Below are 115,343 nucleotides of genomic sequence, written 5' to 3'. Positions count from 1 at the left end.
GTTTAACTTTTACTGATTCTGATTTGATATGTGAATTATATCTTAAAACATTGAAACCATAGCACAAAACGACCTCAAATAAATATTAAATGATTAATATTGCAATATTAATTCAATCTAAATAAACTTGAAAAATTCTATCCACTCCCTTAAAAAAGGCGAAAAAGCCACTATCAAAGAATTTGATATTGATCTCGTTCCGTTGAAATTATTAGAAATGGGTTGCTTACCAGGTAACATGGTCGAATTGCTTCAAATTGCTCCGTTTGGAGGTCCTTTATATTTGAATATTAATGGTTCACATGTAGCTATTCGAATAGAAACAGCACGTGTAATTGAAGTAGAAATAATCAAATAGAATTTGCAATGAGTATTCAAAATATAAATGTAGCCTTAATAGGTAATCCAAATACAGGAAAAACTTCAGTTTTTAATCAATTAACGGGTCTTAATCAACAAGTAGGAAACTATCCTGGAATTACTGTTGAGAAAAAAATGGGCTTTTGTAAATTGCCAAATAACATCAAAGCCAATATTCTCGATTTACCGGGAACTTACAGTTTAAATGCCAGCTCTATCGATGAGAATATGGTGATTGAACTTTTGTTGAACAAGAATGACAAATTATATCCAGATGTAGCATTGGTTGTTACTGATGTTGAGAATCTAAAACGAAATTTACTACTTTATACTCAAATAAAAGATCTTGAAATTCCAACAATATTAGTTATTAATATGGCTGATAGAATGGAATCTAAAGGTATTTCTTTAGATATCCCATATCTCGAAGAACACTTAAAGACAAAAATTGCTTTAATAAGTTCACGTAAAGGTCATGGAATCGAAGAGCTTAAAAATTTGATTGTTGACTACAAAAACATTCCAAATGAACCGTGCTTAAACGCATCGATTATTGATCCAGAATATTTTAAAAGTTTACAACATGCTTTTCCTAACCAACTATTGTACAAATTATGGTTAGTAATTACTCAGGATGTCAACTTTTTAAATTTAGATAGAAATGAAGTCAGAAGTACCTTTACCAAATCGCACTCTGAATTAAAACGTTTACAACAAAAAGAAACGATTAAGAGATATCAATTTATAAATGATGTTTTAAAAGAAGGTTTAAAAGTAGATCATACAGTAGCTACAGACTTCCGTGCCAAACTAGACCGCATATTAACACATAAGGTTTGGGGTTATGTTGTGTTTTTTGCCATTTTATTTATAATTTTTCAAGCTATATTCCAGTGGGCAACCATACCAATGGATTTTATAGACAGTACATTTGCATCATTAAGTGCGTTAGCTGCTGAAAGATTACCAAGCGGCATCCTAACCGACCTGATTTCTCAAGGAATCATCCCAGGAATTGGCGGAATCTTGATATTTATTCCACAAATTGCCTTCTTATTCCTCTTCATTTCTATTCTTGAAGAAAGTGGTTATATGAGCCGTGTAGTTTTCCTTATGGATAAAATCATGCGTAAATTTGGTTTATCAGGAAAGAGTGTCGTTCCTTTAATTTCAGGGACTGCCTGTGCAATTCCAGCAATTATGGCAACTCGTAATATCGAAAACTGGAAAGAGAGATTAATCACTATTTTGGTAACTCCATTTACAACCTGTTCGGCTAGATTACCTGTTTACGCAATTATCATTTCATTGGTAATTCCAGATGAACGTCTTTTTGGGTTCCTTAACATGCAAGGATTAACTTTAATGTTATTGTATCTTCTAGGTTTTGGAACAGCAATTCTATCTGCTTATATTTTAAATAAGATTCTAAAAATAAAAAACAAAACATATTTTGTAGTTGAAATGCCAAGCTACAAAACACCATTATTTAAAAACGTTGCAATAAACGTAGTTGAGAAAACAAAAGCTTTCGTTTTTGGCGCAGGAAAGATAATCTTGGCAATATCTGTTGTTTTATGGTTTTTAGCCTCATACGGCCCTGGAAAAAACTTTAATGAAGCAGAAGCCATCGTAATCGAAAGACACAAAGACAAGCCTTTGGATGATTTTGAGTTTGAAGAAGCTGTTGCATCACAAAAAATAGAAAACTCGTATATCGGATTGATGGGTAAAACTATCGAACCTATAATCTCTCCTTTAGGATACGATTGGAAAATTGGTATTGCAATTATTAGCTCATTTGCAGCCAGAGAAGTATTTGTAGGTACACTAGCAACTATCTACAGTGTAGGTGGTACAGATAATGAGGCTACAATAAAAAGCAAAATGCAAGAAGAAATCAATCCTCAAACAGGTGAAAAAATCTTTAATTTTGCTTCAGGAATCTCGTTATTACTCTTTTATGCTTTTGCTTTACAGTGCGCAAGTACTCTTGCTATTACCAAAAAGGAAACAAACTCTTGGAAATGGCCAATGATTCAGCTTGTATTAATGAGTGGCTTCGCATATATTACAGCTTTATTAGCTTATCAATTATTAAAATAATGTATCATGGTACAAGAAATAATAGCTTTTATAATTCTATTAGTAGCGGTTGCCTTCTTAATTCGTAAGTATTTCTGGAAATCTAAAAAGAAAGGGAATTGTGGAGAAAATGACTGTGGATGTCACTAGGACTCTAAGGTTCTGAGGTACTAAGAAACAAAGGTTCAAAGGTTGCTCGGTTTATATATAAACTCGACAATCTTTGAACCTTTTACTTTATACAATATTATTATTATCACCCTGAGCGGAGTCGAAGGGACTCAGCCAGACATATAATCACATTATGGAAAACCTATATTGCGTAGACGCACTGCGGTGCGTCTCTACGGGAAACCTTTGCGTCTTTGTCCCTCTGCTTCTTTGAACCTTCTTCAAAAACCTTTGACCTTTTTCTTTACACAATTTTGTCACCCTGAGTGGAGTCGAAGGGCGTACGGGGCTTCGACAGAGTTTATCCTGAGCGAACCCGAATGGACTCAGCAGACATGAATGCGCAAACCAAACCTTTGCTTCTTGGTACCTCAGAACCTTAGAGCATTTGTTTCTTTGAACCTTAGAATCTTAGCGCCTTAGTACCTTTTTTCAAATTAGCTTCACAAATAGATTCGATGCTATTTTGCTAGAAATTGTCAATTCTCTTTCGTTTACTTTAATTTTTAAAGACAAATCGAAACTTTCTTTCGACAAACATTCAATTTTAGATCCCAAAGCAATTCCTTGTTTGTCGAGGTATTGCAAGAACTCTGATGAGGTATCTTTAACACCTACACAAATACCAACTTGCTTTTCGTTAAGTTCCGAAAGCAGTTGTTTTTCGACTTTAATAATTCGCCCTTGTGCATCAGGAATTGGGTCACCGTGTGGATCCTCGGTTGGATTACCCAAAAAGTCATCCAATTTATTTATTAATTGTTCTGATTTAATATGTTCTAATTGTTCTGCAATATCATGAACTTCATCCCAAGAAAAATCAAGCTTATCTACTAGAAATACTTCCCATAAACGGTGTTTACGGACAATCATTTTAGCCGCCAGTTTTCCATTTTCAGTAAGCGATACCCCTTGATATTTTTTATAGTTTATCAAATCCTTTTCGGATAATTTCTTAAGCATATCTGTTACCGATGAGGCTTTAGTTTCCATCATTTCAGCAATCGCGTTAGTACTAACCTCTGCTTCAGAAGAAGTCGTTAGATGATAAATGGCTTTAAGGTAGTTTTCTTCTGAGAAGGTCATTTTTTTTTTTTAAGATTCTAAGACGCAAAGGCACAAAGGTTCTAAGGTTTACTTTAGATTATAAAAATCTTAGCCCCTTAGAATCTCAGCAACTCAGCAACTTTATTTAACAATAAACAAAGGTATCGAAATTTTATGACGCAGTTTATCGACAGTCGTGCCAAAAATTAAATCTTTGAAGCCCGTATGTCCATGCGTTCCCATCACCAAAATATCAAAACTTCCTTTATTTACAATGATCGGAATAATATTGTTTGGCTTACCAAAACCGAGTTCTGTCTCGATTTTAAATCCTTTTGCAGTAAGCATTTCTTTATATTCTAACAGTAGTCTTTCATCGATTGTTGTTTCATGATCGTCAACATTTTGACCATACATAAGAGCACCAACCGTTTCTACCACATGAATTAAAGTATAATTAGCATCTATCCCTCCTAGTTCAAAGGCGCTGTTAATAGCTGCTTCATCGGCATTAGAGAAATCAACAGAAATCGCAATATTCTTTTTGCTGTATGTCTCTTTTACAGAAAAACGTAAGGAAAGGTTATGAGGTGAATGATTTTGTATATCAGATTTTGCTTTAGCAACAAATGGCTTTACAACTATATAAAGTAACAAAACTAAAAATGCAATTGCCAAAGGCACCACAGTAACCCAAAGTACGATTGGATTCTCAGAAGCTTCTAACCAACCACTTATTTCGTCGTAAACTAATTTTCCGTTTAGTGATACAATAATAAGGGCAATAATCCAGGCTGTAACCTGAGTTAATCGGCTAATATGAAACCCTTTCATTTTTGTTTTATCACTTACAAAATGTATTAGCGGAATAATTGCGAATCCCAATTGCAAACTCAAAATTACCTGACTTAGAATCAATAATTTTCCAGTGACACTTTCGCCATAAATCAAGATTACAACTACAGCAGGAACAATAGCAATTAGGCGTGTTATTATTCGTCGAACCCAAGGCTGGATTCTTAAATTCAAATAGCCTTCCATAACGATTTGACCAGCCAAAGTCCCAGTAATTGTTGAACTTTGTCCAGCTGCAATTAAAGCGACTGCAAAAAGTATTGGCGCCCATTTAGTCCCTAAAAGAGGTTCCAAAAACTGATGTGCGTCTTGAATCTCAGCAACTTCAAACATCCCATTTCGATGAAAAGTTGCAGCCGCTAAAATCAAAATAGCAGCATTTACAAAAAAAGCAAGATTAAGGGCTATGGTTGAATCTATCAAGTTGTATTTTAATGCCTGCTTGATTCCAGCAGTACTTCGATCAAATTTTCTCGTTTGTACTAAAGAAGAATGCAAATACAAATTATGAGGCATTACAGTTGCTCCAATAATTCCGATTGCGATATACAATGCTGCTGAATTAGGAAGAGAAGGGATCAATCCGTATAATACTTTATCTAGTTCTGGTTCTGCAAAAATCATTTCAAAAACAAAAGAAAAACCAATAATTGCAACCAAAACTATAATAAAAGCCTCCATTTTTCGAATGCCCTTATTTATCAAGAATAGTAATAAGAAAGTATCTAGAACAGTAATTAAAACTCCTTCGATGAGCGGAATATCAAACAATAAATTAATACCAATTGCCATCCCTAAAACCTCAGCAAGATCACAAGCTGCAATAGCGACTTCGGCAAGAATATATAATATATAATTGATAAATTTAGAATAGGTTTCTCTTGAAGCTTGTGCCAAATCACGTTGGGTCACGATTCCTAATCGCGCGCTAAGACTTTGTAATAACAAAGCCATTAAGTTACTCATCAGTAAAACCCAAAGTAAAGCATAACCAAACTGGCTTCCGCCTGCAATATCTGTCGCCCAGTTTCCTGGATCCATATATCCAACACTCACCAAATAAGCTGGACCAAAAAAAGCTAGAATTTTTCTAAAGACAGATTTTTTATTTTGCGTTTGAACCGATTGGTTAACTTCTTCAAGAGATTTAGTCATTTCATAAAAATTATTAAAGCAAATATATACAAAAATTGCATTGCTCAAACATTATTTTTAGCCTTGTCTAAATGTTAAATGAAATTATAAACAATTCGGGCACAATCCAGAAAGAGTAAAATTCACATCATTAACCTTGTAATTACGGGGAATTATATAGCTTGGCTGCACATTTTCCATACAGGTAACTTTCAAACATTTTTCACAACTAAAATGCACATGATTGTGAATATGTACATGATTTTCGTGATGACATTTAGCATATTTAATAGTTCCATCAAGATTTACAATTTTGTGAATAACATCCTCATTAACCAAGCGGTCTAAAATCCTATAAATAGTAACGCGATCACACAAATCCTGAGTTAATTTATGAATCTCAGAATGAGATAATGCCGAATCTGAATTGGTAATTAAATCCAAAATGGCCCCTTTGGCCACAGTATTACGAGTAACTTTCATAAATAAAACATTAACGCAACATAGTTGCATTTGAAATAATTTTCTATATTTGCAACATAATTGCATTAAACAAATATACAAGAAATGAAAACAAAAACAACTTTTAATTGGGACTTATTAGGGATTTCAAGCGCAACTATATGCTTCGTTCATTGTTTAATATTTCCTATCCTAACAATAATACCAATAGGTATTACACACAATCCACTAATCGATTTGCTATTTGCATCCATAGGTTTCTTTGCAATTATAAAAATAGTAAAAAAAGCAACGTTACTAGTAAACAGTATTCTAATTGTATCGATAACACTAATTTTTCTAAGCATCGTAATAGAAATTCTCTTAGATGTTCACACCTATTTGATCTTTATTGGTGGAATTGGGATGATAATTGGTCATTACCTAAACTATAAAAATCACAAAATAAAACATTAATCATAAACATGAAACCCATGATAAACAACAATAAATATGATGTAATAATAATCGGAGGCAGCTATGCCGGTTTTTCTGCTGCAATGGCATTGGGGCGTTCCTTACGAAAAGTACTAATCATTGATAGTGGAAAACCTTGCAACCAGCAAACTCCATATTCGCACAATTTCATAACGCATGATGGAAAGAAACCTTCTGATATTAATGCTAAAGCAAAAAAACAAGTCTTAAAATATCCAACAGTGTCTTTCTTAGAAGACAAGGTTAGTAAAGTTCTAAAAAAAGAAAGCGATTTTGAAATAAATACACAAAAAGGGGAAACATTTACTTCCCGAAAAATACTTTTTACAACAGGATTAAAAGATATATTCCCAAAAATAAATGGGTTTGCAGAATGCTGGGGAATTTCAATATTGCATTGCCCTTATTGCCACGGATATGAGGTTAAAAATGAAAAAACCGGCATTATTGCAAACGGAGCTATGGGATTTGAATTCACAAAGATGGTTTCTAATTGGACGAAAGACCTAACTGTATTTACAAATGGTGAAACATCGCTAACTAAAGAACAAAGTACTATTCTTGAGAAAAAAAATATCACTATTGTTGAGACACAAATAGATTATTTTCAACATAATGAAGGCAAGTTAATGAGCATCATTTTTAAAGATGGAACTAAAACTGCTGTAAAAGCACTTTATGCCAAACCTCCTTTTGAACAACATTCTCTTTTACCACAAGAATTAGGATGCGAAATAACAGAACAAGGCTTAATAAAGGTCGATGCTTTCCAAAAAACAACTATTGCGGGCATTTATGCAGCAGGCGACAATAGCACATTTGTTCGTTCGCTAGCTTTGGCAGTTTCTTCGGGATCTGTAGCAGGTGCATTAATAAACAAGGAACTTATTGAGGAAGATTTTGTTTAGTTACAAAATGTAATTATTCTAAACACATAGCAACATAGATTTTGGTAGTCTCAAAAAAGGCGTTTCACTTGTTTGAAACACACAAAGCTAGTTATGTGAAAGGAATATATTTCTTTTTGTGCTCTCTTTTACACATAAAATCTATGTTGCTATTTGCTAAATAAATCTTTTATGACCCGAGCAGAATAGCCGAAATAATTACACCAAACAGGTTGTTTTTAATCAAAAAACAGCATTTTAAGAATTTTACTTTTTATTAAATTCCAATTGTTTTGGTTTGCGGTTGGAATAGTAAGCGGTTCATTTTTAATAACGAACCGCTTTTTTTAATGTTTAAATATATTTTTAATCATTAGAATTTTGTTTATCAAATATAATTTTTAGATTTGTCTAAAATATAATTTACATAAAATGAAATATTTATTTACAATACTACTGTTTTCAATGCTTCAGGTTTCATTTTCACAAAATACCTCTTCAATTTCAGGAAAAGTATCTGTTGAAAATCAAGAAAACCTACAAGCAAATGTTCAATTATTAAAAACTAATTACAGAACCCAAACTGATAGTTTAGGCTATTACAAATTAGAAAGTATCCCTCAAGGCAATTATAAAATTCAAATTTCATCTCTTGGGTTGCAAACTATAACGAAAAATATTACCGTAAAGGAAAATCAACCCCTGACTTTAGATTTTGAATTATCTAATAATGAAAACGAGCTAAATGAAGTAGTAATTTCGGGAACACTAAAAGCAGTAAAAAGACTAGAAAGTGCTGTACCTGTCGAAGTTTATACTCCTGTATTCTTTAAAAAAAATCCAACTGCCAACATTTATGAAGCCTTACAAAATGTAAATGGAGTGCGACCTCAGCTTAATTGTGGTGTTTGCAACACAGGAGACATTCATATAAATGGACTTGAAGGCCCTTATACTTCCGTAATGATAGATGGGATGCCAATTGTAAGTAGTTTGTCTACCGTTTATGGATTATCAGGAATTCCAAATTCACTGGTAGAAAGAATTGAAATTGTAAAAGGTCCTGCATCTTCTTTATATGGGAGCGAAGCAGTTGGTGGTTTAATTAACATCATAACAAAAAGTGCTGCCAATGCACCCGTTTTCTCAGCAGATGTTTTTACCACAAGTTGGCTGGAAACTAATGTAGATCTGGGAATGAAGTTCAATGCTGGTAAAAATGCAACGGCTTTACTAGGAATTAATTATTTCAGTTACAACCAAAAAATTGACAATGATAATGATGGTTTTACAGATGTTACGCTTCAGGACCGTATATCCGTATTTCAAAAATGGTCTTTTAAAAGAAAAGAAAACAGAATTTTCACTATTGCTGGACGCGGAATGTATGAAGATCGTTGGGGTGGTGATGTTCGCTGGGAGAAAAAATATAGAGGTGGCGATGAAATTTATGGGGAAAGCGTTTACACCAAACGCGGTGAGCTTATAGGAAGTTATCAATTACCAACAGATGAGAAACTGATATTTTCATTCTCTGGTAATGTACATTATCAGGACAGTCGCTACGGAACTACCTCTTATATTGCCAACCAAAAAATAGGTTTTGCTCAACTTACTTGGGATAAAAAAATTAGAAACAATGATTTACTAGCAGGAATAGCTTCACGTTACACATATTATGATGACAATACCACATCTACAGAATTACAAGGAAAAAACAATCCAGACAAAACATGGCTACCTGGTATATTCTTGCAAGATGAAATAACATTATCAGAAAAACACAAGATATTGTTAGGACTTCGATACGATTACAACTCTATTCATGGGAATATCATAACACCAAGATTTGCTTATAAATTAAAATTCAATGACAATAATATCCTCCGTTTTAATGCTGGAACCGGATACCGAGTAGTGAATTTATTTACAGAAGACCATGCTGCTTTAACTGGCTCAAGAGAAGTAGTTATTGCAAACAATCTAAATCCTGAAAAATCAGTTAACGCCAATTTAAATTACATTAAAAAAATATACTTTTCAAGTGGAACATTTATAGGAATTGAAACTACTGCATTTCACACCCGATTTAGCAATAAAATAATTGCTGATTATGAAACTGACCCAAACAAAATCATATATGATAACATTAATGGCTACGCGGTAAGTCAGGGAATCAGTACAAACATTGACGTTAACTTCAATAATGGATTAAAACTTATTGCAGGCGCAACAATAATGGATGTATCGAATATAGAAAATGGCATCCGAGAAAGACCCTATCTAACAGAGAAATTTACAGCAACTTGGAGTGTTTCATATAAAATTAATCCAATTGATTTAGCAATTGATTATACTGGAAATTTATATAGCCCAATGAAGTTACCATTATTAGGTGATAATGACCCAAGAAGTCCAAATTCGCCATGGTACAGTTTACAAAATATTCAGTTTACTTACACCGGTTGGAAGAATTTTGAGTTATATGCCGGGATTAAAAACCTACTTAACTTTACACCAAAACGAAACAATCCATTCTTGATTTCAAGAACTAACGACCCTTTTGATAAAAATGTTGATTATGACCCAAACGGAAAAGTACTTGTAACACCCGGTAATCCATACGGCATGACATTTGATACAACTTATGTTTATGCTCCAAATCAAGGAATACGCAGTTTCTTCGGATTACGCTATAACCTGAGATAAAGAATTAATGCCACGGATTAAAGAAGTTGACCACGAAAAAGAACGCTGATGACACGGATTTACAAAAGTAAAGACGCGGATAAAAACGGATTTTTTTATTGTTTTTAAATCGGTTTTAATCCGCGTTTTCGCCATAGCGAATTCATTTTATCCGCGTTCCTTTTAAGCCACAGATTATAAAAATTAAAAGAATTTCAAACCTTTGTGCCCTTTGCGGTTAAATTATCGCTGGCAAAAAACAAAACAAATGAAAAAGCTAATTCTAATTATTTTCTTTATAGGAATTAACTCCGCTGGATTTGCTCAACTACGTTCCTATTCGTTTGAACAAATAGACAGTTTACAGCAAATTCGAAAACGGAAAGTCGTCGTTTTTATCCACACCGATTGGTGCAAATATTGTCAGGCGATGAAGAATTCAACTTTCAAAAACAAAACAATAATAGCGCAACTTAACTCCGAATTCTATTTTATTGATTTGAATGCTGAAGAAAAAAGAACAATCCGCTTCAATAATCGAACATTCAATTATGAACCAACCAGAAACAATAGCGGAGTTAATGAATTGGCTATTCAATTAGGAACTGTAAATAATCAACTAACTTACCCAATTATTTGTGTTTTAAATCTCGAAAACGAGATCATACTCCAAGACACAAACTATCGCAATGCTAAAGACTTAGAACTGATTTTGTCTAAACTGAAAGAACCCGATAAAAGCTAACCACATAAGCAATATAAGTCCATTTAGATAAAACGTTTAAACTTATATTTTCTTAAATAACTTACATGGTTAAAGGAATTCTATGTTTTTAAATTTTCTCATAGATTAAACCCAACGAATTAAATTACCTATTTTTGATAAAAATAGTACCTCCAAAACATGAAACATTTCGATTACATTTTTACAGGAACTGGTTTATCAGCAATGATGACAGTTTATAAGATGGTAGTATCCGAGAAGTTTGTTGGAAAAACTATTTTATTAATTGATGAGGATTCAAAGAAAACCAATGACAGGACTTGGTGTTTTTGGCAAAAAGAGCCATCAATTTGGGAAAGTGTCATTTCAAAAAAATGGGATACCGCTTTATTTGCTAATGAAAGCTTTAAAAGAGATTTAGATTTAAGTCCTTATCAATACAATCAAATTCGTAGTTTGGACTTTTATAATTTTGTTTTAGAACTTATCAAAGAACAAAATGATATTACTTTTCTTAACGACAAAGTAACCGATATTAACGAACTCGACACTCATGTTTTTATAGCTACTTCGACTAATTCCTTTACTTGCAATCAACTTTTAAACAGCATTTATAACAAAGTATTAATCGAAAACCAACAACAATATCCTGTTTTACAACAGCATTTTATAGGTTGGTTCATTAAAAGCAAACAGAATCTTCTTAATCCAGAACAAGTTACTTTCATGGATTTTTCGGTTGCACAAAAAAACAACACACGGTTCATGTATGTTTTACCAACATCCAAAAAAGAAGCTTTATTCGAATACACCCTATTTTCGCATACCCTTTTAGAAAAACAGGAATACGAATCGGAGATTAAAAACTACATTCATAATTTAGGCATACAAGATTATGAGATAGTTGAGAAAGAAAAAGGAAGTATTCCGATGACATGTTACCCCTTTTGGAAAAGAAATACCAAACGTGTACTGAATATTGGTACTGCAGGGGGCTGGACAAAAGCAAGTACAGGGTACACATTCAAAAAGTCGGATAAAAAGTCTACCCAATTAGTGTCGTTTCTTGAAACTCAAACTGATTTTCGAAAATTTCATAAAAAAAATAAATTCTGGTTTTATGATTTACTTTTATTAGATATTCTCGACAGGAATAATGAACTAGGAGGTCGCATATTCTCAGATATGTTCCAAAAAGGAAATCCAGCATTGATTTTTAAGTTTTTAGACGAAGAAACTAGCTTCGCTGAAGATGTTAAAGTTATTTTAAAGTGTCCTAAAACACCATTTATAAAAGCGTTATTTAGGATAGTTTTTCTTTCAAATAAATCTTAAATTCAAATCTTAACTATTGAAAAAAATTATTTTAGGTTTCAGCTTTTTCATTACATTTCTGTCCTTTGGTCAAATCCCAAAAAACGAAGCTCAAGAAGCTATTATTAAACAATCATTAGATAGTTGTGCTTATAAATACAACTACGTTTTTCAAATGCAGGAATGGCAAAGTTGTATCGATGAAGGTTTAAAAAAAGACAGTACGATAGCCTATTTGTGGCAACAAAAAGCAATGCCTTATTTTAAATGTAAAAAGTACGAAGTTGGATTGTCATTTTTAGATAAAGCTGTTGTATATAATAAACAGGAATGGCTCCCTTATAGAGGTTTTATGAAATGCATTTTTTCAAAAACATATAGAGAAGCAATCACAGACCTAGAAGAATGCATTAAACTTTATGGAAATGGCTATAGAATGGATCATCCTTACAGTTTTTATATTGGACTTTGCTATTTACAATTAAACGAATATGATAAAGCGGAAAAACTTTTTGATGATTATGTAAATGATATTTATAAAAACAGACAACAATTAGAACACCCTACCGCATACTTTTATCAAGCCATAGCCAAATATGAACTACAAAAATGGGATGAAGCAATTACAATTCTTGACAAAGCATTAAAAATCTACCCGCAATTCTCAGATGCAAAATATTACAAAGCTATTTGCTGGTTTAGATTAGGCAAACCTAAAGACGAAATTTCAGCCTTAGCAAAAGAAGCTAGAGGAGATTCTGCAAAAGGTTTTACTATTAATGAAGACAATACCATTTACGAAACATACCCTTATCAAATAAAGTTAAATAAATAACGATTAAACTATAACAAAACTTTATACCTGAATTAAAGTTCTTGATTTTAAACTTTGTAACTTTGCAACTCGAAAAAGTTAAACTAAAAAAATAAAAATATGTATCCAGAAGAAATGGTAAAACCAATGCAAGCTGAATTAACAACTGCAGGTTTTCAAGATTTACATAGTGCAGCAGAAGTTGATAACGCAATCAAATCAGAAGGAACAACACTAGTAGTTGTAAATTCAGTATGTGGTTGTGCTGCAAGAAATGCACGTCCAGGAGCAAAAATGAGTTTAGATGGTGCTAAAAAACCAGACCATTTAATCACTGTTTTTGCAGGTGTTGACAAAGAAGCTGTAGATGCAGCAAGACAACATATGTTCCCTTTTCCTCCATCTTCGCCAAGTATGGCTTTATTCAAAAATGGAGAATTGGTTCACATGTTAGAGCGTCACCACATCGAAGGTCGCCCAGCTGAATTAATCGCTGAGAATTTACAAGACGCTTTTAACGAACATTGCTAATATTTAGGCCCTAAGGTTCTGAGTTGCTCAGATTCTGAGGTTCAAAAGAAGCAAAGATTTAAAAAGCACTATTAATTTAGTGCTTTTTTTGTTTTTATACCTTTCTCATTTACTTATAAAACTTTGCTAATCAGCAATAAGACACTCTTTTTAATTGTAGCTTATCCAGCTGTACACTATATCTTTTGTACCAAACACTGGTACAAAAGGATGTCGTTACCATCTGGGCTAGAACCTTCGAAACTCTGATTTTTTTTAAATAGCACGCAGATTGAGCAAATTCTTTTAATTCTTGCAAACGTGAAACCGCAAAAATTTAAGACAATAGAAACCAAATCTAATTAAAAAAGAACTTTGTTTCTTTGCTACTAAAAAACTTAGAACCTCAGAACCGTTGCAACTTAGAACCTTTTTCTATACCTTTGCACCTCAAAAATAATTTCTTAACTTAAAACTGTTTATAGCATGCAACTGTATAACACTTTGAGCGCAGAAGAAAGAGCCATCATGATCGATGATGCCGGTAAACAACGACTAACGTTGTCTTTCTATGCGTATGCCAAAATTCAAGATCCCAAAAAATTTCGCGATGATTTATTTGTAGCCTGGAATGCACTCGATGCATTAGGCCGAATATATGTTGCTAACGAAGGAATAAATGCTCAAATGAGTATTCCGGAAGAAAATTTAGAAGCTTTTAGAGCAACTCTAGAAGTTTATGATTTCATGAAAGGCATACGTTTAAACGAAGCTGTAGAACATGACGATCACTCGTTTTTAAAATTAACTATCAAAGTTCGTGATAAAATTGTTGCTGACGGTCTTAACGATGAGACTTTTGATGTAACCGATATAGGCGTACACTTAAAAGCCAAAGAATTTAACGATATCCTTGAAGACCCAAATACAATTGTTGTTGACTTTAGAAATCACTACGAAAGTGAAGTCGGTCATTTTAAAGGCGCAATTACTCCAGATGTAGAAACTTTTAGAGAAAGTTTACCGATAATCAACGAGCAACTTCAAAATCATAAAGAAGATAAAAACTTGGTAATGTATTGCACAGGTGGAATTCGTTGTGAGAAAGCAAGTGCTTATTTTAAACATCAAGGTTTTAAAAATGTATATCAGCTAGAAGGCGGAATCATTAATTATAAAAAACAACTTGAAGAAGAAGGATTAGAAAGTAAATTCATCGGAAAAAACTTTGTATTTGATAATCGTCTGGGCGAAAGAATCACCGATGATATTATTTCACAATGCCATCAATGCGGAAAACCTTGCGACAATCATACCAATTGCGAAAATGACGGATGCCATTTGTTGTTTATTCAATGCGATGATTGCAAAACTGCAATGGAAAACTGCTGTTCTACGGAATGTCTGGAAGTTATACATATGCCCTTGGTAGATCAGGTAAGAATGAGAACTGGAAAACAAGTTGGGAACAAAGTGTTTAGAAAAGGAAAATCAGAAAATTTAAAATTCAAACATTCTGGTGAACTACCGGATACAGCTTTGGCTGCTGCTGAGAAACCAGCAGATATACGCCAGAAAATAAAAGTAAAAAAAGTACTTCTTGGTAAAGCTGAACATTACTATGTAAAAGCACAAGTTGGTCTTTTTACTATCGAAAATCAAGAGTTAAACATAGGTGACACCATCTTAATCTCTGGACCAACTACAGGAAACCAGGAATTGATTTTAGAAAAAATGATGGTTAACGACACTGCAAATACTACTGCTAAAAAAGGAGATAGAGTTACTTTTGAAGTTCCCTTTAGAATTAGATTGTCGGATAAAATCTATAAAATTTTAGACTAATCCATCATGACAATAAACAATACAATTGAACTTATGGCTCCCGCAGGGAGCTTTGAGTCACTTCAGGCTGCGCTTGATAATGGCGCCGATTCTATTTATTTTGGAGTAGAACAACTCAACATGAGAGCACGCTCAACTGTGAATTTCACTATGGACGATTTACAAGAAATTGCCAATCGTTGTGCAACCAAAAACGTACGAAGCTATCTCACTTTAAACACAATTATTTATGACCACGATTTATCGGTTGTAAAAACATTATTGAACAAAGCCAAAGAAGCTAACATTACCGCTGTAATTGCATCAGACCAAGCTGTAATTGCAATGGCAAGAACAATTGGTATGGAAGTACATATCTCGACCCAACTTAATGTCACTAATATCGAAACCATAAAATTCTACAGTTTATTTGCTGATACAATGGTTTTAAGTCGTGAATTAAGCTTGCGTCAGGTAAAAAGTATCACGGAACAAATTGAAAAAGAGCAAATAAAAGGCCCGAACGGAAATTTAGTTGAAATCGAAATTTTCGGACATGGTGCTTTATGCATGGCTGTTTCGGGGAAATGTTATTTGAGTTTACATTCTCATAATTCCTCAGCAAATCGTGGTGCTTGCAAACAAAATTGTCGTAAAAAATATACTGTTATAGATCAGGAAACTGGTTTTGAAATCGAAGTTGATAATGAATACCTAATGTCGCCAAAAGATTTATGCACACTTGATTTTCTAGATCAAGTTATGGATTCAGGAATTCAGGTTCTTAAAATTGAAGGCCGCGGTCGCGCACCAGAATATGTGGCAACAGTAATAAAAACCTATCGAGAAGCTATTGATGCTTACTACGAAGGAACTTTTTCAAAAGAAAAAATTGCAATCTGGATGGAATCTTTAAACACAGTTTACAATCGTGGTTTTTGGTCAGGATATTACCTAGGACAAGAATTAGGGGAATGGAGTGACATTCCAGGCTCTGCAGCAACCCAAAAGAAAGTCTATGTAGGTAAAGGAACTCACTTCTTTCCAAAAGCAGAAGTTGGGCAATTTAAAATTGAAGCCTACGACATTAAAATTGGAGATAGAATTCTTGTAACTGGACCAAGTACTGGGGCTCAGGAAATGGTAATCGACGAAATGTATGTAAACGACATTGTAGCCGATAAGGCAACAAAAGGAGATGATTGTACCTTCAAATTACCTTTCAGAATTAGAACCTCTGATAAATTATATAAAATTGTAGAGGCGTAATGGTTATTGTAACACTACAAAGAGACAAATGTATCGGCTGTAACTACTGCGTAGAAATGGATCCAGTACATTTTCAGATGTCAAAAAAAGATGGAAAATCAGTTTTGATACATTCGGTAAATGCAAAAGGTTTTTTTACTTTAAAGTCACCGAATCATACTATTGTAGAAAGCTGTGAATTGGCAGCAAAAGCTTGTCCAGTAAAGATCATTACGGTAAAGGAAACCTAAAAGAAAAACCCTATTCTATTTGATATAGAATAGGGTTTTTCTTTTTTATAAGGTTAAATTAGTGTCTGTTATCACAATTTAAAAAAACATCAGGTTCATTTTTATCTAAGAACGAAATCCCTGAACAACCGAAAGAAACATATTCAAAACCAAAAACTACCTCTGGTTTATTCTTAAACAGTTTACCAGTCCATTGACTAACTTCTTTATCCTCACTATTATCGTTTAATTGCGCTAGCGAACTACTTTCGCTCTCACGGTAATACTTATCACAAACAATTTTGTTTGTTTTTTCCGCTTTAACAATCAACCTTCTCAACAATACCGTTTCTTCTTTTATATAATCCTGTAAAAAGTATTCAAATCCGTTTGATTTATAACTATAAGCCTTTTTTTCACTTGCCATTTTTATCAAATCATTATATTCCGGATTTATAGCTGTAACAGGCACCTTAGTAATTGTTGTTTCTTTCCACTTTATAGCTTTCAATTGCTTCATTGCAAAAGGATTCTTTGAACCAATGCAAACCAAAGTATTCAAATAATAGGAGTCAAATCCTTTTAGTAATTTGGGATCTAGTCCAAATCCAATCATATAATCATGCTGTGAATAAGGCCAATCTGCCCCGTATACATTTATAGCAGCCACTACTTTTAAAGATTTTACAGAAAATGCATTAACAATATTGGAGGCATAATCGTACACATAAACACTATCTTTTTCTGCTATTTTCATTTTAGATAGCATTCTGTTTCTATATGTCGAATTTAATACTAGATATTGAGCGTCTTTTTCTCCTAATTTTTCAACATCAGGAATAGCAAGAGAATCTTTATGTTCGCTCAATTGATACTTATCAGACAAGGATATTAGCGCAATAGTATCCTTTTCGCCAAAAATTGAGTTAACATTATATATATCCAAATCAGACATTTTTTGTGTTTCTGCAGCAACAACACTAGTAAGAGTTGTGTCTTTTTTAACTGAATTTATGTTTTTTTGATCCAATGGCTTTTTATTCATACAGCTAATAAAAAAAGGGACTGCGAATAAAACGTAAAATAATTTGTTCATGGGTTTTGTTGTAAATAGTATAAAATAGATTGCTAATATTTCAAGGTATTGACAATGATCTCAACAGCAAAATAACAATTTGCAAGTCAGTAGAGCGTGACTCATGTCAATGAGGGATATTTCGTTTTTTAAATCAATACTCAAGGTTAGGATTTTAAGATAAAACCTATAAACACAACCCAAATATAAGTTTAAATAATTATTTAAGAATAATCAGGATAGTTTTTTTATTCAAAAAAACTATCCTAAAACAGTAAGTTCTTTTAACTAAGACAAATAAATAGCAAAAGAATTTTCTTGATAAATCAAGTTTCATACTAGAACAAAAACCATTAATTTTCTCTTAAATAGTACTGTCTTTTGTATTTAACGTAGCATTAGTGTTAATGCATTAAAAAGCAAACTAAAAAAAATACTATCTTTACACATTAATCTTTTTAAGAACTTAAGTTGCATTAATTGCAACACTACATATAAAATTATGGCATGTACAAGTTGTTCAACTTCTGATGGTGGCGCACCTAAGGGTTGTAAAAATAATGGGACTTGCGGCACCGATAGCTGCAATAAATTAACCGTTTTTGATTGGCTTTCTAATATGAGTTTACCTAACGGAGAAGCTCCTTTTGATTGTGTTGAAGTACGTTTTAAGAACGGTAGAAAAGAATTTTTTAGAAACGTAGATAAATTAACTTTAAGTATTGGAGATATCGTTGCAACTGTAGCGTCTCCAGGGCATGACATAGGAATTGTAACTCTTACAGGTGAATTGGTAAAAATTCAAATGAAGAAAAAAGGAGTTAATCCAGCAAGTAATGAAGTTCCTAAAATTTACCGCAAAGCTTCTCAAAAGGATATCGACATTTGGTCGGCAGCTCGTGAAAGAGAAGAACCTATGAAAGTTCGTGCACGTGAATTAGCGATTGCTCAAAAACTAGAAATGAAAATTTCTGACATTGAATTTCAAGGAGATGGCTCGAAAGCCACTTTTTATTATACTGCAAATGACAGAGTCGATTTTAGACTTTTAATTAAAGATTTTGCTAAAGAATTCAGCACTAGAGTCGAAATGAAACAAGTTGGTTTCCGTCAGGAAGCTGCTCGTTTAGGAGGAATTGGTTCATGCGGAAGAGAATTATGTTGCTCTACTTGGTTAACCGATTTTAGAAGTGTAAATACCTCAGCGGCTCGTTACCAACAATTATCTTTAAATCCACAAAAACTAGCTGGACAATGCGGAAAATTGAAATGCTGTTTAAACTATGAGCTAGACACTTATATGGATGCTCTTAAAGATTTCCCAGACTATGATACTAAATTAGTTACTGAAAAAGGTGATGCTATTTGCCAAAAACAGGACATTTTTAAAGGATTAATGTGGTTTGCTTATACAAATAACTTCGCGAATTGGCATGTTTTAAAAATTGATCAGGTAAAAGAGATCATTGCTGAAAATAAGCTTAAAAACAGAGTTTCTTCTCTTGAAGATTTTGCAATAGAAGTTACTCAAGAGCCTGAAAAAGACTTCAATAACGCTATGGGTCAAGAAAGCTTAACTCGTTTTGACCAACCTAAAAGAAAGAAAAAACCAGCTAAAAAACGCAAAACTATTGGCGAAAATGCTGCTGTAGCTCCTGCAATTGCTCCCAACAATCAAGCACCAAAAAATCAAACTCCAAAAGGCAATAAGCCAGCTGGAAACAACAATAACAACAAGCCCAATAACAATACTGCTAATGATAAAAAACCAGCAGGACCTAGAAAACCAATAATTATTACAAAAAATGAGAATAAAAAATAGCGGGATTCTTCTTTTAGTGGCTATACTTCTTTTTTCATGCGATAAAAAAAGAGTATTTGATGAATACAAGTCTGTTGGATCTGCTTGGCATAAAGACAGCATTGTAACATTTAATTTACCCGAATTAGATTCAACCAAACGATACAATTTATTTGTAAATTTGAGAGATAACAACAGTTATCCTTTCAATAATATATTTTTAATTGTTGCTATTGAAACCCAAAGCGGATTTACCAAAGTAGATACCCTTGAATACCAAATGGCACATCCTGATGGGACTTTAATGGGCAATGGATTTACGGATATAAAAGAAAGCAAACTCTTTTATAAAGAGGACGTTAAATTTAAAGGAAAATACAAAGTTCATATCAAACAAGCCGTGAGAGAATCAGGAAAAGTTCCTGGTGTACAAAAACTTGAAGGGATTACTGATATAGGTTTTAGAATTGAAAAAAAAGATTAGAATAGATTTATATGGCTGCTAAAAAAAACAATCCAACAAAAACCGATAAAGACATAAATTATTACAAAAAGACCTTTTGGAAAATTTTTGGCTATGGTTTATTAGGTGTTATTACCTTTTTCTTATTTGCTTCATGGGGAATTTTTGGTTCTATGCCTTCATTTGAAGACTTAGAAAATCCAGATTCTAATTTGGCTACCGAAATCATCTCCTCAGATGGAGTTGTTATTGGTAAATATTTCCAGACAAACAGATCACAATTAAAATATTCCGACTTACCTAAAAGTCTAGTCGAAGCACTTGTAGCAACCGAAGATGAACGTTTTTACGAGCATTCAGGTATTGATGGACGTGGAACTTTAAGAGCCATTGCCAGCTTTGGAACGAGCGGAGGTGCAAGTACGCTAACACAACAATTGGCAAAACAATTGTTTCACGGAGAGGGATCAAAATTTTTACCTTTTAGAATTGTACAAAAAGTAAAAGAATGGATTATCGCCATTCGCCTAGAAAGACAATATACTAAGAATGAAATTATTGCAATGTATTGCAACGTATATGATTTTGGTAACTATTCCGTTGGTGTAAGTTCTGCTGCGCAAACCTACTTCTCTAAGGAACCAAAAGATTTAACCATGGACGAATCGGCAATATTAGTCGGAATGTTCAAAAACTCAGGTTTATACAATCCAGTAAGAAATCCACAAGGCGTTAAAAACCGTCGTAATGTTGTGCTTTCACAAATGGAAAAAGCGGGTATGATTACTAACGATCAAAAAAACAAGTTACAAGCCCTTCCTATTTCATTGAAATTCAAACTAGAAAGTCACCGTGAAGGAACTGCAACTTACTTTAGAGAATACTTGCGTGACTACATGAAAAAATGGGTAGCCGAAAATAAAAAACCAGATGGTTCAGACTACAACATTTATAAAGATGGTCTAAAAATATACACCACTATCGATTCTAGAATGCAATTACACGCTGAAGAAGCTGTTGCTGCGCATATGAAAAACTTACAAGAAGAGTTTTTCCAACAATCGAAAACAAACAAAAACGCTCCTTTCGTTAATATTTCTGAAGCCGAAACGCAACGAATTATAAACCAAGCAATGAAATCTTCATACCGTTGGTCAGTAATGAAAGCTGCCGATAAAAGTGATGAAGAAATCATAAAATCATTTAGCGAAAAAACAAAAATGACTGTGTTTACTTGGAAAGGAGAAAGAGATACTATAATGACACCTCTAGATTCTATACGCTATTACAAACACTTTTTGCAAGCTGGTTTAATGGCAATGGAACCTCAAACTGGTAGCATCAAAGCATGGGTTGGTGGAATCAATTACAAATATTTCCAGTATGATCACGTAGGACAAGGTGCAAGACAAGTAGGTTCTACATTCAAACCATTTGTTTACGCAGCTGCAATTGAGCAATTAAATATGTCTCCTTGTGATTCGATTCTTGATGGACCATTTATGATTCACAAAGGACGTCATCACGTTACAGCCGATTGGGAACCAAGAAACTCTGACAACAGATACCGTGGAATGGTAACTTTAAAACAAGGTTTAGCTAACTCCATCAATACCGTATCAGCAAAATTAATTGACCGTGTTGGACCTGAAGCAGTAGTTGAACTAGCACATAAATTGGGAGTAAAATCTCAAATTCCAGTGCAACCTTCAATCGCGTTAGGTGCAGTTGAAATCACAGTCGAAGATATGGTTGCTGCTTACAGCACATTTGCAAACCAAGGTGTTTATGTAAAACCGCAGTTCCTAAACCGAATTGAAAATAAAAGTGGCGAAGTAATTTACGAGCCAATTCCAGAATCTCATGATGTACTAAACAAAGACATTGCCTTTGCCGTAATTAAATTGCTTCAAGGTGTTACCGAAAGTGGTTCGGGTTCACGTTTACGTACTGAAGGTGGTGGTAGCGGAGACAAACGCTGGACAGGATATCCATATATGTTCCGTAACCCAATTGCAGGTAAAACAGGAACAACACAAAACCAATCTGATGGATGGTTCATGGGGATGGTTCCTAACTTAGTAACAGGTGTTTGGGTAGGTTGCGAAGATCGTTCGGCACGTTTCAAAAGTATTACTTACGGACAAGGAGCAACAGCTGCCTTACCTGTTTGGGGGTATTTCATGAAACTTTGTTATGCCGATCCTGCTTTACAAGTATCTAAATCTGAATTTGAAAGACCTGCAAATCTTTCAATAAAAGTAGATTGTTACTCGGCTCCAAAAGTCAAAGACACAACAGACACCGAGCAAAATACAGACGAATTCGAACTGTAGTTTAGCTTCATATTAAAATAATACAATATCCTTTTGCGCCTTCTGAATTTTCGGAAGATGCAAAAGGATATTTTTTTTTGGAATAAATTGATTACAGATTAATCCAAGAAATAAAAGATTTACCGCAAAGGGCACAAAGCTTAATCTATAAAATAACTTTGCGGTTTTGTCTTTGTGAACTTTGCGGTTAATTTCCTTGCCACAGATTAAAAGAATTAAAAGGATTTAAAAACTTTGCGAACCTTGCGTAAACCTTAGTTCCCTTTGCGGTTAAAACTTATATTTATTTTTTTACGAAATCGTTATAATTCAATCAAAAATTGGTATTTTTATCAAAAATATACGTCAATACAAGACAAATAATATGATTAGTAAAAAAGTCAACACAGTTCAGGAAGCAATTCAAGGAATCAAAAACGACATGACAATTATGTTTGGTGGATTTGGTTTATGTGGCATTCCAGAAAATACTATTGCCGAATTGGTAAAAACAGAAACCTCAGGTCTTACTTGTATCTCAAACAATGCAGGTGTAGATGATTTTGGTTTAGGATTATTATTGCAAAAAAAGCAGATTAAGAAAATGATTTCTTCTTATGTAGGCGAAAATGCCGAATTTGAACGTCAGATGCTTTCAGGAGAATTAGACGTAGAACTTATTCCACAAGGAACATTAGCAGAACGTTGCCGCGCAGCCCAAGCTGGAATTCCTGCTTTTTTCACCCCTGCGGGTTATGGAACCGAAGTTGCCGAAGGCAAAGAAGTTCGCGAATTTAACGGAAAAATGCATATCATGGAACACGCTTTCAAAGCTGACTTTGCTATTGTTAAAGCATGGAAAGGCGACGAAGCTGGGAATCTTATCTTCAAAGGAACTGCCAGAAACTTCAATTCTTGTATGGCTGGTGCAGCAAAAATAACCATCGCCGAAGTAGAAGAACTCGTTCCTGTTGGTACATTAGACCCAAATCAAATTCATATTCCCGGAATTATGGTACAGCGCATTTTTCAGGGAGAAAAATTTGAAAAGAGAATTGAACAACGTACAGTAAGACAAAGGAATTAGATAATTGAGATAATAAGGCAATTAGATAATTAATTTAGATTGTGCAAAGTGATACATTATCTAATTATCTAATTTCCAAATTGACACATTAAAACTATGTTAACAAAAGAAGATATTGCAAAACGAATTGCACAAGAGCTTAAAGACCGTTATTTCGTGAATTTAGGCATCGGAATACCAACATTGGTAGCAAACTATATCCCGAAAGGAATTGACGTTGAATTTCAAAGCGAAAATGGCGTTTTAGGAATGGGACCTTTCCCTTTTGAAGGAGAAGAAGATGCTGATGTAATTAACGCAGGAAAACAAACAATTACAACACTTCCGGGAGCCAGTTTTTTTGATTCGGCTTTTAGTTTTGGAATGATTCGCAGCCAAAAAGTAGATTTAACTATTCTTGGAGCTATGGAAGTTTCTGAAAACGGGGATATTGCCAACTGGAAGATTCCCGGAAAAATGGTAAAAGGAATGGGTGGAGCTATGGATCTAGTAGCTTCTGCCGAAAACATCATTGTTGCTATGATGCATGTAAACAAAGCTGGAGAGTCTAAAATACTAAAAAAATGCAGTTTACCTTTAACTGGAGTTGGGTGTGTAAAGAAAGTTGTTACCGAATTGGCTGTTTTAGAAATTACACCAAAAGGTTTTAAACTATTAGAACGAGCTCCTGGAGTTTCTGTAGAACACATTATTGCTTCAACCGAAGCAAACTTAATAATTGAAGGTGATATTCCTGAAATGATTATCAATTAACGATTCATTCTAAAACTCATATAAAAAAGGCTAACACGTAAAAATGTTAGCCTTTTTTTATTTCAAATACTCCGCTAGCCTGCCAAAATCAAAACAAATACACATAATCAACTAAACAACAATACATTAGCATGTTTTAAAATCAATGATTTAACAATAAAAACAAGTTATTTCTGACGATTATAAATATTATGTTATTGTTTAATAAATATTCCATAACAAATGTTGTATTTTATCGATTAAAGGCAATTATATCCGTTTATTTAACAAAATGTTTATAATTTTATAATTAATTAAAGTATTTACCTACATGCTTTAATTGATTTATAAACTAATTATTAAATTAACATTAAACCCCCAAATCGATTATGAAAAGTATATTACCCAAAATTGCCACAACAACCGTTGTTGTGCTTACATTCTCTTTATCAGCATTTGCGCAAATAACCGATAAGCGTGTAAGCCAAAAAAATGTATCCGAAAATGGACAACCTAGTCTAATCACCTTTAGTGACAAATCGACCTATAGAGGTTCTGATTCTCAAAAGGTATTTCAGGATCAATTAGGCTTAAAGGAAAACCAATCCTTTGCAAGAGTCAAAACCGAATCTGACCCACAAGGCTACACTCACGAAAAATTTCAATTGTACGAACAAGGTATTAAAGTAGAGTTTGCAAACTACACTTTACATTCAAAAGACGGTAAATTAGTCTCTATGAATGGTGAATATTACAATATCGAAAAGGTAAAAACAACACCCAAACTCTCTGCTCAAGATGCCTTTAATAGAGCAATTAATTATACTGGTGCAAAACAATACTTGTGGGAAACTCCCCAGGATGCCAAAGCGATTGGTTATGAAAAACCAAAAGGCGAATTGGTATTCTTACCAGCAATGGAAGATCAAGGTACTGCCAGAACAAGCGACAAGGTTCGTTTAGCCTATAAATTTGACATTTACGCAACAAATCCTGTGAGTCGAGGGGATTTATACATAGATGCCGAAAACGGTCAAATATTGTTCTATAATGCAACTATAAAACATCTTGGAGAATACAGCCATGGAAACAAGGCTAAATCGACTAATGCAAATGCAAAAGACCAAAAGAATGATGTTAATTCTAAAATAGCCTTTGTTGCAGCAAATGCAGCTACACGTTATAGCGGAACGCAAGTAATCCAAACTACTTTAAGCGGATCTTCATACATACTTGCCGATGCGACAAGAGGTTTAGGTATAAACACGTATAATATGAAAAAAGGAACTAGTTATACGGCTGCTGTAAATTTTACAGATGCTGATAACAACTGGACAGCAGCTGAGTATGCAAACGCTAACAAAGACAATGGTGCATTAGATGCGCATTGGGGAGCCGAAAAAACATATGATTATTGGTCAACCGTACATGGCAGAAATAGTTATAATAATGCAGGCGCAATCATAAAAAGTTATGTGCATTACAGTAATGCATACGACAATGCCTATTGGGATGGTAGCGTAATGACTTATGGAGACGGAAGCGGAACTTATTTTGATATCTTAACAGCTATTGATGTTGCAGGACACGAAATTGGTCATGCGGTTTGTACTTATACAGCAAACTTAGCCTACCAAAAAGAATCTGGTGCGATGAATGAGGCTTTTTCAGATATTTGGGGGGCTTGTATTGAGTTTTACGCAGCACCTACGAAATCTGTCTGGTTAATTGGTGAAGATATAGAAAGAAGAGCAGGTCATCTTTCTCTACGTTCTATGAGTAATCCTAAAGCCGAAGGTCAACCAGACACGTATGGTGGTACAAACTGGAAAGTTATTAATTGTGGAACTCCTACTCAATCAAATGATTATTGCGGCGTTCATACCAATTCAGGAGTATTAAATCATTGGTTTTATATCTTGTCTGTAGGTAAGACAGGAACAAACGACATTGGTAGCTCATATAGTGTAACAGGAATTACGATTGATAAAGCAGCAAAAATTGCATATCGTTTAGAAAGTGTTTATCTAACTGCTAATTCAACTTTTGCAAACGCTAGAACATCTGGAATACAATCGGCTATTGATTTATACGGTGCTGGTTCACCAGAAGTAATTGCTACAACAAATGCATTTTATGCCGTAGGTGTTGGAGCTGCTTATGTAGGTTCTACAGATACAATTGCTCCAACTGCACCAACTGCGCTTGCAGCGTCGGGTACAACTGGAACAACGACTAATTTATCATGGACTGCTGCAACAGATAATGTAGCTGTTACAGGATATGATATTTATGAAGGAGCAACTCTTAAAGGTTCATCTGCTACTACAAGCTATACTGTAACTGGATTAACAGCTTTAACAGCTTATACTTTTAGTGTAAAAGCCAAAGATGCTGCCGGAAATGTTTCACCAGCAAGTAATACTGTAAGTGTAACAACATTAGCCAATACAATAAGCTATTGTGCCTCACAAGGAAACAGTACTACCGATGAAAAAATTGGTAAAGTTGTATTTGGTACAATTAGCAATACCTCAACAGGAACAGCTGGTTATGAAAACTATACTGCTATTTCAACCAATGCAGCGGCAGGAACTGCTTACACAATTACAATTACTCCTTCTTGGACTTCTACAACTTACAATGAAGGTTATGCCGTTTTTATAGATTACAACCAAGACGGTGATTTTGCAGATTCGGGTGAAACTGTTTGGACAAAAACTGCATCAAAAACTACTCCTGTAACAGGAACAATCACAATTCCAGCTTCAGCTACTCTTGGAACTACACGATTGAGAGTTGCTATGAAATACAACGGAATCCCAACTTCTTGTGAGGCTTTCTCTTATGGTCAAGTAGAAGATTACTCTGTAAACATTACTGCTGCTGGCCCAATTGTATCTCCAGAAATAGCTTCGGGAATAATCGAAACAACGGATAACACTAGTTTTGCTTTATATCCAAATCCAGTAGATAATGAGTTAAATGTTTCGTTAGCAAAAAGCGATGGAGCAACTTTTAGGATTACGAATACTCTTGGACAACAAGTAAATTCAGGACAATTAAGCGGAACTTCTATAGATGTTAGCAAATTAAATACTGGTATTTACATCATAGAATTAAATAATGGAGGAAAAAGAATCGTTAAGAAATTCGTTAAGAAATAATATGTTGCTTACTAAAAACGGAAAAGCCTCGCAATGTGCGAGGCTTTTTTTATTCTGCAAATTGAGGATAAAATTCATTAAATGTAATGTCTTTTTTCCAGTATACCTTTTCCTTTGGGGTCAACAATCGTTTTTCCCATTTATTGTTTTTCAGATGAAACACGATAGAATCCGAATGTTCAACGGTTCCCATATCTTCATCATTAACATCTTCTTTACCACCGTAAGAAACTCTTTTACTATAAAAAGAAACAGGTTCATTTTTAGGATTTATTCCTCCAAATTCTAACCAACTTCCCCAACCGCCGTCACTCATAGAATCCCAATCGTGTACAAGCTGTACATTATTATTTTTTAAATAAAACAAATAGTGTTGTCGATTATATCCACAAGCTTCATAACCAAAACTGACATGGATAAAAGGCGATACTGTAGCATTGTCTTCATCTGATAAACCATATGTAGCACCCCAAGCCGAACCTTCGGTAAATGGGACAATGGTAACTTTCTCTGATCCTACTTTTGTTTTATTTGTAAAAAAATCAAGTCGATATTGAATAGTTATGAGGCTGTCTTTATCTATTTTTTTATCTAAAAAAGAAGCTAATACATAGTTACTCTCCCCTATTTCTTCATTCCCAGAAATAAATATCGTATCAATTTTTGGGGTAACAGTATTAAATGCTGGCTTTGCAGTCATTTCTTTTTTGTCTTCTTTAGTCCACTTAGGGCCTACTGTTGCTGGTTCTTTTTTACAACTTACCAGAGCCAACAAAAACAACGTAATGTAAATTCTATTCATATTAATCAACTAACGTTTAAGCTAATAGACTTGTTATTAAAAAAAGCAACAATAATGCAATTGCAATGTATTTTGTGTATTTACCTGTTTTCATACTATTTTATATTTATATAATTTTTAATTTAAATGCTGTTTACTAAAAAAACCAACTTGCCACAAATATAGCTGTAATCACACAAATTACATCAACCAAAAGCATAGTTCCTAAAGCATAGCGGGTATTTTTTATATTTACAGATCCAAAATAAACAGCAATTACATAAAAAGTACTTTCAGCACTACACTGAAAAATACTGCTTAATCTTCCGGTTAAAGAATCTGCTCCAAAAGTATTCATAGAGTCAATCAAGAATCCACGTGAACCTGCAGAACTAAAAGGACGAAGCATAGCTACTGGCAACGCATCGGTAATTTCTTTACTCACACCCATATTCGAAAAAATAAATGCAATCCAGTGGCTGATAATTTCAAATAAACCACTGTTTCTAAATAATGAAATAGCCACTAACATTCCTAAAACGTAAGGAAAAATAGTAACTCCTGTCTTCACTCCATTATTTGCTCCTACTACAAATGCATCAAAAACGGTGGTCTCTGCATCAATAAATTTTTTCTCATGTCTAAGAGAGAAAACCAACGTAAACCCAATGATTGCAAACAATATTAATCCTGAAAGATTTGATGTAAAGAAGTTTTTACCAATTAAATCTAAACTATTTACATAGAATAAAAGTCCAACAATGGCAGCAATCATAACCATCAAGCCTACAACCAAAGAGGCGCTTTTGAAATTAATTTTTTGCTTGATTCCAACAATTAAAAAAGCAGCAATAGTTCCAATAAAAGAGGTAATAATACAAGGCAACATTACATCGGCTGGGTTTGTTGCTCCAGCAGCTGCACGATACCCAATGATAGAAGTTGCAATTAGTGTAAGACCAGATGCATGCAGACACATAAACATAATCTGTGCATCACTGGCTTTATCCTTATCTGGGTTTATTTCTTGTAAACTCTCCATCGCTTTAAGTCCAAATGGAGTCGCGGCAGAATCTAATCCTAAGAAGTTAGCCGCAAAATTTAAGGTCATGTATGAAATTGATGGGTGATTTTTTGGAATACTAGGAAACACCTTTACAAACACTGGACTCAACCCTTTTGCTAATTTTCCTGAAGCTCCAGAAATGATTAAAAGCTCCATTAATCCACAGAAAAAAGCCAAGTAAGCAATAAGTGGAAGAATTAAATCAACCAAAGTGCTCTTACAAGTCGGTAATAAACCATCTGATTTTTGAACTCCGCTAAAAATCTTTACAGTTTTGTTTTTATAAACATAGGTCGTATCAGCATTAGCCTCATCACGATTGATAATTATAGTATTATCGGGCGCTTTTTTAATGCTATCTCTGATAAAAGCAGGGATTTGCTCAATATACTTTTCAGATATTAAAATAGGCTCATCTTTCTTGCCATTCAAAACATAATCAATAGTATATGTATTACCAGTAAACAAACTGATTACAATAAAAGCAATTGACGAAATGAATATCGCTAGCCAAAATCTACTTAACACCATAATTATATATTTTTTGTAAATGTAATTATTTAGCAATAAAATGCACAACCATTTTATTGATGAAACTCGAAGTTTTATTATAGATCAAAAAAAAAACATTATCAGATTTTAATATGTCACCCCGATGGGGTTAAAACAACGAACTTTAATTATTGTTATAATAGCACATTCCCAACGGAGTTTCTGTAGCCCTGACGAAGCATTGGATCTATAGAAAAACAACTAATAATCAACTTAATACCACCTTTTCTAGCATCATATTTACAGAAAATGTTACAATATTGCATTAATAACTCCGTAGGAGCAACTTAAAAATCTGTACCTATATTTTACTCGATAACAATTTTAGCTTCTAAATAACTCTCAAAAGGTTTTATAGCTTCCAAAACAAGACTCTTTTTATCGGCAGAAATTGGTTCAAAGAAATTGGTTTCTATCTTTATATGCTGCTTTTTTACTGTTCGTTTCCATGTTCCGATAACTTTTTCATCTTCTATAATTATCGGCCAAAAGATACCGTTGTTTGTAAATGCATTAGCCTGATGTTCTTTTGCAATGGTTATCTCCCGCGTTTTATATGAAATTAAAATCTCATCAAAAGAAGGTAGAAAATGAATACTTTTAGGAATCTCAGTTTCTGATGGAAGCCCTTTTTTAAACCAATATTTTTTACCATCAACTTCAATCGAATCTAACTCTGATTCAACAGAATGAATAGCCAGTTTTGCTGTTGTAGCAGGAAAACCCGACCACCACGTAAAATCTAACAATGTTGCAGGACCATGACTTTCAAAATATCGTTTCGCTAATTTTGCCAGCCCTTCTTCTTTTGTTAGTTTACCATTTGTTTTCGGAACTTTTTCTTCTAATAATGAATATGTTAACTGCTTCCCTTTCATTATTCCATTACAAACTAAACCATCTAATTCTGCATTCATCATAACTATGGTACTATTCAAAAAACCCTGACCTGAATCTCTTTGAATATTAAGCTCCTGCATAATCTCATCACGGGTTAGCGAATTGTTCCCTGCTAATATCTTTTCTATCGATGAATTAATTTTATGCAGTTTCTTTTCGTCAAAGCCATTTTTCTTTGCTGCTGATAGTACAATCTTTTTTACTTGAGGCCCTGAAACATCGAGCATCCAGTAAATATCATCCGCAGAAACAAAATGCCAAGTTGGACGTAAAATATGCGTTCGAATAATTTTTCCTGAATTAATAGCCTCTTCAATACTCTTTTCAGAAGCATCACATCGAGAACCAACCGCCCATTTCGCCATTGAATAATCCTGAGCCTGCATGGCTCCTAAATGTTTTACAATCTCTTGAGGTTCATGAAAGTTTGTTTTCAGAATTTTTTGAGAAATCATTCTTAACAAGGCTATTTCTGGATGTGTCATTTTTTAAATTTTATTAAAACATACAAGTTGTATAAGTGCTTTTCTTAAAACATTTTAACTAATTTCTTTGTATTAATTGTTTCTCGCAAAGACGTTAAATCATATTTTTTTATCGTTGCTTATTTATCCACTGCCTCTTTTCAACTCTGTGCCTTTGAACCTTTGCCTCCTTAAAAACTAAACATGAATAATTTCATCATCAATCAATAAATCCTCTCGGCGTAAGCGCAGAAAAATTTGGGCTACAGCAATCGTATCTTTTTCACAATAAGTAACAATTCTGTCGATGTCTTTCTCAACATAAAAAACATGTCCTACCTGACTTCCATCGATATCTCCTTTTGGAGAAGGAACTCCTAAGATTTTAGTCAATAATTTTAGAGAGGTAAAGTGCTTGTAATCACCGAACTTCCATAGTTCCAATGTATCTAAATGTGGTACTTCCCATGGTTTTTTTCCGAATAAATTCAGCTTATCTGGAATCGCAATTTGGTTGATAATCATTCGTCTGGCGATAAACGGAATATCGAATTCCTTTGCATTATGCCCACATAAAACATGATACGGTTTATTGTAATGGTTGTTTAATAGATTATTGAAATCTTTAAGAATTTTTACCTCATCTCCAAAAAATGATGTTACTCGAAAATTTCGGATATCACCTTTGATGGTAAAATATCCAACAGAAATACAAACGATTTTACCAAACTCTGCCCAAATTCCAGCACGGTCATAAAATTCCTCGGCGGTAAAATCTTCTTTTCGCTGATATTGTGTTTTATGTTCCCAAAGTTCTTTCATCTCATCATCCAATTCATCGAAATCAGCTGTTTCAGGAACAGTTTCTATATCTAGAAAAAGGATGTTGTTTAGGTTTAATTTTTCAATCATTATTATAGACTACTTAGTTTTTTAGACTTACTTAAACATTCTTAGAATGTTAGACTTTGCTTAAAAAGTGTTGATCACTAATTCATCGCCTGTATAAATATACTTAAAATTTGATACTTTCAAAATTCTATCTAATTCTTCATTAAATCACAATAAAGTAAGTCCCAGCAGGACGCTATATTTATAAAAAATTTAATTGTTTTTTTTAAGAACCCCATCGGGGTGACATATTTCGCAATTAGAAAGCGAACATAGATATCGCTCCGCTGGAGCTTTTGGTACAAGAATATATATTGGCTATAAACATTCTGCTCCGCTGGAGCTTATAGAGTATCAACTCAATGTTTTTATTCAAAAAAAAATCTGTTTTAATCTGCTACTCGAACGATAGTAAACAGTCGAAGCAAATCTGCGAGCGTATTTTTAAGTTAGCAATTCTCTCTCAAAGTCCCACCACTTTCTTTTAATCTGTCTCTATTCGTGAAATTTACATTAGGCAAATCAAAACAAACTTTGCTGTTTCACTGGATTTTCATGTTCTAGTAACCATTTTTTTCGCCATAATCCGCCTGCATATCCTGTTAATGAACCATCGGTTCCTATTACGCGATGACATGGAACAACTATCCAAAGTGGATTTTTACCATTTGCAGATGCTACAGCTCGAATAGCTTTGACATCTCCTAGTCTTTTAGATAGTTCTAAATAGCTCATGGTTTTACCAAATGGTATCTCAAGTAATCCTTTCCAAACTCTTTGCTGAAAATCTGTTCCTTTGGGGTTTAGCTTAAAATCAAAATCGGTTCTTTTGCCTAAAAAGTAATCATTTAATTGCGAAACAGCTTTTTGCAACTCGATTGCAATTACCCCTGAAACCGCATTATCACCAGCGTTAGCAACGGTAATTTCTGAAATTCCATTTTCATCACCAACAATTTTGGTGATTCCTAATGGTGAATTAATATAAGCTGTTTCCATTTTATAAAAGTAAAAAAATAACAATAACGATTTACAATTTATCGCAACCTTTCATCCTAACCTTTGTCATAGTTTTGAACTTTGCCAAAGGTCTACTTCAGGTTATTGACCTAAATCATTTATTATTGAGTTCCTTACGGAGATTCTTCGACTTCGCTCAAAAAGACAAGATTGTGTTTGTTTCTCTTAAACGAATACCTCATAAATATATTACTTTAGGTTAATTTTGTCACCCTGAGCGGAGTCGAAGGGCTCGCAAACTTATACATATAGAACGAATCATGCCTACTAGGTTTTGGAAACCTTACAGAAACAAAAAAACCACTCGTAAATACGAATGGTTTTTGTTTTTTTTAGCCCCGATAGAAGCGGCATCCTTTATGTTTTTCCTTTAAAAACATAAAGATATAGCGGAAAGCGGGATAAGCTCCTACTTTAAAAAGCTATAAAAATAGGCTTCGAGTGCTTTTAGTTCTTCGTCGGACATAGCCTGTGTTACAGGAAAATTTGTCTTCATCACTTCAAACTGACTTGGATCAACAATTGGGTCCCCTTTTCCTTTAAGAAATGTAACCATATCTCCATTTTTATCTTTATATATTTTGGCTATTTCTTTAATGCTTGGACCAATAACTTTTTGGTCTACCTGATGGCAGGCAAAACAGTTTCCTTGTCCTTCAAAAATTGCTTTCCCCAATTCTTCTGGCGTTTTAGCTGCTAGAGTAGCAGATTCTTCGGTTGGCATTCCTGAATTATCTATCGTTACTTTCTCTTCTTTTTTACAAGAAACGAATGCAAGTATTGCAAATGCAAGTATTATTTTTTTCATGCTTCTTAATAATTATTTCTTCATTGCTTCAAATTCGTAACCATTGGCAAGAAGTTTAGCAACAATTAGTTTAGAAAGTAAATCTCCTTCTCCTGTTTTTGGCGACACTTTAAGCTCAGAAATTATAGCATCTGGAAGACTTTGTTTTACATTAAATGATTTTTCATCCTTTGTAATTATTTGTTCTCTAATATTTCTACCTGTTATAGGATTTTTATATCCTGGTTTAGAAAAATACCATGTAGCTATTAATCTAGTGTATGATTTTTCTTTTATAGACCCTTCATCTATTTTAAATAAAGAATTCACATTGTAAGTTAAAACAGGAGGAAAACCACCAACTGTGACAATATTTTCTTTCACTATTTTACCAATTACAACATCTTCGGTTACTGTACGAAGCCCTTTAAATAACTCTTGAGGTTGTACAATATCCCCATTTTTATTAACCTTGATGTTATATTTAATCAATACATCTAGGTCTTTTTTAAGGTCTTCGACAGTCTTTTCATCAGCATCTTCGAAATCTTTTTGAATATTTAAGTGGGTATCTTCTATAAATTCTGAAAGTGCTTTTTCATCTATTCCACCTGGAACAAGAAACTTATACTTCTCATTAACTACACTAGCAACAATACCCCTTTGAAAACTCAAACCTTGATCTGCGCCATAATCTACTAATTCTTTAGTTTTATTAGTATTTAAATCTGTAATAACACACCAGTATATCAATGAACCGTCTAATAAAATTGTCTGTTTCTTTTCTACAGAAAATTTGGGAATTTTATCAAGAGTACTAAAAGTATAAATTGTCTTTTTCTTATCAAGCATAGCAACTTCAACTCCGTCAATACTAATTACATCTTTTTTAATTTTAATTTCCTGTCCAATTACAGTTCCAAAAGCAAGCAACATAAAGCTAACCACTAAATTTTTCATAGGTTTTATTTTAATTTTCACCAAAAATACTATTTTTAAAATATCTACCTATTTAATATTACTGCTGCTTCTTTTGCAAAATAAGTTGAGATAATACTAGCTCCTGCTCTCTTAATGCAATATAGTTGCTCAATCATAATTTTGTCGTGATCTAGCCAACCTCTTTCGGCTGCGGCCTTTACCATAGCGTATTCTCCCGAAACCTGATATACTGCAACTGGTACATGAACTGCATTTTTTACTTCTCGAACAATATCTAGATAAGCAATTCCTGGTTTTACCATAACAATATCTGCTCCTTCCTCAACATCTAGTAATGCTTCACGAAGTCCTTCGATACGGTTGGCATAATCCATTTGGTATGTTTTTTTATCTTTTGGAACATTCTGAGAATCTACTGGAGCTGAATCTAATGCATCTCGAAATGGTCCGTAAAATGCCGAAGCATACTTAGCACTATAACTCATGATTCCTACATTGTGGTGTCCGCTTTCTTCTAATGCTTTACGGATTGCAAGAACTCGACCGTCCATCATATCACTTGGGGCAACAAAGTCAGCTCCAGCATCGGCGTGGCTTAAACTCATTCGAGTAAGTGCATCTACCGTTGCATCGTTAATAATTTGTCCGTTTTCTATAATTCCGTCATGTCCGTAAATAGAAAATGGATCAAGTGCTACGTCTGGCATTACAATCATTTCTGGAACTGCATCTTTTATCGCACGGATTGCTTGTTGCATTAATCCGTCTTTGTTCCAAGCTTCTACCCCTTTATTGTCTTTTAAGTTCTCACTTACTTTCACATAAAGATTAACTGCTTTTATTCCTAATGCCCAAGCTTCTTTTACTTCTTTTATAGTATTATCCAATGAATGGCGGTATATTCCTGGCATTGATGGAATCGCGACTTTTACATCTTTCCCCTCTGCAATAAACATTGGAAGCATAAAATCGTTTGGACTTAGGGTAGTTTCACGAACTAAAGAGCGAATAGATTCATTAGTTCTTAAACGGCGGTTTCTTTGTAGTGGGAACATAAGTGTTTTTTTATAAAATTTTAAGAAGTATGCTAATGCAAAAAAGCCTTAACATTCGTTTTAAAGTTGAAATTAAAATTGTGTCGCAAAGTTAAAGAAAAATCAACAGAATAAGGTTTTTAGCATTGTTTAGAATGCGTTAATATTATCTAAAATTTACTGTTTTTAAAATACTTTTTAAGAATCTTCTTATGTGATGGTTTTTCAAATATTTAAATTTAAATTTGCCTAATGAAGAAAATTCTCGCTTTGTGCTGCTGTTTCCTCTTAACAGGATGTTTTGAGATAACGGAACGAATCAAACACCATGACAACCAAAGTGGTGAATACACTCTTATGGTTGACTTTTCGAAATCATGGTTCAAGACAAAATCGGCCATTTGGCTCGAAGAAGTTGATGGTGTGAAAATCCCAAATGAGCAAGAAATCACTAAGAAGCTAGCTGACTTTAAAGCCAAAGCTTTAAAAATAGACGGAATTACAAACGTAAATACCAAAACTGATTTTGAAAATTATATTTTCATTATTAAACTGAATTATGCGAATGTAAAAGCGCTGAATGCTGTCGTAAACACCATCAATAATCAGACTGACCAAATACACTTTAGCAGTAACGCTAAGGGCTTTGAGAGAATTGCCTCTTATCCTGTTCCTGAGAATCTGGTAAAAGACCCTAAGAAAAAACAAGACTTGGAGCAAGCCAACATTATATCAATTTACACTTTTGACCGTGATATTGCAAGCACCGATAACCCTAACAGTAAAATCTCTAAAAACAAAAAGACTGTTTTTTTAAAACAAAGTATGTATGGTGTACTTAAAAAATCGTCTTTAATGAACAATACAATCTTATTAATTCCCTAGTTATATGAAGCATTTTTTTACTTATTTTATTCTATTGACATCATTTTTAGTCAATAGTCAAACCAATACTAAATCATACGATTATTTTGTACAATTCAACGGCGACCAACTTTCTAAAAAAGTAAATATTCTTGATGTATTAAATCATTCTTTAATTAATAAATATACCGAAGGCAAGCCTGATATAGACATTAAACAATATGCAAATCTTTTTAAATTAGACCAAAAAATTAGCATTCACGGAAATTTCACAGATAGTATTCCGTATTATCAAGTTACGATTCCTGTTAAGAATAGAAATGATATTAAGCAGTTTATGGAGAAACTGCATGCAAAAAAAGATACTGATTCTGTTGCAACAGCTACAATTGAGCATTTCCCCCTATATTCTCTAATAACTGCTGCAGATAAAAAAAGCACTATGGCATGGAACGATAATTATATTGTTATTGTAGGCTTTACTAAAAAATACAGTTCTAATCTATATGATATTCCAGAAATTCAGGAAGAAATTACTGTTGATGAAGCATCAAATGAAGGAGAGCCCGTTGAAGAATCTCCTATTGATGTTAATACTCCGTATACAATAGAGGAAACTACAGACTCTACAGCTGTTTACACAGATAATTATTATGCTGAGTATGAACTCGGACGTACTACTTTTGATAGCTTACAATCCATAAAACGAAATGAATTTATCAAATCTCTTTTCGAAAAAGGTTTTACTGCTCCATCTTCTGATAAAATAAATGCTACCGCAGATATCTCCTCTTGGGTTAATTACAGCGCGGCTATGTCATCTTTTTATGATGCTTATGCTACTTTGTCTCAATTTACAACTTACAATAAATTTTTACCTTCTCAGAAAAACTGGGGCAATCTTGTAAAAGGAATCAACCTGGATTTTTATTTTGACAACGACAATGCTCGTGTAGAAGAGATTATTGAATATTCTAAGCCTATGGCTGATATTGTGAACAAAATAGCCAATAGAAAAATCAATAAAAGCATTTATAATTATTTCCCTGACAAGAAACCGTTGGGTTATATGAGTTATCATCTTAACACAAAAGAAGCATTAAAAAACTTTCCGACTTTAACAGCTGAAATTTTAAGCAGTGCTGCAATAACGAAGGATGATATGAGTATTGTAACGGATTTAATTTCAACTATAGTTGATGAGGAAGCCACTGCGACTCTTTTTGATGGCGATTTAAGCATGTTCTTACACGATGTTAAGGAAATTGAGCTAACAAAAAAATCTTATGAATATGACGATAATTATGAAGAAATAGAAGTTGAGAAAAAAGAAAAGAAATCAATTCCGCTTTTTTCAATGGTTTTTACCTCAACGCATCCAACATTTGGTGACAAACTAATACAGTTAGGAGTTCGTAAAAAATTGTTAGTACAAAAAGGAAACTATTACGAAATCGCCGGAACTAAAGGAGAATATGGTGATTTATTTATTCTGAAAGATAATGATGTAGTAGTAATAGGAAATACTCGCGATTACTTTAACGCCAATAACGGGTCGTTTGTAAAGGAAGTAAAAAAAGACTTAAAACAAAATTACTTTTTAGCAAAGCTTAATATTCCTGAAATTTCTAATGCTTATAGTCATACTGCGGAAACAAAAACAGCCGATATTAAAAAAATCGACCAATTTGCTACACAGTTTAGCGATATTACACTTCAATCTTCGAAAAAACTGATTGATAATAAGTTGAAATTTGAATTACGATTAAATTCATTGAAATCAAATAAGAATATCATTCTGCAAACACTAGACTTTGTTCAGGAGCTTAGTAAATAATCTAGATTTCATTATAAAAAAAGGAAGAAGTATCGTACTTCTTCCTTTTTTTTATGTTATAATTCTGTCTTCTGATTTATTTTATGCAATAGAAGCTACATAAATTCCTTTAATTGATTTACCTAGTTTAGTATTAAAATCATCGTCAGATTGACCTACTGTTAATCCTTCAGACAATGCTCGTGAGAAACTTGCAATCAATCCGTGATTTTGTGCCAATTTATGATTGGCTTCTTCTTGAGCATATCCTCCTGACAATGCCACAACACGTAACACATTTGGATTAGACATTAATTCACTGTAAAAATCATTTTTAGTTGGAATAGACAGTTTTAGCATCACTTTTACATCTTTACTTAGTGAACTAAGTTGTTTTAGAATTTCCTTTTTTAGAATTTCTTCTGATTCTTCCTTATCAACGCTATAAATATCAACCTCTGGTTCAATAATAGGAATGAGTCCTTTTTCGAAAATTTGCAAACCTACTGTAAATTGTTGCTCTACTACTTCACTAATACCCTTAGCATTTGCTTCTTTAATAACAGAACGCATTTTAGTTCCAAAAACATTTCGCTCTATAGCTTGCGTTAACAATTCATCTAAGTTAGAAATAGGTTTCATCAATTGCACACCATTTGCAAGGTCAGCAAGCCCTTTATCGACTTTTAAAAAAGGAACTATACTTTTTTTCTCCCACAAATAATCGGCAGTCCATTGATCGTCAATTTTACGATTCATTGTATTTTCAAACAAAATAGCCCCTAGGATATATTCTCTATCAAACGCAGGACTCTTAATGATTCGTGTTCTCATCTCATGTACAAGTGTATACATTTCTTCCTCATTTGTATAGCTGCTTTCTTGTACACCATATTGCGCTAATGCCTTTGGTGTACTTCCTCCACTTTGATCTAGTGCAGCGATAAATCCTTTTCCAGAATGCATACGATTTAATTGTGCTATGTATCTTTCTCTATTTTTCATAAATAATGAATTTTATTTTACTATAAATCGTAACTAAGATAAGCATTCCGTTTGTGTATATTGTTTACTATTCTTAAAATATTAAAGTCCAGTCTTCCTACTTACCTTTTCATAAACTTCTTTTACTTTATTCGGGGCATTAAATCGGTAACCTGCGGTAATCTTGAAAGTCGATATATTATCATTTAAACCAATACTATCTGTTTCACCCTGAATGAAATTGATATGATTAACATTCATAAATACAAAAAAAGAATCGGAATTGTACCCCATTTTTAAACTTGTATCTATTTCGTAGAGCACCTTTGTCTCTCCATCAGTAATGTAGATTCCTGCACCCATAGATAATCCTGCAGAAACCAAAACATGTTTTCCTAAAACCAAGTTATAAAAATAAGATGGTGCCAGCGAGAATAAATATATATCTCCATTTATTCTATCCTCTGGCGATTTGTATTTTATGTTAGTATAATAAGCTGAAAAAGCAGGAATAAAACTCCCTGCGCTCTTCGTCTGCCACTCGTTCTGACCTGCAATAGCTTTATACGAGAATTTTTTATTGAAAATATACGATGTAGCTCCTCCTATTTTTAACGAACGAAATCCTGGGAAAGCGGCATTTATCCCATCTTGACTTACATAAAAACCTTTTTGATAAAAATAAGTAAAGCTCTGCATCCATTGTTTATGATACAATCTTGCATTAAAATTTAAAAGCTTAGAATCGGTATTGTCTTTATTAGCATTTAAAAATTTGGGAGAGAACCCAAATGATAAATCAACAAACTTAAATGAAACAGAAGCACCAAGTTGCTCTTTTCGATTAGGAACCAAATCAAGCGTTGCTTTCTCCGCTCCTGGAACAGGATAAACAATCTGAAAATTATTGGATGTATCCAGATAATAAATACTCGCTGTTACTTTATCATCGTATGATTTAAAATATGGATTTTGTAGCGAATCTTTTTGAGCAAAACACCCAAAAACTCCTGCAAAAAACATACTATAAATCAATTTCAGATCCATTCTTTATCTTTATAACAAGTCTAATTTAATATCGTATAGCTCATTGGAGCGAAATCTTTATTCCATTACATTAAATCTCTTCAAACAGATATTCGTTTTTAAAATCTACTTTAAATAATTTTAAAAATTCAATATATTCGTCTTTAAACGTTTTAGCTTTATGATGTGCCTCTTGATTACGAATGTAATTTATAACATTTGGTAATTGAGAATGACTGTATGAAAAAGCGCCAAATCCTGTTTGCCATTCAAACTTTCCATTAATCCACTTATTGTCATTTATAAATTTAGAAGAATTAGCCTTTATATCTCTCACCAAATCCGATATTGTTTTGTCAGGTTAAAATCCAACTAAAATATGAATATGGTCAGGCATCCCGTTAATTGCAATCAATTTTTGACCTTTATTTGTAACAATACCTGTGATATATTTATAAACTTCATCTTTCCAAGTTACTGAAATTAGGTTTTGTCTGCCTTTAACAGCAAAAACAATATGAACATATATTTGAGAATAAGTGTTAGCCATATAAATTATTGATTTAGGGATATTGCCTGTTTAGCAATTAAAAGAATAAACCTACAAAAAATATTGTAATATAACATCCAACCAATCGATAAATATGCCACCCCGATGGGGTTAAAATAAATGAACTTACTAAATTCTATAAGTATAGCGTCCCGCTGGGACTATAGATTCATTAAATAATATAGTTCCAGAGCACCATTATATTTATAGCTAATTTAACACTATAAGTATGTCAACTCAGACTACGTTAAAATAAATGAACTTACTAAATTCTATAAATATAGCGCCCCGCTGGGACTATAGATTCATTAAATAATATAGTTCCAGAGCACCATTATATTTATATCCTAATTTAACACTATAAGTATATCAACTCAGACTACGTTAAAATAAATGAACTTACAAAATTCTATAAGTATAGCGTCCCGCTGGGACTATAGATTCATTAAATAATATAGTTCCAGAGCACCATTATATTTATATCCTAATTTAACACTATAAGTATATCAACTCAGACTACGTTAAAATAAATGAACTTACAAAATTCTATAAGTATAGCGTCCCGCTGGGACTATAGATTCATTAAATAATATAGTTCCAGAGCACCATTATATTTATAGCTAATTAATACTATAAATATGTCAACTCAGACTACGTTAAAATAAATGAACTTACAAAATTCTACAAATATAGCGTCCTGCTGGGACTATAAGAGCAATTCAATCTTATTTAAAGCTCCAGCGGAGCATTATATTTATAGCCTAATTAATACGATTCTTTATCAAAGCTCCAGAGGAGCGATATATCCTTCTAAGTAGATTTCAAAAACTATTCTAAAAATTCATTACTAAATCCAATTAACTGGATTTTCTAACACATTTATTAATCGTTCCTCATCGCTTCCTGCTTCAGGATGATAGTCGTAAACCCATTGTACATGAGGTGGCAAACTCATTAAGATACTCTCAATTCGGCCGTTTGTTTTTAAACCAAATAAAGTTCCTTTATCATGAACCAGATTAAACTCAACATAACGACCACGACGAATTTCTTGCCATGTTCTTTGTTCCTCAGTATATAATAGAATTTTTCTTCTTTCGACAATTGGAACATAGGCCTCTAAGAAACTATTCCCTACTTCAGTAACAAATTTGTACCAATCCTGCATACTCATTTCATCTGTCGCTTTGCAATAATCAAAGAACAACCCTCCTATTCCGCGGGATTCATTGCGATGTGCGTTCCAGAAATAAGCGTCGCATTGTTTTTTATATTTTGGATAAAACTCTGGATTGTGTTTATCACAAGCTGTTTTACAAATCTGATGAAAGTGTTTGGCATCTTCTTCAAACAAATAATAAGGTGTTAAATCCTGTCCTCCACCAAACCATTGCTGAATTACATTCCCTTTATCATCATACATTTCAAAATAACGCCAATTTGCGTGGACAGTAGGAACCATTGGACTTTTTGGATGTAAAACCAAGCTTAGTCCACAAGCAAAAAAATCGGCTTCGCCTACATTGAACATTTTTTGCATGGCTTCTGGTAATTTACCATGAACTGCTGATATATTAACTCCACCTTTTTCAAAAACAGCTCCATTTTCGATTACACGAGTTCTTCCGCCACCACCTTCTGGACGCTCCCAAATATCTTCTCGGAATCTTGCTTGACCATCAACCGCTTCTAATCCTGAAACTATTGTATCTTGAAGGCTTTGTATGTATTTGTAAAATTGTTCTTTCATCTTGTTGTTAATTCGTATAGTTCCATATCTAACGCTAGTTCATTTGTTGGAGTGAATTCACTAATTAATGTTCTTCTCCATAAAAATCCACAATTTTCTGCGACTTTAATACTTCCTAAATTCGTTTTATGAGAAATGATTTGTAATGTTTTCAATTGTAATTCATTGAAAGCATATTTTGAAATTTGGTTTACTGTATCTGACACCCAACCTTTTTTTTGATATTTTGCACCAATGCAATAAGCAAGTTCACCTTGTTTAGTTTCCCAATTCAATTTTTTTATAATAATTAATCCTGCAATTTTATCTGTTTTGTTTTCTTTAATTGCAAAAGTGAACTCAGAATTGGATTGAATCTCATTATTTTTTTCTAAAATATATCTTTCTGAAGCTTCAAGTGTTAAATTTTTAGAAAGTGTTTTAGGGAAATATCTTTTAAAACGTTCTGCATTTGAAAGCATTAATCCATGAAGACTTACTGCATCCTTTAAAGTTAAGATTGTTATTTGAAAGTCTAGCGTTTTATACATTTGCTTTTGCTGAAGCTATTTTGCTAATGATTCCAAATGAAAAAGTCTTGCTCTCTTGTTGAACATATTCATAAATAGCGATTGCTTTTCCTGAAAAATTATAATTTTCAACGATTGAGAATTTAACTAGAAAATCTCCAAATAATTCTAATTGATTCCAATCTAAATGGCATCGAACCAGGAGCGTAATTAAATCATTTTCATTAAGATCAACCAAAGTTTCTACACTCAATCCAAAGTTTTTAAGGTCATTGTCTATAAGACTAGTGTCTTCTACATTCCAAAACTTAGGCAAAAACCCTATAGACATCAATATTTTAAGCACATTGTCTATTCGTGTACTTTGTTCGTCTCGTAGTCCTTTGTTTAGCATATTTTTTAATTTTCGTTTCCTGCAAGATATTTAATCTCAGCTATTCAAATTACGTTTTTTATATCATTATGCTTTTCAGCATTTAAGAATATCTTTTTATCACTCTCTCATTTACAAAATAAGAATGGTGCGCACGTTTTATTATTCTGAACAAGAAAAACAAAACAGGTAATGAATAATATAAAAAACCCATACACATTGCTATATAAGGTTTTTCCATAATTAACCCACTAGATTTAATTGTATCAAAGTAATGAAATTTCTGCAAAAATTCGGAGGTAAGTCCCAATTTTGGTATAAACTCATTTCCTAATGCAGTGGCACAAAGTAAGACACAGTACAATATAGCTCGAAAAACTGATTTTCCTATTTCTATTGCTCTAACTTCAATACTAACATTTGAAAAAGCAAATCGCATTCGATTTAAAACCGTCAGCAAATAAATATAAAAAATATTGGTATCAATAACAGACGTATTAAAACTATATGCAAAAAGACCAAACATGGGGAAAAAGACCAAAATAGAATACCTCTTTGGCATAACTGCCATAAAAACTCCTGAATGAACCATTATAAATTCAAAAACGATTAATACCGCTAAATCGTTTATCAAGCTAACATTATATTGTTCAGGATGTAACCAAACCATCAAAAATACGGTTGCATAATATGCATAAAAACCATATTCTATAAAAGAAAATGGTGAGTTTCTATGAAAGTTTATGTTTGCGAGCATTTATTTTACCATTCTTTTAAATCATCAAATAAACAAACATTTATCCAATTAGGTCTTTCATCTCGCTCCGAAATATTTATTTTCAGCAGCAGATTTCAGCCTTTAGTGAGTCTGAAATCTGCAACCGATAACTATATACTAATTCCCGTATTCCTTAACCGCATCAATAAATGCTTTTGCGTGATCTACAGGAATATGTGGCAAAATTCCATGACCTAAATTTACAATATATTTATCTTTTCCAAACTCATCAATCATTTCATGTACCATTTTTTTAATGGTTGGAATTGGTGAAAGCAATCTTGATGGATCAAAATTACCTTGTAGTGTAATATTTCCTCCAGATAAATAACGAGCATTTCTTGCTGAACAAGTCCAGTCAACTCCTAATGCCGAAGCACGACTTTGACCCATTTCGCCTAAAGCAAACCAACATCCTTTTCCGAAAACAATTACTGGAGCATGATCTGCCAAAGCTTCAACAATTTGGTTCATGTATTTCCATGAAAACTCTTGATAATCAACAGGTGAAAGCATTCCTCCCCATGAGTCAAAAATCTGAACTGCATCAACTCCTGCTTTTACCTTCTCTTTTAAATATAAAATGGTTGTGTCTGTAATTTTTTGTAACAATGTGTGTGCTGCTGCTGGGTTTGAAAAACAAAATCCTTTTGCAGTATCAAAACTTTTAGAACCTTTACCTTCTACAGCATAGCAGAAAATTGTCCAAGGCGAACCTGCAAAACCAATTAAAGGTACCTCATCATTCAGCATTTCCTTTGTTAGTTTAATTGCATCCATTACGTAACCAAGGCTCTCTTGAATGTCCGGAATGTAGACTCTTTGAACATCCTGCATCGTACGAATAGGATTTGGCAAAAACGGACCAAAATTCTCTTTCATCAATACTTCAATTCCCATTGCTTGAGGAACTACTAAAATATCCGAAAATAAAATTGCAGCATCTGGAGCAATGCGACGAATAGGCTGTACAGTGATTTCTGCAGCTAATTCTGGAGTTTGGCAACGGGTGAAAAAATCATATTTATCACGCAAAGCGATAAATTCTGGCAAATATCTTCCTGCCTGACGCATCATCCAAACTGGTGGACGTTGAACTGTTTCTCCTTTTAATGCTTTTAAAAATAGGTCGTTTTTTAACATGGTTTTTATTTTAGGTGCAAAGCCACAAAGTGACAGAGTTGCAAAGTTTTATTTATATTCGTGTAAAACATCTTCTATAACATCTTCAACAGTTGGTTGATCTGCGATGATGATATTTTTAGTAATTTTTTCTAAAGCTTCTGCCGTGGTTTCTCCAATACAAAAGCATTTTTCATTTTTAATAGTATTGTCTTTCAGATAACTTTCAATTCCAGATGGACTATAAAACAAGATTCCATCTACTGGTGAAGTAATTTTTTGAGGTGTTAAGGTAGTTTCATACACTTTAATCTCATTCAATTTTACTCCTGCATCTTTTAGTGCTTTAGGCAATGTTTCTCTACGAAGGTTTCCACTAAAAAAAGTATAGCTTTCATTAGCATAAATCAGAGTTATTATTTCGGCTAAATCAGCTGCGTAACCTGTATAAGCTATCACATTAAATCCGCTTTCAGATAATAAAATCTTTGTTTTTAAACCTACACAAAAGACATTTTTACTTTTCAATTCTTCTGATTTTGGATCAGATAAAACACTATGAACCGCATTCTGACTTGTAAATATCAAATTTTCATTGATATCTTGAATCTTAAAAGGTTTATTTTGGGTTTCGATGAAATTTGCTTCGACTAAATCAATATTTGCTTTTTGCAATTCTTGTTTTTGAATGCTCGAAAGTACTTTTGTAGATAATATTTGAATTGATTTTGCCATTATTTCTTTAGAGATTCTTTAATCGTTTTCATCAATTCGGCCCCACCGTTTTCAAGAATTTCCTTTGCCATATTAAACCCTAATTTTTTCCATTCTTCAATTGGAACAGTCTTATCTATTTCCATTTTAACTTTTCCATCCAATGAAAACAAAGCACCTTGAAAATGAAGTGTATCTTCTTCTTCATTATATTGAACCAAAGCTCCGATTGGTGCAGTACAGCCTCCTTCTAATGTTCTTAAAAACTGGCGTTCGATATAAGTAACAATTTCTGTCTCGATATCATTAAGTTGGGTTAGAGCATCCAATGAAAAATTATCTTTCTCCATTGCCACAACAACCATTGCTCCTTGTGCTGGTGCAGGAATCATCCAATCCAGATTAATATAATTTCCTGGTTTTAAGTTGATTCTTTCTAATCCTGCTGCTGCAAAAACGGCTCCACTCCAATCGCTATCATTTAATTTTTGCATGCGTGTATTTACGTTTCCACGTAAATCGACTACTTTATGATTTGGATATTTATTTAACCATTGCGCCTGACGACGTAAACTTCCGGTTGCAATAGTAGCGGACTCATTTAAGAAATCCAGATTACCTTTATGAACCAAAATATCTAATGAATTGGCTCTTTCCAAAACGGCTGCCTGAACAATTCCTTTAGGCAAAGCCGTAGGAACATCTTTCATAGAATGCACTGCAATATCAATTTCGCCATTAATCATGGCAATATCTAGTGTTTTGGTAAAAATTCCAGTTATCCCGAGTTCGTAGAGTGGTTTGTCAAGTAATATATCTCCTTGCGATTTAACCGCAATAATCTGGGTTTTATATCCTAAATCGTTTAGTTTTTTCTCGACTGTATGCGCTTGCCAAAGAGCCAATTCGCTATCGCGAGTTCCTATTCTTATGATTTTGTCTGACACTATTACTGATTATTTGTTTTACTATCGTTTAAAGAAACGAAGTGTTATATAAATTTCTAAGAACTTGGGCTTAGTTTAAATACTTTTTCAATCCATTCGATACTTTCATCTACCATAGTATTATCATCTTTAAGGTGATTGGCAAAATGGGTTGTAATTTTCTGGATGATTCTTGCGCTGATAATTTCGGCTTGTTCCTCATTAAAATCAGCTATTTTTTTACTTTGAAAATCCAATTCTGAATTCTTTATCGCATTTAGTTTTTCTTTCAAAGCATTGATCGTTGGTGCAAATTTTCTTCCTTTTGTCCAGGTTACAAATTCTTCCTTAATTTCTTCAATGATAGCTTCGGCAGCAGGGATGTGTTTTTTACGATTCTCTAATGTTTCATCTGTAAGTTGTGATAAATAATCCATGTGAATTAAAGTAACTCCTTCCAGTTCTTCTACATTTTCATTCACATTCTTAGGAATCGATAAATCCAGAATCAATAATGGTTTTTTAAGATTTAGGATTGCTTTATCAACTGTAGGGTTTTGCGCTCCTGTTGCTACAACAACAACATCGGCCTTTTGTAGTTCAAGATGTAACTCTGAATAATCTTTTACAATTAAATTTAATTTCCCAGCTAGTTTTTCGGCTTTATCTTTAGTACGATTTATTAAAGTAATATGTTCGTTTTTAGTATGTTTAACTAAATTTTCACATGTATTTCTCCCAATCTTTCCTGTACCAAACAACAAGATATTTTTGTTACCGATATCTTCTACGTTTTTTATAATATATTGAACCGAAGCAAAAGATACTGAAGTGGCACCTGAACTTATTTCGGTTTCATTTTTGATTTTTTTACTTGCCTGAATCACTGCGTTTACTAATCTTTCGATAAAAGTATTGGCTAAACCAAAAGATTTTGATTGTGTGAAGCTTGATTTTATTTGAGCAATAATTTCGAAATCTCCCAAAATCTGACTGTCTAAACCAGTTCCTACTTTAAAGAGATGATTAATTGCTTCATGATTTTTATATACGAAACCTACTCTTTGAAATTCTTCGATAGAGCCATTACTGTTTTCGCAAATCAATTTTATAAGTTGAAAAGGGTGCTCGGCAAACCCATATATTTCGGTACGATTACAAGTAGACGTAACTATTAAACTTTCAATTCCCTCATTTTTGGCTTGTTCTAGCAGACGCATTTTTGCATCAGCGTCTAAACTAAACTTACCTCTAATCGCAGCATCGGCCTTTTTATAGCTCAGTCCAACTGAATAAAAATAGTGATGTTTCGATACGTTATTATTTTCCATAGATACCCTTATCATAAAAGTGCAACAAAATTATCATTATACTATTTATAAAAGTAACGCTCAAAGTACTTTTTGTGTCGCTATGTGTTTTTTTAATTCTAATTGGTTGTAATTATGCAAAAAACGTTATTTTTGTAGCAAAATCAAGTCTTTCGAATTGTTTTATTTAGAGTTATTCTAAATAAGATTTTACATTAACTTTCATTTTAAACAAAAAAAAATATCGCTATGAGTTCTCAAGAAATTATAAAAATTGAAGATGACTTTACGCTTATTCGATTCCAGAATGACAGTTCGGAGGTATTTAATGCCCAACGAGAAATCGGTAGTGGCCTGATACAGTTTCACTTTGGTATAAAAGGAAAAGCAAAATTCCTGTTCAATCAAGGTAATTATGCATTGGAACTACAAGAAGAAAAATCACTGCTTTTATACAATCCTCAAAAAGAATTGCCGCTTCATTTAGAACTCGCTCCTAATTCTTGGGTTATATCTGTAATAGTTTCTATTAAGAAATTTCATGCATTATTCTCTACTGAAGCTGATTACATAACTTTTTTGAGTGCTGACAACAAGGATAAAAAATATTATAACGAAGGAAATATTAGTCCATCAATGGCAATTGTCCTGAGCCAACTATTTCATTATAATTTACATCCATCTATAAAAAACCTGTATTACAAAGGCAAAGGATACGAATTATTGAGTTTATACTTTAATAGAACAGAAGATCCAAATGCAGAACAATGTCCGTTTTTAATCGATGAAGACAATGTTTTAAAAATACGAAAAGCCAAAGAAATCATTATTGCTAATATGGCCGAACCACCGGGTTTACAAGAGTTAGCAGATGAAATTGGTTTAAATTTGAAGAAACTAAAAATGGGTTTCAAGCAAATTTACGGCGATACGGTTTATGGGTTTTTATTTGATTATAAAATGGACTATGCCCGAAAATTACTTGACAGCGGTTCATATAATGTAAACGAAGTAGGCCTGAAAATAGGATATAGTACTGGAAGCCATTTCATTGCAGCGTTTAAAAAGAAATTTGCAACAACTCCAAAAAAATATTTGATGTCGATAAATACAAATATTTAAAATCAATATCAATTTTCTATATCAAAACATAAATAAAAAATAATATTTATCATATTTCTAAAAAGTTGTATTACATACTTTTGACGAAAATTTAAACAAACAAATGCTTAAAGCCTAAAGCTTAAAGCCTAAAGCAAGAAAATCATAATGAAAGGCGTATTATTAGTAAATCTGGGTTCACCCGAAAGTCCAACTCCAAAAGATGTAAAACCATATTTAGATGAATTTTTAATGGATAAATACGTAATTGACGTTCCGTATTTGTTGAGAGCTTTATTAGTTCGTGGAATCATCTTAAGAAAAAGACCTGAAGAATCAGCACATGCTTACGAAAAAATTTGGTGGGATGAAGGTTCTCCTCTTGTTGTTCTTTCAGAAAGAATGCAAAAGAAAATTCAACCTCTAGTAGATGTTCCTGTATCATTGGCAATGCGTTATGGTAGCATGACAATTGAAAAAGGATTACAAGAATTACATGAAAAAGGTGTGACCGAAGTATTGCTTTTCCCTTTGTATCCGCAATATGCAATGGCATCGACTTTGACAATTTTGGTGAAAGCTGAAGAAATTCGTAAAAAGAAGTTTCCACAAATGACTTTTACTGATGTTCCTGCATTTTACAACAAACCAGATTACATTAAAAACCTTGCTGATTCTATCCAAAGAAATTTAGTTGGGTTTGATTATGACCATTTATTGTTTTCATACCACGGAATTCCGGAACGTCATATCCGCAAAACCGATGTAACAAAATCACATTGTAAAATCGATGGTTCATGTTGTAATACTCCATCTCCAGCACATGATTTTTGCTACCGTCACCAATGTTATGAAACTACAAGACAAGTTGTGAAGTTATTAGGACTTCCTGCCGATAAATACAGTTTAACTTTCCAATCACGATTGGCGGGTGACAAATGGTTAGAACCTTATACCGATATTGAAATTAACAAAATGCCTGCTAAAGGAATCAAGAACTTAGCAGTTGTAACGCCTGCATTTGTTTCGGATTGTTTAGAAACACTTGAAGAAATTGCAATGCGCGCCAAAGAAGATTTTCAAGAAAATGGCGGTGAAGAATTCCTTGCCATTCCTTGTTTAAACGATGATGATGAATGGTGTGTAACGGTAAGTAACTGGATTAAAGATTGGCAAAATAAAAACTAGAAAACTCCTATAGATACGTTTTATGGAATATTACAACTACCTGAAATCGCTACACCTCATCTTTGTAATCACTTGGTTTGCTGGATTGTTTTATATCGTTCGATTATTTGTTTATCAAATCGAAGCCAACGATAAACCATCGCCAGAGAAAGAAATTTTGCAAAAGCAATACAAGATAATGACGTATCGATTGTGGTATATTATTACTTGGCCATCAGCTGTTTTGGCAAGTATATTTGCTTTCTGGATGCTGTTTTTTACCGATTTAGGTAAATCATGGTTACAAATGCCATGGATGCACGTAAAACTTTGCTTCGTATTTTTATTATATTTATATCACGGAAAATGCCATCAGATTTTTAAGCAATTACAAAATGACGAGGTAAAACACACCAACAATTTCATGCGTTTGTGGAATGAAGGCGCTACAATAATCTTATTCTCTGTAGTGTTTTTGGTTGTTTTAAAAAATGCAGTAAACTGGATTTATGGCGTAATCGGAATTATATTATTCTCTGTTTTAATCATGCTGGGTTTTCAATTTTACAAAAGAATTAGAGAAAAAAAGAAGTAGTTACTACCCGTTTTCAGTCACAGTTTTCAGTTCAATCTGGGGCGGAGTGCTGGTACTGAAAACCTGAAACTTGAAACAAAGAAAACAAAAACGTATGTTTAACAACTTCAAAATGTCGATGCTTTCGTTGCGTGTAAGGATATTCCTTTCAATGATTGTATTGATTGTTGTTGCTTCTGTTTTATTGGCTTCGATTTCGATCATTCAATTTAAGAATGAAGCCAAAGAATATCATCAAGAGCGTTTGGAACGCAAAGAAAATGCGGTAAAAGAACACATCAACTATGTGTTATCTACAACAACCTATCCTTTAAAAACTGCTAACTTAGATTTAATTTTTAAAGATAAGATTCATGAATTAGCCCAAATTCATAATATCGAAATCAATATCTATAGCCTTAAAGGAGAACTTTTAAAATCATCCAAAGAATCCTTTGCCGTTGATAAAGTCTCTCCGCCAATCCCAGAATACATCTTAAAACTAGTACGCTCTTCTATAGAAAAACGTTTTGTAGATATAAAAACTCAAGATGGCGTAAAAAATCGTTCTTCATATAGTTTGATTAAAGACGAGAAATTCAAGCCACTTGGTATTTTAAACCTACCCTACATAGAAGATGATGGTTATTATGAGAATGAATTAAACACTTTCCTGATTCGTTTAGGGCAGGTATATTCATTTATGCTTATTGTTGCCTTTGCCTTAGCCTATTTCTTATCAACCTATATTACCAAATCGCTAAAAACTATTTCGGACAAACTAAGTGAAACCAATCTGAATCAGAAAAATGAAAAGATTGTTTTGGAAGCGAGCAGTAAGGAGATTAATTTCTTGATCAAGTCTTACAACGGAATGGTGGAAAAGCTCGAAAAAAGTGCTATAAAACTAGCTCAAAGCGAACGTGAAGAAGCTTGGCGCGAAATGGCAAAACAAGTTGCACACGAAATTAAAAATCCACTTACGCCAATGCGTTTAACAGTACAGAGTTTTCAAAGAAAATTTGACCCTACAGCTCCTGATGTTAAACAAAAACTAAATGATTATTCCGAAACATTAATTCAGCAAATAGATACTATGACTGCTGTAGCTTCGGCATTTTCAAATTTTGCTTCGATGCCTGCCCAACAAAATGAAACATTAAATGTTGTAGAAGTTGTAGAGCTTTCACTGGATATCTTTAATGAAGAATACCTTATTTTTCAAAGCGATGAAGAGGAAATTATTTCGAAAATGGATCGAACTCAGCTTATCCGAATTATAACCAATTTGGTTAAAAATGCTACTCAAGCTATTCCTGAAATCCAAAACAACAAATCGATTCTGGTTACAGTAAAAAGGAAAGGTGACAATGTTGAAATTACTGTAAAAGACAACGGAATAGGAATACAAAAGCAAGATGTAGATCGCGTTTTTGAACCAAAATTTACCACCAAGAACAGCGGAATGGGTCTTGGTCTTGGAATTATAAAAAACATCATCGAAAATTATAAAGGAACAATTACCTTTGAAACAGAATATGGAAAAGGAACCACGTTTACGGTTACATTACCAATTACAAACTCATAAAACAACAGTATCATGAACTACGAAAATATACTAATCTCAATCGAAGAGAAAATTGCAACAATTACAATTAATCGTCCAACTAAGCTTAATGCTTTGAACAAAAAGACAATTAATGATTTACAAAAAGCATTTAAACTATTAGCAAAAAACAATGATGTTCGTGTGATTGTTTTAACTGGAAGTGGAGAAAAAGCATTTGTAGCTGGTGCTGATATCTCAGAATTTGCTAATTATACTATCGAAGAAGGAACTGCTTTGGCGGCAGATGGTCAAGAAAAATTATTTGATTTTATCGAAAACCTTAAGAAACCAGTTATTGCTGCTGTTAACGGTTTTGCTCTTGGTGGAGGATTAGAATTAGCAATGGCTTGTCATTTCAGAATTGCTTCTGATAATGCAAAAATGGGATTACCAGAAGTTTCTCTAGGTCTTATACCAGGATATGGAGGAACACAACGTTTGCCTCAACTTATTGGTAAAGGTCGTGCAATGGAAATGATTATGACTGCAGGAATGCTTAACGCTGAAGAAGCAAAACAATACGGATTAGTAAACCACGTAGTACCTCAAGCTGAACTAATTACTTATTGCAACGGTATTGCAGAAAAGATAATCAAGAACGCTCCAATTGCTATTTCTAAAGCAATTAAAGCTATAAATGCTAATTATAAAGATGGCAAAAACGGTTATGAGGTAGAAATAAAATCTTTCGGAAAATGCTTCGGAACTAAAGATTTCATCGAAGGAACTACTGCATTTTTAGAAAAAAGAAAAGCAGTATTTACAGGAAAATAGATTTTTATTAACCGCAAAAAGCGCAAAGAAAAATTTAGATAAAGCTTTGCGAACTTTGCGTATTCCGAATCTTCGGTATTGTACTCTTTGCGGTTAAAAAACATTCAACAACAATTATAAAACAAAATCATGTCTTACGAACCCATATTAAACGAGTTTTGGCAAAAAGTAAAAGAAAGTATCCAGAGCGGAACTTTTGCTAAACTAACATTGGCTAAAACTATTGGTGATACCGAAATAAAAAACATATATGTTCGCCTTATCATTAACGAAGACGATACTACTTATGGTGTTTCTCTTACAGCTCGTTATAAAACTGAAGAAATAGAAAGTTTTCATACGCTTGACGAAGCTTTTATTGTGCTAGCTCCTTACATCAAAAATCCATTTCTTACCGCTTTATTGTTTACAACGGATGCTGATATTACTTTTAAAGTGAACAAAAAAAATGTAGGAAGTATTATCGAGCAAGCACCTACCTTTAAAAATGCATCTCCTGTAATGCTAGAGATGATCGAAAAAGGCATTGTGTAGAAACACACCACAGTGCATTTGTACCTGAAAAAAATTATCATTTTAACCTAAACCAACCAATAAATTCACCTAATGAAAACTACCGTAACATCTTTATTTTTAATGGCTTCTCTTTTAATGAGTACTGCAAATTTTGCTCAAACCACTATGAAAGAGTACAAAGCTGGACATACATTTAATATAAGCATCCCTGATTATATGGGTAAGACTGCTGACTTAAACAGTTCTGCAGCGATACAATATAAAAACGAAGTAAAAGACATTTACGGAATAGTTATTTTTGACACTAAAGAAGAATTAGGCCTACTTGATATGAATTACACTTCTATTTCTGATTTTTATGAAGATTTCATCAAGGACTTTTTAAAAGATGAAGAAAAAAGAACCGTGTCTAAATCAAAATTAACAAAAAAAGGCGATATGAACTTTATAGAGTCTGATGCAAGCTATTTTGATAAAGAAATCAATAATAGTATTTACTACTTTGTTGGAATTGTAGAAACCAAAACCGCTTATTACAAAGTCTTATCTTGGTCATCCTTAGAGAACAAAGACAAATACAAAGCTGATTTTCAAAAAATACTATACAGTATCAAAGAATAAAAAAAGAGAGCCAAAGTTAATTGATAAACTTTGGCTCTCTTTTTTTTACTAAATGAAGTATCTCTTTTTCATCGTTTACTTAAACTAAAAAATACAATACAACCGCTGAAAACTGATTCTAGAAACTGACCACTATTTTGCCCCTTCCCACTCTGCATAAAACTGTGAAAGGAATGTTTCCATAAAACGATGTCTTTCGGCTGCGATTTCTTTTCCTGTTGCTGTATTCATTTTATCTTTCAGTAACAATAATTTCTCATAAAAATGATTAATTGTTGGTGCGTTATTCTTTTTATATTCTTCTTTAGTCATATTGGTAACAGGAGTAATACTAGGATCATAGATAGTTCTATCCTTAAATCCTCCATAATGAAATGCTCTTGCAATCCCAATAGCGCCAATGGCATCTAAACGATCTGCATCTTGTACGATATCCAATTCGATAGAGCTAAATTTTTTCTCAAAATTACCTCCTTTGTATGATATGTTTTCGATAATCTTTACGACATGTGTTATAATCTCTTCAGAAGCATTCTCTGATTCCAGAAATAACCGCGCTGTTCTAGGCCCGATTGTCTCATCACCATTATGAAACTTACTATCGGCGATATCATGTAACAAAGCTCCTAATTTCACCACTGTACTGTCACAAGGAGTGTTTTCAGCAATTAAAAGTGCATTTTTATATACTCGTTCGATATGAAACCAATCATGCCCTCCTTCGGCATCATTTAGCTTTTCTTTTACAAAAGTGATTGTTTTGTTTATTAAGTCAGAATTATTCATATTCATGTATTTAATTAATGCTTCTCTGCAAGACTAAAATAGCATGCAGGTTATGCAGATTAAGCGGATTTAAACAGATAGATTAAATCTAAACCTGTTGGGTATAATAATTTGCGCATAGAGACATATGTTTTGTAATCTCTAAAAAGGCGTTTCACTTATTTTAAATGCACATAGCTAGCTATGTTAAAGAAATAAATTTCTTTTTGTATTATTTTTTACAAATAAAATCTATGTCTCTATGTGTTGAATAAAATCTTAACGAACCGAGCAATGCAAACAAACGCAGTGATTACACTCAAGTGGTTAATCTCTATTCTAAATAAAAAATGTTGATTGTCAAAGTCTTGAAAACCCTAACAATCAACATAAATATTTATATTTTTTAAAGATCTTTTTCAAAGTCGAAATTCAATTTTAAATCTAAACTCTAAAATCAGAAATTTAAAGTCTAGCTGGCTCTACCCATTTAAAGATATGTGATTCTTGAGGAATAACTAATCTTTCAGAAATTTTTGCCATTCTTCCAGGTAATTTCATCAAATAATCACGTGCTTTTTCTGCTTCATCTGTAAGACCACCAATTTTGTCAATCTCCCATTTGTCAATTAATTTTTGCATGATATCAACATAATCACTAGCAGTGTAAACACCAATACGCTGTGCTGAATCAGAGAATTGTTCGAAAGCAGAACTTATTTTTTGTCCTGATTCTCTCAAAAAGTGTGCAGGCATAACGATTTTTGCTTTCATCATATATTGAAAAGCAAGCATCATTTCGCTAGGATCTACTTGAAAAATACGTGTAACAAATTCGCTATATGCATGATGATGACGCATTTCGTCACCAGCAATCATTTTACACATTTTAGACAATTTGTTATCTCCATATTTCTTAGCCATTTGTGCCACTCTGTTATGCGAAACATAAGTTGCAAGCTCCTGAAAACTAGTATATACAAAGTTTTTGTATGGATCTGTTCCAGTTCCGATATCAAAACCATCGTTGATTAAATGCTGGGTAGTCATTTCTATCTCGCGCATGTTCACACGACCTGACAAATACAAATATTTGTTTAGTAAGTCACCATGGCGATTTTCTTCACCTGTCCATTGTCTGATCCATTTAGACCATCCATTTCCACCATTTTCAACTTGATTGATACCTTCCACATCCATTAACCATGATTCATAAGTAGGTAAAGCCTCTTCGGTAATGGTATCACCAACTAAAGTTACCCAAAAATCGTATGGTAAATCTTTGGCTATTTCGCGTAGTTCTTTTACTTCTTCAAAAAAAGTATCTTTTTCAGAATTAGGTAAAAAATCTGACGGCTGCCAAATCTTTTCAACAGGTATTAAATACTGTTCAACGAAGCTGTCTACGTTTTTCTCTAAAAACTGCATTACTTCTAATCGAATGTTCTTTATAGACATTTTATATAATTTAAATTTTAACTCCTTCTACTACAGCCTTTTCCGACTTATTCATTATCGTTGCAAAATCATAATCTTTCACTGCTAACGGTTTATGAATGGTAAAGGTAAGATGATTTCCTAAACCCACGGGAAAAAAGCCAAATTTTACCATTTTCCATGAGTTATTAATACTAACGGGTACAACATATGCTGATGGTGCATATTTGCATAATATTTTCAAACCGTTTTGTGCAAATTCCTTAGGTTTTCCGGTTTTACTGCGAGTGCCTTCGGGGAAGATTACGGCAGCACGATTGTATTTTTCAATATATTCAGACAATCCTTTAATTGCCGGAATGGCTTGTTTTGGATCTTTTCGGTCAATTAGGACTGAACCTCCATGACGTAAATTATATGATACACTTGGTATTCCTGAGCCTAACTCTTTCTTACTTACAAATTTACAATGAAAACGACGTAAATACCAAATCATTGCCACAATATCATACATACTTTGATGATTTGAGACAAAAATAATAGGAACTCCTTTCGGAATTAACTCCCTATTCTCGAATTTATAAGTTGTACCTATAAGATTAGTACATTTTATCAAAAAGAAGTTAAGATAATCAACACTTTTTTTATGCGCTTGGTAGCCAAAAACATTAAGACAAACCCATTGAATCGGATGGAAAATTGCTAGGCAAAATCCAAAACACAAATAATAAACAACGGATATAGGGTATGAAATTAGTTTTTGCATGCTTAAAAAATTAGCTGCAAAAGTAATAAATATATTTTTAGCGCTAATTAAATCCCAAATAATAATAGGTTAGTTGTTAAATTGTACCTTTGTTGCATAATTCACAGTATTTTCCTAAATTAAAAGATGAGCTTTACTTACCCAAAAAACGAACGCTTAAAAAGCAAAACAACAATTGGACTACTATTTTCTGAAGGAAAATCAGTTTCTAAATATCCGTTGCGATTAGTTTATTATTCGGGTGATATAAAGCAAGATGAGAAAATAAAAATGGGGGTTTCGGTATCCAAAAAATATTTCAAAAAAGCCGTTGATCGCAATTACTTCAAACGCGTTTTACGTGAAACCTACCGATTGAACAAGCACATTTTGCTTGATAATTTAGACAAGCCCTATTCGTTTATGTTCTTTTATCAGACAAAAGACAGGTTGTCTTATAACGAAATCAACACCAAAACGATTCAATTGTTTGAAAAATTTTTACTTCAGATAAACCCAAATCCTGCTCCTGAAGCTAAAACAGATTTAGAAAACGACGTTATTCAATAACTTTTGACATTGCAAAACGTGTTTCGCTACAGACTCACGTTAATGTTGCTGATTTATTCTTATTTTAGTACTCTGAAATTTAAGATAAATCACAAACATGGTCACGTTTTTCAAAAAAAAAATTATAATCCCTATTGTTGCAGCTGCATTTTTATTCATTGGAACCAGCTTCAAAGATGACTTCTTTGAAATTGCCAAACAAATAGAAATCTTCACAACCTTATTTAAAGCTGTTAACACGAATTATGTAGACGAAACCAATCCTGGTGATTTAATGGATAAAGCCATTAAGAGTATGTTAGGGAGTTTAGATCCTTATACTGTTTACTTTAACGAACAAGATGTTATAAATTTTAAAATTAACAATACTGGAGAATACACAGGAATTGGCGCTTTGATTACTCGTAAGGCCGACCGGTTAATTATAAAAGAGCCGTATAAAGATTATCCTGCTGATAAAGCTGGGCTAAAAGCGGGTGACGAAATTATTCAGATTGGCGATGTATTAATTGCTGATTTTAAAGACGATGCTTCACAATTGCTTAAAGGTGCCAAAAACACCAAAATTGCCATTAAATATCTTCGTCAGGGAAAAACAAATACTACCGATATTATTCTGAATGAAATTGATATTAAATCGGTTCCTTTCTTTGGAATGATAGATGCTAAAACTGGTTATATTGTTTTGGCTCATTTTAGCCGTAAAGCTTCTGCCGAAACTCAAAGTGCATTAGAACAGCTTAAACGTGATGGTGCCACTCAGATTGTTTTGGATTTAAGAGGAAATCCTGGTGGACTCCTAAATGAAGCTGTAAATATTTGCAATCTTTTTGTTCCAAAAAATGAAGTTATTGTAACTACTAAATCGAGAATCGAAAAACACAATAACACCTATAAAACGACAAAAGAACCTATTGATACTCAAATTCCATTGGCCATTTTGGTTAACGGAAGAAGTGCTTCGGCATCCGAAATTGTTTCGGGAGCTTTGCAAGATTTAGACCGTGCTGTTGTTCTTGGAAGCCGCAGTTTTGGAAAAGGCCTTGTACAACGTTCTGTTGATCTTACTTATGGAACTCAGTTAAAAGTAACTATTTCTCGCTACTATACTCCTTCTGGTCGTTGTATTCAGGCTCTAGACTATGCCCATAAAGACAAAAATGGTGTAGCTACAAAAACAGATGCTAAAAACTTTAATGCTTTTAAAACCAGAAAAGGCAGAACTGTTTATGATGGCGGTGGGGTTATGCCAGATATCGAATTAGAGGAAGCCAAATTGAGTGCTATTACCAACGCTTTATTAAAAAATGACGGAATTTTTGACTATGCTACAAGTTACTATTATAAAAATCCTAATCTAGGAACTCAAATTCCTACCCTAACTGATGCTGATTATAATAGCTTCAAACAGTTTTTAAAAACGAATAAAATTACTTTTGATACAGAAACGGAAGTCGCTTTAAAGAATACATTGGCTGCAGCCAAAAAAGAAAAAATAGACGAAACTATTACTTCAGAATATCAGCAATTATTGAATGCTCTTGAAAAAAGCGAAACTACTTTACTTGACAAGAACCAAAAAGAAATCAAAAATCTAATTCTGGAAGAGTTAATAAAAAGATATCAATATCAAGAAGGTTTATACCAATACTACATTAAAAACAACTCAGAGATTAAAAAAGCTGTTGGAGTTTTAAACAATCAAACGGAATATAAATCTATCTTAAAGATGTAATACTAAAAAACCCAAAATCATTGATTTTGGGTTTTTTATATAATTTACTTTCTCACCATCTCTATATGTGGGATATCATCTTCCAGATACATTTCGCTGGTTTGTATAAAACCGTGGCTTTCATAGAATTTTTTCAAATATAATTGTGCTCCGATTGTGATATCTGTCTTATCAAAATGGGTTTTGACTCCTGCAATTGCTTCTGTCATTAAATCATGTCCCCATTTTTTATCACGATAATCAGGGCTTACAACAACTCTTCCTATTGAAGCATTATCAAAGCTAATTCCTGCATCAAAAAGACGTGCATGCGCCACAATTTTACCTTCATATTCACCCATTAGGTGCAAAGCAAGTTTGTCTTTCCCATCAAGGTCTAAATAAACGCAGTTTTGCTCCACAACAAAGACTTCACTTCTTAATTTGAGGGTATCGTGTAATTCGTGAACAGTTAATGCCTCAAACGGCTTAATTTTCCAAATTGGTTTCATACGTAATAGTATAATCTGATTTTATAATAAAGAATATTATCGGTTGTTAATTTTAACCGATTTAATAATGGCTTCTAGCTCTAACATCGAATCTCGTTCTTCATGTGAAGGGGAATAACAAAATCCTTCAAGAACCAATATTCGATTATAAGCTTTATCAATAATTGCATAATTAATAAATGGTCCTGTCATAAAATCATTTCTCAAATCCCAGGTTCCTTTGGTTTCATAAGCATTTTTTCCGTCAATGCTAATTTTAGAAAAATAGGGAGCATACGCTTCTTCCGTAATCATTCGGGTATTTGGTTCTCTGCCTTTAATATACCTTCCTACTGAATCTCGCATTCTAACAATGTTACCCACAATATCGGAGTTCTTGGTAATATTACTTATTGGAACTTGATAAATAAGTAAGCTTGTACTTCCGCTTACCATTTCTTTTTTTAGCCAAATAAAATTACGTTTATGCAATACGTAATTATATCCTGTTGGAACATCTAGCTTTATGTGAAACTTATTATTGAGGATTGCAGGATTCAACAATGATTTACTGTTGATTCTTTGACATTCTGCAATTTCTGTTTCCCTGATAATTCGAATGATTTGTGGTGTATGAATTTCAAAGGCACTTATAATATCCGAAACTGATTTTCCAGATATTCGAAACACATTCTGTGGTGATGTGTAAACATTTTTTGTAATTTCGAATTTAGTGACATTCGTTTTTTTAACCACAATAATATTTCGCCCATCGGTCATAAAACCTTCTAATATTTTGGCTGGATATTGATTTATGGTAAATAATGGCTCTTCTTGGATGAGCCCAATTACTGGTGCAGCAAATTTATTTCGGATACTATCTCCTACTTCTCCATACCACAACTGATCATCTATAATAATCGAGATTGTGTTTATCTTACTGCTATTCTTGTGCTGATGTATCTTCTCATTCTTTTTAAGACATGAGAAAAACAAAAATGGGATTATAAGCAATAAAAAATGGGTTTTATTCATTTTTAATTTTTAGTTAAGTTCTGAAATAAAACCCAAATTTATATACAATTTTTGATTATCCGTTTATTTTGAGTTTCATTCCGGGTTTAATATCTCCGTTTTCAATATCATTCCATTTTTTAATATCCGAAATAGTTACTCCTGGATATTTTTTGGCGATACTATACAACGAATCTCCTTTTTTAACATAGTAATCAACACCACTGTTTTTCACAGCTGCTGTTTTTTTCTTGTATGAATCAATATTATTTGATGCTACTATTATTTCTGGAATTTCATCTGATTCTTCTGCTTTTGAATGAATTACTAGCTTTTTCATTGAAGCTATCATATCCATGTTCTCTGCATTCAATCCATTCCATTCTTTTAAGTCTGATAACGAAACATTAAGCTTCTTTGCAATACTGCTTAAGTTATCTCCTGCTTGCACTACATAAAGTGATGGTTGTGCTTCTTTAGTATTTTTATCTTCGACACTAGCTATTGCTTCTTCAGTACGTTTTTTATCTACTGCTGGAGCTAATTTTACTTCGTTAATGTCTTTCTTAATAATTTTACTCTCAGAGATAATTTTCAAATTTCTTCCCAGAGCAATTGAATTACTTTTTAGATTATTCCATTTCTTTAACTGTACAATCGAAACATTGTATTTACTTGCTATTGCACCTAAGTTATCTCCTGAACGAACTTTATAAAGTTGTGTTTTTGAAATAACTGTTTGTGTTGATTTAGGCGAAGCAGTCTTAGTACTAGCAATTAATGTTTGAACTTGATTTATTTTTGGACTTGATTCATGATCAAGATAAGCATAAATCTTATCTTCATTAGAAACAAATACGGAAGCTTTTTCTTTTGGTAACCTCAAGAAATGATCTTCATCTTGATAAAACGGAACTACATTAAGTTTATACGAAGGATTTAAAAGTTGTAATTGTGCTTCGGGAACATCTAGCAAACTTGAAATTTGCTTAAATGTCATTTTTTCTTTAATCCGTATAGTATCTGTTTCAAAGTGTTGTACAACAGCTCTATCTGGATTTATTCCGTGTTCATTGTGGTATTCATAAAGATACATTGTTGCTAAAAAAGCCGGAACATATCCTTGTGTTTCTTTTGGCAGGTGATTACGAATCTCCCAATACGTCTGTTTTCCTCCTGATCGACGAATCGCTTTTGACACGTTTCCTGGGCCTGAGTTATATGATGCTAAAACTAGTTCCCAATCGCCGAAAATCTTGAACATCTTCGACATATAATCAGCTGCTGCAGCTGAGGCTTTTAAAGGGTCACTACGCTCATCGATAAACGAATCTATTTTTAGATTGTACTGTTTACCTGTATGGTACATAAATTGCCAAAGTCCTGTTGCACCCATTTTAGAAACTGCTTTAGGGTTTAAAGCAGATTCTACAACGGCTAAATATTTTATTTCTAAAGGGACGTTTTGTTTAGCAAAGGCTTCTTCGAACATCGGAAAATAATACTCTGATAAAGCCATTAATCGAGAAAATGATTTTTTACGATTTTTTAAAAATGACTTTATAATATTTTCCAACCCTTGATTATACTGAATATTAAAGGGTGATTTTTCATTCATTGCCTGAAGTCGTTGTTTTAGCAACTCGGTTGGCAATTCATAATCTACCTTTGTATCTGTATTTATTGTTTGGATATCTTTTGATAAATCTTCGTAAATATCTAAACTCACTAGTTCCTTCATCCAAAGACTATCTACGCGAATTGCATAATCGTCTTTTACGAATGATTGCTTAACTGAATCTAAATATGAAATTTTGATTTCCGGTTTTACAACGGTATTTGTTTGTGCAACTTCTTGTGCAAACAAGCCCATTGTGGATAACAGGAGTACTGATAATGTGGTATTTTTTACAATCATAATGTATATTTCTACTGGCTATATTTCAAACAATTATAATGCCATTATTTGCAAACTTAATAACTACAAACTAAAATACTCTTTAAAAAGTGTTAAAAATGAGGTAGTTAGTCCAAAATAGCTGCTATTCCAGGTAAAACTTTACCTTCTAACATTTCTAACATTGCACCGCCTCCGGTAGATACATAACTCATTTTATCTTCGAAACCAAATTGTTTCACAGCTGCTACAGAATCTCCTCCTCCTACTAGTGAGAAAGCTCCATTTGCAGTTGATGCAGCGATGTAATCTCCTAAAGCAATTGTTCCTTTAGCAAAAGATTCCATTTCGAAAACTCCTAATGGTCCATTCCATAAGATCGTTTTTGAATCCATGATAACTTTTTCAAAGTTTGCTAATGATTTAGGACCTGCATCAAGACCTTGCCATCCATCAGGAATTGCATATACATCTACTATTTGTGTATTTGCTGTATTTGAGAAATCATCTGCAGCAATAACATCAACTGGAATATGAATTTGAACTCCTTTTTCTTTAGCCAATCTCAAAATTTCAAGTGCTAATTCTAATTTGTCATCTTCACAAATAGAATTTCCTACTTTACCACCTTGTGCTTTAATGAAGGTAAATGTCATTCCTCCACCAATAATCATATGATCTACTTTATCTAAAATATTTTCGATAACCGTAATTTTCGAAGACACTTTAGATCCTCCTAGAACCGCTGTAACTGGTTTTTCACTATTTTTAAGTACTTTATTTAAGCTTTCTATTTCTTTGGCCAATAATGTTCCGAAACATTTTTCGTTAGGGAAAAATTGAGCAATTATTGTTGTTGAAGCATGTGCTCTATGTGCTGTTCCAAAAGCATCGTTTACATAGATATCTCCTAGTGATGCTAATTCTTTTGCAAAAGCAACATCTCCTGCTTCTTCTTCGGCATGAAAACGTAAATTTTCAAGTAATAATACTTCGCCTGGTTTTAAATTTGCTGCTGCATCTTTGGCTACTTCTCCAACACAATTTGTTGCAAATTGTACTGGTACTCCTAAGATATCTGAAGCTGTTTTTAAAATATGTTTTAAAGAGTATTTTTCTTCAACTCCTTTTGGTCTTCCTAGGTGTGACATTAAAATCACGCTTCCTCCTTGTGCTAAAATTGCATCAATTGTAGGCTTAGCTGCTTCTATACGAGTTGCATCTGTTACATTAAAATTTTCATCTAATGGCACATTAAAATCAACACGGATTATTGCTTTTTTATTCTTAAAATTAAAATCTTTTAAAGTTTTCATTAAGGTAAGTTTTTTAGTTTTTTTTGAAAGAATAACAAATATAGAACTTTTACCTTAGTAATAAATTCGATAAAAATAAAAAACGTGGGTTTATATAAACGAAAACGTTGTAATTCTATAATTATTTTAAATAAAACACAAATCTTTAAAATTAGCTAAATTAATTATTAATCATGAACCGGATTTTGTGTACATGGACAATTACTAATTGCCTGAAGGAAATCGAATCCGATGGTTACGACATGTGTTCCTGAATTATACGCTCCGATACGGTTAAGTGATGCTTGGTAGGAATATCCAAAATAAAAATTTGACTTCTTGAAACCTGCCATTGGTCCAACCATCAGAGGCTGAAAGAACTGATCGTTCAAGAATCGATATGAAACTCCTAACCAGTAGTAATCTTCGTAGCGGTTGTATTGTCTGAATTTAAAGTTGAAATCGGTACTTGAACGTTTATCTCCAGCAAATAATTGGTAATAAACTGATGGTTCAAACTCGATTCGATTATTTTCGGCTCCTCTAAAAACATATCCTGTATATACTTGATAATTTCGAAGCAAATTAGGCTCTATCCCATCAAATTTATCTATTTCCTTGTTTAGAATGTTACTTGCATTAAGACTTAAATAAAACGACTTATTACGGTATAAAACACCCACATCAAAGTTGTTATTAGATACGAATCGATTATCGGTAACACTTGGATCCGGAAGTGGATTTTCGTAGGTTGGTGAAAACTCGTTTATATTAATTTTAAAGTTGTTGATATTATACGAAATACCAAATGACAGGTATTGTTTTGAATAATAATCAAGAATCAAGTGATGCGCAAATGATATTTTGGCTCCTGTTTGTCTTGTATAACCATTCTTATCGTTATAAAGCGAGATTCCTACTCCTGAACGGTCTAAAATCCTAAAATCTGCATAAAGTGATTGGTTCTCTGGTGCGTCTTTAATACCTACCCATTGTGTTAAACCATTGGCTCGTATTCTTAAGTTATCGCCAATACCCGCAAATGTTGATGATACTACAAATGGATTATCGGCTAGATATTGTGTAAAAACTGGCAAATTTAACTCCTGGCTGTAACCTGATGTTACAGCCATAAGTAGAAATGATATGATAATTTTTTTCATTGTATTTTTAATTTTAGATAACATAATTACTCTGTTATTAGTTACCTGTATAGGGTGAAATGTCCAACAAACTCTCTGTCATCTTTATTGTCATTGAGTTTCAATACATACCAGTAATCACCTGATGGCAATTCGGCACCATTGTATCTTCCGTCCCATTTTTGACCCAACTTGTACTTACAGATTACACGACCGTATCTATCAAAGATATCGAATGTTAAATCCTTGTAGTTTATTGTACATCCTGGAGCCCAAGTATCGTTGATACCATCTCCATTTGGAGTAAAGTGATTTGGAATACAAACATCGATATATTCGAAATATCTTGTAGCTGTAGCTGTACATCCATTTTTATCTGTTACAGTAACGGTATATGTTCCTGATTTGTAAATAATGAATTTATTAACTGATCCATAAGGTTCTCCATCTAATGTGTATTGGTAATCTCCACCACCACCTGTAGCTGTTGCAACAATTTCATTTAATCCGCCATCTGCTAGCGTTAATGTTAACGGTTGAAGAACTTCAATTATAAATGGTAATGTTGTTTGTTCACAACCATTTGTATGTCTAGCAGTAACAGTATGTCTACCTGGGGCAACATTTTCAAATATGTTACTTAGTTGGTATGTTGTACTACCATCTAGCGCATAATCAATATCTGATGGATTAGTATTTGTTACATCAATTGTAATTGTTACAAAATTTGCACCTAAATTGTTCACACAATCCGTATTGACCTTAGCCGTAGGCAAAAGCTTAACTGAATCTGGTGTTACAATTTCAAGTTCTGCAGTACAATCATTTGCATCTAAAACATAAACAATATGTTTACCTCCCACTAAGTTAGAGAACGTATGATCTGCTGTTGTTAGTTGCTCATATGTACCATCTCTATTGTCTAGGACTACTCTATAAGGAGCTGTTCCTCCAACAATTTCAATACTAAATCCTCCATCTTTATCTCCATCACAGAATTCTGGCAATATACTATTTGGTACTAAAGTAAGATCTAGGATATCTGGTTGTTTAATTTCAACATCTTTAATAACTGAGTCGCATCCATTTTCATCTTGAACAATGATTGTATATAATCCTGGATCTAAATTATCAAAAACATTAGATTCGAAGAATTGTCTAAATTCTGGCGAAATAGCATATCTCAGCACTCCAGTACCTCCTTCTGCTATAACCGTAATTTTTCCGTTACCTAAACCATTACAAGTTAAATCTGTAGGAACTGCTGTTGCAACTACACTAGTAGTAGGTTCATTAATTGTAACTGGTATCGAAATATTTTCACAATCATCACTATTCACTTGAACAAAATAATTTCCTGCTGCAAGCTCATCAAATTGACCTGGTTTGTCTTGTTTTGCAGTAATAACATTTTTACCTGCATCTAACAAAGTATAAACATAATTACCTAAACCTCCTATAGCAGTTACATAAATACTACCAGTACTAGATCCTTTACAATGAATATCATAAACATCGACATTAGTGAAAACTAATTTTGGAACTGGTGAAAAGCTAACTGTAGTAAAATCGCTAATACAACCTAAAGCATCTTGTACATAATATTCATACCTAGTATCTACTGCTGTAGCTGGTAAAGTAATATCTATCGAAGAACCAATAATAGAGAAAGGGAAAGTAATTCCATCCGTACCATATTTATAAGGTCCTGTTCCTCCTGTTGCACTTAGCGTAACCACAGGGAATCTTTCACAACCTTCGATAGTTTTAATATCAACAGAAGCTTCTACTTTTATAGGATCTTTAATCTCAATAATATTAGATACACCAGTACATTTCCAATCATCTGAAACAATAACCTTATAACTTCCTGATTTCAGATTTGTAAACACATTAGATTCTTGTGGTCCATTCTTAGTTACCACTCCATCAGGATATGTTGCAACTAATGTATATAAATACTTACCTGAACCTCCAGTAGTTGCATCTACTGTAATAGTTGCACCATTATCTCCAAAACAATTTAACATTGCTTTATCTGGGCTAATTATAGCTGCTATCGGCGTTGGGATTTTTAATTCTAATGGTTTAGCAACTTCACACTTGCTGTCTTTTACTTTTACAACATAATCTCCTGCTGTTAAACCTCCGAAAGTTGAATTCGAAGACCATGACCAAGGTCCTACTGCTACTCCAGGAGCAGATTTTAACTCCAATTGGAATTCATATCCTCCTGACCATCCACCTGAAGCTGAAGCAATAATTTTTCCATTATTGTTTCCTGCTACACAAGTAATTTCTGAATGTTGTACAACAAGTACTAATGGCGTCAATGGTCCTGCAATAGTAAACTCAGCCTCTACTGGACAGAAAGGTGAATCTTTTAATGTCGCTGAAATTTTATATAATCCTGCTTTTAAATTATCAATCGTGAGCGGTCCTAAATTTGGACTAGTAGCTTTTAAAGGAGCTAAAAGTACTGGGCTAGTAATTACATAATCAAATCCATTAGGTAGAACAGAAGGAGTTCCTTTAGAATCTACTAAAGTGAAATCAATGCTTCCGTTTGCTGCATCATAACAAGTAACATTAACTACATTATTAGCTACTAACTTGAACGTATTTGGCTCATACACTCTATGAGGTCTTTTCAAACTACAATTTGTATCAAGATTTTCAACAGTAATCATGTATTCTCCTACTGGTAAATTATTAAATAAACCTGTTGTATTCTTTTCTAGGACGTCATCATTGGCATCTTGGAGAGTATATTCCAAAGCTGGCAATACTCCAGTTCCTTTTATAGTTGGTACAACTTTTATATTCTCACCATTATTAGTACATGTAATTACATCAACCACTCTAATATCAAAATCATCGATACTCATGAATGGTTTAATCTCTACATCCTCAAAAAGCATTGGACAGCTATTGCCATCATAAACTTCTATGTCGTAAAGACCTCCTGCAGGATTAGTCACTAAATAAATATTATCTTCTCCTGATTGAAGAATTCTATCATCTGCACTTGTTGCACCTTTTTTAATAAATACATATTTATACTTATCAACTTTAGGTGTTCCTCCTGTTGCTGTTACCACTATCGTAGCAGATTTTGGAGTATTTACACCTGCATTACAAGCAAATTGTGTAACACTTGGAGTCACAATTATTAACCTTGGCTGTATAACTTCTGTTGTTGCTGAACCTGGACAATTTCTACCTGACATAACTGATACGGTATATTTGCCTGCAGGTAAATCACTAAATGTAGGTTCTGTTTGTTCTGCTCTAGTAACACCATTGTCACCTACCAAACTAAACTTGTAAGTTGGATTATTATTACTTGCATCTAGAGTAACTGTTATAGTACCATCTTTTCCATCAAAACAAGTAACCGGAGTTGGTGTTAAAGTAATATTAGTAACAACTGCTGCTGTAGGGACTACAACTGGGATAGATTTAGTACACAATGTTATCTTATCTCTTACGTAAACCGTATAGCTACCTGGTGCATAATCTGTAAAGACATACTCTTTAAGTAAAGGATCAGAATAATATGTTACATCATCTTTACTATACTCATAATTAAGGCCTCCTGAACCACCTGAACCTGTTAAAGTTATTTGTCCATCAGCTCCATTACAAGTTGGATAAGTTGTAATTTCTGCAGATAATCCTAATGGATCTAAAATTGTAAATGCAGCAAGAGCTTCAGTAACACAACCGTTAGCGTCTTGTACATATACTGGATATGTACCCGGTGATTTTACAATTAATTGATTGTTTAATGTAAAAGTTTCTTCAACATTAGTTAAACTGTATTTCAAAGGCTTAACACCATCAGCAGTAACAGTAATAACATATTCTTCATTTGTCAAGAGATCGAAACACTGAGTTGCAACTTTAGCCTTAATATCAAATGGAACAAGATCCAATTTAATCGTTACAGTTCGAACATCATAACAACCATTACTGTCTTTTACATATACATCCCACTCGTCAAAAGGAGCAATAGTACGTGTAGTAGGTATTGTTTTAGTGAAGTCAGTAGAAGAAAAAACTACATCGGCATAAGCAGTTCCTTTAACAGCAAAACCATAAGTATACGCTTGAGTTCCACCAGTAATAGAAGCCACATCAATTGTAAGTACTGCTCCTGCAGTATTACAATTTTGGTTAACATTACTAATTATACCTAATTTCAATACTTCTGGCTCAGTAATAATAACAACATCAGAAGTCACATCACAGTATGGGAATTCCGTTTCTTTAACTAGAACTGTATAATCAGTACCTGCTTTTAGTAGATGAGGAAGTACAAAAGGATTAGCATCAGCTGTTTTACGTGTTCCACTAAAACCTGTAATAGCAACTCCTCCTTCAAGAATTTGATACTGATATTCTCCAGTATAACCAGAAATAGTAATAGAAATTTGTCCTGTACTCTCTCCAAAACATCCTACTTGAGTAGATGCATTAGCTACCAGTTCAATCTTATCGAATTCTGGAATTGTTTTTGCTCCAGACATTATACTACAACCCGTATTATTATCGAAAATTTCGAATTTATAAGAGCTACCCACTTTTAATGCATCATAAGTAAATGTATTACCTGTTGTAACAGGTAGTTTTCCTGTTATAGGATTACCATCTTCATATACTATATAACTAAATGGGTTTAGAGTACTTGTTCCTCCTTTTATAGTAACAATAATTTCTTGCTTTTTGTTATTACAATCCATATCTGCACCGAAAGTCACATCTGGCGCGGTTAATTTAGGGAATGGAGCAATTGTTATCTTATCACTAAATACACACTCATTAGCATCTTTTACATAATAAGTAAGTGTTTGAGGCACTCCTAAATCTGTAACATTAAATGTGTTCGTATCAACCCACTTAATATTATCCGCGCTATACTTATATTTATTAATCACTCCGTTACCTGCTCCTCCAGCAGGAGTAATAGTAACTATTTTATCTTTTATTGTATTTGTATCACATTTAAACTCATCCTGAGCTAATGTTGCTGAAACTGCAATAGGCGCTGCAATAGTAATGTTGTCATCTAATACACAACCTTTGTCTGATTCAACTTTTACATTATACGTACCGAAAGTTAATCCAGTAAATACTTTTTCATTTTGCGTAAATGCAGTACCAACTACTGGTGCTGTTTGCTGTATTGTATATTTATATGGTGGGTTATCGTTATTCAACAAAGTAACTATAACTGTACCATTAGCATCATTTCCTTGTCCTGTAGTACAAAATGGAACTGTACTAGCTAAACTAAAATCAATATCAGATGGTATTAAAAGGTCAAACGTATATGATTTATCACAATTTGTAATTTTATCTTTAACTGTAACAGTATAATTCCCTGCCGCTTTTAATGTAAACTCTCCTGTTGATTGAGCTGGATAAGTTGTAACTGTTGTATTATTTACAAGAGTAAACTCGTAATCCCCTGAACCATCAGTAGCAACTGCTGTGATAGTGCCATCTTCATTTTTACAAACAGGTGGTATTGTGAAACTAGCGTCAATAGTTAGTGGCGAATAAATCCTAATATTAGAAACCGTATTGCCACAATTATTTTCATCTCTTATCTGAACTTTATGAGTTCCTGAAGTCAAGTTAGAAATTAAGAATGGCGTCGTAGCAGGTACCTCTTTAAATACGCCACCGTCTACACTGTATTGATGTTTCCCTATTCCTTTAGTTACAAAATCTACACTAATTGAAAATGCCCCTTCAGTTGCTGTACATTGATTACTTGCAACCGCAGTAATTTCAGGTGATGGATCTGCTTTGACAGTGACTTTCTCAAACGTAATACAACCATAAGCATCACGAACATAAACCACGTAATCACCTGCTTCTACTTTAAAAGTATTGTCCTTATCACCAGCAATAGTAAAATCACCTGCTACTGGAGCTGGAGTTCCATCGTCTGGAAATATTTTATATAAATATGGTTCAGCTGGACTTCCTGGAACTGCTGGTAATGGTGGAACTGCTGGTTTAGGTAGAACTTCTGGGAAAGTAGTTCCTCCTTTTCCAAAAGCTTCAACGATACCTTCGTTTGGATTACAATTAGCATTTCTAGTTGACTTAACTTCTAGTTTTAAAGCAGTAGTTGAACCTGTAATATTAAATGGAATTGTAGCTACACTACATCCTTTTTTATTTGGCGTAACTGACTTATCAATTTCAGTAACTAAAACATAATAGTTTCCGAATGGGAGTACTCCAAATTTGTTTATTTCTAAATACGCTGTTGGCACTGTAGCAGCTGGTACAACACCAGTTCCTACCGATCCTATTGGCGCTAATGTTAATTGATTAAAAATTTGATATTCTACATCTGTTGGTACTGTATTTTCGCTATAAACTTTAAAAGATACATTACCATTATCCGCACCTAAACATGTAATATTATTGGCTTGTAATTTATCGAATTTCAATTTAGAATGAGTTGGGATAGCATTCTCTGAAGTTTCATAATAATAACATCCACTACCAGTATCGTATACAATAAAAGTGTATTTAACCCCTGGAGTTAAATTATAGAAAGTTGTTTTTTTACTTTTAAACCCATCTTCTGGCAACCAAGCAAACGTACCAACTGGATTAGGGTAATTTGGTTTACTACCATCAAAAATAGCAAAATAAAAAGGCCCGTCTCCGGTAATAGTTCCTCCAGTAATAGGCTGGCCAATAGCTACGACGGCACTACCTCCCGTAGAACAATCCGAAGGTGGTGCAATTACTGTAATATCTAAATCATCAGGAGGAGATGCTACTAATATTTTTGATATAACTTTAGGACAATTATTTGCATCTGTTACAATAATCTCATAGTAACCAAAATCTACTACTTTAAAGATTTGTGATGTCCCTGTTTGATTCGTGAATGTTTGATCATATAAAACATTAAGTCCCTTTACATTATAAGTATAATTTTTTGTTCCTCCTGTTACAGAATTAATCGTAATCGACCCTAATGATTGACCATTAGTCGTATTACAAGTTATAGGTTTAACTTCGTAATCTACAGTAATAGGGGCTGGTTCCACAATTATAACATCTGTCTTTGTTTTAGAACATCCGCTAGCATCTGTTACTTTTACCGTATAATTACCAGCTGGTAGTCCTGTTGTTTTTGTATAGTAAGGTGTGTTAGTAGTTGTATTCAAAACATCTATTACATACGGACCAACTCCAAAATCAGTATCTATAATTACGGTAATTGAACCTGAATCTCCACCATTACATAAAATTGTAGAATTTGGTGTAGCTGTAAATACAGGATACGTTTTTGGCTGTACTATTTCTGTTAAAGTAGTTGTACAACCTTTAGCATCAGTAAACGTAAATAAATACGTTGTAGCTGCTAAAGCTGATGTCGCTACTGGGTTAATATAGCTAAATACGTTACCTGTAACATTATATACTGTTGCATCTAAATTGGTATCTCCGTTAATTGTTACTTTAAAAGTATAATTAGGAGTACCTCCTTTAACCTCACCATCAATTCTAATATTAGGAGCATTACATTTTGGACCATCAATTAAGTTTAAACTCGCCGTAAGTTGAGTTGCAACAATTTGTTCTGCCAAATCAACATGACATCCTGTTGATGTATCAGTTACTCTAACAACATATTTACCTGGAATTAGTCCTGCAAAAGTTCCATTATTCTGAGGTGTAGCTCCGTTAATACTATACACATAATTCGTTTGAGCATTTGGAGTAACTTTTATTGTTGCTCCAGTTGCTGTAGAACATAAACTAGTTGTCGCATCAATGCTTGCAGTAGGCTTAACTTCTGGCGCCAATATAAATGAATCCGTTACCTTACAACCGTTTGAATCTTCTGCAAGTACTGTATAACTTCCTGTAACTGTTAAATTTTTGAAAGTATTACTGTCTTGTGGACCTACTTTTGTTCCATTTGGTAGTGTAAGAGTATATCTATTGCCTCCCCAACCACCAGTAGTATTAACTACAGCTTTAGCATTGGTATCACAAGTTAATGGCGTAACTGTTGTTGGTGTAATTTTAAATTCAGCAGGTGGGGCTAAAATTTCCACCGTTTTAGAAAATGAACAATCTGTTCCTAAATCTGTTATTGTTAGTTTATGATTACCAACTGCTAGATTAGGTACATTTACAATAAGTGTTGTTGATGCTGGAGCAGGGTTAGTTTTACCTGTGACTGTTGTACCATCAATTGTATACGAGTAATCTACATCATTACCTAAGTCTGTGATAGTAAATTTTGCAGAACCATCTGCACTTCCTAAACAAGAAATGTTTTTAACTACTTCACCTTTTATTACTATTGGTATTAATGCTTTAATCTCATGATCTACTGAGAAAGTACATCCATTAGCATCTTTAACAGTAAATGTATAAGTACCTGGAGCTAGTTTATCGAATTCCAAACCAAGTTGATAAGGTCTTGCTAATGCTACCGGTGCAGTTATCGCGTATTTTAACGTTCCTGTTCCTCCTGATACACTTTTAATAGTAACTTTTACTAAATTAGTGGTACATTTAAGATCATCATTTGTAACGACCATGGCTGTAGGCGGATCTAAATCTACAATAGTTCCTGCCGCTTTGGTTACAGAACATCCTTTACTATCCGTAATTGTAACTGAATAAGCTCCAGCTACTGTTAAATCTTTAAATATACCTGTATTATTTGTTGCCACCACAGTAGTAGTTGCACCTTTAGTAATATTCAACACATAAGTATAAGTAGTACTATTTCCTCCAATACCTACAGCTGTAATAATAGCATTAGTCTCACAGGTATATTTTGGTTCTAAATTAACCGTACCATCTATAGCAGCTGGTTCCGTTAACATGATGTCTTTTACAGCCGAAATACAGCCTTTACTATCCATAACCTGATATGAATACTTAACTCCTGCTTTTAAACCTGTATAAATAGTTTTATCAGTAAATGCACTTGAATCAAATTTATACTTGTATCCTCCAGATCCCAACGAACCTAACAACGTTACTGAACCACTACTTTCCCCATTACATTTTGGGTTTGTTGGTGTTGCCGTAACTTCTGGATCAGTAATTGCAGCTACATTGCCCTCTGCTGTTGTTGTACAATTATTTTTATCGGTAATTTCAAAAGTATATTTACCTGCAATAGTAGTATTATAGGTGAATTTTGGACCTGCAATAGTTCCTACACTAGCATATACTTCGGTACCAGTGTTGTCTTTAACTTTATAACTAAATGGTGTTGTTCCTCCATTAATTGTTACTTCTATAGTAGCTTCTTTCGGATCAATACACGTTAATGAAGTAGTTGTATGAACATCTGCCGTAATTTTAGGATTAATCGTTTGGCTCACTGCTGTAGCAATACAACCAAAATCATCCGTAATTACAAACGTATAATTTCCTGTTGCTGTTGCCTCATAAGTAAATGATTTATCTGTAACAGGTACTTTTCCTCCTAATCCTCCTGTATTGTATTTAACCTGATAGTAATAAGGAGCCACACCATCGCTAATAGTAACTATTATTTTTGCGTTAGTGCCATTAAAACATAAGCTATTATCTTGCTTAATTTCGACTTTTGGAGCTACTGGATCGGCAATAATTAAACTGGTGTCTTTATCATCTTGACAATCATTTTTATCTTTACCCGAAACTGTATATGTTCCTGGTTTAACATTAGTTAATATCCCGTTAGTTGGAAAAACAACTTTGTTTGGTGGTGTTGCTGAATCTATAAGTGTAAATATATATCCTGGCGTACCTCCTTTTGCACTTGCAGTTACTGTAGCGCCATCAGAACACTTAGCAACAGTAGCTGTAGCATCAACCTCAAATACAGATGGTGATGTAATTTTTGCACCAATAGTAAAATCACATCCTGTTACATTCTTATCATAACGAATTTGAACCGTAAGATCACCTTCGCCTAAACCATCAACGATGGTTTCTTCTAATTTAGAGTTTATCCAAGTATTTCCTCCATCAATAGAATATTCAAATCCATTGGTAGTATTAAAATTAGATGCAATTATTGTTAAACTTCCATCTTTACTTCCTTTACATTTTGTATCAATAACATTTTTAACCTCAGCTGTAAATTTTTTATTAGGATCAACAACTACTTTAAAATCTTTGGTTGACAAACATGATTTTGGCAATTGGTAAACAGAAATATCATCTATTACTACATCATTACCATTTGTGTTACGTACATTAGAACGAATGATAAATCGCAATGATTTATTATCTCCTGGATTAAGTGTAATTGGTGTTTTGGGGTATTGTTCCCATAGGTTATCAGGGCTTGTTCTAGGAATTTTACCTGTCGCAAACCAAGAAATTTCTTGACCAGTTGCATCAATCAAAGCAATTCTTAAATCTGGATCCGCTTTTCCTGCTCCATATTTCATTAAATTCATTGCAAAGAATTCGAAATTTATAGGCTGATTTGGGATAATATCATTAATCTGTTTTTCATACAAGATAGTAGTTACTGGTATTTTATCTCCAATATTAACAACAAGAAATCTACCTTTCGTATCTTTTCCATCACTTGTATGATCCTTAGGAAATACCCAAGACCAACTAGCGTGGTCGGGATGTAAAGCACTTGTAACTGCATAATCCCCATCATTCATAAGATAGTCATTTTTACAGTATGTTGCTGGCTGACCTTTTAATTGTCTTTCGAAACAATAATATGTAGTATTAATTCCTGGTGAAGTCGTTGACGGTCCAGAACCAAAATCTTCTTTTAATAAATGGCTATATGTTGGTACTGAAACCAATTTATACCTTACAGATATTACATGATAACTACCCGGAGCTGATGGCGGTACATTTAAAAATATATTAGGATTTGCTGTGTTAGGATTTAAAACATCATTTAAATAATATTCATATTCATAATTAGCACCACCCGTATTTGTAACCGTAACAGTAGTATTCGCACTTCCGTCACAATTAAACGTTGGTGTTGAAACCTCTATCGTCGGATCATCCGGTTTTTCTTCCAGAATAATTCCTTCCATCGGGAAAATACAATCCGCCGCATCTTTTATATAAAAAGTATATGGCGTTGTACTCGGATTAATATAGGCTTCATTTGAATCTTGCCAAGTATTGCCACCATCAAAACTATATTTGTATAAATGTGGTGCAGGGAAAGGTTTTCCTCCCTGAGCATTTGTTATTCTAACTTTACCTTGTTTTTCATTTCCAGGTAGTCCACAGCCAGACAACTCAGCAACTCCTGCCGATGCTGTTAAAGCTGAACCAGCTCCTCCTATTGTAATAATTTTTGATTCATCAAAACAATCTACATTATCATACGTATATCTTACTACAACATCGTAATCACCCTCCGCCAAGTTTTTGATTGGATTAAATGACTCAAACGGACCTGCAAGGCCATTAACACTATATGATACAGTATAAGGCGAATCAGTAGGATTTAAAGTAATCGAAATTTCACCTGTTGCACTTCCAAAACACTTAGCATCTTTCTTGTTAATAGTTGCCGTTGGTCTTATAATATCTGGAACTATAATAGTCGGAATTGTAACACTACACCCACTGTCATCTATAACAACTATACTATAATTTCCAGCAGTACCTATAGGAATAACTGGATCAGTTAAAGGAATTTTTGCTCCATTAACATAATAGTAATAATATGGTGGAATCCCTGCAACGGGTTTACCTCCAGTTGCTACTACAGTAATTTCACCTTCCTCACAAGTAAGTGATTTTGTAATAGTCGCAGTAGCGGCTAATAAAAAATCATTTATAGTAACTTCTTTTGTTTCCTTACAACCGTCTTTTGACGTAATTTCTACATTGTAAGTACCTGGAGCAATTCCTTCAAAAAGATGAAAGTTTTTAGGATCAGCAATTTGCCCTGAATCACCCTTTAGTGCTCCTGTTATTGCATCTTTAACTGTAAATTGATACCATCCTCTTACACCTGTAGCAGTAGCTTTTATAGTTCCTGTTTTTCCATTACAGTATGGATCTGTAGTTTCAACTTTTGTTGAAAAAGTTAATTTAGAAATGGTAACATCTGCAGTATAAATACACTTTTCGAATTTATTATCAACAGATTTTGTTCTGATATGAACTAAATATCTTCCTGCCGCAACATCATCAAACACGTTTGAAGCTTGATATGGTTCTTTCCCATCTAAACTATACTCATAACCATGTCCATCATTTGGTTTAGGGTTTGTAATCGTAATACTTCCTTTTGTGTCGCATATAATATCTTCCTTGATGAAAGTAGGATCTACGACACTTTGCGTTACATTAAAATAATAAATATTAAAACAAGTATTATTATAAGTAACAATAAGCCTAAATGTACCAGCTTTATTAGCAGTATATGTTGGTCCAACACCTACTTCAGTCCAATTTTTAGCCTCAACATCAGGACAGCGATCACTCAAAGTAGATGATGGTATGTCTTTAGTTTCTTGCCAAACTATACTTGATGCACCTGTAATTTTAGTATCGATAAATTTAGTTGCCGTTTTACCACATAAAAATATTTTAGGAAATGGCTTTCCATCATTATTACATATGTAAGGTAATTTAGTCTCTGGATCAATATTATCAGCATACGAATTAACAGGATTATCATTAATATCTACATTATAATCCTTAACAATGAATTTTTGTTGTATCCCTAAACAAGGTGGTGTTGCACTTGTAACCACTGTATAGGTACCTGGTTTAGTAACTGTAACTTCTTGATTGTTTCCTCCAAAAACAACTCCATTCTGATCTGTCCAAACATAGGTTTTATAACCACCTCCTGCTTTTAATTTAACAGAACCACACAAAAATAATGTTTGCTCAAATTTACATTTATCTAGACCAATAAGAAAGTTAGTAGCAGTAGGTACACCAACATTACATCCTTCTTCTGAAGAGAGACTCCCCTCGCCAAAATTAGCTTTATTGATTGTTCCGTTATATTTTGAAATGGCTGTATTTTTAATAACATTGGAGCAAGCGTCTGTTAATGATTCGCAATCTTTAATAGTCTTTACTCTAAATTTGATACTACTGACTCCTCCTTTTTCCTTAACTAAAATAGGGTCAATATTAAATACTATTGTTCTTGTAGCCTTATCATATGAAGCAACAGTTACTCCTGGGCTCTTAAACAAAATATCCTTTGTTTCATCAAAAATGATATTATTAGGTAATATGTCTGTTATCGTAAAATTTACGGCATCATCATTTCCTTTATTTTGAAATTCTATTTCATATCTTAAATCTTTATCTATCCCAATGTCCTTGTTACTGGCATCATAATCCTTACCATTTTCATCTGTCCCTATTACTTTTTTAAGAAGAACAATCCTTGGAGCAATAATCTCAATGGCAAATGCATTAAAATAATAAAAATAGACATCTTGAGTACTTCCTAGACTTATTACTGCTTCAGTGTCTCCGTTTTTAATTACCGAACCACCCGGATCTGTTGGAGTTATAGGATTATTCACTTCAAAAACACCCGCGTCAAATCCTAATGTATTAGAACTATTGGGTTCTCTATTATTAAGAATAGTACCTAATGAAGTAACTGAACTATTAAAGAAATTATAATTTTCTGTATACACCCACTCCCACTTCCATTTCGATGGGTTCCACTCCCAATTCCTTTCCACTATCGAAGGTCTTTCCGGAGGTGTAGATTTTACTCCATTAATAGCTAGGAAATCTCCCAGTATTGGCAAATCTCCCTCTAATGCTGAGAAAGCAAATTTTGCTCGCACTGGGCCAACTTTAATAGCTTTAAAACCAGATACTTTTATATTTAAATTCGTCTTTGCATCAATTGCACTAAATCCATCAAATGACGTGATTGCTTTTGCTGGCAAAGTTGCATTTTCATACACAATAAATAATGACCATCCCGCAGATAAACCTGTACCACCAGAGTCATCTTCATCTGGTCTATTAGAACCTTGTGCTGTAGAAACATTGGCTACAGTATAATCTCCGTCTACAGTTGGCAGTGGTGTTTTAGTAAAATACTCTGTTACATTAGCATAACAAGCATAGGGATAACTCGTACCGACTACTTTATTATTTGCATCATAAATAACAGTTCCATCTATATTAACATAGCTGCCTCCAGGCATTTTAAACTTAACTTTATCTATTGGTTTTGGATTACTGCTTTTATCTCTCGTAACAGCACTCCAATACAATCCAGCATATACAATTTTAGAACAAGAACCCCCTGGCAAAGTTAACTTTGCACTACTTGAATTGAAAGTGTTTGGATCTCCATCGATATCAATATATTTCATATTGAATTTATCGTTCCCCAGATTCCCTATATAAGGAACCTCTGGGCGTTCTTTTGATCCATTATCTCTATTTAAGATATTATTTCCAATCAAAAGAATATCACCATTCAAACTTTCGTTATTGTTATTATAACGAATATCAAAACTTTTAAAATTTTGAGAGTAAGAAATAATACTTTGAAGGAATATCAAAACAAATAAGGCAATCTTTAAAATAGTAGGTTTTTTCATGGCATTTCTGTTATTTAATCACTTGCACTGTTTTCCTAATGGGCCGTTAGGAAAACAAGACAAATGGCACTCTAAAATAGTTATTCAGCAATATAATCTTCTAAAATTAGAAGCTCCCTTGCATCGTTGTTTTTATAATTTTATACAATATTGTTTTATTCGTTTTCAACTTTTACAATAGACATTTTTCCGTTGTATGGTTTATTTCCTTTTGACTCTAGCGCTTTACTAGCATCTTGTAAATTATCATACTTTTCATAATAGATGTAATATTTACTAGAACTTACATTGTAAAAGAAATTAATCTCTGACTGACCTGCTGAAACTGCTTTAGTTAAAAATTGATCTCTTTTATCACTACTGCTATGAACTGCTATAATTAAATAATATCCACTTTGCGCATTCTTAACGTTCTTGATAATTTGCATGTTTGACTGTTCATCACCAAAATCAAAATCATTTGCTGTTAATGGTGTACTACTTGGTCTTGTTGTTTCTTTTATACGTTTTAAAGTGGCAACATCTTGTTGGTAACGGCCTTGATCATTCTCAAATGCAGCACGTTTAATTCTACGTTTTCTCTCTATTTCGGTTTCAAGTTTAATTTTTTCTAAACTTGCAATCAAATCAGCATTCTCTCTTTCTGCTTTTAATTGTTCTGCTTTTAATGCTTCAATTTTGGCTAAATAACTTTTGTTAAGCGCATCATTCTTATTTGGCACTTTTTTAAGTCTCTCATTATACAAATTCGTAAGCCTAGCAAGCGCATCTTTTTGCTCTCTATTAACTTGTGCTATTTGTAATTTTAAAGCCTCTAGCTCGCTATTTTCAGATGCAACGCTTTTAAAAGGTTTTGGTTCTTTATATATTCCTTTTTCACTTAAATCATTTTCTTCTCTAAGGTCATTAAGATCTTTTTGTTTTTTAGCGACTGTAGCTGTCAATTGGTTCAATAAATCAGTTTGTGTTTTATATGAACTATCAAACATATCGGTTAGATTATCCATTGATCTAGCAGTCTCATCTTTAGCCGCATTCGCTGCTGCATTTGATGCTGCAAGTGCATCCGCTGCTTGTTTCGCTTTTAATACTGCATCTTGAGCCTGTTTTACCTCAAGTGCATCTGCATCTGCTTTGGCTTTTGCGTCGGCGTCCAATTTAGCTTTTGCATCTGCATCTGCTTTTGTTTTTGCATCTGCGGCTAACTTAACTTGTAATGCGTCGGCATCGGCTTTCGCTTTGGCATCGGCAGCTAGTTTTGCATCCGCATCAGCTTTAGCTTTTATTTTTGCTTCGGCTGCCAATTTTGCATCAAGTGCTGCTGCATCCGCTTTTGCTTTGGCATCAGCGGCTAATTTTGCTTTCGCTTCAGCATCGGCTTTCGCTTTTGCATCCGCTGTTTCTTTAGCTAATAATAGAGCGGCATTAGCTTTCGCTTTTGCTTCAGCAGCTAACTTAGCTTGAAGTGCAATAGCATCAGCTTTCGCTTTTATTTTTGCTTCGGCTGCTAATTTTGCTTGCAAAGCATCTGATTCAGCTTTTGCTTTCGCATCAGCATCTATTATTGCTTTCAACTCTTCTGCTTCCACTTTCGCTTTAGCATCAGCTTTTATTTTGGCATCGGCTACTAATTTTGCCTGAATTGCATCCGCATCTGCTTTCGCTTTGGAATCTGCTGCTAATTTTGCTTGAAGTGCATCCGCATCGGCTTTTGCTTTAGCATCGGCTGCTAACTTAATTTTAAGCGCTTCGGCATCGGATTTCGCTTTCGCATCCGCTGCAAGTTTTGCCTGAATCGCATCAGCATCAGCTTTCGCTTTAGCATCTGCTGCTAATTTTGCTTGAAGTGCATCCGCATCGGATTTAGCTTTAGTATCCGCTGCTAACTTAATCTTAAGCGCTTCGGCATCGGATTTCGCTTTTGCATCCGCTGCTTGTTTTGCCTGAATTGCATCGGCATCTGCTTTAACTTTTGCATCTGCAGCTAATTTTTCTTGAAGTGCATCCGCATCGGATTTAGCTTTAGCATCCGCTGCTAACTTAATCTTAAGCGCTTCAGCATCTGCTTTCGCTTTTGCATCTGCATCTAACTTAGCTTGTAGAGCAGTAGCATCAACTTTTACTTTTGTGTCTGCTGCTAGTTTTTCTTTTAAGGCTGCTGCATCGGCTTTAGCTTTAGCATCTGCTTCAAGTTTTGCTTGTAGAGCTGCTGCATCGGCTTTAGCTTTAGCATCTGCTTCAAGTTTTGCTTGTAGAGCTGCTGCATCTGCTTTGGCTTTTGTATCAGCTGCAAGTTTTGCTTGTAGAGCTGCTGCATCGGCTTTGGCTTTCGTATCAGCTGCAAGTTTTGCTTGTAGAGCTGCTGCATCGGCTTTGGCTTTCGTATCAGCTTCAAGTTTTGCCTGTAGAGCTGCTGCATCGGCTTTGGCTTTTGCATCGGCTGTCAGTTTAGCTTCTAGTGCGGTTGCATCTACTTTAGTTTTTCCATCTGATGAAAGTTGTTTTGCTTTTAGCGCTTCGGCATCTGCATTAGACTTAACAGCATCTAATTTAGCTTGTGCTGCTGCATCGGCTTTAGCTTTATTATCTGCAGCAAGTTTAGCTCTATTTGCTTCAGCATCAGCTATAGACTGTGCTGCTTTTAATTTTGCTGCTTCTATTCTGGCTTTTGCTTCGGCATTAGCATTGGCTCTATTATCGGCTGCTAATTTAATTTTTGCTTCAGCATCTGCTTTAACTTTTGCTTGAGCATCTAATCTAGCTTGAGCTGCTGCATCGGCTTTAGCCTTAATATCTGCAGCAAGTTTAGCTCTATTTGCTTCAGCATCAGCTATAGACTGTGCTGCTTTTAATTTTGCTGCTTCTATTCTGGCTTTTGCTTCGGCATTAGCATTGGCTCTATTATCGGCTGCTAATTTAATTTTTGCTTCAGCATCTGCTTTAACTTTTGCTTGAGCATCTAGTCTTGCCTGAATTGCTGCGGCATCAGCTTTCGCTTTTGCATCAGCTGCTAATTTAATTTTTGCCTCAGCATCCGCTTTAACTTTGGCCTGAGCTTCTAATCTTGCCTGAATTGCTGCAGCATCGGCTTTCGCTTTAGCTTCAGCAGCAAGTTTAGCTTTTTCCGCTCCGTCTGTTTTAGTAACAGGACTTGTAACCTTAGCTGGCGCAATTTTCTTAACCTCGGTAGGCGAGATAAGTGCTCCTTCATCCTCTTCATTATCCCCATAATAATAGCTCTTACTTTTAAATTTATAAGCAATAACAAATTCATGAGAAGCTCCAAAATCGGAGAGATTTCCAGTTCCTTTTTCGTAATTATATTCAATAGCAATTTTTGGTGTTACATTAACACCAAATCCCGCTGACATTCCGTATAATGTATTGTAACCTGCTTGAGCCCAGAATCCTTTTGGAATAGAAATCATTGCCAATCCAGAAATTACAGTTTTATCTTTCTTAAATTCTGATTTTAAGAGCCCAGAAAATTTACTTCTGTCAAAAAAACCATAAGCATCAATATATCCAGTGTACATAAGATGTGCCTCAACCGCTTGTTCTGGATTATCTTTCACCATCTCAGAAGTGGCAAAATTGTATAGTAATAGGTTGTTTACAGACAATCCTACGTCCAAAAAGGCATTTCCGTAGTTAACCCCTGGATTTATCGTAAGTAACGAATTAGAAGGTATGTTATCGATGTTAAGATTTGAATCGTTTGAAATAATTTTACCTTGATCTAGTCCGCTTTTATAAAAACCAACATTGGCTCCAAAAGTCAAATTACTGTCTTCTTGGAGTACTACATTATGAGCAAAGTTTCCAACGATTCCAAAAACAGTCATAAGGCCATAATTTTGCTGGAATAAACCAACTCCTACCCCTTGATTTTCTCTGAATCTTCCTGAATAACTAAATAAATAAGTTTGTGGTGCATTATCAAATTGTACCCATTGACGCTTGTTATAAAAACTTGCGTAGGTATTTTGTTCCCTAACAAAACTAAAAGCTGGGTTAATTATATATCTATTAAATTTTAATGAATTTCGGATAGGTATAGAAAATGGAACAACTCCATCCCCTTTGACATTGTCTTGAGAATAGAGTACTTGTGTTGAGCCGTAAAGAAAAGTAATGAATAGTAAAATTTTCTTCATATTATTTAATTACAGTTATAGATCCTTTTTTTTCTTCACTACCCTTTGTGATAATGTAATAATAAACTGGATTTATATTTTTAAAATCTTTTATTTCCCATTTGGTAGGATCATAATCCACACCATTAAACATGACCTGTCCTTGTGAACTAACAATCATAACATTTGTTTCTGCATTTTTATAATCTCCTGGTAAATCCCAAGTATTAAATCCACTGCTTAGACTCACTATGTTAGGAATGTTTTTAAGATTTGAATCGGATACTTGAAAATTAAATTCTTTGGTTGTAGTACAACCTGTCGTTTGTGTGACTGCTACTTTATAATTACCCACAGTTGTAATCAAATAACTATCTGTAATTGCATCTGTAATAAGAGTGCCATTTACATACCATTTATAAGAAGGGTCAACAGCATCGTTGGTTATAGTTACATCTAGTGTTTCTCCAGTCTCTACATTGATTGTATTACTATTTGGTACATTAAGATTCCCTATGAAAGATCCTTCACTTTGTAAATTAATAGATCCATTTCCTGTACAACCACCAAAATCGATTTTAACACTATACAATCCGCTTACTTTTGTATCGTAAGTTTGTTTATTTGCTCCCTCGATTTTAACACCCTCTTTAAACCATTCATATTTTATACCACCAGAAACACTTAAAGTAGTACTTCCGCCGCTTGGACAAAATGGATTTCCCAGACTAGATGTTATCATTGTATTTGCATCTGTTGTTGATTCTGTAACAGTAACTTGATTTGAATAAGAATTCGAACTTAATATACAAGCACCATAATTAGTTCTAGCATAATAAACGCCTGGTTGTGTAACAGTATAACTACCGTTAGTAGCAGTAGCCACTAATGTTTCAGGCAAAACAAGTCCGTTATTTTTATACCAATTATAAGTTAAATCGGGATGTTTTAAAGGTGAATCATTAAGTGGTCCTCCAGGATTATCAATTGATAAAACATAATTACCACCAGCGCAATACGTGGCAGTAGGAATAAAGTTATTTATAGTATATTGTGCATTATGAACTCTATAGTATACTGGAAATTCAATCGAAGGCTGACCAGTAGAAGCTGGAGCAGTAGCTTTTATTCTAAGTCTGTATTTTTCTCCAGCAGTATTTGTTGGAAATGCAATTGTGATTTTACCCGGGGATGTTACAATTTCACCAACAGCAGAGGTATAAATTACCGTTGCCTTAGTAAAACTTCCATCTGGAGCAGATAACTCTACTATAAACTGATTAGTCGCTAACAATCCACTAACTGGTGAAAAATTAAAATTCACATCATAGCTATTAAATGCAGGACTAGCACAAACTGGGCTAAAATTAAATGTAGGTTGCCCAATGGTTATTTGTGCAGATACATTTGTATTTGCAAAAAAAAACATACATAAAAAAAGAAAACTTCTGTGAAGATTAGTAGGTAAATCTTTTATCATATTATTCGTTCTTTAATTACATCGATATCAAAAAACAATAAACTATCTATAAAAGTTTCAGAGAAATCATACTTGCAGTTTACATCTAATGTATTTACAGGATTATTCCATGAAGTAAACGACGATTGAGGATCGGCATTTATGTCATTAGAACCATTTACTACTGGTGAATTTATAGCAAAGCTACCCATGGGGACAGACAACTCTACTATAAACTCATTTGTAGTACTTAATTCTGAAATCGTTGAAGAGCAAAGACGTTCTTCAACATTTACGCAAATCGAGGAAACAGGAAAAATAGATTTTTCTATAATTGTCTCTTGAGCGAATGTATAATTAGTTGTTATAAGTAATCCAAATAACAACATGTATGGTATTCTTTTACAAAGTGGGGCGGTCATTCTTTTATATCTTATATGGTTCCAATTAAAAAACAGTAACTGTCTTTTCGACTAAATCATTTAAAAAAATTAAGAATCAAAAAATAGGTAGGTATACTATTTATTTGAAGCTGTAATTTTACCGATATTAAGTCTGTAGTCAGGTCTTTTTGGATTCGAGATATCTATAAAAGTTTCGTTATTATTACTTTGTGAGTACACATTAAAGAAGATACTGTTACCATACCAATTCTCTAAGTCTTCATTATTAGCATTAAATTCTGTGAAAATATTTCCTTTACATAAATTGAAATACATTTCTTCAAATTTGATTTTTTTCAAATTAGCATCATTTATCTCTATTTTGCTATCTAATATAACTGCTGGATTAAATCCTGAGATTACACTTCTTTTAAGTTCTAGAGCTGCGTTACTTCCAACATAAATAGCTTCTTTTACTAGTCCAGATTGTATATCTGCACTAATATTGTCACTATCATTTAACATTGTAATATTAGCCGCTGTAACCAAAGTTTGCTTTTTAGTAAAATCTGTTTCTTCTTTTTTATCATAAGAAACAACTTCCATACAACGTGAACCTTCTTTATTGCTAGTTAAATAAGAAGATCTAACAGCCAAAGAATTATATATTTTACATTGAGTTCCTTGAGTAAATTTGAAATCGTTATTGATAGACTTGTAAGAAACAAATTTGGTAACATTTAAATCACCACCAATCATATCAAATGAATCCCCTCCTGAGAAGCTTGCCATTACGTTTTCTAGAATCGTTTTGTTTCCAACACCAGCCAGGGTTAATGCATTAAAACTTCCTGCACCTCTTACTTTTTTCCCTGCAAATTCAATTCTTACATATCTTAATATACCCGAATTTGCTGCAGGATTATCTCCACCGTAAGTTGTTAACGAAGGATCAAGATCATAATTAAAAGACGAAATGTTTCCAAACTTATTTATCGGAGCATCGCCTAAAATTACAATTCCACCCCAATCTCCAGCTTTCTTAACGCCTTTGTTTGAAGTAAAAACGATAGGATCCGTTTCTAAACCGTCTGCTATGATTGAAGCTCCTTTTGTAATAACAAGAGTTCCTTTTGATTCGTAGTCACCAATAATTAATGTACCAGGTTCTATAGTAAGAATTGCATTATTTGTTACGTAAACATTACCTTGAAGAACATAAATATTCCTCTTTAATAATTTTGTATTTACTGATATTTTCCCTGCCAAAATTTGATTAGCTTCACCATAGTCAACTTTGTTTGGTTTAAATTCTGTCCAATTGTTTAACCAGTTGCTATAACCCATTATTCCTTTTTCTTGCTGTGCATTTACGCTGCACACCGCAAAAAGGGCAATCCAAATAATTTGTAATGATTTTTTCATGGTAGTAGGTTTTAATATTAACACTAAAATAATTTGAGTTAATGAAAATTAAAAAAACTCATTTCGGTATTTTCCTGACAAATCAAAGAAAACACCGAAAACGAGTTGTAAATATGCTGCATCTCAATCAACAATACTCTTTATCGTTGATGAGAATTAAATAGGCACAAGTTATTCGTTGCTCTCGTTAAAAAGATGCAACGTTTTCAATGTATTTTCATAAAACAAAATCGCTGCAACTAAATTATCTTTATCAGAATAAGGCATCATTTTTCTTTGAAATTCTACTGTTACATCAAGAAATGAATTAGTTGATGATACTTGAGCATCTTGGATTTTTTTGTTTTCACTATCCATTGGAATACCAAGATCAGCCATCGTAACTCCAGGTTTAGTAGCCAAAGCAATATAAGGCAATGTTTTTACCAAAACTTTGATACGTTCGATGTATAATTCTAACAGTTCGCCTTTTTGCATACCCTTTAATTCTTTTTGATCATGGTATTTTCTGATCAGTGCAGTTGTGCTAATAATGCTTTGGGGAGCATTCTTTGCTTGAGATGATACCATCTCAGTTGACAACATTAAAAAGATGCTTAAAAAAATAATTTTCCCTTTCATAAATTCTGATTTAAAAATTCAATTATAAAAACAAAAATATGTAAATAAAGTTAACTCGCAATTTTTATTACTCTTTTTTTTCCTCAAAACGAGCCAAAATAAGGCAAAAAAACACCATACAACGACTAATTATGTCGTTTTATCGGTTATTTTAGAACTTCTAAAAAAACTATTTTGTAAGACTCTAATTATATTTACTAAACTAAACCTCAACATGTTGAAGTTTTTATACTAAAAAAAACCTTACCTTTTAAAATGTTTTAAAAATAATATTAACAAGAAAATGTTAACATGATTCCCAATAGAGATTCTTTTAAATACGATAAGCATCTTTTTTTATTTTAGCTGAGAAGAAAACTGAGAAAATCGGCAAAAAAAATTAAAATCTATTAAAAACATGATTTTTGCCTAATTGAATTTTTGAACTCTGAATAATAATTATCCCATTTCAGGCAATAAACTTTATATATGAAAATTTTCGACTAAATCATTTTCGACTATCTTTGCTTCATGCAATTTTCTGAAATTTTAGGGCAAGACCACATCAAAAACCACTTAATAAAAACTGCTTCTTCAGGTAGAATACCTCATGCACAATTATTTATAGGTTCTGAAGGATCTGGAACCTTACCTACGGCCATAGCCTATGCACAATATATATTGTGTGGAAATTCTGGATCTGATAATGAAAATGGAAATACATCCTGTAATCTAAAATTTCAGTCCATATCACATCCCGACTTACATTTTATTTATCCAACTGTAACAACCGAAGATGTAAAGACCAAACCCAAAAGTTTAGATTTTATACAAGATTGGCGCAGTTTTATTCAAGAGACACCTTATGGTGGTTTATTTGATTGGTATAAAGTCCTTGGCGTGCAAAACAAACAAGGCGAAATTAGAGTAGAAGATGCACAGGAAGTTTTAAAATCGCTCGCATTAAAATCGTATGAAGGCGGTTACAAAATTATGATTATCTGGATGGCAGATAAAATGAATATCGCAGCTTCAAATAAACTTTTAAAATTACTGGAAGAACCATCAGATAAAACCATTTTTATCTTAATATCCGAAAACGAAGAATCGATTATTCAAACCATACGTTCTCGTTGTCAAGTATTACACTTTAATGGGTTAAGTGAACAAATAATTGCTGATGCACTAGTTTCTAAAGAAAACCTAGAACCCAATGCAGCATTAAAAATCGCACATCAGGCACAAGGCAATTATAATAAAGCCTTACATCTTATAAAAAATGATGAGGAAGAATATCCTTTTGAACAATGGTTCGTGACATGGGTTCGTGCTGCTTTTAAAGCCAAAGGAAACGCAGCTGCAATACAAGATTTAATCACTTGGAGTGAACAAATTGCTGCTTTAGGAAGAGAAAGTCAGAAAAAATTCTTAGAATTTTGTATCGAAATGTTTCGCCAAGCTCTGTTACTTAACTATCAAGCACCTAGCTTAGTATACATGGAACCAAAAGTCGAAAAATTTAAACTAGAAAATTTTGCTCCATTTGTAAATGGAAATAACATTCACGATATATTCAAAGAACTATCTGATGCGATGTATCATATTGAGCGCAACGGAAATGCTAAAATTATTTTAACCGATTTATCCATAAAACTAACACGTTTAATTCATAAAAAATAAAAAAGATGAACAACATTGCCTCAATCCTTATTTTAATATTCTTAGCTGTTACATTCATTCAATCAGGTTACGACAAAATTTTTTATTGGAAAGATAATGTCAGCTGGTTAAAAGAACACTTTGCAAAAACTCAACTAAAAAACCAAGTCCCACTTGCCTTATTTAATATCCTAGTTTTAGAATTAATATCAGGGATTCTTTGTATTGTAGGATCAATTCAATTGTTTTTAAACAGCGGAAGAGAATTTGGATTTTATGGTGCAATATTCTCTTGTATTACCTTAATAATGTTACTTTTTGGGCAAAGATTAGCCAAAGATTATGATGGAGCAAGAACAATTGCGATTTACTTTATACCAGCAGTTGTTGCAGTTTATTGGTTGAATTAAACCAAAAAAGCTTTAATCTAATACTATTGTTACACTAAAATAACAACATTAAAAAAGTTAAGTATTAATTTTTATACTAAACTGCTACGCTATTCTTATAAATCATGAAGACCTTAAATTTAGAAAAATTATTTTTTCCTGTTTTTCTTATTTTATCTTTTTATTCTAAAGCTACAGCTCAGGAATTTTATATCGAGGATTGGAAATTTGGATTAAAAGATACTGCCGGAAACATCCTTATTACAGCGAAGTATGACACAATGGAGTTCATTGAAAATGACCTGATTGTAGTGTCCCTAAATGAGAAATTAGGTCTACTAACCAAAAATGGAGTAGAAATTGTGGCACCTAAATACGATGATATATCTGAGTTTAAAGAAGGATTCGCATATGTAAAACAAAACAAGAAAATTGGTTTTATAAATGCATCTGGACAAGAAATTACACCAATCAAATATAATAAGGTTGTGAGTGAATTTCATAATGGATTTGCGGTAATGCGTATAGATAAAAAATGTACCTTAATTGATAGCAGTGGAATGGAAATTATTTCGATGAAATATGAATCAATAGGTGAATTTGAAGAAGGATTCGCTTATGTCTTTTCTAATAATAAATTTGGCTTTATAAATTCATCCGGTACTGAAATTACACCCCTAAAATATGATAGTGTTACTGATTTTGAAAATGGGAATGCCATAGTTAGAATTGACAACAAGTCGGGATTAATTGATAAGTCTGGACAAGAAATTACTCCTTTAAAATACAATCAGATCAACCCAATAAATGATCTTTTTATAATTAGTATAGACTCAAAAAAAGGTTTAATAGACAAAACAGGAAAAGCAATTACCACTTTAAAATATGATATGGTTTATCCTGCGGAAACTACTAATGACAGAAAGATTATTCAAGTAGAAATTGATAATAAAACAGGATTGTTAGACGAAAAAGGCACAGAAATCACACCTGTAGAATACGATAAAATAGGCTATTTTGGCGATTATACCACTGTCATATTAAACAATAAATATGGATTTATTAATAAGCAAGGAAAAGAGATAGTTGCACCAAAATATAATTACATAGCTCCTTTTAATGGAGAAAAAACAGAAGCCATCCTTAACGGAAAGAAATTTTATATTAATACTAAAGGAGAACAAACGCCTTACAATTAAAACCTAATTTTATGAATCATTTAAAATTAAACAAACACCTACTTTTGCTTTTAATAGCATTCGTATTTCAAACAAAAACTATAGCACAAGAAGCATATTTAGATCCCGAAACTGAAAAATGGGGTTTAATCGATGAGGATAGCAACTATATCCTTGAACCCAAATATGACAAAATGTTTGCTCCCGAAGAAGGTTTTTTCATTGTAGTTACAAACAATAAATATGGCTTTATTGACTTAACTGGAAAAGAAATTTTGGCACCTAAATACAATGAAATTTTCTCGCCAAAAGACGGTTTTTTTGTTATAAGAATCGGGCATAAACATGGTGTTATAGATCAAAATGGAAAAGAAATAGTTTCGCCCAAATATGATGAAGTATATGTTTTTCAAGATGGCTTAGCAATTGTTATTTTAAACGGAAAATGGGGCTTAATTAACACAAGCGGAAAACAAATTACCCCATTAAAATACGATAAAATATATGGTGTTAAAGAAGATTTTTCGATGGTTGTACTTAACAACAAAACAGGATTTGTAGATAGAAGCGGAAAAGAGATTGTTCAACCTAAATACGATGATGCTTTCGGTTTTGATAAGGGAGTAGCAATAGTTGGAAATAAAGATAAATGGGGGTTAATTAACGCCAAAGGAAAGGAAATTACCCCGTTAAAATACGACAAAATATTTGGCCTGGAAGAAAACATCTCGCAAGTTACTCTTAACGGAAAATCAGGATACCTAGACACAACAGGCAAAGAAGTAATTCCATTAAAATATGATATTATCTATGCCTTCGAAGGAGATTATGCACCAGCAAGTATTGGAAATAAATGGGGATTAATTAATAGAAAAGGAGATGTAATCATTCCGTTTAAATACGATTCTATGACTTGCTTTTGTGGAGAAAGAGTAGAAGTTGAACTTAACGGAGAAACATTCTCTTTGAACATCAAAGGAGAACGAATAGATTAGTGCTTTAATAATTTATCAAAAATCTAAGAAAACTTACATTCTAAGAATTCTAATTATTGATTACATTTGACCCAAATAATAAATTTTAATACTTAATAATTAAAGCGTTAAAAATCAACAACATAATAATTACAATGAAACCAAAACATCCTTCAGAATCTTTAACAATATTAACCGATTTGGTTTTACCGAGCGAAACTAATCCTTTAAACAATCTTTTTGGTGGAGAATTATTAGCCCGAATGGATCGTGCTGCAAGTATTGCTGCCCGAAGACATTCACGCCGTATTGTAGTTACTGCATCTGTAAATCACGTTGCTTTTAACAGAGCGATTCCGCTTGGAGCCGTTGTAACAATTGAAGCAAAAGTATCAAGATCTTTTAAAAGTTCTATGGAAATTTTTATTGATGTTTGGGTAGAAGATCGGGAATCAGGATTTCGTACAAAAGCCAACGAAGCAATTTATACTTTTGTCGCAGTTGATGATACAGGGAGACCCGTTGAAGTACCGCCAATTGAGCCTGAAACAGAACTTGAAAAACAACGTTTCGAAGCTGCACTACGCCGTAAACAACTAAGTTTGTTATTGGCAGGAAAAATAAAGCCTGAAGATGCTACAGAACTTAGAGCATTATTTGTATAAAAATAATCTCCAAAAGAGAAAATAAATCCAGTTGCAACTTCAAAAAAAAGAAGTATTTTTACGTCGATTACATGCCAATACAAATCAAATCAAGAAGTTAATACTTTATTGATTTTATATAAAAGAGTTATAAAAATTTAGATGAAAGAAAAAGAAAAAAAAGAGATGAGTTCAGAGAAAGAAGCCAAATTAAAAGCGCTACAACTTACGCTTGATAAACTTGATAAGACTTACGGAAAAGGAACCGTGATGAAAATGGGCGATAAAGCCATTGTTGAAGTAGAAACAATTTCATCAGGATCTTTAGGAGTTGATTTAGCCTTGGGTGTAAACGGTTACCCTAAAGGAAGAATTATAGAAATATACGGACCAGAATCTTCTGGTAAAACTACACTAACATTACATGCTATTGCCGAAGCTCAAAAAGCCGGAGGAATTGCTGCATTTATTGATGCTGAACATGCTTTTGATAGAAATTATGCTGAAAAATTAGGAATCGATATCGAGAACTTAATTATTTCTCAACCAGATAATGGAGAACAAGCACTAGAAATTGCTGAGAACTTAATTCGTTCAGGAGCAATTGATATTGTTGTAATTGACTCTGTTGCAGCGTTAACTCCAAAAAGTGAAATTGAAGGAGAAATGGGAGATTCAAAAATGGGTCTTCATGCTCGTTTAATGTCACAAGCACTTCGTAAACTTACAGGAACTATTAGTAAAACAAACTGTACTGTATTTTTCATTAACCAATTAAGAGAGAAAATTGGTGTAATGTTTGGAAATCCAGAAACAACAACGGGTGGTAATGCATTAAAATTCTACGCTTCAGTACGTTTAGATATTCGTCGTTCATCTCAAATCAAAGACGGTGACAATGTAATTGGTAACAGAACCAAAGTAAAAATCGTTAAAAATAAAGTTGCTCCACCATTTAAAACTGCTGAATTCGACATTATGTACGGAGAAGGAGTTTCTAAAACAGGAGAAATTTTAGATTTAGCTGTTGAATTTGAAATCGTTAAGAAAGCAGGTTCATGGTTTAGCTACGGTGAAACTAAATTAGGACAAGGTCGTGATGCAGTAAAATCACTAATTAAAGATAATCCTGAATTAGCAGATGAACTAGAAGTTAAGATAAAAGCACATATCAAAGAATTGGCAAATGCCTAAAAATAAAAAACCCGAAAATATTTTCGGGTTTTTTTATGCTTTTTACGCAACCTTTTTCAATAAATGACATCTATATAAAGAATACCTGGTTTTAAGCCTTAAAAAGCTTATTTGTATGAATTTTTTAAACATAAAAGATGAAGAAGAAACTGGAAACGTTATTCCAAAAACGCTGGATAACAAAAAGAAAATTAAGAATTGTCATGAATTTTATTTCACAGAAAATCATTCATCGATAGCCTAAAATTTACTTTTTAAGAATTAATACCAGACTGTTCGTTTTGCAAAACAATATCTTCTCTAAAGGTTTTGTCTTTGCGAAAAACTAATAGTTGCTTATAAATCAGTTGTCTGACTTGATCGCGAAGGTCTTTTCTATCTTCGGGATGAAGCGTTGTAGTTTCTATAAACGAATGGATTTTTACTCTCATTTTTCCCGGACTACCACTAAAAAAAGTGTAAGAAAATCGTTTTTTATTGTCAGCATATGTGATTGGAACAATCGGAATATGATGTTCAATTGCCAAACGAAAAGCGCCATCTTTAAATTCATCTAAAACAATCGATTCATCATCAGGAACTCCTCCTTCAGGAAAAATACAAATACTCAATCCCTGATTTAAACGTTTTTGAGCCCTGTTAAAAACATCCATTTTACTTTTTGAAGATTTTCGATCCACTAAAATGCAGGTTCTTTTATAGAAAAAACCAAACAAAGGAATCTTAGAAAGTTCTTTCTTTCCAACAAAAACAAATGGATTTTTAATAATTGCCAACGTGAGCATAATGTCAGTCATCGAAGTATGATTAGCAACAATCATATAACTTTTTTTAGGATCAAGAGCTTGCTCCTTCTCTACTTTGTAGTAAAAACCCATTCCGAAAAGGATGAATTTTGCCCAAATTCTTGCCATTCTAAAAAAATACGGATATCCACTTTCGGTAAGAATCGACAACACTAAAAATGGGAACATTACCAATATTGGGATGGCCATTAAAACATAAAACCAAATACGCCAAATAACCCAAAAAACAATTTTAATTCCTTTCATAAACCCAAAAGTAAGAAAACAGAAGTGAATTTTGCAAAAAAGAATTTACATGCTAAAAAATTAACTGCGAAGAGCGCAAAGTTTTACGCAAAGTTCGCAAAGAATTTTAGCTAAAAAAGCAACGAAAGGAACGCTAATGAAACGGATTTTTTTTCTTCAAGTCATTTCGGAATCGGGATTGTTTGTAAAAATCCGTTTTAATCCGCTTCTTTACTCTGTAAATCAGTTTCATCAGCGTTGCATTATAAACAAAGCCAAAACAACTTTTATTCTATCTAGTGCTAAATTCTTTGTGAACTTATCAGTTAAGAAAACTTTACAAAAAACTTTGTGGACTTTGCGTAAAACTTTGCGAACTTTGCGGTTAAGAAAAAAATTTAGCATGGCAAAAATACTTACAGGCGTACAAAGTACTGGAACGCCACATTTAGGCAACTTATTGGGAGCAATTATTCCTGCAATCGAATTATCTAACAAACCCGAAAACAAATCATTTTTGTTTATCGCTGATTTGCATTCGATTACACAAATAAAAGATGGTAAAACTCTAAGAGAGAATACCTTTAGCGTTGCTTCTGCCTGGCTTGCTTTTGGTTTGGATACTGACCGTGTTACTTTTTACAGACAATCTGATGTTACACAAACAACTGAATTGACTTGGTATTTGAGCTGCTTTTTTCCATTTCAAAGATTGACTTTAGCACATTCATTCAAAGATAAAGCGGATCGTCTTGATGATGTAAACGCAGGTTTATTCTCTTACCCAATGTTAATGGCTGCAGATATTTTACTTTATGATGCTGAATTTGTTCCTGTTGGAAAAGATCAAATGCAACATTTAGAAATTACTCGTGATGTAGCTTCACGTTTTAACCACCAAATGGGTGAAACTTTTGTAATTCCTGAAGTTAAAATTCAAGAAGACAGTATGTTGATTCCTGGAACAAACGGAGGAAAAATGAGTAAATCAGCAAATAATTTCATCAATATATTTTTAGATGACAAAGCATTACGCAAACAAGTCATGAGTATAGAAACTGATAGTACACCACTTGAAGAACCAAAAAATCCTGATACTTGTAATGCATTTGCAATTTATTCTCTTATGGCCAATGAAGATCAAATTGCTGCAATGAGAGCGAATTATTTAGGCGGGAATTATGGTTATGGTCACGCCAAACAAGCTTTATTTGAATTGATTACTGAGAAATTCAAAACAGAAAGAGAAAAATACAATTACTACATCAATAACCTGGACGAAGTAGATGCTTTACTTAAAAAAGGAGCTTCAAAAGCAGCCGTTATTGCTAATGAAGTTCTGGAGAGAGTACGAGTAAAACTAGGGTTTAACTAGAAAAATTAAAAATAAATATTACACCTGCAAAGTCTCCTAAAGATTTTGCAGGTTTTTTTGTTATAACAATCTCACTAAATCGATTTAGTAGTTTCATGAACAGTTTAGATAAAAAGAGCTAGCTAAATATTAAATCGTAATCAGATAAAAATCAAATCGCCTCAAACAATTTCCCAGGCAAAGGACGAATAACTCCCTTAAGTTCCATATTTAGTAGCAATCCTGAGATTTTATAAATCGGAAAATCACATCTCAAAGCAATAGTATCCATCAAATCTTTACCTGTTTTTATTAAATAATCATAAATCTTCTGTTCATCAGGTTCTAATTCAACAAATAGTTGTTTCTGTATTGGTTTTGGCTTGTTTTCGACGTCCCAGTTCAAAATATAAATCAAATCGGCTGCATTGGTCAGTACGTTTGCTTTCTGAGTTTTAATCAAGTTATTACAACCCTGACTGTATTTGTCGGTTATACGCCCTGGAACTGCAAAAACATCTCGATTATAATCATTTGCTATGTTGGCAGTAATAAGTGAGCCGCCTCTATCAGCAGATTCAATTACTATTGTAGCCTCGCTTATCCCTGCAACAATACGGTTTCGACGCACAAAATTTTCTTTATCAGGATTGGAAGAACTCCAAAATTCAGTCATAAAACCACCGTTTTGCTCCACTTGAGCAACATACTTTTTATGCGCTTTAGGGTATATTTGATTTAAACCATGTGCAACAACACCAATAGTCTGAAGATTATTCTCAATTGCCAATTGATGCGCAACAATATCCACTCCATAAGCAAAACCGCTTACAATAACAGGATCTAAAGGAGCCAAATCTTCTATTAGTTTTTTACAAAATTCCATTCCGTATGATGTGATTTGTCGCGTTCCAACGATACTTATGATTTTTTTATTCTTCAAATCAATATTTCCTGAGCTAAATAATAAAACTGGTGCATCGATACAATGTTTTAATCGGTCGGGATAGTTTTTTTCGTCAAAAAACGTTACATTAATGTCATTTGACGCTATAAAATCGAATTCTTTTTGTGCTTTTTCAAAAATTGATTTTTCTTTAATATTCTTTAATAAAACTGCTCCAACACCTTCAATTAAAGAAAGTTGTGAAGGTTTTGTTTTAAAAATATCTTCAGCGGTACCACATTGCAATAACAACCTTTTTGCCATTATATCTCCCACTCCTTCAACACTTTGTAGTGCTAATAAATAAAATAAATCTTGCTCAGACATTAGCTACATTAATTTGGTTATTCAAATAAAATAAAAATCGTATTTCTCAATTACAAAGATGGTTGTTTTAGGTAAATTCTTGCCAAAAAAATAAATTTAAAAAAAACAAAGTAAAAGATTCAAAAAAGCACAAAATCATAAATAACTGGATTTTAATTGTTTAAACAAAAAAGATAATTGTTAATAAAAATTGTGAATAAAATTTTGATAACTATTTTCCTTGCCTAACTTTGTTACTATGAAAATCGAAACTTACATCGCGCAGTTATTGTATCGTTATCAGTGTGTAACGGTTCCTGGGTTTGGAGCTTTTTTAACCGAAATTCAATCGGCCCAACTTAATGAAGGTTCAAATTCATTTTTTCCACCAAAAAAATTAATTTCTTTCAACCCACATATCAAAAACAACGATGGTTTGTTAGCAAATCATATTGCTCTTACCGAAAAAACATCGTATAAATTTGCTGTGAGTGCAGTTCATTTTGAAGTTTTGACTTGGAAAAAAGAATTAGAGGATAATGGTTTCCTTTCTATTAAAAATGTTGGTCAAATTCGAATGAATGCGGAAAAAAACCTAGTGTTTACTCCAAATGATCAAAAGAATTATCTGGCAACTTCATTTGGTTTAAGCCCATTTGTTTCACCAATGGTTAAAAGAGAATCTTTTGAAAAACAACTTGAATCTTTAGAATTAGAAACAGTTGAAGAAAAAGAACCTGTAACTTTATATTCAGCTTATAAAGGATCAAATTCTTATTTAAAATATGCTGCTATTTTTGTACTTACATTAGGAGTTACAGGAAGTATTGGTTACCCAATGTACCAAAACCAAATTGCTAGTCAAACTGTTCTTGTAGAAACAGCTGTTCAAAAACAAGTTCAGAATAAAATTCAAGAAGCCACATTCTTTATAAAAAATCCACTACCAGCTGTAACTGTTACTCTTGCTGTAAAAGAAGAAAAGTTAACAATGCCTTATCATATTATGGCAGGTGCTTTTAGAAGTGAAAAAAATGCTCAAAAGGCTTACAACAGATTGAAAAAAGCTGGATTTGATGCTAGAATAATACCTGCAAACAGACATGGACTTTTCCCTGTTTTATATGGTAGTTATGCCACAATGCGTGAAGCAGAAAAAGCACAAAGAGAGATTCAGAATACTATAAATCCAGAAGCTTGGATATTAATAGAAACGCTATAAATTCTATAAAAACCTTTGGTTTACATTAGAGATTATATACCCTACTTAACGAAACACCATTTTGTATTTATTACAAAATGGTGTTTTTTTATACAATAAAACCATTCTAAATAACCTAAAATGAACAGATTAATTTGCTTTGGAACAGTATTTGTACGAATATTATAAAATATTTAAATATTAATAGCATGAGAATACTACAAAATTTAGGCTTAGCAGTTTGTCTTTTTATTACATCACAATCTTTTTATGGACAGGAAACAACTACAAATAGTTCAAATCAAGAAATTCTTTTAAATAAAGAAAAAGAAAACGCAAAAAGAGCATTAGACAATCAAAAAGAATTAAAAAAAAGACAAGACCTTTTAAAACAAGACCAAGATAAAGCTTTAAAACGTCAAAAAAAGATTGAGTCCGCTCAAAATAAGATAGAAAGAACTAAAAAAGACATCAAAAAGACGGAGGATAAAAATCTAAAAATTCAAGACGAATTAAAGCTCAATAAACTTCCTGAAAACAAAGTTCACCAAAGAAAAATAAAATCTAAACAATATGAACTTGAAGTTTTAAAACTGCAATCAAAACTAACTCAACAGCAACAAGCTCTGAGTAAACTTTTAGATTCTAAATAAAAATAAATCCAACAAAAAACCTATTCTTCCGAATAGGTTTTTCTTTTTAAAATCAATTCCTTAATTCAAACTTGCTTTAAACATTCGCAATTCATCCCAAGTAAATTTTTCTCCATGTTGCTCTTTCAAACCAGTTAGCGATTCTTCTTGATAGAACTGAAAAGCCTCGGTTAATGCAGTAATTTTATCTGGAGATAAAACATCTTCAATCTTAATCTTTTTTTCTTGAATCAATTTTACAAAATGAGATTCAATAGTTTGAGTAGTCAGTTTACGAATAGTAGCAATTTCCTTAATTGATATTTTTTCAAGCCATAATTCATACGTCTCTTCTACTGTCGATTTTTTTACTGTTTTCTCTTTCGTGGGCTTTGCTGAATAACGTCTGATAGGCTCATCATCATCAATTAAGTCACTATTTTTATTTTTAAAATTTTCTTGAATAATCGTTGTTTTCTTGGACTTGTAATTTTTAATCTCAGGCGAAGTTAATTTCTCTTTGGATATAGTTTCACCAGCCACAACCGTTTCAATCAATAAACGGGCTTTAAATAGGCGCAAAACAGCTTTGGTCTGCAGTTCTTCCAGTAAATTTAATTCATCATAAAAAGCTTTCATTTTTTTTGCACGCTGAATTTCTTCCATTTTATACAAAAGCTCATCAACCAATTCGTCCATAGGTTTTAGAAAATAGCCGTAAGCTGCCTCTATCCGTTCAGAAACATGCATTAAATCAACCGTTTCATTGTTAAAAATTCTATTTAACTGAACAATGAACTTTTTTGCAGGATCGACAAGTGATTCTATAATCAAAGTTTGTTTCTTAGCCCATGTAGCATGTTTTGCTTTTTGAGAATTTTCAGATTTATCATTGTAGCTGTATTGGTGATTGCGCCATTCTTGCGCTAAATCAGACCAATCGAAACTGTTAGTCAAATACTTATGAATAAAATTCTTTGTTTCAAAGTGCAGCGAATTCTTCAATAATTCTTCTGAAGCTTTATTTAAAGCGTAATCCATCACATCTTGGTCGTTAGAAATACCGTTCATCCGCAGCGGAGAAAGCAAAATAAGCCCGTTTAAAGAACGCAAACGTGACAATGCAACATATGCTTGTCCTGGAAGAAAAACTTGCGATACATCGAGTGCAGCTTTGTCAAAAGTCAAACCTTGACTTTTATGAACCGTAATTGCCCAAGCAAGCTTGATCGGATATTGCACAAAAGTACCCAGAACCTCCTCCTCTATTTCCTGAGTCATTTCATCGACTTTGTAACGAATATTCTGCCATTCATATTTTTCAACTTCAATGGTTTTATCTTCTTCTGGAAAATGAACCCTAATTTCCTGACTCGAAAGGGACTTAATCACACCCATTTTTCCGTTGAAATAATTTTTATCAAAAGACAAATCATTCTTAACAAACATAACCTGAGCCCCTACTTTAAGTTGAAGATTTGGGTCAAGCGGATATATTTTTTCAGGAAAATCACCTACAATATCAGGAAAATAATTATTCATTTTTCCTTTTAAATCATTGATTGCCTGATTGTTAATAGTATCAGCTTTGGCATTATGCGTAGTAAGTGTTATATAACCTGGATTGTTTTTTAAGTCAAAATCAGGCTGAACATACTGATTCAAACTCTGAATATCTTGTGGAGTAATCTGGTTGTTTCTCAGATTATTCAATACCGAAATAAACGAATCATCTGTTTGGCGGAAAATTTTAGATAATTCAATATACAAAGGCGGATTTTGTTGAATTACATGCGAATGAAAAAAGAATTTTCCGCGGTAATACGTTCTCAAAGTTCTCCATTCTTCATCACGAATTACTGGAGGTAATTGCAATAAATCACCAATAAATAGAACCTGAACTCCACCAAATGGATAACTATTTTTACGAACTGTTTGCATCATAAAGTCCATTGCATCAAGTAAATCTGCACGTAGCATACTTACTTCATCAATAACTAGGAGCTCCATATTTCGGATAACAGCACGCTTTACATTATTCATTTTAAAATGCCTGCGTAAAGTTGCTTTCGTTTCAAACTTAGTAGTTTCAGAAAATTGTGGTGATGAATTATCCGGAATAAATCCTGCAAATGGCAACTGAAACATAGAGTGAATCGTAACACCACCAGCATTAAGTGCAGCAATACCTGTTGGCGCAACCACAACTGTATTTTTATGCGTTGTTTCAATAATTTCACGCAATAAAGTAGTTTTTCCTGTCCCAGCTTTTCCTGTAAGAAAAACGGAACGTTGCGTTTGATTAATAAACTGTAATGTATAAGCTGCGGCTTCGGAAATATTTTGCATTTGGCTTGTATTTTAATACTAATAATGAATCGAAATTCATATCAAAAAATCATTTTACAAAAATAGAAGAACATATTGAGTAAAAGACCAACTTGCAGATATTTTATAATAAAAAAAGCCTATATCCAGAAAGATATAGGCTTTAAAAATAGTTTGTTTGTATTATTTTTTAACTGCTGCTGAGTCTTTTGTTTTAGCATCAGTTTTAGTATCAAGTTTTGTTCCCGCTTTGTAGTTGTCATTCAAAGCTTTAACAATATCTTTTGTAATATCATATTTATCTTCTGCATATAAAATTGATGCAGCATCTCCTGTACCGTAAATGTAAGAGTATCCTTTTTCTTTACCGTAATTCTTGATAAATTTTTTAACTCCAGTAACTAAAGTGTCCATTTCTGCACCACTTTCTTGCTGTAATTGTTGAGCAAGAGCTTGTTGAGCATACCCTAATTGTTGTTCTCTTTTTTGCAACTCAGCACCTCTTTGTTGCGCCCATGCTTGCCCATTTGCTTGTGCCTGACTTTGAAAATTAGAAGCATCTTGTTTGAAACGAGTAATCTCCGCTTGAAGCTGTCTTCCTTTTTCCTCTGCTTGTGCTTTGTATTTAGCTTCAAGATCTTTTGCTTCTGTGTACTCTTTCATTAAAACTGAAGTGTCAACGTAAGCTGTTTTTACTTCCTTAACTTCTGCTGTTTTATTACAAGCAACAACTGAAATCGAAAGTGCGATAATTACTAATGCTTTTTTCATTTTGTTAATTTCTATTTTTTTTAAAGTATGAAAGACAAAAATATAAAAAAATCAATAGCATCGACATAAAGTTTAAAAAATGCTCGATTTTTCTAGTATCAATTTTTGTTATCAAACCCCAATTTTATATAATTTACTACTATTAATACTGGATTTATTAACTCTCTTTTAAGGCGTTTTCTCAAAAAGGGAATACAAAGACATGATTACCTCTTAAAACACTCCGTAAAGCGGCTAAAAATGCGTTTTACTTGTTTTTTAAGACATAAATGTGTGATGAATATTCTAAAGTACGCTTAGCTTTCCAATTTGATTTTAATCCGATAAAAAACGCCGTTAGGTAATTCATTTTTCCTGTTTTGTATTTTTCAGAAAGTAAGCTCACATAAAATGAATCAAATTTCATCGGGAGAATTTTTTCCAGACGCATATCTACTTTTTCAAAAAGGGACTGAATCGCTTTTTTTGAGAAATGCCAAAAATGAATTGGCACATCATAAGCCGCCCAAAAAGTTTTATAATGATTTGCATCGAAAGATTTAAAATTCGGAACTGCTACAATTAACGTTCCAGTTGGTTTTAATAATCGTTTCAATTCCTGAATTTGAAATTCTAAATTTGGAACGTGTTCCAAAACGTGCCACATCGTAATTACGTCGAAAGAATTATTTTCCAAGTCGGCAATTTTTTCTACAAAAGAAATTCCTTTTTTGATTGCGATAGATTTTGCTCTGTCGCTCGGTTCCACTCCAACAGTATTCCAACCGTTATCTTTTGCCGTTAATAAAAAATCTCCAGTTCCGGCACCAATATCCAAAATTCTTCCTTTTTGCGGATTTTCAGAATTAATCAAATTCAACTTATTTTTCAGTGCGATATTTTTAACAACGTGATAAGCTTTTTCAAATAACGAACGTTTGTTATCTGTGTGCGAAATATAATCTTCGCTTTCATAATATTTCCCCAAATTATTTTCATCGGGTTGTGGAGATGTGATTAGCATGTCCAAAGTTTCATCGTAATACAATTCAAAAGTTTCTTTAGAAACAGAGTGATCTTTTACAGTAAGAAAATGTTTTTTGTTTAAAACGTCCATTTTATAATTATTGGTATTTTGGTTTATTCCTATAGCAAACCCAAAAAACGGAAATTTCCTTTTTTGGGTTTCTTGTTCTTAATATTTTATTTTTTCTCTAACGCTTCCAATTTATTTTGACCGCTGATATTTTTTCGTTTTCAATTCTATTTTCTGCGCAAATTGTAAATCCATTTTTTACATAAAACGCCAATGGCGATTTATATGGCATTTTGTTGTTTTTAATTTCATTATCATGATCTATAACCCAACCATTCAAATTGTTCTTATTCTTTTTTAATTCTTCAATTAACAACGAGCCTTTTCCTCTTCCTTGAATTTGATTGTCAATAATAATTGCAAACCAATCCTCATTGTCTCTCAAAAAAGCAAACGCCCATCCTCTGATTATATTCTCATCATCAATTAAAAAATGATGTTTTACATTCGACAAACTATTTAAATACAAATCAAAATCATGAATTGTATCATGATTTAAATTCTTTGGATATTCATTGTTCCAAAGTTGCAATAAGGTTTCTTTCTGTTCTAATGATAAAAATTCTACTTGAACTATCTTCATATTTTAAAAACTTAAAAAATCAATTTAATCAACAAAGTCAAGACTTCACAAAGTAGTTTCACGTGGAACATACAATTTAAGATTTCTGATGTTTGATGTTTGATGTTTGATTTTAGATTGCAAAAACAATACATATTAAAAATTCAATTTATAACCCAAAACTAAGAATTTACAAAGCTTATTCAGGTTACTCAAATTTTATACAACATTCCATCAGAATCGAAACTTGGAATATCTTCCTTTCAATATCATTTCATAAAGGAAATCTACAAAACTAATATTGCACAAACTTAATAATTCAGATTAAAGAAACCATTATTAAACTGAAATTTCATTTTTATTTAATAAATCTAATAATACTCAAAACAAATTCTCCTCTGCTTCTATTTCTGAAACAATTCAGCAATTCAGTTTGTTTTATAATCATCATGAAAAATTAAAAAATTAAAAGTAAAATCACTCAGAAGTATTAATTAAGAATACAAATATAATAATTATCCAAAATTTTGATTTCTCAGCAAATTCAAGAATTCACAAAACATATTCTCTCCTACTTCAACTTCAAAAACAATTCTGAAGAATTACATCACAGTAGGTTTTCTTTTTATACATCAATCCTAAAAAACATCCCGTTCCACTGTTTTGATTAAGAATAAAACAAAAATCATCAAAAAAGATAAATTCAGAATAAAAACACACTTTTTATATAAAATTGAATCCAAATTAAATTCAAGAACACACAAGTTAATTTCGCGTCTGCATCAATTTCAAATTACAATTCAGTTAAGATGCACTGCAAAGCGTATTTATTTTATATCATTTCATTCAAAAAATCGATAATTGCAACAATGTATCAATTCATGTTAGATAATACTTATTCACTCTTAAAATCAATCTTAGCTCGAAGCTCAATGTCATCAAGTTAAAAAACATCTTTAATTCTTTGCCTAATAAATCTCAACCAAAGATGTAAAAACGCAAAGGTTTGTCATCTCGGCCGAGGTAGCTCTAGCGATCGCAAACAGACGAAGTAAATCACTCTTAGTAACATCATAAAGGAATCTAATATTTGTCGAGCTTCTCGCGGAGATTTCTTCTCCATTAAAAAGACAATATTATATTTAATCATTGCTTCTTTAAAGAAATTAAAGAGCTTAACTTAATTACAATTCACTTCACACAGAAACTTATAATTCGCAAAACAGTTACTAACCTGCTATAATTACAAAAACATTAATAGCCTAGAAATTCAATTCAACTTGAAAAACAACTATTATCGAAGCAGATTCACATCTACACAAATTAAAAATTACGATTTCAAACTACGTAATATACCCCCTCTTCCATTACAATTATAATTTCTCTGCAAAGACTAAACGTAATTTTAAAAGAATAAATTATTCTAAATCTAAAAACATCAATAAAATCAAGGCTTAACAAAGTAGTTTCACGTGGAACATTAATTTAAGATTTTTAAATTAAGATTAAAAATCTAATCTATATCTAAAAGCTGAATCACAATTTAAACTATCAACTTAAAAGTTTACTCAGGACTAAATTAATTTCTAAATAATACCTAAAACAAAAAAACCTTAACAAAGTCAAGGCTTAACAAAATAGTTTCACGTGGAACACTATGTTTTAAATTATAGATTAAAGAATTCAGATTGTAGATTCCATAAATATAAACACTACAATCTGAACTCTACAATTCTTATCTTCCCATATAAATAAGTAAAACCGAAATGTCACTTGGAGAAACTCCGCTAATCCTTGAAGCTTGAGAAATCGTCACCGGACGAATTTTAGCTAGTTTTTGCTTAGCCTCTATTGACATCGATTTAATTTTATTATAATCGAAATTTTCAGGAATTTTCACTTCTTCTAATCTTGTTAGCTTATCAGCGTTATTTCTTTCCTTTTCGATATAACCAGAATATTTAACCTGTATTTCGGCTTGTTCTAAAATCTCTTGATCTAAATCATTTGATTCTATATACTCTTTTACTTTCTCAAATTTCTTAATATCCTCCAAATCTATTTGAGGACGAGAGAATACTTTAAACATTTTATCACCTTGAGAAATCAATGCCGTCCCCTTAGATTCTAAAATAGGATTTGCTTCTGCAACAGAAACACTCGTTTCTTTAAAGAACGCAACCATTTTTTCTGATTCATTCAATTTATGCTCCATTCTACGTAAACGCTTCTCTGAAGCCAAACCAATTTCATAAGCCATTGGTGTTAATCTAAAGTCGGCATTATCTTGACGCAACAACGTTCTATATTCTGCACGAGACGTAAACATACGATAAGGCTCTTCTGTTCCTTTCGTAATTAAGTCATCTATTAAAACACCAATATACGCTTCGTCACGTTTTAAGATTAATGGCGCTTTTTCATGCACTTTTAAATGCGCATTAATTCCAGCCATTAAACCTTGCGAAGCTGCTTCTTCATATCCTGTTGTTCCGTTTATCTGTCCAGCAAAATATAAACCTTCTACTAATTTAGTTTCGAGCGTATGTTTTAATTGTGTTGGCGGAAAATAATCATATTCGATTGCATATCCAGGACGGAAAAATTTCACGTTCTCAAAACCTACAACAGTACGCAAAGCTTTAAACTGAATATCCTCAGGCAAAGATGTAGAAAATCCGTTTACATAAACCTCACAAGTATTCCATCCTTCTGGCTCAACAAATAACTGGTGACGTTCTTTATCTGCAAAACGATTAATCTTATCTTCAATAGATGGACAATATCTCGGGCCAATACTTTTAATTCTTCCATTAAACATTGGCGAACGGTCAAAACCAGATCTCAAAATATCATGCACATCCAAGGATGTGTATGTCATGTGACAAGACCTTTGATGAACCAACGGTGAAGTAACATCCGAATATGAAAACTTATCCGGTTTAGCATCTCCCTTTTCTTCGTTCATTTTAGAATAATCTAAAGAACGACCATCCACTCGTGGAGGCGTTCCTGTTTTCATTCTTCCAGATTCAAAACCTGCCTGAACCAAATCTTCAGTGATTCCGTATGCAGCACTTTCGCCTGCTCTACCTCCACCGAATTGTTTATCTCCAATATGAATCAAACCGTTCAAGAAAGTTCCATTTGTCAAGACAACCGATTTAGAACGAATTTCGATCCCAAGCGAAGTTCTAACTCCTTTTATCTTTCCGTTTTCGATTATCAAACCCTTCACCATTTCTTGGTAAAAATCAAGATTAGGAGTTCCTTCCAACATCATTCGCCATTCTTCAGCAAAACGCATTCGATCACTTTGAACCCTTGGCGACCACATTGCAGGTCCTTTTGATTTGTTCAACATCTTAAATTGAATTGCCGTGCGGTCGGAAACAATTCCTGAATATCCGCCAAGCGCATCAATCTCACGTACAATTTGTCCTTTGGCAATTCCTCCCATTGCAGGATTGCAAGACATCTGCGCAATGTTTTGCAAACTCATTGTTACAAGCAAAGTTTTTGATCCAAGATTCGCGGCCGCTGCCGCGGCCTCTGAGCCAGCGTGACCTGCGCCAACTACAATAACATCGTATTCTTCTAAAAACATTTTTTGATATAGATTTCTTCTAACGTTCCACGTGGAACAAGTTAAAAACAAATTAAAATTATTTCATGTTCCACGTGGAACACACAAAGTAAAAACTTAAATCTCATGTTCCACGTGGAACAAGTATAAAAAGAAAAGTGGTTTAGTTATAGTTCCACGTGGAACATTGCTATTTTTTCCTCTTCTTTTGAGCGCATTAAAGCCGCTTCATTATCTGACTTATCCTTATATCCACAGTAATGTAATATACCATGAGCCAATACTCGCTTCAATTCATTCTCAAAAGGAACATTGAAATCTGTGGCATTGTCACGAACTCTTTCGATAGAAACGAATATATCTCCGTTAATTTCGTTACCAACAGTATAATCAAAACTGATAATATCTGTAAGTGTATCGTGATTAAGGTACTCTACGTTTATCTTATGAAGGTATTCATCATCACAAAATATATAACTTATCTCCCCTTCTTTTTTATTCTCTGAAAGAATCACAGCCGATAGCCATTCTTCAAACACTTCTTCATTCTCTAAAACGAAGTCTGTTTCGTAATTAAAATTGATCATTTTGTATTAAAATATTCTTGAACCTTTTGATTAAAATTCGAGCGCAAAGGTAATGATTGTCTATTTAAAATCTCTATGCTATTTAAATAATCTGATAATGACGCTGGCAACGCATTAGATTGATTATTAAATTCTTTCCTATTTGTTTCTGATTGTCGCTTGTTCTCTTGACCCTGTTCTTGAACAGCTGTATCTAACTTTAATAATTCTTGTTGGATATTCAATATACGTTGCAAATTTTCATTTTTAAAACCTTTATTCAAAAGTTGTTTTTCCAATTGTTTCATTTGTTCTAGTGCCTTTTGTCCATTCGGTCCTAGTCCTTGTTTTTCTAATTCCTTTTGTAAAGCTTCTCTAAGACGAACCTGCTCTTTATAAATTTCCATTATTTCTTGAGCATTTCCTTCGCCATCATCACCATTATCACCAGATGTTCCTTTGCCACCAGACTTAGGATCTTTACCGTCTTTGCCATCTTTACCTTTACCTGGCTCCTGCCCTTTCTCCATTCCTTCTTTCATTTTCTTTCCTAAGCCCTCTTGTTTTTTCATAATATCTGGTAATTGCATACCCTCACCTTGACCTGGTTTAGGTTGTTCCGAACTAGGACTAGCCATAGACATTTGCATATTACTTAATAGATCACTTAAAAAATCGGCCAATTTATTAGCTGAAGAAACAGCATATTGCTGGTGAGAAACACCTTTACGAATTTGAACATCAGTTAAAGTTTCTAAAGCTTTGTCCATATTGTATTGAACATTACCTATTTCTTTTGTTACATCTTCTGCAATTTTCGGGTTACGTAAAGACAAAGCAAACAAACTATCATCGATATGTTTGAACTGTAATTTTAAATTTTGCTGAATCTTGATGTTCTTATTAAATACAGATGATCCCGTTTTAATAGATTTGAATTGTAGCATAACCGCTTCTTCTGCTAATGAAAAAGCTAAAAGATTATCTAAAATCTGACGTAGCATTTTCACATCTTCTTCTAATTGTTCCTGCTCAGAAGACTGCATTCCTTCTTTCATTTTCTGAGCCATCTCTTTCATTTTCTTCGCTGCACTCTTTTGTTTTGGCTTAGCTCCTGCACTGTTGTTTTTCTTTAATTCATCAGATGCTTTCTTCAGTTCATTATCAATATCATTCTCTTTATTTGCATCAGCAGGTATTTCCATTGGAGCTTTTAATGTCTTATTCTCTTCTTTTAAATCTTTTAAATCTTCCTGAAGTTTATCAAAAGCTTTATTTATTTCATCTTGCTTATCAGCTGTATTTTCTTTTTCTTTATTAGAAAGCTGCTCTTGTTTGTCTGCTAACTTATCAAGTTTATCTTTTAATTGTTCTGCTTTTTTAGTTACATAATATCTCTTCGTAAGCTCAACTAATTGCTCTAAATTCTTAGATTGATTTTTAGAAATCTGTTTGAATTTATCTATCTTATCAAACAATTCTTCACTCTTAATTTTATCGTTTAAGTCTTTAAGTTCATCCATCAATTTTTGATTTTTCTCTAAATCCTTATCTGCATTATCTAAACGTTTTTGCAAGTCTTCAATAGTTTGATCTTTCTTTTCAGTCTTAAATTTATCTAAGTTCTGATTCATCTTCTCAGCAAATTCTTTCATCATTTGGTCTTGTTGTTTTTGACGCTTGATAAAATCATTTACTTTTTGTTGGTCTTTAAACTCTAAATTATTCTTTTCCTTACCTACCTTTTGAAGCTTTTCTAATTCTGAAAGTTGCTTATCCTGACTTTTTAAAGATTTAGAAAGCGCATTGATATTACTATTTTGCTGTTCTAAATCTTGCTCATGAAGCTCATCATTAGTAGCAACTCGATCTGAGAAAACTGAGGACTTTGCACTCTTAAAATTATGTGGGGCATCATTATCAAAAACTTCAAAATAATATTCATAAGACACTCCTTGCTCAACAGGAAGATTACTAGGAAATGAAAAAACAAATTGATCAAAGACATTGTTCTTAACGGCAATTGTTCCACGTTTGGCAGTGTTAGGCTTATTACGTTCGTAGTATACAATTTGCAATTTTGACAAACCATAATCATCAGATAATTGTCCTAACATATAATCCTTTCCTAGCTTTAAACTATCAGGAGCAACACTTACATTGATAGTAGGGAACTGATCTTTGATTACTGAGAGCTGATAATTAAGTTTTTCGTAGTTTTTAACCTTATTATTAGATGTAAGGATTTGATATTCTGTATTTTGAGCAATGTTTTTTGATAAAATAAAGCTATTATCCCCTTTTACAAAAGGAATTAATGTACTGCCATCTTTCCAATCTACATTTTGAGTAGATTTAGTATTCATTTTCCAAGTAACACGAGTTCCTTCTGGTAGAATTGCATTACCAGTACCACTAATAGTTTCACTTTTTTTATTTAAATAAGAAGGATAATTTAATTGCATTTCGAAATTTGCAATAGATGGAACTGTAATAACTTTCAATTCATATGAAGGAGAAGTTACTTGATTTGCCTCTACATAAAATTCTACATTAGCATTAGGCTTTTCAATTTTGAATTCAAATACACCTGGTTTAGTAGATTCCATAAAATAACTTTCATTTTCAATATGGATCATAACATTTTCAGGAATAACTTTCCCTTCAGATTGCACTTGAAGTATGAAATCTTTATTCTGTTCTGTTTGTAAATTTGAATTTAGGACGACAAATTTGAAAGGAGCTGGTGGTAAAAAAGCAGCATTAAAATGAACAACCCTATTTAAACTTTGAGAAAGGATGTTACTATTTCCAGAAATATAAAAAACTAAAAAGAACAAAATTGGAATTAATGCTAAAGGCAGATATTTCTTGTTTGCACTAAAATTAATCGCATTACTAAACGGAATTAATTGTAATGAATTTGCTTTTTGTTCAATCGAAGCCAACATTAATTCTGACTTTTCAATCTCATTAGTTGTAGATGAAAGTTGCAAAAAGTTCGTCAGTTTATCATTTACTTCAGTAAAATGATTACCAATAATAGCTGAAGCATCTTTATAATCAATCCCCTTTTGAAACTTAAATAATTTAAAAAGTGGGAACATAATAAAACGAAACAACAGAAACACTTCTACACAAACAAAAGCACAAAACAAAAGCGTTCTTCCCAATGGTTTTAACCAAAGAAAATATTCAATGAATATGGTAAATAAAAAATATAATAAGCCAAATCCTGTAAATAGAAGTAAACCTCTAATCAACTCATTGGTGTAATATTTCTTTATAAAATCCTCGAGCTTTTGATATATAAATGGAACTGTTTTCAAAATAGTAATCTGTTTTGCTTATAACCTATAAAAGTAATAATTTTAATTAGATAATGATCAATTAGATAGTTAGTCAATTGAGCGACAAACAACACATTATCTCATTAAAACTCATTTACAAATTCTCTAATTAGAATCGTATCTTTGCATAAAAATTAAACAAATGTCAAAGCAAGTTCGTGTGCGTTTTGCACCAAGTCCGACTGGACCATTACATATTGGTGGTGTTCGTACTGCCCTATTTAATTATTTATTTGCAAAAAAACATAACGGTGTTTTTTATCTTAGAATTGAAGATACAGATCAAACCCGTTTTGTTCCTGGTGCCGAAGCTTACATTATGGAAGCTCTAGAATGGTTAGGAATTGCTCCAGATGAAACTGTTGGGAAAAATGAAAAATTTGGTCCATACAGACAAAGTGATCGTAAAGATTTATACCAACAATATGCTGATCAATTGATCAATTCTGGCTGGGCATATTATGCATTTGATACTCCAGAGTCATTAGATGCACATAGAAAACAACACGAAGCGGAAGGAAAAACATTTATATACAACCATCATAATCGTGAAAAACTAGATACATCGCTAGTAATTTCTTCTGATGAAACTGCTAAGAGAATTGCAAATGGAGAACATTATGTAATCCGTTTTAAAACTCCTGTTAACGAAACATTACATTTACAAGATATTATTCGTGGTGAAGTTAAGTTTGAAACTAATCTTTTAGATGATAAAGTTTTGTTTAAAAGTGATGGAATGCCTACTTACCATTTAGCAAATATTGTAGATGATCATTTGATGGAAACATCTCATGTAATTCGTGGTGAAGAATGGTTGCCATCTATGCCTTTACATGTTTTACTATACAGAGCTTTTGGTTGGGATGCACCAGAATTTGCACATTTGCCATTAATTCTAAAACCAATTGGTAATGGAAAATTATCTAAAAGAGATGGTGATAAACTTGGTTTCCCTGTATTCCCATTAGAATGGAAAACTGAAGAAGGTATTTCTTCTGGTTACAGAGAGAAAGGATTTTTCCCAGAAGCTGTTATTAACTTCCTTGCATTATTAGGTTGGAATGATGGAACGGACAAAGAAATATTTTCACTAAATGAATTAGTAGAAGCATTTGATCTGAACAGAGTTCACAAATCAGGAGCAAAATTTGATCCAGAGAAAAACAAATGGTTCAATCACCAACATTTGGTTAAGCAAAATAACGAAGATTTAGCAAAGGACTTCACTCCTATTCTTGAAGAAAAAAGTGTTGATGTTTCAAAAGTAGATCTTGTTAGAATTGTTTCATTGATAAAAGAACGTGCACATTTTGTATCTGAATTTTGGGAACTAAGTGATTTCTTTTTTCAAGCTCCAACATCATATGATGAAAAAGCTAGTAAAAACTGGAAAGAAGAAACTCCTGCTTTAATGCAAGAACTTACATCTGTGTTAGAAAATATTGAAGATTTTACTTCTGTAAATATTGAAACTATAGTAAAAGATTGGATGACTAAAAATGAAATTGGAATGGGTAAAGTTATGCAACCTTTCCGTTTGAGTTTGGTTGGAGCTTTAAAAGGCCCTCACCTATTTGACATTGTTGAAATCATAGGAAAAGAAGAAACAATTTCAAGAATTCAAAAAGCAATAGTAGCTTTATAAACAAAAAAGCTAATAAATATAAGAGCGTTAAGAACACCAGAAGTTGGTATTCTTAACGCTTTTTTATTTTAATAAAAACATAACGTATTAAAATGGAAGAAATTTCGTAATTTGACCATTAATATTTAAACTAAATTTATCAGTTATGAACATCCCTATTATTATTCTTTTAATCTTCGGATTATTTATTTTCTTATCCTCTTTCTTTACAGTAAAACAACAAACATCTGTAATTATAGAACGTTTTGGAAAATTTCTTAGCGTAAGAACTTCAGGTTTACAATTAAAAATACCAATGATTGATAGAATTGCTGGACGAGTAAATCTAAAAATTCAACAGCTAGATGTTATCATTGAAACAAAAACTAAAGACAACGTTTTTGTAAAACTTAAAGTTTCAGTTCAATTTATGGTTATTAAAGAAACTGTTTATGATGCATTTTATAAATTAGAATATCCACACGATCAAATTACATCTTATGTATTTGATGTAGTTCGTGCCGAAGTTCCTAAATTAAAATTAGATGATGTTTTTGAAAGAAAAGATGATATCGCAGTAGCAGTAAAAAGAGAATTGAATGAAGCAATGACTACTTATGGTTATACAATTATCAATACATTAGTAACAGATATTGATCCAGACATTCAGGTTAAAAATGCAATGAACAGAATTAATGCTGCTGATAGAGAAAAAACTGTAGCTGAATTTGAAGCTGAAGCATCTAGAATTAGAATTGTTGCTAAAGCAAAAGCTGAAGCTGAAAGTAAGAGATTACAAGGTCAGGGTATTGCTGATCAAAGAAGAGAAATTGCTAGAGGTCTTGTAGAAAGTGTTGATGTTTTAAATAAAGTGGGAATTAATTCTCAAGAAGCTTCCGCTTTAATAGTTGTTACTCAACATTACGATACATTACAAGCTATTGGTGCAGATGCAAATTCTAACTTAATCTTATTACCAAATTCACCACAAGCAGGTAGCGATATGCTAAATAATATGGTAGCTTCGTTTAGTGCTTCAAACCAAGTGGGTGAAATGATGAAGAGAACGAATAAAAAAGTTAAACCAAAAACTGAAACAAAACCAGATTATGAAGCTCCAGAAACTCCGGAAGCAATAGAATAATCAAAATTTATAAAATAAAAAAGAGGCTTAATGGCCTCTTTTTTTGTTCATAAACCATCCTATTAAATAAGGAATGGCTGCTTGAATAATTTTTATATATGAATTAGAAAGTATCGTTTTGTACGAACCTAAAAACCCATTAATTATATTATGAGGTTCTAAAGATTC

Annotated in this window: 88 protein-coding genes and 1 pseudogene (1 of these 89 cut by a window edge); 42 read left to right on the top strand and 47 right to left on the bottom strand. The window is 33.0% G+C overall.

Features of this window, described 5'->3' with window-relative positions; genetic code table 11:
• Window positions 1-127: 127 nt before the first annotated feature.
• The 3 genes from OIU80_RS08970 to OIU80_RS08960 are packed head-to-tail and all read left to right on the top strand — an operon-like array spanning window position 128 to window position 2,595.
• A complete protein-coding gene (locus tag OIU80_RS08970) occupies window positions 128-358 on the top strand; it encodes a FeoA family protein (protein ID WP_264286690.1) in 231 nt (76 codons plus the stop codon).
• Window positions 359-366: 8 nt separating this feature from the next.
• On the top strand, window positions 367-2,466 hold the full coding sequence (feoB, locus tag OIU80_RS08965; RefSeq protein WP_264286689.1) for a ferrous iron transport protein B: 2,100 nt from the start codon (window positions 367-369) through the stop codon (window positions 2,464-2,466).
• A 6-nt stretch (window positions 2,467-2,472) separates the two neighbouring features.
• On the top strand, window positions 2,473-2,595 hold the full coding sequence (locus OIU80_RS08960; RefSeq protein WP_264286688.1) for a FeoB-associated Cys-rich membrane protein: 123 nt from the start codon (window positions 2,473-2,475) through the stop codon (window positions 2,593-2,595).
• 453 nt (window positions 2,596-3,048) lie between these two features.
• Here OIU80_RS08960 and OIU80_RS08955 read toward each other — a convergent pair whose 3' ends face one another.
• From OIU80_RS08955 to OIU80_RS08945, 3 genes are all read right to left on the bottom strand, one after another.
• Window positions 3,049-3,702, bottom strand: coding sequence for a metal-dependent transcriptional regulator (locus tag OIU80_RS08955; protein ID WP_264286687.1), 654 nt, complete (start codon window positions 3,700-3,702; stop codon window positions 3,049-3,051).
• A gap of 102 nt (window positions 3,703-3,804) precedes the next feature.
• Complete coding sequence (locus OIU80_RS08950; protein ID WP_264286686.1) at window positions 3,805-5,673, bottom strand: Nramp family divalent metal transporter; 1,869 nt, start codon at window positions 5,671-5,673, stop codon at window positions 3,805-3,807.
• A gap of 84 nt (window positions 5,674-5,757) precedes the next feature.
• Complete coding sequence (locus OIU80_RS08945) at window positions 5,758-6,135, bottom strand: Fur family transcriptional regulator (protein WP_230605497.1); 378 nt, start codon at window positions 6,133-6,135, stop codon at window positions 5,758-5,760.
• Between the two features lie 84 nt (window positions 6,136-6,219).
• Here OIU80_RS08945 and OIU80_RS08940 point away from each other — a divergent pair, with 84 nt between their 5' ends.
• From OIU80_RS08940 to OIU80_RS08895, 10 genes are all read left to right on the top strand, one after another.
• Window positions 6,220-6,570, top strand: a complete 351-nt coding sequence (locus OIU80_RS08940) for a MerC family mercury resistance protein (protein WP_264286685.1) — start codon at window positions 6,220-6,222, stop codon at window positions 6,568-6,570.
• A gap of 17 nt (window positions 6,571-6,587) precedes the next feature.
• The gene (locus OIU80_RS08935; RefSeq protein ID WP_264286684.1) at window positions 6,588-7,499 is read left to right on the top strand and encodes an NAD(P)/FAD-dependent oxidoreductase; all 912 of its coding nucleotides are present in this window, start codon (window positions 6,588-6,590) and stop codon (window positions 7,497-7,499) included.
• 411 nt (window positions 7,500-7,910) lie between these two features.
• On the top strand, window positions 7,911-10,187 hold the full coding sequence (locus OIU80_RS08930; protein ID WP_264286683.1) for a TonB-dependent receptor: 2,277 nt from the start codon (window positions 7,911-7,913) through the stop codon (window positions 10,185-10,187).
• 247 nt (window positions 10,188-10,434) lie between these two features.
• Window positions 10,435-10,911, top strand: coding sequence for a thioredoxin family protein (locus OIU80_RS08925; RefSeq protein ID WP_264286682.1), 477 nt, complete (start codon window positions 10,435-10,437; stop codon window positions 10,909-10,911).
• 159 nt (window positions 10,912-11,070) lie between these two features.
• Complete coding sequence (locus OIU80_RS08920) at window positions 11,071-12,225, top strand: lycopene cyclase family protein (protein ID WP_264286681.1); 1,155 nt, start codon at window positions 11,071-11,073, stop codon at window positions 12,223-12,225.
• Window positions 12,226-12,241: 16 nt separating this feature from the next.
• A complete protein-coding gene (locus tag OIU80_RS08915) occupies window positions 12,242-13,039 on the top strand; it encodes a tetratricopeptide repeat protein (RefSeq protein ID WP_264286680.1) in 798 nt (265 codons plus the stop codon).
• Between the two features lie 99 nt (window positions 13,040-13,138).
• Window positions 13,139-13,549 (top strand): BrxA/BrxB family bacilliredoxin, encoded by a 411-nt coding sequence (locus OIU80_RS08910; RefSeq protein ID WP_264286679.1) that lies wholly within the window; start codon window positions 13,139-13,141, stop codon window positions 13,547-13,549.
• Window positions 13,550-14,014: 465 nt separating this feature from the next.
• Complete coding sequence (gene trhO, locus OIU80_RS08905; protein ID WP_264286678.1) at window positions 14,015-15,373, top strand: oxygen-dependent tRNA uridine(34) hydroxylase TrhO; 1,359 nt, start codon at window positions 14,015-14,017, stop codon at window positions 15,371-15,373.
• 6 nt (window positions 15,374-15,379) lie between these two features.
• Entirely contained in the window at window positions 15,380-16,621 is a 1,242-nt protein-coding gene (locus tag OIU80_RS08900; protein ID WP_264286677.1) for a peptidase U32 family protein, read from the top strand.
• Window positions 16,621-16,851: a ferredoxin gene (locus tag OIU80_RS08895; RefSeq protein ID WP_042563582.1), complete on the top strand. Its 231-nt coding sequence runs from the start codon at window positions 16,621-16,623 to the stop codon at window positions 16,849-16,851. The genes OIU80_RS08900 and OIU80_RS08895 overlap by 1 nt, the downstream gene beginning before the upstream one ends.
• A 58-nt stretch (window positions 16,852-16,909) precedes the next feature.
• Here OIU80_RS08895 and OIU80_RS08890 read toward each other — a convergent pair whose 3' ends face one another.
• Complete coding sequence (locus tag OIU80_RS08890; protein ID WP_264286676.1) at window positions 16,910-17,926, bottom strand: oxidoreductase; 1,017 nt, start codon at window positions 17,924-17,926, stop codon at window positions 16,910-16,912.
• A gap of 481 nt (window positions 17,927-18,407) precedes the next feature.
• Between OIU80_RS08890 and OIU80_RS08885 the strand changes: the two genes are divergently transcribed.
• The 6 genes from OIU80_RS08885 (at window position 18,408) to OIU80_RS08860 (ending at window position 27,470) form a co-directional block, all read left to right on the top strand.
• Window positions 18,408-19,727, top strand: coding sequence for a PSP1 domain-containing protein (locus OIU80_RS08885; protein ID WP_264286675.1), 1,320 nt, complete (start codon window positions 18,408-18,410; stop codon window positions 19,725-19,727).
• On the top strand, window positions 19,711-20,190 hold the full coding sequence (locus tag OIU80_RS08880; RefSeq protein ID WP_264286674.1) for a gliding motility lipoprotein GldH: 480 nt from the start codon (window positions 19,711-19,713) through the stop codon (window positions 20,188-20,190). Before OIU80_RS08885 ends, OIU80_RS08880 begins: the two co-directional genes overlap by 17 nt.
• Window positions 20,191-20,201: 11 nt before the next feature.
• Window positions 20,202-22,505, top strand: a complete 2,304-nt coding sequence (locus OIU80_RS08875) for a penicillin-binding protein 1A (RefSeq protein WP_264286673.1) — start codon at window positions 20,202-20,204, stop codon at window positions 22,503-22,505.
• Between the two features lie 364 nt (window positions 22,506-22,869).
• The gene (locus tag OIU80_RS08870) at window positions 22,870-23,571 is read left to right on the top strand and encodes a CoA transferase subunit A (protein WP_264286672.1); all 702 of its coding nucleotides are present in this window, start codon (window positions 22,870-22,872) and stop codon (window positions 23,569-23,571) included.
• Between the two features lie 96 nt (window positions 23,572-23,667).
• The gene (locus OIU80_RS08865) at window positions 23,668-24,324 is read left to right on the top strand and encodes a CoA transferase subunit B (protein ID WP_264286671.1); all 657 of its coding nucleotides are present in this window, start codon (window positions 23,668-23,670) and stop codon (window positions 24,322-24,324) included.
• A gap of 368 nt (window positions 24,325-24,692) precedes the next feature.
• Window positions 24,693-27,470 carry a M4 family metallopeptidase gene (locus OIU80_RS08860; RefSeq protein ID WP_264286670.1) on the top strand — a complete coding sequence of 926 codons (2,778 nt, stop codon included), beginning with the start codon at window positions 24,693-24,695 and terminating at the stop codon, window positions 27,468-27,470.
• A 49-nt stretch (window positions 27,471-27,519) separates the two neighbouring features.
• Here the strand turns inward: OIU80_RS08860 and OIU80_RS08855 are convergent, their stop codons facing one another.
• From OIU80_RS08855 to hemB, 8 genes are all read right to left on the bottom strand, one after another.
• Window positions 27,520-28,272, bottom strand: a complete 753-nt coding sequence (locus OIU80_RS08855) for a hypothetical protein (RefSeq protein ID WP_264286669.1) — start codon at window positions 28,270-28,272, stop codon at window positions 27,520-27,522.
• Window positions 28,273-28,408: 136 nt separating this feature from the next.
• The gene (locus tag OIU80_RS08850; RefSeq protein WP_264286668.1) at window positions 28,409-29,848 is read right to left on the bottom strand and encodes a nucleoside recognition domain-containing protein; all 1,440 of its coding nucleotides are present in this window, start codon (window positions 29,846-29,848) and stop codon (window positions 28,409-28,411) included.
• A 329-nt stretch (window positions 29,849-30,177) separates the two neighbouring features.
• Window positions 30,178-31,254, bottom strand: a complete 1,077-nt coding sequence (locus OIU80_RS08845) for a winged helix DNA-binding domain-containing protein (protein WP_264286667.1) — start codon at window positions 31,252-31,254, stop codon at window positions 30,178-30,180.
• 177 nt (window positions 31,255-31,431) lie between these two features.
• Window positions 31,432-32,145 carry a 3'-5' exonuclease gene (locus OIU80_RS08840; protein ID WP_264286666.1) on the bottom strand — a complete coding sequence of 238 codons (714 nt, stop codon included), beginning with the start codon at window positions 32,143-32,145 and terminating at the stop codon, window positions 31,432-31,434.
• Between the two features lie 501 nt (window positions 32,146-32,646).
• On the bottom strand, window positions 32,647-33,123 hold the full coding sequence (locus tag OIU80_RS08835; RefSeq protein WP_264286665.1) for a methylated-DNA--[protein]-cysteine S-methyltransferase: 477 nt from the start codon (window positions 33,121-33,123) through the stop codon (window positions 32,647-32,649).
• A gap of 430 nt (window positions 33,124-33,553) precedes the next feature.
• Window positions 33,554-33,952: a c-type cytochrome gene (locus OIU80_RS08830; protein ID WP_264286664.1), complete on the bottom strand. Its 399-nt coding sequence runs from the start codon at window positions 33,950-33,952 to the stop codon at window positions 33,554-33,556.
• 12 nt (window positions 33,953-33,964) lie between these two features.
• Entirely contained in the window at window positions 33,965-34,891 is a 927-nt protein-coding gene (locus OIU80_RS08825) for a hypothetical protein (RefSeq protein WP_264286663.1), read from the bottom strand.
• Window positions 34,892-34,935: 44 nt separating this feature from the next.
• Complete coding sequence (gene hemB / locus OIU80_RS08820; protein ID WP_264286662.1) at window positions 34,936-35,928, bottom strand: porphobilinogen synthase; 993 nt, start codon at window positions 35,926-35,928, stop codon at window positions 34,936-34,938.
• Between the two features lie 231 nt (window positions 35,929-36,159).
• Between hemB and OIU80_RS08815 the strand changes: the two genes are divergently transcribed.
• Both OIU80_RS08815 and OIU80_RS08810 read left to right on the top strand, forming a co-directional pair.
• Complete coding sequence (locus OIU80_RS08815; protein ID WP_264286661.1) at window positions 36,160-36,792, top strand: hypothetical protein; 633 nt, start codon at window positions 36,160-36,162, stop codon at window positions 36,790-36,792.
• A 4-nt stretch (window positions 36,793-36,796) separates the two neighbouring features.
• Window positions 36,797-38,608: a hypothetical protein gene (locus OIU80_RS08810; protein ID WP_264286660.1), complete on the top strand. Its 1,812-nt coding sequence runs from the start codon at window positions 36,797-36,799 to the stop codon at window positions 38,606-38,608.
• An 81-nt stretch (window positions 38,609-38,689) separates the two neighbouring features.
• Here OIU80_RS08810 and OIU80_RS08805 read toward each other — a convergent pair whose 3' ends face one another.
• From OIU80_RS08805 to hemA, 11 genes and pseudogenes are all read right to left on the bottom strand, one after another.
• Window positions 38,690-39,592, bottom strand: a complete 903-nt coding sequence (locus OIU80_RS08805; RefSeq protein WP_264286659.1) for a fructose bisphosphate aldolase — start codon at window positions 39,590-39,592, stop codon at window positions 38,690-38,692.
• 81 nt (window positions 39,593-39,673) lie between these two features.
• Complete coding sequence (locus OIU80_RS08800; RefSeq protein ID WP_264286658.1) at window positions 39,674-40,618, bottom strand: DUF4421 domain-containing protein; 945 nt, start codon at window positions 40,616-40,618, stop codon at window positions 39,674-39,676.
• A gap of 70 nt (window positions 40,619-40,688) precedes the next feature.
• Window positions 40,689-41,147 (bottom strand): annotated as a pseudogene (gene tnpA / locus OIU80_RS08795) (IS200/IS605 family transposase).
• A gap of 847 nt (window positions 41,148-41,994) precedes the next feature.
• Window positions 41,995-42,897 (bottom strand): oxygen-dependent coproporphyrinogen oxidase, encoded by a 903-nt coding sequence (gene hemF / locus OIU80_RS08790; protein WP_264286657.1) that lies wholly within the window; start codon window positions 42,895-42,897, stop codon window positions 41,995-41,997.
• On the bottom strand, window positions 42,894-43,427 hold the full coding sequence (locus OIU80_RS08785) for a GNAT family N-acetyltransferase (protein ID WP_264286656.1): 534 nt from the start codon (window positions 43,425-43,427) through the stop codon (window positions 42,894-42,896). The genes hemF and OIU80_RS08785 overlap by 4 nt, the downstream gene beginning before the upstream one ends.
• Window positions 43,420-43,800 carry a hypothetical protein gene (locus tag OIU80_RS08780; protein ID WP_264286655.1) on the bottom strand — a complete coding sequence of 127 codons (381 nt, stop codon included), beginning with the start codon at window positions 43,798-43,800 and terminating at the stop codon, window positions 43,420-43,422. Before OIU80_RS08780 ends, OIU80_RS08785 begins: the two co-directional genes overlap by 8 nt.
• An 82-nt stretch (window positions 43,801-43,882) precedes the next feature.
• On the bottom strand, window positions 43,883-44,536 hold the full coding sequence (locus OIU80_RS08775; RefSeq protein ID WP_264286654.1) for a hypothetical protein: 654 nt from the start codon (window positions 44,534-44,536) through the stop codon (window positions 43,883-43,885).
• 138 nt (window positions 44,537-44,674) lie between these two features.
• Window positions 44,675-45,700, bottom strand: a complete 1,026-nt coding sequence (gene hemE / locus OIU80_RS08770; RefSeq protein ID WP_230605520.1) for a uroporphyrinogen decarboxylase — start codon at window positions 45,698-45,700, stop codon at window positions 44,675-44,677.
• Between the two features lie 48 nt (window positions 45,701-45,748).
• Entirely contained in the window at window positions 45,749-46,414 is a 666-nt protein-coding gene (locus OIU80_RS08765) for a uroporphyrinogen-III synthase (RefSeq protein WP_264286653.1), read from the bottom strand.
• Window positions 46,414-47,340, bottom strand: a complete 927-nt coding sequence (gene hemC, locus OIU80_RS08760; protein ID WP_264286652.1) for a hydroxymethylbilane synthase — start codon at window positions 47,338-47,340, stop codon at window positions 46,414-46,416. The genes OIU80_RS08765 and hemC overlap by 1 nt, the downstream gene beginning before the upstream one ends.
• Before the next feature lie 56 nt (window positions 47,341-47,396).
• Window positions 47,397-48,650 carry a glutamyl-tRNA reductase gene (gene hemA / locus OIU80_RS08755; protein WP_264286651.1) on the bottom strand — a complete coding sequence of 418 codons (1,254 nt, stop codon included), beginning with the start codon at window positions 48,648-48,650 and terminating at the stop codon, window positions 47,397-47,399.
• 228 nt (window positions 48,651-48,878) lie between these two features.
• Between hemA and OIU80_RS08750 the strand changes: the two genes are divergently transcribed.
• The 7 genes from OIU80_RS08750 to OIU80_RS08720 all read left to right on the top strand — a co-directional run bounded on the left by OIU80_RS08750 (window position 48,879) and on the right by OIU80_RS08720 (window position 54,991).
• The gene (locus tag OIU80_RS08750) at window positions 48,879-49,751 is read left to right on the top strand and encodes a helix-turn-helix domain-containing protein (protein ID WP_264286650.1); all 873 of its coding nucleotides are present in this window, start codon (window positions 48,879-48,881) and stop codon (window positions 49,749-49,751) included.
• 147 nt (window positions 49,752-49,898) lie between these two features.
• Window positions 49,899-50,918, top strand: coding sequence for a ferrochelatase (gene hemH, locus OIU80_RS08745; protein ID WP_264286649.1), 1,020 nt, complete (start codon window positions 49,899-49,901; stop codon window positions 50,916-50,918).
• Between the two features lie 22 nt (window positions 50,919-50,940).
• The gene (locus tag OIU80_RS08740) at window positions 50,941-51,492 is read left to right on the top strand and encodes a CopD family protein (protein ID WP_264286648.1); all 552 of its coding nucleotides are present in this window, start codon (window positions 50,941-50,943) and stop codon (window positions 51,490-51,492) included.
• A 151-nt stretch (window positions 51,493-51,643) separates the two neighbouring features.
• The gene (locus OIU80_RS08735; RefSeq protein WP_264286768.1) at window positions 51,644-53,059 is read left to right on the top strand and encodes an ATP-binding protein; all 1,416 of its coding nucleotides are present in this window, start codon (window positions 51,644-51,646) and stop codon (window positions 53,057-53,059) included.
• A gap of 12 nt (window positions 53,060-53,071) precedes the next feature.
• On the top strand, window positions 53,072-53,854 hold the full coding sequence (locus tag OIU80_RS08730; protein ID WP_264286647.1) for an enoyl-CoA hydratase/isomerase family protein: 783 nt from the start codon (window positions 53,072-53,074) through the stop codon (window positions 53,852-53,854).
• 129 nt (window positions 53,855-53,983) lie between these two features.
• A complete protein-coding gene (locus OIU80_RS08725) occupies window positions 53,984-54,388 on the top strand; it encodes a hypothetical protein (RefSeq protein WP_264286646.1) in 405 nt (134 codons plus the stop codon).
• Between the two features lie 72 nt (window positions 54,389-54,460).
• On the top strand, window positions 54,461-54,991 hold the full coding sequence (locus OIU80_RS08720) for a hypothetical protein (RefSeq protein WP_264286645.1): 531 nt from the start codon (window positions 54,461-54,463) through the stop codon (window positions 54,989-54,991).
• A gap of 132 nt (window positions 54,992-55,123) precedes the next feature.
• Here the strand turns inward: OIU80_RS08720 and OIU80_RS08715 are convergent, their stop codons facing one another.
• The 3 genes from OIU80_RS08715 to OIU80_RS08705 all read right to left on the bottom strand — a co-directional run bounded on the left by OIU80_RS08715 (window position 55,124) and on the right by OIU80_RS08705 (window position 57,959).
• On the bottom strand, window positions 55,124-55,777 hold the full coding sequence (locus OIU80_RS08715; protein ID WP_264286644.1) for an HD domain-containing protein: 654 nt from the start codon (window positions 55,775-55,777) through the stop codon (window positions 55,124-55,126).
• 444 nt (window positions 55,778-56,221) lie between these two features.
• Window positions 56,222-57,214, bottom strand: a complete 993-nt coding sequence (locus OIU80_RS08710; RefSeq protein WP_264286643.1) for an acyl-ACP desaturase — start codon at window positions 57,212-57,214, stop codon at window positions 56,222-56,224.
• 10 nt (window positions 57,215-57,224) lie between these two features.
• Complete coding sequence (locus OIU80_RS08705; protein ID WP_264286642.1) at window positions 57,225-57,959, bottom strand: lysophospholipid acyltransferase family protein; 735 nt, start codon at window positions 57,957-57,959, stop codon at window positions 57,225-57,227.
• A gap of 126 nt (window positions 57,960-58,085) precedes the next feature.
• Between OIU80_RS08705 and rnpA the strand changes: the two genes are divergently transcribed.
• Both rnpA and OIU80_RS08695 read left to right on the top strand, forming a co-directional pair.
• Window positions 58,086-58,508, top strand: coding sequence for a ribonuclease P protein component (gene rnpA / locus OIU80_RS08700; protein ID WP_264286641.1), 423 nt, complete (start codon window positions 58,086-58,088; stop codon window positions 58,506-58,508).
• Window positions 58,509-58,605: 97 nt separating this feature from the next.
• The gene (locus tag OIU80_RS08695) at window positions 58,606-60,243 is read left to right on the top strand and encodes a S41 family peptidase (protein WP_264286640.1); all 1,638 of its coding nucleotides are present in this window, start codon (window positions 58,606-58,608) and stop codon (window positions 60,241-60,243) included.
• 44 nt (window positions 60,244-60,287) lie between these two features.
• On the opposite strand, the gene OIU80_RS08690 is transcribed toward OIU80_RS08695, so the two are convergent.
• The 11 genes from OIU80_RS08690 to OIU80_RS08640 form a co-directional block, all read right to left on the bottom strand.
• A complete protein-coding gene (locus OIU80_RS08690; RefSeq protein ID WP_264286639.1) occupies window positions 60,288-60,734 on the bottom strand; it encodes a GNAT family N-acetyltransferase in 447 nt (148 codons plus the stop codon).
• Window positions 60,735-60,770: 36 nt separating this feature from the next.
• Window positions 60,771-61,748, bottom strand: coding sequence for a DUF4837 family protein (locus tag OIU80_RS08685; RefSeq protein ID WP_264286638.1), 978 nt, complete (start codon window positions 61,746-61,748; stop codon window positions 60,771-60,773).
• A gap of 55 nt (window positions 61,749-61,803) precedes the next feature.
• Window positions 61,804-63,645 (bottom strand): LysM peptidoglycan-binding domain-containing protein, encoded by a 1,842-nt coding sequence (locus tag OIU80_RS08680; protein WP_264286637.1) that lies wholly within the window; start codon window positions 63,643-63,645, stop codon window positions 61,804-61,806.
• A gap of 107 nt (window positions 63,646-63,752) precedes the next feature.
• Complete coding sequence (locus OIU80_RS08675; protein ID WP_264286636.1) at window positions 63,753-64,940, bottom strand: phosphoglycerate kinase; 1,188 nt, start codon at window positions 64,938-64,940, stop codon at window positions 63,753-63,755.
• 167 nt (window positions 64,941-65,107) lie between these two features.
• Complete coding sequence (locus OIU80_RS08670) at window positions 65,108-66,082, bottom strand: PorP/SprF family type IX secretion system membrane protein (RefSeq protein WP_264286635.1); 975 nt, start codon at window positions 66,080-66,082, stop codon at window positions 65,108-65,110.
• Between the two features lie 41 nt (window positions 66,083-66,123).
• Window positions 66,124-80,655: a T9SS type B sorting domain-containing protein gene (locus tag OIU80_RS08665; RefSeq protein WP_264286634.1), complete on the bottom strand. Its 14,532-nt coding sequence runs from the start codon at window positions 80,653-80,655 to the stop codon at window positions 66,124-66,126.
• A 155-nt stretch (window positions 80,656-80,810) separates the two neighbouring features.
• Window positions 80,811-84,812, bottom strand: a complete 4,002-nt coding sequence (locus tag OIU80_RS08660; protein ID WP_264286633.1) for a PorP/SprF family type IX secretion system membrane protein — start codon at window positions 84,810-84,812, stop codon at window positions 80,811-80,813.
• A gap of 1 nt (window position 84,813) precedes the next feature.
• Window positions 84,814-86,271 (bottom strand): gliding motility-associated C-terminal domain-containing protein, encoded by a 1,458-nt coding sequence (locus OIU80_RS08655; protein WP_264286632.1) that lies wholly within the window; start codon window positions 86,269-86,271, stop codon window positions 84,814-84,816.
• A complete protein-coding gene (locus tag OIU80_RS08650) occupies window positions 86,268-86,672 on the bottom strand; it encodes a hypothetical protein (RefSeq protein ID WP_264286631.1) in 405 nt (134 codons plus the stop codon). The genes OIU80_RS08655 and OIU80_RS08650 overlap by 4 nt, the downstream gene beginning before the upstream one ends.
• A gap of 96 nt (window positions 86,673-86,768) precedes the next feature.
• The gene (locus OIU80_RS08645; RefSeq protein WP_264286630.1) at window positions 86,769-88,058 is read right to left on the bottom strand and encodes a hypothetical protein; all 1,290 of its coding nucleotides are present in this window, start codon (window positions 88,056-88,058) and stop codon (window positions 86,769-86,771) included.
• A gap of 171 nt (window positions 88,059-88,229) precedes the next feature.
• The gene (locus OIU80_RS08640; RefSeq protein ID WP_264286629.1) at window positions 88,230-88,679 is read right to left on the bottom strand and encodes a hypothetical protein; all 450 of its coding nucleotides are present in this window, start codon (window positions 88,677-88,679) and stop codon (window positions 88,230-88,232) included.
• 510 nt (window positions 88,680-89,189) lie between these two features.
• Here OIU80_RS08640 and OIU80_RS08635 point away from each other — a divergent pair.
• The 7 genes from OIU80_RS08635 to OIU80_RS08605 all read left to right on the top strand — a co-directional run bounded on the left by OIU80_RS08635 (window position 89,190) and on the right by OIU80_RS08605 (window position 94,940).
• Window positions 89,190-90,338 (top strand): DNA polymerase III subunit, encoded by a 1,149-nt coding sequence (locus tag OIU80_RS08635; RefSeq protein WP_264286628.1) that lies wholly within the window; start codon window positions 89,190-89,192, stop codon window positions 90,336-90,338.
• A 5-nt stretch (window positions 90,339-90,343) separates the two neighbouring features.
• On the top strand, window positions 90,344-90,727 hold the full coding sequence (locus tag OIU80_RS08630; protein ID WP_264286627.1) for a DoxX family membrane protein: 384 nt from the start codon (window positions 90,344-90,346) through the stop codon (window positions 90,725-90,727).
• 104 nt (window positions 90,728-90,831) lie between these two features.
• Entirely contained in the window at window positions 90,832-91,905 is a 1,074-nt protein-coding gene (locus OIU80_RS08625) for a WG repeat-containing protein (protein ID WP_264286626.1), read from the top strand.
• A gap of 11 nt (window positions 91,906-91,916) precedes the next feature.
• A complete protein-coding gene (locus OIU80_RS08620; protein ID WP_264286625.1) occupies window positions 91,917-92,879 on the top strand; it encodes a WG repeat-containing protein in 963 nt (320 codons plus the stop codon).
• 134 nt (window positions 92,880-93,013) lie between these two features.
• Window positions 93,014-93,523, top strand: coding sequence for an acyl-CoA thioesterase (locus tag OIU80_RS08615; RefSeq protein WP_264286624.1), 510 nt, complete (start codon window positions 93,014-93,016; stop codon window positions 93,521-93,523).
• Between the two features lie 165 nt (window positions 93,524-93,688).
• The gene (recA, locus tag OIU80_RS08610) at window positions 93,689-94,696 is read left to right on the top strand and encodes a recombinase RecA (RefSeq protein WP_264286767.1); all 1,008 of its coding nucleotides are present in this window, start codon (window positions 93,689-93,691) and stop codon (window positions 94,694-94,696) included.
• Between the two features lie 115 nt (window positions 94,697-94,811).
• The gene (locus tag OIU80_RS08605; RefSeq protein ID WP_264286623.1) at window positions 94,812-94,940 is read left to right on the top strand and encodes a hypothetical protein; all 129 of its coding nucleotides are present in this window, start codon (window positions 94,812-94,814) and stop codon (window positions 94,938-94,940) included.
• Window positions 94,941-94,950: 10 nt separating this feature from the next.
• Here the strand turns inward: OIU80_RS08605 and OIU80_RS08600 are convergent, their stop codons facing one another.
• Window positions 94,951-95,748, bottom strand: a complete 798-nt coding sequence (locus OIU80_RS08600; RefSeq protein WP_264286622.1) for a lysophospholipid acyltransferase family protein — start codon at window positions 95,746-95,748, stop codon at window positions 94,951-94,953.
• Window positions 95,749-96,130: 382 nt separating this feature from the next.
• On the opposite strand from OIU80_RS08600, the gene trpS reads away from it, so the two are divergent.
• The gene (gene trpS, locus OIU80_RS08595) at window positions 96,131-97,102 is read left to right on the top strand and encodes a tryptophan--tRNA ligase (protein WP_264286621.1); all 972 of its coding nucleotides are present in this window, start codon (window positions 96,131-96,133) and stop codon (window positions 97,100-97,102) included.
• 151 nt (window positions 97,103-97,253) lie between these two features.
• Here trpS and dprA read toward each other — a convergent pair whose 3' ends face one another.
• Window positions 97,254-98,354, bottom strand: a complete 1,101-nt coding sequence (dprA, locus tag OIU80_RS08590; RefSeq protein WP_264286620.1) for a DNA-processing protein DprA — start codon at window positions 98,352-98,354, stop codon at window positions 97,254-97,256.
• 238 nt (window positions 98,355-98,592) lie between these two features.
• Here dprA and OIU80_RS08585 point away from each other — a divergent pair, with 238 nt between their 5' ends.
• Together OIU80_RS08585 and OIU80_RS08580 are read left to right on the top strand one after the other, a co-directional pair.
• Complete coding sequence (locus OIU80_RS08585) at window positions 98,593-99,555, top strand: HU domain-containing protein (protein WP_264286619.1); 963 nt, start codon at window positions 98,593-98,595, stop codon at window positions 99,553-99,555.
• A 188-nt stretch (window positions 99,556-99,743) separates the two neighbouring features.
• Entirely contained in the window at window positions 99,744-100,187 is a 444-nt protein-coding gene (locus tag OIU80_RS08580) for a hypothetical protein (protein ID WP_264286618.1), read from the top strand.
• 60 nt (window positions 100,188-100,247) lie between these two features.
• On the opposite strand, the gene OIU80_RS08575 is transcribed toward OIU80_RS08580, so the two are convergent.
• The 7 genes from OIU80_RS08575 to OIU80_RS08545 all read right to left on the bottom strand — a co-directional run bounded on the left by OIU80_RS08575 (window position 100,248) and on the right by OIU80_RS08545 (window position 112,383).
• Window positions 100,248-102,515 carry a helix-turn-helix domain-containing protein gene (locus OIU80_RS08575; protein WP_264286617.1) on the bottom strand — a complete coding sequence of 756 codons (2,268 nt, stop codon included), beginning with the start codon at window positions 102,513-102,515 and terminating at the stop codon, window positions 100,248-100,250.
• Window positions 102,516-102,677: 162 nt separating this feature from the next.
• On the bottom strand, window positions 102,678-103,265 hold the full coding sequence (locus OIU80_RS08570; RefSeq protein WP_264286616.1) for an OmpH family outer membrane protein: 588 nt from the start codon (window positions 103,263-103,265) through the stop codon (window positions 102,678-102,680).
• Window positions 103,266-103,512: 247 nt separating this feature from the next.
• Complete coding sequence (locus OIU80_RS08565) at window positions 103,513-104,361, bottom strand: class I SAM-dependent methyltransferase (RefSeq protein WP_264286615.1); 849 nt, start codon at window positions 104,359-104,361, stop codon at window positions 103,513-103,515.
• Between the two features lie 97 nt (window positions 104,362-104,458).
• Window positions 104,459-104,923 carry a GNAT family N-acetyltransferase gene (locus tag OIU80_RS08560; protein WP_264286614.1) on the bottom strand — a complete coding sequence of 155 codons (465 nt, stop codon included), beginning with the start codon at window positions 104,921-104,923 and terminating at the stop codon, window positions 104,459-104,461.
• A gap of 1,714 nt (window positions 104,924-106,637) precedes the next feature.
• Window positions 106,638-108,509, bottom strand: a complete 1,872-nt coding sequence (mnmG, locus tag OIU80_RS08555) for a tRNA uridine-5-carboxymethylaminomethyl(34) synthesis enzyme MnmG (RefSeq protein ID WP_264286613.1) — start codon at window positions 108,507-108,509, stop codon at window positions 106,638-106,640.
• Between the two features lie 146 nt (window positions 108,510-108,655).
• Window positions 108,656-109,075: an rRNA maturation RNase YbeY gene (gene ybeY / locus OIU80_RS08550; RefSeq protein WP_264286612.1), complete on the bottom strand. Its 420-nt coding sequence runs from the start codon at window positions 109,073-109,075 to the stop codon at window positions 108,656-108,658.
• Entirely contained in the window at window positions 109,072-112,383 is a 3,312-nt protein-coding gene (locus OIU80_RS08545; protein ID WP_264286611.1) for a hypothetical protein, read from the bottom strand. Before OIU80_RS08545 ends, ybeY begins: the two co-directional genes overlap by 4 nt.
• 163 nt (window positions 112,384-112,546) lie before the next feature.
• On the opposite strand from OIU80_RS08545, the gene gltX reads away from it, so the two are divergent.
• Both gltX and OIU80_RS08535 read left to right on the top strand, forming a co-directional pair.
• Entirely contained in the window at window positions 112,547-114,052 is a 1,506-nt protein-coding gene (gene gltX, locus OIU80_RS08540; RefSeq protein ID WP_264286610.1) for a glutamate--tRNA ligase, read from the top strand.
• 145 nt (window positions 114,053-114,197) lie between these two features.
• The gene (locus tag OIU80_RS08535; RefSeq protein WP_264286609.1) at window positions 114,198-115,175 is read left to right on the top strand and encodes an SPFH domain-containing protein; all 978 of its coding nucleotides are present in this window, start codon (window positions 114,198-114,200) and stop codon (window positions 115,173-115,175) included.
• Window positions 115,176-115,202: 27 nt separating this feature from the next.
• Here the strand turns inward: OIU80_RS08535 and OIU80_RS08530 are convergent, their stop codons facing one another.
• Window positions 115,203-115,343, bottom strand: partial view of a DUF6327 family protein gene (locus OIU80_RS08530; protein ID WP_264286608.1) — the 3' portion only. 114 nt of this gene lie beyond the right edge of the window; 141 of the gene's 255 nt are visible here — the last part of the coding sequence; its start codon lies off the right edge, out of view; the stop codon is at window positions 115,203-115,205.

It is taken from the genome of Flavobacterium frigoritolerans, from assembly GCF_025847275.1.
In the GTDB taxonomy this organism is placed as follows: Bacteria; Bacteroidota; Bacteroidia; order Flavobacteriales; family Flavobacteriaceae; genus Flavobacterium; species Flavobacterium frigoritolerans.
This window is presented reverse-complemented; position numbering and strand designations above follow the sequence as displayed.

Excerpts from the sequence above, each read along its gene's own strand:
- OIU80_RS08800 (WP_264286658.1), bottom strand. The coding sequence starts at position 40,618 with ATGGATCTGAAATTGATTTATAGTATGTTTTTTGCAGGAGTTTTTGGG.
- rnpA (WP_264286641.1), top strand. The coding sequence starts at position 58,086 with ATGAGCTTTACTTACCCAAAAAACGAACGCTTAAAAAGCAAAACAACA.
- OIU80_RS08535 (WP_264286609.1), top strand. The coding sequence starts at position 114,198 with ATGAACATCCCTATTATTATTCTTTTAATCTTCGGATTATTTATTTTC.
- gltX (WP_264286610.1), top strand. The coding sequence starts at position 112,547 with ATGTCAAAGCAAGTTCGTGTGCGTTTTGCACCAAGTCCGACTGGACCA.
- OIU80_RS08690 (WP_264286639.1), bottom strand. The coding sequence starts at position 60,734 with ATGAAACCAATTTGGAAAATTAAGCCGTTTGAGGCATTAACTGTTCAC.
- hemE (WP_230605520.1), bottom strand. The coding sequence starts at position 45,700 with ATGTTAAAAAACGACCTATTTTTAAAAGCATTAAAAGGAGAAACAGTT.
- OIU80_RS08845 (WP_264286667.1), bottom strand. The coding sequence starts at position 31,254 with ATGACACATCCAGAAATAGCCTTGTTAAGAATGATTTCTCAAAAAATT.
- OIU80_RS08750 (WP_264286650.1), top strand. The coding sequence starts at position 48,879 with ATGAGTTCTCAAGAAATTATAAAAATTGAAGATGACTTTACGCTTATT.
- OIU80_RS08960 (WP_264286688.1), top strand. The coding sequence starts at position 2,473 with ATGGTACAAGAAATAATAGCTTTTATAATTCTATTAGTAGCGGTTGCC.
- OIU80_RS08950 (WP_264286686.1), bottom strand. The coding sequence starts at position 5,673 with ATGACTAAATCTCTTGAAGAAGTTAACCAATCGGTTCAAACGCAAAAT.
- OIU80_RS08715 (WP_264286644.1), bottom strand. The coding sequence starts at position 55,777 with ATGAATAATTCTGACTTAATAAACAAAACAATCACTTTTGTAAAAGAA.
- OIU80_RS08885 (WP_264286675.1), top strand. The coding sequence starts at position 18,408 with ATGGCATGTACAAGTTGTTCAACTTCTGATGGTGGCGCACCTAAGGGT.
- OIU80_RS08895 (WP_042563582.1), top strand. The coding sequence starts at position 16,621 with ATGGTTATTGTAACACTACAAAGAGACAAATGTATCGGCTGTAACTAC.
- OIU80_RS08805 (WP_264286659.1), bottom strand. The coding sequence starts at position 39,592 with ATGAAAAATAGAGAAAGATACATAGCACAATTAAATCGTATGCATTCT.
- OIU80_RS08840 (WP_264286666.1), bottom strand. The coding sequence starts at position 32,145 with ATGATTGAAAAATTAAACCTAAACAACATCCTTTTTCTAGATATAGAA.
- OIU80_RS08650 (WP_264286631.1), bottom strand. The coding sequence starts at position 86,672 with ATGACCGCCCCACTTTGTAAAAGAATACCATACATGTTGTTATTTGGA.
- OIU80_RS08680 (WP_264286637.1), bottom strand. The coding sequence starts at position 63,645 with ATGATTGTAAAAAATACCACATTATCAGTACTCCTGTTATCCACAATG.
- OIU80_RS08815 (WP_264286661.1), top strand. The coding sequence starts at position 36,160 with ATGAAGAAAATTCTCGCTTTGTGCTGCTGTTTCCTCTTAACAGGATGT.
- OIU80_RS08855 (WP_264286669.1), bottom strand. The coding sequence starts at position 28,272 with ATGAATAGAATTTACATTACGTTGTTTTTGTTGGCTCTGGTAAGTTGT.
- OIU80_RS08955 (WP_264286687.1), bottom strand. The coding sequence starts at position 3,702 with ATGACCTTCTCAGAAGAAAACTACCTTAAAGCCATTTATCATCTAACG.
- trhO (WP_264286678.1), top strand. The coding sequence starts at position 14,015 with ATGCAACTGTATAACACTTTGAGCGCAGAAGAAAGAGCCATCATGATC.
- OIU80_RS08920 (WP_264286681.1), top strand. The coding sequence starts at position 11,071 with ATGAAACATTTCGATTACATTTTTACAGGAACTGGTTTATCAGCAATG.
- OIU80_RS08735 (WP_264286768.1), top strand. The coding sequence starts at position 51,644 with ATGATTGTATTGATTGTTGTTGCTTCTGTTTTATTGGCTTCGATTTCG.
- OIU80_RS08635 (WP_264286628.1), top strand. The coding sequence starts at position 89,190 with ATGCAATTTTCTGAAATTTTAGGGCAAGACCACATCAAAAACCACTTA.
- OIU80_RS08565 (WP_264286615.1), bottom strand. The coding sequence starts at position 104,361 with ATGGACGTTTTAAACAAAAAACATTTTCTTACTGTAAAAGATCACTCT.
- OIU80_RS08880 (WP_264286674.1), top strand. The coding sequence starts at position 19,711 with ATGAGAATAAAAAATAGCGGGATTCTTCTTTTAGTGGCTATACTTCTT.
- OIU80_RS08570 (WP_264286616.1), bottom strand. The coding sequence starts at position 103,265 with ATGAAAAAAGCATTAGTAATTATCGCACTTTCGATTTCAGTTGTTGCT.
- OIU80_RS08600 (WP_264286622.1), bottom strand. The coding sequence starts at position 95,748 with ATGAAAGGAATTAAAATTGTTTTTTGGGTTATTTGGCGTATTTGGTTT.
- trpS (WP_264286621.1), top strand. The coding sequence starts at position 96,131 with ATGGCAAAAATACTTACAGGCGTACAAAGTACTGGAACGCCACATTTA.
- OIU80_RS08575 (WP_264286617.1), bottom strand. The coding sequence starts at position 102,515 with ATGCAAAATATTTCCGAAGCCGCAGCTTATACATTACAGTTTATTAAT.
- OIU80_RS08670 (WP_264286635.1), bottom strand. The coding sequence starts at position 66,082 with ATGAAAAAAATTATCATATCATTTCTACTTATGGCTGTAACATCAGGT.
- hemA (WP_264286651.1), bottom strand. The coding sequence starts at position 48,650 with ATGGAAAATAATAACGTATCGAAACATCACTATTTTTATTCAGTTGGA.
- OIU80_RS08705 (WP_264286642.1), bottom strand. The coding sequence starts at position 57,959 with ATGCAAAAACTAATTTCATACCCTATATCCGTTGTTTATTATTTGTGT.
- OIU80_RS08935 (WP_264286684.1), top strand. The coding sequence starts at position 6,588 with ATGATAAACAACAATAAATATGATGTAATAATAATCGGAGGCAGCTAT.
- OIU80_RS08930 (WP_264286683.1), top strand. The coding sequence starts at position 7,911 with ATGAAATATTTATTTACAATACTACTGTTTTCAATGCTTCAGGTTTCA.
- OIU80_RS08870 (WP_264286672.1), top strand. The coding sequence starts at position 22,870 with ATGATTAGTAAAAAAGTCAACACAGTTCAGGAAGCAATTCAAGGAATC.
- OIU80_RS08850 (WP_264286668.1), bottom strand. The coding sequence starts at position 29,848 with ATGGTGTTAAGTAGATTTTGGCTAGCGATATTCATTTCGTCAATTGCT.
- OIU80_RS08660 (WP_264286633.1), bottom strand. The coding sequence starts at position 84,812 with ATGAAGAAAATTTTACTATTCATTACTTTTCTTTACGGCTCAACACAA.
- OIU80_RS08825 (WP_264286663.1), bottom strand. The coding sequence starts at position 34,891 with ATGAAAAATTTAGTGGTTAGCTTTATGTTGCTTGCTTTTGGAACTGTA.
- OIU80_RS08780 (WP_264286655.1), bottom strand. The coding sequence starts at position 43,800 with ATGCTAAACAAAGGACTACGAGACGAACAAAGTACACGAATAGACAAT.
- OIU80_RS08910 (WP_264286679.1), top strand. The coding sequence starts at position 13,139 with ATGTATCCAGAAGAAATGGTAAAACCAATGCAAGCTGAATTAACAACT.
- OIU80_RS08830 (WP_264286664.1), bottom strand. The coding sequence starts at position 33,952 with ATGAAAAAAATAATACTTGCATTTGCAATACTTGCATTCGTTTCTTGT.
- OIU80_RS08900 (WP_264286677.1), top strand. The coding sequence starts at position 15,380 with ATGACAATAAACAATACAATTGAACTTATGGCTCCCGCAGGGAGCTTT.
- OIU80_RS08560 (WP_264286614.1), bottom strand. The coding sequence starts at position 104,923 with ATGAAGATAGTTCAAGTAGAATTTTTATCATTAGAACAGAAAGAAACC.
- OIU80_RS08725 (WP_264286646.1), top strand. The coding sequence starts at position 53,984 with ATGTCTTACGAACCCATATTAAACGAGTTTTGGCAAAAAGTAAAAGAA.
- hemF (WP_264286657.1), bottom strand. The coding sequence starts at position 42,897 with ATGAAAGAACAATTTTACAAATACATACAAAGCCTTCAAGATACAATA.
- OIU80_RS08625 (WP_264286626.1), top strand. The coding sequence starts at position 90,832 with ATGAAGACCTTAAATTTAGAAAAATTATTTTTTCCTGTTTTTCTTATT.
- OIU80_RS08945 (WP_230605497.1), bottom strand. The coding sequence starts at position 6,135 with ATGAAAGTTACTCGTAATACTGTGGCCAAAGGGGCCATTTTGGATTTA.
- mnmG (WP_264286613.1), bottom strand. The coding sequence starts at position 108,509 with ATGTTTTTAGAAGAATACGATGTTATTGTAGTTGGCGCAGGTCACGCT.
- hemH (WP_264286649.1), top strand. The coding sequence starts at position 49,899 with ATGAAAGGCGTATTATTAGTAAATCTGGGTTCACCCGAAAGTCCAACT.
- OIU80_RS08925 (WP_264286682.1), top strand. The coding sequence starts at position 10,435 with ATGAAAAAGCTAATTCTAATTATTTTCTTTATAGGAATTAACTCCGCT.
- OIU80_RS08695 (WP_264286640.1), top strand. The coding sequence starts at position 58,606 with ATGGTCACGTTTTTCAAAAAAAAAATTATAATCCCTATTGTTGCAGCT.
- OIU80_RS08665 (WP_264286634.1), bottom strand. The coding sequence starts at position 80,655 with ATGAAAAAACCTACTATTTTAAAGATTGCCTTATTTGTTTTGATATTC.
- OIU80_RS08765 (WP_264286653.1), bottom strand. The coding sequence starts at position 46,414 with ATGGCAAAATCAATTCAAATATTATCTACAAAAGTACTTTCGAGCATT.
- OIU80_RS08890 (WP_264286676.1), bottom strand. The coding sequence starts at position 17,926 with ATGAACAAATTATTTTACGTTTTATTCGCAGTCCCTTTTTTTATTAGC.
- OIU80_RS08615 (WP_264286624.1), top strand. The coding sequence starts at position 93,014 with ATGAAACCAAAACATCCTTCAGAATCTTTAACAATATTAACCGATTTG.
- OIU80_RS08940 (WP_264286685.1), top strand. The coding sequence starts at position 6,220 with ATGAAAACAAAAACAACTTTTAATTGGGACTTATTAGGGATTTCAAGC.
- OIU80_RS08810 (WP_264286660.1), top strand. The coding sequence starts at position 36,797 with ATGAAGCATTTTTTTACTTATTTTATTCTATTGACATCATTTTTAGTC.
- OIU80_RS08585 (WP_264286619.1), top strand. The coding sequence starts at position 98,593 with ATGAAAATCGAAACTTACATCGCGCAGTTATTGTATCGTTATCAGTGT.
- OIU80_RS08640 (WP_264286629.1), bottom strand. The coding sequence starts at position 88,679 with ATGAAAGGGAAAATTATTTTTTTAAGCATCTTTTTAATGTTGTCAACT.
- OIU80_RS08730 (WP_264286647.1), top strand. The coding sequence starts at position 53,072 with ATGAACTACGAAAATATACTAATCTCAATCGAAGAGAAAATTGCAACA.
- OIU80_RS08860 (WP_264286670.1), top strand. The coding sequence starts at position 24,693 with ATGAAAAGTATATTACCCAAAATTGCCACAACAACCGTTGTTGTGCTT.
- ybeY (WP_264286612.1), bottom strand. The coding sequence starts at position 109,075 with ATGATCAATTTTAATTACGAAACAGACTTCGTTTTAGAGAATGAAGAA.
- OIU80_RS08875 (WP_264286673.1), top strand. The coding sequence starts at position 20,202 with ATGGCTGCTAAAAAAAACAATCCAACAAAAACCGATAAAGACATAAAT.
- feoB (WP_264286689.1), top strand. The coding sequence starts at position 367 with ATGAGTATTCAAAATATAAATGTAGCCTTAATAGGTAATCCAAATACA.
- OIU80_RS08620 (WP_264286625.1), top strand. The coding sequence starts at position 91,917 with ATGAATCATTTAAAATTAAACAAACACCTACTTTTGCTTTTAATAGCA.
- OIU80_RS08785 (WP_264286656.1), bottom strand. The coding sequence starts at position 43,427 with ATGTATAAAACGCTAGACTTTCAAATAACAATCTTAACTTTAAAGGAT.
- OIU80_RS08645 (WP_264286630.1), bottom strand. The coding sequence starts at position 88,058 with ATGAAAAAATCATTACAAATTATTTGGATTGCCCTTTTTGCGGTGTGC.
- OIU80_RS08685 (WP_264286638.1), bottom strand. The coding sequence starts at position 61,748 with ATGAATAAAACCCATTTTTTATTGCTTATAATCCCATTTTTGTTTTTC.
- dprA (WP_264286620.1), bottom strand. The coding sequence starts at position 98,354 with ATGTCTGAGCAAGATTTATTTTATTTATTAGCACTACAAAGTGTTGAA.
- OIU80_RS08655 (WP_264286632.1), bottom strand. The coding sequence starts at position 86,271 with ATGATAAAAGATTTACCTACTAATCTTCACAGAAGTTTTCTTTTTTTA.
- OIU80_RS08605 (WP_264286623.1), top strand. The coding sequence starts at position 94,812 with ATGAATTTTTTAAACATAAAAGATGAAGAAGAAACTGGAAACGTTATT.
- OIU80_RS08775 (WP_264286654.1), bottom strand. The coding sequence starts at position 44,536 with ATGCTCGCAAACATAAACTTTCATAGAAACTCACCATTTTCTTTTATA.
- OIU80_RS08835 (WP_264286665.1), bottom strand. The coding sequence starts at position 33,123 with ATGGAAACAGCTTATATTAATTCACCATTAGGAATCACCAAAATTGTT.
- OIU80_RS08740 (WP_264286648.1), top strand. The coding sequence starts at position 50,941 with ATGGAATATTACAACTACCTGAAATCGCTACACCTCATCTTTGTAATC.
- OIU80_RS08675 (WP_264286636.1), bottom strand. The coding sequence starts at position 64,940 with ATGAAAACTTTAAAAGATTTTAATTTTAAGAATAAAAAAGCAATAATC.
- OIU80_RS08720 (WP_264286645.1), top strand. The coding sequence starts at position 54,461 with ATGAAAACTACCGTAACATCTTTATTTTTAATGGCTTCTCTTTTAATG.
- OIU80_RS08580 (WP_264286618.1), top strand. The coding sequence starts at position 99,744 with ATGAGAATACTACAAAATTTAGGCTTAGCAGTTTGTCTTTTTATTACA.
- OIU80_RS08865 (WP_264286671.1), top strand. The coding sequence starts at position 23,668 with ATGTTAACAAAAGAAGATATTGCAAAACGAATTGCACAAGAGCTTAAA.
- OIU80_RS08710 (WP_264286643.1), bottom strand. The coding sequence starts at position 57,214 with ATGTCTATAAAGAACATTCGATTAGAAGTAATGCAGTTTTTAGAGAAA.
- OIU80_RS08630 (WP_264286627.1), top strand. The coding sequence starts at position 90,344 with ATGAACAACATTGCCTCAATCCTTATTTTAATATTCTTAGCTGTTACA.
- hemB (WP_264286662.1), bottom strand. The coding sequence starts at position 35,928 with ATGTTCCCACTACAAAGAAACCGCCGTTTAAGAACTAATGAATCTATT.
- recA (WP_264286767.1), top strand. The coding sequence starts at position 93,689 with ATGAGTTCAGAGAAAGAAGCCAAATTAAAAGCGCTACAACTTACGCTT.